This window comes from Citrobacter sp. Cb023, assembly GCF_030336805.1.
GTDB lineage: Bacteria > Pseudomonadota > Gammaproteobacteria > Enterobacterales > Enterobacteriaceae > Citrobacter > Citrobacter braakii.
In genome coordinates, this window is sequence record NZ_JAOWCV010000032.1 from 287,310 (window position 1) to 402,652 (window position 115,343).

105 protein-coding genes (2 of these 105 cut by a window edge) are annotated in these 115,343 nt (G+C 53.9%); 50 read left to right on the forward strand and 55 right to left on the reverse strand.

Annotated elements, in window-relative coordinates; genetic code table 11:
- The 3 genes in view from OGW44_RS07805 to OGW44_RS07815 are tightly spaced (each overlapping or abutting the next) and all read left to right on the forward strand, a layout consistent with a single transcriptional unit that may run on beyond the window.
- A protein-coding gene (locus tag OGW44_RS07805) for an HlyD family secretion protein (protein WP_046274495.1) crosses the window boundary here: on the forward strand, positions 1–826 show its 3' portion. 242 nt of this gene lie to the left of the window's left edge; the window shows 826 of its 1,068 coding nt (coding positions 243–1,068); its start codon lies beyond the left edge, outside the window; its stop codon occupies positions 824–826.
- The gene (gene rbbA / locus OGW44_RS07810) at positions 823–3,570 is read left to right on the forward strand and encodes a ribosome-associated ATPase/putative transporter RbbA (protein ID WP_185654929.1); all 2,748 of its coding nucleotides are present in this window, start codon (positions 823–825) and stop codon (positions 3,568–3,570) included. The genes OGW44_RS07805 and rbbA overlap by 4 nt, the downstream gene beginning before the upstream one ends.
- Positions 3,570–4,706 carry an ABC transporter permease gene (locus tag OGW44_RS07815; protein WP_185654930.1) on the forward strand — a complete coding sequence of 379 codons (1,137 nt, stop codon included), beginning with the start codon at positions 3,570–3,572 and terminating at the stop codon, positions 4,704–4,706. Before rbbA ends, OGW44_RS07815 begins: the two co-directional genes overlap by 1 nt.
- A gap of 79 nt (positions 4,707–4,785) precedes the next feature.
- On the opposite strand, the gene nikR is transcribed toward OGW44_RS07815, so the two are convergent.
- Together nikR and OGW44_RS07830 are read right to left on the reverse strand one after the other, a co-directional pair.
- A complete protein-coding gene (gene nikR / locus OGW44_RS07820) occupies positions 4,786–5,187 on the reverse strand; it encodes a nickel-responsive transcriptional regulator NikR (protein WP_005121550.1) in 402 nt (133 codons plus the stop codon).
- Positions 5,188–5,278: 91 nt separating this feature from the next.
- Positions 5,279–6,139 carry a LysR family transcriptional regulator gene (locus tag OGW44_RS07830; protein ID WP_047415905.1) on the reverse strand — a complete coding sequence of 287 codons (861 nt, stop codon included), beginning with the start codon at positions 6,137–6,139 and terminating at the stop codon, positions 5,279–5,281.
- Between the two features lie 99 nt (positions 6,140–6,238).
- On the opposite strand from OGW44_RS07830, the gene OGW44_RS07835 reads away from it, so the two are divergent.
- Positions 6,239–6,745 (forward strand): phenolic acid decarboxylase, encoded by a 507-nt coding sequence (locus OGW44_RS07835; protein WP_016157682.1) that lies wholly within the window; start codon positions 6,239–6,241, stop codon positions 6,743–6,745.
- Here OGW44_RS07835 and acpT read toward each other — a convergent pair.
- From acpT to OGW44_RS07935, 20 genes are all read right to left on the reverse strand, one after another.
- Positions 6,737–7,327 carry a 4'-phosphopantetheinyl transferase AcpT gene (acpT, locus tag OGW44_RS07840; RefSeq protein ID WP_185654931.1) on the reverse strand — a complete coding sequence of 197 codons (591 nt, stop codon included), beginning with the start codon at positions 7,325–7,327 and terminating at the stop codon, positions 6,737–6,739. The two genes, OGW44_RS07835 and acpT, sit on opposite strands and share 9 nt — an antisense overlap.
- A gap of 1 nt (position 7,328) precedes the next feature.
- On the reverse strand, positions 7,329–8,558 hold the full coding sequence (locus OGW44_RS07845) for a beta-ketoacyl-ACP synthase (protein WP_047415909.1): 1,230 nt from the start codon (positions 8,556–8,558) through the stop codon (positions 7,329–7,331).
- Positions 8,555–9,286, reverse strand: coding sequence for a 3-ketoacyl-ACP reductase FabG2 (locus OGW44_RS07850; protein ID WP_016157679.1), 732 nt, complete (start codon positions 9,284–9,286; stop codon positions 8,555–8,557). Before OGW44_RS07850 ends, OGW44_RS07845 begins: the two co-directional genes overlap by 4 nt.
- The gene (locus OGW44_RS07855; protein ID WP_016154864.1) at positions 9,283–9,759 is read right to left on the reverse strand and encodes a hotdog family protein; all 477 of its coding nucleotides are present in this window, start codon (positions 9,757–9,759) and stop codon (positions 9,283–9,285) included. The genes OGW44_RS07850 and OGW44_RS07855 overlap by 4 nt, the downstream gene beginning before the upstream one ends.
- Positions 9,756–10,925 carry a beta-ketoacyl-[acyl-carrier-protein] synthase family protein gene (locus tag OGW44_RS07860; RefSeq protein WP_019078112.1) on the reverse strand — a complete coding sequence of 390 codons (1,170 nt, stop codon included), beginning with the start codon at positions 10,923–10,925 and terminating at the stop codon, positions 9,756–9,758. The genes OGW44_RS07855 and OGW44_RS07860 overlap by 4 nt, the downstream gene beginning before the upstream one ends.
- Position 10,926: 1 nt before the next feature.
- A complete protein-coding gene (locus OGW44_RS07865; protein ID WP_016157676.1) occupies positions 10,927–11,601 on the reverse strand; it encodes a DUF3261 domain-containing protein in 675 nt (224 codons plus the stop codon).
- The gene (locus OGW44_RS07870) at positions 11,598–13,916 is read right to left on the reverse strand and encodes an MMPL family transporter (RefSeq protein ID WP_185654932.1); all 2,319 of its coding nucleotides are present in this window, start codon (positions 13,914–13,916) and stop codon (positions 11,598–11,600) included. The genes OGW44_RS07865 and OGW44_RS07870 overlap by 4 nt, the downstream gene beginning before the upstream one ends.
- A complete protein-coding gene (locus OGW44_RS07875; protein WP_019078114.1) occupies positions 13,885–14,490 on the reverse strand; it encodes a LolA family protein in 606 nt (201 codons plus the stop codon). The genes OGW44_RS07870 and OGW44_RS07875 overlap by 32 nt, the downstream gene beginning before the upstream one ends.
- Entirely contained in the window at positions 14,487–14,909 is a 423-nt protein-coding gene (locus OGW44_RS07880; protein ID WP_003827529.1) for an acyl-CoA thioesterase, read from the reverse strand. The genes OGW44_RS07875 and OGW44_RS07880 overlap by 4 nt, the downstream gene beginning before the upstream one ends.
- A 3-nt stretch (positions 14,910–14,912) precedes the next feature.
- The gene (locus OGW44_RS07885) at positions 14,913–16,604 is read right to left on the reverse strand and encodes a glycosyltransferase family 2 protein (protein ID WP_046274505.1); all 1,692 of its coding nucleotides are present in this window, start codon (positions 16,602–16,604) and stop codon (positions 14,913–14,915) included.
- A complete protein-coding gene (locus tag OGW44_RS07890; RefSeq protein WP_016157672.1) occupies positions 16,595–16,948 on the reverse strand; it encodes an ApeI family dehydratase in 354 nt (117 codons plus the stop codon). Before OGW44_RS07890 ends, OGW44_RS07885 begins: the two co-directional genes overlap by 10 nt.
- Positions 16,935–18,296: an AMP-binding protein gene (locus OGW44_RS07895; RefSeq protein WP_016154857.1), complete on the reverse strand. Its 1,362-nt coding sequence runs from the start codon at positions 18,294–18,296 to the stop codon at positions 16,935–16,937. Before OGW44_RS07895 ends, OGW44_RS07890 begins: the two co-directional genes overlap by 14 nt.
- Positions 18,293–18,874, reverse strand: coding sequence for a COG4648 family protein (locus OGW44_RS07900; RefSeq protein WP_016154856.1), 582 nt, complete (start codon positions 18,872–18,874; stop codon positions 18,293–18,295). Before OGW44_RS07900 ends, OGW44_RS07895 begins: the two co-directional genes overlap by 4 nt.
- A 6-nt stretch (positions 18,875–18,880) precedes the next feature.
- Positions 18,881–19,132 (reverse strand): acyl carrier protein, encoded by a 252-nt coding sequence (locus OGW44_RS07905; RefSeq protein ID WP_047415920.1) that lies wholly within the window; start codon positions 19,130–19,132, stop codon positions 18,881–18,883.
- A gap of 12 nt (positions 19,133–19,144) precedes the next feature.
- Complete coding sequence (locus tag OGW44_RS07910) at positions 19,145–19,402, reverse strand: phosphopantetheine-binding protein (RefSeq protein WP_016154854.1); 258 nt, start codon at positions 19,400–19,402, stop codon at positions 19,145–19,147.
- Positions 19,383–20,216: a lysophospholipid acyltransferase family protein gene (locus tag OGW44_RS07915; RefSeq protein ID WP_085951091.1), complete on the reverse strand. Its 834-nt coding sequence runs from the start codon at positions 20,214–20,216 to the stop codon at positions 19,383–19,385. The genes OGW44_RS07910 and OGW44_RS07915 overlap by 20 nt, the downstream gene beginning before the upstream one ends.
- Complete coding sequence (locus OGW44_RS07920) at positions 20,195–20,917, reverse strand: beta-ketoacyl synthase chain length factor (RefSeq protein ID WP_019078117.1); 723 nt, start codon at positions 20,915–20,917, stop codon at positions 20,195–20,197. The genes OGW44_RS07915 and OGW44_RS07920 overlap by 22 nt, the downstream gene beginning before the upstream one ends.
- A 40-nt stretch (positions 20,918–20,957) precedes the next feature.
- Positions 20,958–22,019: a class I SAM-dependent methyltransferase gene (locus OGW44_RS07925; protein ID WP_016157670.1), complete on the reverse strand. Its 1,062-nt coding sequence runs from the start codon at positions 22,017–22,019 to the stop codon at positions 20,958–20,960.
- Positions 22,020–22,087: 68 nt separating this feature from the next.
- Complete coding sequence (locus OGW44_RS07930) at positions 22,088–22,465, reverse strand: hypothetical protein (protein WP_029139728.1); 378 nt, start codon at positions 22,463–22,465, stop codon at positions 22,088–22,090.
- 470 nt (positions 22,466–22,935) lie between these two features.
- Positions 22,936–23,982, reverse strand: a complete 1,047-nt coding sequence (locus tag OGW44_RS07935) for an AI-2E family transporter (protein ID WP_016154849.1) — start codon at positions 23,980–23,982, stop codon at positions 22,936–22,938.
- A 133-nt stretch (positions 23,983–24,115) separates the two neighbouring features.
- Here OGW44_RS07935 and OGW44_RS07940 point away from each other — a divergent pair, with 133 nt between their 5' ends.
- Complete coding sequence (locus OGW44_RS07940) at positions 24,116–25,333, forward strand: MFS transporter (protein ID WP_185654933.1); 1,218 nt, start codon at positions 24,116–24,118, stop codon at positions 25,331–25,333.
- A gap of 3 nt (positions 25,334–25,336) precedes the next feature.
- Here OGW44_RS07940 and OGW44_RS07945 read toward each other — a convergent pair whose 3' ends face one another.
- Together OGW44_RS07945 and OGW44_RS07950 are read right to left on the reverse strand one after the other, a co-directional pair.
- A complete protein-coding gene (locus OGW44_RS07945; protein WP_016154847.1) occupies positions 25,337–25,894 on the reverse strand; it encodes a DcrB family lipoprotein in 558 nt (185 codons plus the stop codon).
- A gap of 72 nt (positions 25,895–25,966) precedes the next feature.
- On the reverse strand, positions 25,967–26,632 hold the full coding sequence (locus OGW44_RS07950) for a 7-cyano-7-deazaguanine/7-aminomethyl-7-deazaguanine transporter (RefSeq protein ID WP_003827549.1): 666 nt from the start codon (positions 26,630–26,632) through the stop codon (positions 25,967–25,969).
- Positions 26,633–26,800: 168 nt separating this feature from the next.
- Here OGW44_RS07950 and tusA point away from each other — a divergent pair, with 168 nt between their 5' ends.
- The gene (tusA, locus tag OGW44_RS07955; protein ID WP_003827551.1) at positions 26,801–27,046 is read left to right on the forward strand and encodes a sulfurtransferase TusA; all 246 of its coding nucleotides are present in this window, start codon (positions 26,801–26,803) and stop codon (positions 27,044–27,046) included.
- Positions 27,047–27,092: 46 nt separating this feature from the next.
- On the opposite strand, the gene zntA is transcribed toward tusA, so the two are convergent.
- On the reverse strand, positions 27,093–29,291 hold the full coding sequence (gene zntA, locus OGW44_RS07960; protein ID WP_185654934.1) for a Zn(II)/Cd(II)/Pb(II) translocating P-type ATPase ZntA: 2,199 nt from the start codon (positions 29,289–29,291) through the stop codon (positions 27,093–27,095).
- A 74-nt stretch (positions 29,292–29,365) separates the two neighbouring features.
- The gene (locus OGW44_RS07965) at positions 29,366–29,992 is read right to left on the reverse strand and encodes a lysoplasmalogenase (protein ID WP_016154844.1); all 627 of its coding nucleotides are present in this window, start codon (positions 29,990–29,992) and stop codon (positions 29,366–29,368) included.
- Between the two features lie 141 nt (positions 29,993–30,133).
- On the opposite strand from OGW44_RS07965, the gene OGW44_RS07970 reads away from it, so the two are divergent.
- Positions 30,134–30,508 carry a DUF2500 domain-containing protein gene (locus tag OGW44_RS07970; RefSeq protein WP_016154843.1) on the forward strand — a complete coding sequence of 125 codons (375 nt, stop codon included), beginning with the start codon at positions 30,134–30,136 and terminating at the stop codon, positions 30,506–30,508.
- 84 nt (positions 30,509–30,592) lie between these two features.
- On the opposite strand, the gene OGW44_RS07975 is transcribed toward OGW44_RS07970, so the two are convergent.
- Both OGW44_RS07975 and rsmD read right to left on the reverse strand, forming a co-directional pair.
- On the reverse strand, positions 30,593–30,868 hold the full coding sequence (locus tag OGW44_RS07975) for a DUF1145 family protein (RefSeq protein WP_016154842.1): 276 nt from the start codon (positions 30,866–30,868) through the stop codon (positions 30,593–30,595).
- Complete coding sequence (rsmD, locus tag OGW44_RS07980; protein ID WP_016157666.1) at positions 30,858–31,454, reverse strand: 16S rRNA (guanine(966)-N(2))-methyltransferase; 597 nt, start codon at positions 31,452–31,454, stop codon at positions 30,858–30,860. The genes OGW44_RS07975 and rsmD overlap by 11 nt, the downstream gene beginning before the upstream one ends.
- 276 nt (positions 31,455–31,730) lie before the next feature.
- Between rsmD and ftsY the strand changes: the two genes are divergently transcribed.
- The 5 genes from ftsY (at position 31,731) to livJ (ending at position 37,451) form a co-directional block, all read left to right on the forward strand.
- Positions 31,731–33,248: a signal recognition particle-docking protein FtsY gene (gene ftsY / locus OGW44_RS07985; RefSeq protein WP_185654935.1), complete on the forward strand. Its 1,518-nt coding sequence runs from the start codon at positions 31,731–31,733 to the stop codon at positions 33,246–33,248.
- Positions 33,249–33,250: 2 nt separating this feature from the next.
- On the forward strand, positions 33,251–33,919 hold the full coding sequence (ftsE, locus tag OGW44_RS07990; protein WP_003023420.1) for a cell division ATP-binding protein FtsE: 669 nt from the start codon (positions 33,251–33,253) through the stop codon (positions 33,917–33,919).
- Positions 33,912–34,970, forward strand: a complete 1,059-nt coding sequence (gene ftsX / locus OGW44_RS07995; RefSeq protein WP_016154839.1) for a permease-like cell division protein FtsX — start codon at positions 33,912–33,914, stop codon at positions 34,968–34,970. Before ftsE ends, ftsX begins: the two co-directional genes overlap by 8 nt.
- A gap of 255 nt (positions 34,971–35,225) precedes the next feature.
- Positions 35,226–36,080, forward strand: a complete 855-nt coding sequence (gene rpoH / locus OGW44_RS08000; protein ID WP_005121585.1) for an RNA polymerase sigma factor RpoH — start codon at positions 35,226–35,228, stop codon at positions 36,078–36,080.
- Between the two features lie 267 nt (positions 36,081–36,347).
- Positions 36,348–37,451, forward strand: coding sequence for a branched chain amino acid ABC transporter substrate-binding protein LivJ (gene livJ, locus OGW44_RS08005; protein ID WP_029139730.1), 1,104 nt, complete (start codon positions 36,348–36,350; stop codon positions 37,449–37,451).
- A gap of 38 nt (positions 37,452–37,489) precedes the next feature.
- Here livJ and panM read toward each other — a convergent pair whose 3' ends face one another.
- Positions 37,490–37,873, reverse strand: coding sequence for an aspartate 1-decarboxylase autocleavage activator PanM (gene panM / locus OGW44_RS08010; protein WP_016154837.1), 384 nt, complete (start codon positions 37,871–37,873; stop codon positions 37,490–37,492).
- Between the two features lie 424 nt (positions 37,874–38,297).
- On the opposite strand from panM, the gene livK reads away from it, so the two are divergent.
- The 11 genes from livK to ugpQ all read left to right on the forward strand — a co-directional run bounded on the left by livK (position 38,298) and on the right by ugpQ (position 48,767).
- Positions 38,298–39,407 carry a high-affinity branched-chain amino acid ABC transporter substrate-binding protein LivK gene (gene livK / locus OGW44_RS08015; RefSeq protein WP_047415930.1) on the forward strand — a complete coding sequence of 370 codons (1,110 nt, stop codon included), beginning with the start codon at positions 38,298–38,300 and terminating at the stop codon, positions 39,405–39,407.
- A gap of 61 nt (positions 39,408–39,468) precedes the next feature.
- Positions 39,469–40,395 (forward strand): high-affinity branched-chain amino acid ABC transporter permease LivH, encoded by a 927-nt coding sequence (gene livH, locus OGW44_RS08020; protein WP_003023435.1) that lies wholly within the window; start codon positions 39,469–39,471, stop codon positions 40,393–40,395.
- Positions 40,392–41,669 (forward strand): branched chain amino acid ABC transporter permease LivM, encoded by a 1,278-nt coding sequence (gene livM, locus OGW44_RS08025; protein WP_016157662.1) that lies wholly within the window; start codon positions 40,392–40,394, stop codon positions 41,667–41,669. Before livH ends, livM begins: the two co-directional genes overlap by 4 nt.
- Positions 41,666–42,433: a high-affinity branched-chain amino acid ABC transporter ATP-binding protein LivG gene (gene livG / locus OGW44_RS08030; protein WP_003023438.1), complete on the forward strand. Its 768-nt coding sequence runs from the start codon at positions 41,666–41,668 to the stop codon at positions 42,431–42,433. The genes livM and livG overlap by 4 nt, the downstream gene beginning before the upstream one ends.
- 17 nt (positions 42,434–42,450) lie before the next feature.
- Positions 42,451–43,164, forward strand: coding sequence for a high-affinity branched-chain amino acid ABC transporter ATP-binding protein LivF (livF, locus tag OGW44_RS08035; RefSeq protein ID WP_185654955.1), 714 nt, complete (start codon positions 42,451–42,453; stop codon positions 43,162–43,164).
- Between the two features lie 101 nt (positions 43,165–43,265).
- Complete coding sequence (locus tag OGW44_RS08040; RefSeq protein ID WP_185654936.1) at positions 43,266–43,547, forward strand: hypothetical protein; 282 nt, start codon at positions 43,266–43,268, stop codon at positions 43,545–43,547.
- A 248-nt stretch (positions 43,548–43,795) separates the two neighbouring features.
- Entirely contained in the window at positions 43,796–45,112 is a 1,317-nt protein-coding gene (gene ugpB / locus OGW44_RS08045) for a sn-glycerol-3-phosphate ABC transporter substrate-binding protein UgpB (protein ID WP_016154831.1), read from the forward strand.
- Between the two features lie 112 nt (positions 45,113–45,224).
- Entirely contained in the window at positions 45,225–46,112 is an 888-nt protein-coding gene (gene ugpA, locus OGW44_RS08050; RefSeq protein ID WP_185654937.1) for a sn-glycerol-3-phosphate ABC transporter permease UgpA, read from the forward strand.
- Complete coding sequence (gene ugpE, locus OGW44_RS08055; protein WP_185654938.1) at positions 46,109–46,954, forward strand: sn-glycerol-3-phosphate ABC transporter permease UgpE; 846 nt, start codon at positions 46,109–46,111, stop codon at positions 46,952–46,954. Before ugpA ends, ugpE begins: the two co-directional genes overlap by 4 nt.
- 2 nt (positions 46,955–46,956) lie before the next feature.
- Positions 46,957–48,027: a sn-glycerol-3-phosphate import ATP-binding protein UgpC gene (locus tag OGW44_RS08060; protein WP_019078126.1), complete on the forward strand. Its 1,071-nt coding sequence runs from the start codon at positions 46,957–46,959 to the stop codon at positions 48,025–48,027.
- Complete coding sequence (gene ugpQ, locus OGW44_RS08065) at positions 48,024–48,767, forward strand: glycerophosphodiester phosphodiesterase (protein ID WP_019078127.1); 744 nt, start codon at positions 48,024–48,026, stop codon at positions 48,765–48,767. Before OGW44_RS08060 ends, ugpQ begins: the two co-directional genes overlap by 4 nt.
- Here the strand turns inward: ugpQ and OGW44_RS08070 are convergent.
- Positions 48,764–49,204 (reverse strand): DUF2756 family protein, encoded by a 441-nt coding sequence (locus OGW44_RS08070; protein ID WP_049283113.1) that lies wholly within the window; start codon positions 49,202–49,204, stop codon positions 48,764–48,766. The two genes, ugpQ and OGW44_RS08070, sit on opposite strands and share 4 nt — an antisense overlap.
- Before the next feature lie 118 nt (positions 49,205–49,322).
- Between OGW44_RS08070 and ggt the strand changes: the two genes are divergently transcribed.
- Positions 49,323–51,068, forward strand: a complete 1,746-nt coding sequence (gene ggt, locus OGW44_RS08075) for a gamma-glutamyltransferase (protein WP_046274514.1) — start codon at positions 49,323–49,325, stop codon at positions 51,066–51,068.
- 44 nt (positions 51,069–51,112) lie between these two features.
- On the opposite strand, the gene OGW44_RS08080 is transcribed toward ggt, so the two are convergent.
- The 6 genes from OGW44_RS08080 to yhhY all read right to left on the reverse strand — a co-directional run bounded on the left by OGW44_RS08080 (position 51,113) and on the right by yhhY (position 56,904).
- On the reverse strand, positions 51,113–52,147 hold the full coding sequence (locus tag OGW44_RS08080) for a phosphotriesterase family protein (protein WP_049283111.1): 1,035 nt from the start codon (positions 52,145–52,147) through the stop codon (positions 51,113–51,115).
- Positions 52,144–53,115 carry a DMT family transporter gene (locus OGW44_RS08085; RefSeq protein WP_185654939.1) on the reverse strand — a complete coding sequence of 324 codons (972 nt, stop codon included), beginning with the start codon at positions 53,113–53,115 and terminating at the stop codon, positions 52,144–52,146. The genes OGW44_RS08080 and OGW44_RS08085 overlap by 4 nt, the downstream gene beginning before the upstream one ends.
- 53 nt (positions 53,116–53,168) lie before the next feature.
- Positions 53,169–53,930 carry a glutamine amidotransferase gene (locus OGW44_RS08090; protein WP_049283109.1) on the reverse strand — a complete coding sequence of 254 codons (762 nt, stop codon included), beginning with the start codon at positions 53,928–53,930 and terminating at the stop codon, positions 53,169–53,171.
- Positions 53,931–53,945: 15 nt separating this feature from the next.
- Complete coding sequence (locus OGW44_RS08095) at positions 53,946–55,160, reverse strand: PfkB family carbohydrate kinase (RefSeq protein ID WP_104652127.1); 1,215 nt, start codon at positions 55,158–55,160, stop codon at positions 53,946–53,948.
- Between the two features lie 324 nt (positions 55,161–55,484).
- Positions 55,485–56,369: a hypothetical protein gene (locus OGW44_RS08100; protein ID WP_185654940.1), complete on the reverse strand. Its 885-nt coding sequence runs from the start codon at positions 56,367–56,369 to the stop codon at positions 55,485–55,487.
- A 46-nt stretch (positions 56,370–56,415) separates the two neighbouring features.
- The gene (gene yhhY, locus OGW44_RS08105) at positions 56,416–56,904 is read right to left on the reverse strand and encodes an N-acetyltransferase (RefSeq protein WP_019078130.1); all 489 of its coding nucleotides are present in this window, start codon (positions 56,902–56,904) and stop codon (positions 56,416–56,418) included.
- A gap of 456 nt (positions 56,905–57,360) precedes the next feature.
- On the opposite strand from yhhY, the gene OGW44_RS08110 reads away from it, so the two are divergent.
- The 5 genes from OGW44_RS08110 (at position 57,361) to gntU (ending at position 62,448) form a co-directional block, all read left to right on the forward strand.
- A complete protein-coding gene (locus OGW44_RS08110) occupies positions 57,361–58,398 on the forward strand; it encodes an oxidoreductase (protein WP_046274517.1) in 1,038 nt (345 codons plus the stop codon).
- Positions 58,399–58,521: 123 nt separating this feature from the next.
- Complete coding sequence (gene yhhW / locus OGW44_RS08115) at positions 58,522–59,217, forward strand: quercetin 2,3-dioxygenase (RefSeq protein ID WP_185654941.1); 696 nt, start codon at positions 58,522–58,524, stop codon at positions 59,215–59,217.
- Between the two features lie 223 nt (positions 59,218–59,440).
- Positions 59,441–60,436 carry a gluconate operon transcriptional repressor GntR gene (gntR, locus tag OGW44_RS08120; protein ID WP_016157654.1) on the forward strand — a complete coding sequence of 332 codons (996 nt, stop codon included), beginning with the start codon at positions 59,441–59,443 and terminating at the stop codon, positions 60,434–60,436.
- A 141-nt stretch (positions 60,437–60,577) separates the two neighbouring features.
- Positions 60,578–61,108, forward strand: a complete 531-nt coding sequence (gene gntK, locus OGW44_RS08125) for a gluconokinase (protein WP_003023475.1) — start codon at positions 60,578–60,580, stop codon at positions 61,106–61,108.
- Positions 61,108–62,448, forward strand: coding sequence for a gluconate transporter (gene gntU / locus OGW44_RS08130; protein WP_016154820.1), 1,341 nt, complete (start codon positions 61,108–61,110; stop codon positions 62,446–62,448). Before gntK ends, gntU begins: the two co-directional genes overlap by 1 nt.
- A 93-nt stretch (positions 62,449–62,541) precedes the next feature.
- On the opposite strand, the gene OGW44_RS08135 is transcribed toward gntU, so the two are convergent.
- The gene (locus OGW44_RS08135; RefSeq protein WP_185654942.1) at positions 62,542–62,988 is read right to left on the reverse strand and encodes a hypothetical protein; all 447 of its coding nucleotides are present in this window, start codon (positions 62,986–62,988) and stop codon (positions 62,542–62,544) included.
- A 486-nt stretch (positions 62,989–63,474) separates the two neighbouring features.
- Positions 63,475–64,068 (reverse strand): NAAT family transporter YhgN, encoded by a 594-nt coding sequence (yhgN, locus tag OGW44_RS08140; RefSeq protein WP_003023480.1) that lies wholly within the window; start codon positions 64,066–64,068, stop codon positions 63,475–63,477.
- A gap of 191 nt (positions 64,069–64,259) precedes the next feature.
- Between yhgN and asd the strand changes: the two genes are divergently transcribed.
- The 6 genes from asd (at position 64,260) to glgP (ending at position 75,099) form a co-directional block, all read left to right on the forward strand.
- On the forward strand, positions 64,260–65,366 hold the full coding sequence (gene asd / locus OGW44_RS08145) for an aspartate-semialdehyde dehydrogenase (protein ID WP_016154818.1): 1,107 nt from the start codon (positions 64,260–64,262) through the stop codon (positions 65,364–65,366).
- Between the two features lie 364 nt (positions 65,367–65,730).
- On the forward strand, positions 65,731–67,914 hold the full coding sequence (gene glgB, locus OGW44_RS08150; RefSeq protein ID WP_016154817.1) for a 1,4-alpha-glucan branching enzyme: 2,184 nt from the start codon (positions 65,731–65,733) through the stop codon (positions 67,912–67,914).
- Positions 67,914–69,890: a glycogen debranching protein GlgX gene (gene glgX, locus OGW44_RS08155; RefSeq protein ID WP_019078135.1), complete on the forward strand. Its 1,977-nt coding sequence runs from the start codon at positions 67,914–67,916 to the stop codon at positions 69,888–69,890. The genes glgB and glgX overlap by 1 nt, the downstream gene beginning before the upstream one ends.
- A gap of 13 nt (positions 69,891–69,903) precedes the next feature.
- Positions 69,904–71,199 (forward strand): glucose-1-phosphate adenylyltransferase, encoded by a 1,296-nt coding sequence (gene glgC, locus OGW44_RS08160; protein WP_016154815.1) that lies wholly within the window; start codon positions 69,904–69,906, stop codon positions 71,197–71,199.
- Entirely contained in the window at positions 71,199–72,632 is a 1,434-nt protein-coding gene (gene glgA / locus OGW44_RS08165) for a glycogen synthase GlgA (RefSeq protein ID WP_016154814.1), read from the forward strand. Before glgC ends, glgA begins: the two co-directional genes overlap by 1 nt.
- Positions 72,633–72,651: 19 nt before the next feature.
- Positions 72,652–75,099, forward strand: a complete 2,448-nt coding sequence (gene glgP, locus OGW44_RS08170; RefSeq protein ID WP_016154813.1) for a glycogen phosphorylase — start codon at positions 72,652–72,654, stop codon at positions 75,097–75,099.
- A gap of 104 nt (positions 75,100–75,203) precedes the next feature.
- Here the strand turns inward: glgP and glpD are convergent, their stop codons facing one another.
- Entirely contained in the window at positions 75,204–76,712 is a 1,509-nt protein-coding gene (gene glpD / locus OGW44_RS08175; RefSeq protein WP_185654943.1) for a glycerol-3-phosphate dehydrogenase, read from the reverse strand.
- A 198-nt stretch (positions 76,713–76,910) separates the two neighbouring features.
- On the opposite strand from glpD, the gene glpE reads away from it, so the two are divergent.
- The 3 genes from glpE (at position 76,911) to OGW44_RS08190 (ending at position 79,012) form a co-directional block, all read left to right on the forward strand.
- Positions 76,911–77,237: a thiosulfate sulfurtransferase GlpE gene (glpE, locus tag OGW44_RS08180; protein ID WP_003023495.1), complete on the forward strand. Its 327-nt coding sequence runs from the start codon at positions 76,911–76,913 to the stop codon at positions 77,235–77,237.
- 170 nt (positions 77,238–77,407) lie between these two features.
- Positions 77,408–78,238 (forward strand): rhomboid family intramembrane serine protease GlpG, encoded by an 831-nt coding sequence (gene glpG, locus OGW44_RS08185; protein WP_080859330.1) that lies wholly within the window; start codon positions 77,408–77,410, stop codon positions 78,236–78,238.
- Between the two features lie 15 nt (positions 78,239–78,253).
- On the forward strand, positions 78,254–79,012 hold the full coding sequence (locus tag OGW44_RS08190; RefSeq protein WP_003023499.1) for a DeoR/GlpR family transcriptional regulator: 759 nt from the start codon (positions 78,254–78,256) through the stop codon (positions 79,010–79,012).
- Between the two features lie 41 nt (positions 79,013–79,053).
- Here OGW44_RS08190 and malT read toward each other — a convergent pair whose 3' ends face one another.
- Positions 79,054–81,759, reverse strand: coding sequence for an HTH-type transcriptional regulator MalT (malT, locus tag OGW44_RS08195; RefSeq protein ID WP_109017928.1), 2,706 nt, complete (start codon positions 81,757–81,759; stop codon positions 79,054–79,056).
- A gap of 629 nt (positions 81,760–82,388) precedes the next feature.
- On the opposite strand from malT, the gene malP reads away from it, so the two are divergent.
- Positions 82,389–84,782 (forward strand): maltodextrin phosphorylase, encoded by a 2,394-nt coding sequence (gene malP, locus OGW44_RS08200; RefSeq protein ID WP_104652056.1) that lies wholly within the window; start codon positions 82,389–82,391, stop codon positions 84,780–84,782.
- A gap of 9 nt (positions 84,783–84,791) precedes the next feature.
- Complete coding sequence (gene malQ / locus OGW44_RS08205; protein WP_185654944.1) at positions 84,792–86,879, forward strand: 4-alpha-glucanotransferase; 2,088 nt, start codon at positions 84,792–84,794, stop codon at positions 86,877–86,879.
- An 80-nt stretch (positions 86,880–86,959) separates the two neighbouring features.
- On the opposite strand, the gene gntT is transcribed toward malQ, so the two are convergent.
- The 3 genes from gntT to gntX form a co-directional block, all read right to left on the reverse strand.
- A complete protein-coding gene (gene gntT, locus OGW44_RS08210) occupies positions 86,960–88,276 on the reverse strand; it encodes a gluconate transporter (RefSeq protein WP_003023507.1) in 1,317 nt (438 codons plus the stop codon).
- A 379-nt stretch (positions 88,277–88,655) separates the two neighbouring features.
- Complete coding sequence (gene nfuA / locus OGW44_RS08215; protein ID WP_003023509.1) at positions 88,656–89,231, reverse strand: Fe-S biogenesis protein NfuA; 576 nt, start codon at positions 89,229–89,231, stop codon at positions 88,656–88,658.
- 58 nt (positions 89,232–89,289) lie between these two features.
- Positions 89,290–89,973: a DNA utilization protein GntX gene (gene gntX, locus OGW44_RS08220; protein ID WP_016154807.1), complete on the reverse strand. Its 684-nt coding sequence runs from the start codon at positions 89,971–89,973 to the stop codon at positions 89,290–89,292.
- Between the two features lie 37 nt (positions 89,974–90,010).
- Here gntX and bioH point away from each other — a divergent pair, with 37 nt between their 5' ends.
- Positions 90,011–90,781 (forward strand): pimeloyl-ACP methyl ester esterase BioH, encoded by a 771-nt coding sequence (bioH, locus tag OGW44_RS08225; protein ID WP_016154806.1) that lies wholly within the window; start codon positions 90,011–90,013, stop codon positions 90,779–90,781.
- A gap of 44 nt (positions 90,782–90,825) precedes the next feature.
- On the opposite strand, the gene OGW44_RS08230 is transcribed toward bioH, so the two are convergent.
- The 6 genes from OGW44_RS08230 to greB form a co-directional block, all read right to left on the reverse strand.
- A complete protein-coding gene (locus tag OGW44_RS08230; RefSeq protein WP_185654945.1) occupies positions 90,826–91,788 on the reverse strand; it encodes an Rpn family recombination-promoting nuclease/putative transposase in 963 nt (320 codons plus the stop codon).
- A gap of 236 nt (positions 91,789–92,024) precedes the next feature.
- On the reverse strand, positions 92,025–92,261 hold the full coding sequence (gene feoC / locus OGW44_RS08235) for a [Fe-S]-dependent transcriptional repressor FeoC (RefSeq protein WP_047358169.1): 237 nt from the start codon (positions 92,259–92,261) through the stop codon (positions 92,025–92,027).
- A gap of 11 nt (positions 92,262–92,272) precedes the next feature.
- Positions 92,273–94,591, reverse strand: coding sequence for a Fe(2+) transporter permease subunit FeoB (gene feoB / locus OGW44_RS08240; RefSeq protein ID WP_016157644.1), 2,319 nt, complete (start codon positions 94,589–94,591; stop codon positions 92,273–92,275).
- A gap of 18 nt (positions 94,592–94,609) precedes the next feature.
- Positions 94,610–94,837: a ferrous iron transporter A gene (feoA, locus tag OGW44_RS08245; protein ID WP_003023519.1), complete on the reverse strand. Its 228-nt coding sequence runs from the start codon at positions 94,835–94,837 to the stop codon at positions 94,610–94,612.
- 431 nt (positions 94,838–95,268) lie between these two features.
- Positions 95,269–97,602: a Tex family protein gene (locus OGW44_RS08250; protein WP_016154803.1), complete on the reverse strand. Its 2,334-nt coding sequence runs from the start codon at positions 97,600–97,602 to the stop codon at positions 95,269–95,271.
- A gap of 98 nt (positions 97,603–97,700) precedes the next feature.
- The gene (greB, locus tag OGW44_RS08255; protein WP_016154802.1) at positions 97,701–98,174 is read right to left on the reverse strand and encodes a transcription elongation factor GreB; all 474 of its coding nucleotides are present in this window, start codon (positions 98,172–98,174) and stop codon (positions 97,701–97,703) included.
- A 225-nt stretch (positions 98,175–98,399) separates the two neighbouring features.
- On the opposite strand from greB, the gene ompR reads away from it, so the two are divergent.
- Both ompR and envZ read left to right on the forward strand, forming a co-directional pair.
- Positions 98,400–99,119, forward strand: a complete 720-nt coding sequence (ompR, locus tag OGW44_RS08260) for an osmolarity response regulator transcription factor OmpR (protein WP_001157751.1) — start codon at positions 98,400–98,402, stop codon at positions 99,117–99,119.
- The gene (envZ, locus tag OGW44_RS08265; RefSeq protein WP_029139732.1) at positions 99,116–100,468 is read left to right on the forward strand and encodes a two-component system sensor histidine kinase EnvZ; all 1,353 of its coding nucleotides are present in this window, start codon (positions 99,116–99,118) and stop codon (positions 100,466–100,468) included. Before ompR ends, envZ begins: the two co-directional genes overlap by 4 nt.
- A gap of 74 nt (positions 100,469–100,542) precedes the next feature.
- Here envZ and pckA read toward each other — a convergent pair whose 3' ends face one another.
- Positions 100,543–102,165 (reverse strand): phosphoenolpyruvate carboxykinase (ATP), encoded by a 1,623-nt coding sequence (gene pckA, locus OGW44_RS08270; protein WP_016154801.1) that lies wholly within the window; start codon positions 102,163–102,165, stop codon positions 100,543–100,545.
- 378 nt (positions 102,166–102,543) lie between these two features.
- Here pckA and OGW44_RS08275 point away from each other — a divergent pair, with 378 nt between their 5' ends.
- The gene (locus OGW44_RS08275) at positions 102,544–104,262 is read left to right on the forward strand and encodes a DUF4153 domain-containing protein (protein ID WP_185654946.1); all 1,719 of its coding nucleotides are present in this window, start codon (positions 102,544–102,546) and stop codon (positions 104,260–104,262) included.
- Between the two features lie 82 nt (positions 104,263–104,344).
- On the opposite strand, the gene hslO is transcribed toward OGW44_RS08275, so the two are convergent.
- From hslO to igaA, 4 genes are all read right to left on the reverse strand, one after another.
- Positions 104,345–105,223: an Hsp33 family molecular chaperone HslO gene (gene hslO / locus OGW44_RS08280; RefSeq protein ID WP_016157640.1), complete on the reverse strand. Its 879-nt coding sequence runs from the start codon at positions 105,221–105,223 to the stop codon at positions 104,345–104,347.
- Between the two features lie 24 nt (positions 105,224–105,247).
- Positions 105,248–105,649 (reverse strand): ribosome-associated heat shock protein Hsp15, encoded by a 402-nt coding sequence (gene hslR / locus OGW44_RS08285; protein WP_016157639.1) that lies wholly within the window; start codon positions 105,647–105,649, stop codon positions 105,248–105,250.
- 10 nt (positions 105,650–105,659) lie between these two features.
- The gene (gene yrfG / locus OGW44_RS08290) at positions 105,660–106,328 is read right to left on the reverse strand and encodes a GMP/IMP nucleotidase (RefSeq protein ID WP_016157638.1); all 669 of its coding nucleotides are present in this window, start codon (positions 106,326–106,328) and stop codon (positions 105,660–105,662) included.
- Between the two features lie 62 nt (positions 106,329–106,390).
- Entirely contained in the window at positions 106,391–108,526 is a 2,136-nt protein-coding gene (gene igaA, locus OGW44_RS08295) for an intracellular growth attenuator protein IgaA (protein WP_019078148.1), read from the reverse strand.
- Between the two features lie 322 nt (positions 108,527–108,848).
- On the opposite strand from igaA, the gene nudE reads away from it, so the two are divergent.
- Complete coding sequence (gene nudE / locus OGW44_RS08300) at positions 108,849–109,409, forward strand: ADP compounds hydrolase NudE (protein WP_016154795.1); 561 nt, start codon at positions 108,849–108,851, stop codon at positions 109,407–109,409.
- Positions 109,410–109,466: 57 nt separating this feature from the next.
- On the opposite strand, the gene mrcA is transcribed toward nudE, so the two are convergent.
- A complete protein-coding gene (mrcA, locus tag OGW44_RS08305) occupies positions 109,467–112,019 on the reverse strand; it encodes a peptidoglycan glycosyltransferase/peptidoglycan DD-transpeptidase MrcA (RefSeq protein WP_047415970.1) in 2,553 nt (850 codons plus the stop codon).
- Positions 112,020–112,139: 120 nt separating this feature from the next.
- On the opposite strand from mrcA, the gene OGW44_RS08310 reads away from it, so the two are divergent.
- The 5 genes in view from OGW44_RS08310 to hofQ are tightly spaced (each overlapping or abutting the next) and all read left to right on the forward strand, a layout consistent with a single transcriptional unit that may run on beyond the window.
- On the forward strand, positions 112,140–112,919 hold the full coding sequence (locus tag OGW44_RS08310; protein ID WP_185654947.1) for a type IV pilus biogenesis protein PilM: 780 nt from the start codon (positions 112,140–112,142) through the stop codon (positions 112,917–112,919).
- Entirely contained in the window at positions 112,919–113,458 is a 540-nt protein-coding gene (locus OGW44_RS08315; RefSeq protein WP_016157633.1) for a PilN domain-containing protein, read from the forward strand. Before OGW44_RS08310 ends, OGW44_RS08315 begins: the two co-directional genes overlap by 1 nt.
- Positions 113,442–113,897, forward strand: coding sequence for a HofO family protein (locus OGW44_RS08320; protein ID WP_185654948.1), 456 nt, complete (start codon positions 113,442–113,444; stop codon positions 113,895–113,897). Before OGW44_RS08315 ends, OGW44_RS08320 begins: the two co-directional genes overlap by 17 nt.
- A complete protein-coding gene (locus tag OGW44_RS08325) occupies positions 113,887–114,300 on the forward strand; it encodes a HofP DNA utilization family protein (protein ID WP_016154790.1) in 414 nt (137 codons plus the stop codon). The genes OGW44_RS08320 and OGW44_RS08325 overlap by 11 nt, the downstream gene beginning before the upstream one ends.
- A protein-coding gene (gene hofQ / locus OGW44_RS08330) for a DNA uptake porin HofQ (protein ID WP_016157631.1) crosses the window boundary here: on the forward strand, positions 114,203–115,343 show its 5' portion. It continues 107 nt past the right edge of the window; only the first 1,141 of its 1,248 coding nucleotides appear in the window; its start codon is at positions 114,203–114,205; the stop codon falls past the right edge of the window. The genes OGW44_RS08325 and hofQ overlap by 98 nt, the downstream gene beginning before the upstream one ends.

Genomic DNA, 115,343 nt, shown 5'->3' on the forward strand with positions numbered 1-115,343 from the left:
CGTGCTGCAGGAGCAGCGGCTGGAAGCGATCGCGCAAATCAAAGAGGCCGAAAGCGCGGTGGCGGCGGCGCGAGCGCTGCTGGAACAGCGGCAAAGTGAAATGCGCGCCGCGCAGTCGGTAGTAAAACAGCGCGAGGCGGAGCTGCAGTCGGTTTCTAAACGCCACGTGCGTTCCCGTTCGCTATCCCAGCGTGGGGCCGTGTCTGAGCAACAACTGGATGACGATCGGGCCGCGGCAGAAAGCGCACGTGCGGCGCTGGAATCCGCAAAGGCGCAGGTCTCAGCGGCAAAAGCCGCAATTGAAGCAGCTCGCACCAGCATCATTCAGGCGCAAACCCGCGTAGAAGCTGCGCAGGCCACCGAACGTCGTATTGCGGCTGATATTGATGACAGCGAGCTGAAAGCCCCGCGCGATGGTCGCGTGCAGTACCGCGTTGCTGAGCCGGGTGAGGTGCTTTCTGCGGGTGGGCGCGTCCTGAATATGGTCGATCTCAGCGATGTCTACATGACGTTCTTCTTGCCTACCGAACAGGCTGGCTTACTGAAGATTGGCGGCGAAGCGCGCCTGGTGCTGGATGCCGCACCGGATCTGCGTGTTCCGGCGACCATCAGCTTTGTGGCAAGCGTCGCGCAGTTCACACCGAAAACGGTTGAAACCAGCGATGAGCGGCTGAAGCTGATGTTCCGCGTTAAAGCGCGTATCCCGCCAGAGCTGTTGCAGCAGCATCTCGAGTACGTGAAAACCGGTCTGCCGGGCATGGCGTGGGTGCGTATCGATGAAAATCGAGCCTGGCCTGACGACCTGATGGTGAGGTTGCCGCAATGACGCATCTGGCGCTGGTTCCCGTTCCTCCCGTGGCGCACCTTGACGGCGTGAGTCAGCATTACGGGAAAACGGTAGCGCTGAACAATATCACGCTGGATATCCCCGCCCGCTGTATGGTGGGGCTGATTGGCCCGGATGGCGTCGGAAAATCAAGCCTGCTGTCGCTCATCTCCGGCGCGCGAGTCATTGAACACGGTAACGTGATGGTGCTGGGCGGCGATATGCGCGACCCGAAACATCGCCGGGATGTCTGCCCGCGCATTGCCTGGATGCCGCAGGGGTTGGGGAAAAACCTGTACCACACGCTGTCGGTGTATGAGAACGTCGATTTCTTTGCCCGGCTATTTGGCCATGACAAAGCGGAGCGCGAAGCGCGGATTACCGAGCTGCTGAACAGCACCGGACTGGCGCCGTTTCGCGATCGTCCGGCCGGGAAACTCTCGGGTGGGATGAAGCAAAAGCTGGGGCTGTGCTGTGCGTTAATCCATGACCCGGAACTGTTAATTCTCGATGAACCTACCACCGGGGTCGACCCGCTGTCCCGCGCCCAGTTCTGGGATCTGATTAACAGCATTCGCCAGCGGCAGACCAACATGAGCGTGCTGGTTGCGACCGCCTACATGGAAGAAGCCGAGCGCTTTGACTGGCTGGTGGCGATGAACGCCGGGGAGGTGCTGGCCACCGGGAGCGCGCAGCAGCTACGCGAAAAAACCAACACCGACACGCTGGAGCAGGCGTTTATCGCGCTGTTACCCGAAGCCCAGCGCCAGGCGCATAAGCCAGTGGTGATCCCGCCGTATCACGCTGAGCAGGAAGAGATTGCCATCGAGGCGAAAGATCTGACCATGCGCTTCGGCAAGTTCGTGGCCGTTGACCACGTTAACTTTCGTATTCCGCGCGGGGAAATCTTCGGTTTTCTCGGCTCCAACGGCTGCGGTAAATCCACTACCATGAAAATGCTCACCGGGCTGCTACCCGCAAGTGAAGGTGAGGCGTGGCTGTTTGGGCAAGCGGTTGACCCGAAGAATATCGATACCCGTCGCCGGGTAGGCTATATGTCGCAGGCGTTTTCGCTCTACAGCGAGCTGACCGTACGGCAAAACCTCGAGCTACACGCGCGGTTGTTCCATATCCCCGAAGCAGAAATCCCGGGGCGGGTACAAGAGATGAGTCAGCGCTTTTCGCTGACCGAAGTCGAAGACGCGTTGCCCGGCGCGCTGCCGTTGGGGATCCGTCAACGCCTGTCGCTGGCGGTGGCGGTGATCCATCGCCCGGAGATGCTCATTCTCGATGAACCAACCTCCGGGGTCGATCCGGTGGCGAGAGACATGTTCTGGCAACTGATGGTCGATCTGTCGCGTCAGGATAAAGTGACCATTTTTATCTCCACCCATTTTATGAACGAAGCGGAGCGCTGCGACCGCATGTCGCTGATGCACGCCGGAAAAGTCCTGGCCAGCGGTACGCCGCAGGAGCTGGTGAAACAGCGTGGTGCCGCCAGTCTGGAAGAGGCGTTTATCTCTTGGTTACAGGAAGCGGCAGGTCCGGCGCCGGAGGCTCAGTTACCGCCAGCCAATGTCCCGGCAGTGCATGAAAACAGTCAGCCGCCGCACCAGGGATTTAGCCTGCGGCGCTTGTTCAGCTACAGCCGCCGCGAAGCGCTGGAGCTGCGACGTGACCCGGTACGTTCAACGCTGGCGCTGATGGGCACGGTGATCCTGATGTTGATCATGGGCTACGGCATCAGCATGGATGTGGAAAACCTGCGTTTTTCGGTGCTCGATCGTGACCAGACAGTCAGCAGCCAGGCGTGGACGCTGAATCTGGCGGGATCGCGCTATTTTATCGAGCAGCCGCCGCTCACCAGTTATGACGAGCTGGACAAACGGATGCGCTCGGGCGAAGTCGCGGTAGCCATAGAGATCCCGCCAAATTTTGGCCGCGATATCGCGCGTGGAACGCCGGTGAAGATTGGCGTCTGGGTCGATGGCGCAATGCCGAGCCGTGCGGAAACGGTCAGAGGCTACGTGCAGGCGATGCACCAGACCTGGCTGCAGGATGTGATGGCGCGTCAGCCAAATACCAGCGGGCAAAACGGATTGATGACCATTGAAACTCGCTATCGTTACAACCCGGATGTGAAAAGCCTGCCAGCGATTGTTCCGGCGGTGATCCCGCTGCTGTTGATGATGATCCCCTCCATGCTCAGCGCTCTGAGCGTGGTGCGTGAGAAAGAGCTGGGGTCGATTATCAACCTATACGTGACGCCCACTACCCGCAGCGAGTTTTTACTCGGCAAACAGTTGCCTTACATCGTGCTGGGCATGCTGAACTTCCTGCTGCTGTGCGCGCTGTCGGTGTTTGTATTCGGCGTCCCGCATAAGGGGAGTTTTGTGACCCTGACGCTGGCCGCGCTGCTGTACGTCACCATTGCCACCGGGCTGGGATTGTTAATCTCCACGTTTATGAAAAGTCAGATCGCCGCCATTTTTGGTACGGCGATTATTACGCTGATCCCGGCGACGCAGTTTTCCGGGATGATCGACCCGGTCGCCTCGCTGGAAGGGCCGGGACGGTGGATTGGCGAAATTTACCCAACCAGCCATTTTCTGACCATCGCGCGCGGGACGTTCTCTAAAGCGCTGGATCTGACCGATCTCTGGCCGCTGTTTATTCCACTGGCGGTAGCCATTCCAGTGGTCATTGGTCTGAGCGTATTGCTGCTGAAAAAACAGGAGGGGTGATGCGCCGATTACGGAATATTTATAACCTCGGCATCAAAGAGTTACGCAGCCTGCTGGGTGACAAAGCGATGCTGACGCTGATCGTCTTCGCCTTCACGGTCTCGGTTTACTCTTCTGCGACCGTTCTGCCAGGGTCGCTGCACCTGGCGCCGATTGCCATTGCCGATATGGACCAGTCGCAGTTGTCGAATCGCATTGTGAACAGTTTTTATCGTCCGTGGTTTTTACCGCCGGAGATGATTACCGCCGATGAGATGGATGCCGGGCTGGATGCCGGGCTGGATGCCGGGCGCTATACCTTCGCCGTGAACATTCCGCCTGATTTTCAGCGCGATGTACTGGCTGGGCGGCAGCCGGATATTCAGGTTAACGTCGATGCCACGCGAATGAGCCAGGCCTTTACCGGCAACAGCTATATCCAGAATATCATCAGTGGCGAGGTGAACAGCTTTGTGTCGCGTTACCGCGATAACAGCGAGCTGCCGGTGGCGCTGGAAATGCGTATGCGCTTTAACCCTAATCTGGAACCCGCCCGCTTTGGCGCGGTGATGGCGATTATCAACAACATCACCATGCTGGCGATTGTGCTTACCGGGTCGGCGCTGATTCGCGAGCGTGAGCATGGGACCATTGAGCACCTGCTGGTAATGCCGGTGACGCCGTTTGAAATCATGATGGCAAAAATCTGGTCGATGGGGCTGGTGGTGCTGGTGGTTTCCGGTCTGTCGCTGATGCTGATGGTAAAAGGGGTGCTTGGCGTACCGATTGAAGGCTCGATACCGCTGTTTATGCTGGGAGTGGCGCTGAGCCTGTTCGCCACCACATCAATCGGCATTTTTATGGGCACGCTGGCGCGCTCCATGCCACAACTGGGGCTGCTGATGATTCTGGTACTGCTGCCGTTACAGATGCTCTCCGGCGGCTCTACACCGCGTGAAAGCATGCCGCAGGCGGTGCAGGACATCATGCTGACGATGCCGACTACCCATTTTGTTAGCCTTGCGCAGGCGATACTTTACCGCGGCGCAGGGTTTAACATTGTCTGGCCGCAGTTCCTGACGCTGCTGGCGATTGGTAGTACGTTCTTCCTGATAGCACTGCTGCGTTTCAGAAAGACGATTGGCACGATGGCGTAAATATTATTGCCGGGTGGCGGCTGCGCCTTATCCGGCCTACAAACGGGAACGAATGTAGGCCGGGCAACAAAACAAGCAATTACTCTTCTTTCGGCAGGCACTGCAGATGACCGTGGCGCACGCCGCGCTGGGAAATCACGTCATCGGCAAAATGCTGCACATCGCCCATGTCACCTTTTAGCACAGCGATTTCCAGACAGTCGTCATGGTTGATGTGCACGTGCAGCGTGGCGACTGATAAATCGTGGTGGTGATGTTGGGTGGAAACAATACGGCTCGCCAGGTCACGCTTCTCATGCTCATAAACATACGAGAGCACTGCGAATCCCTGAGTGCCGTGCTCCTGGGTGGTTTCCTGCGCCAGTGCGCCGCGCAGAATATCGCGGATCGCTTCGGAACGGTTGTTATAGCCACGGCGCTGGCTCAGGCTGTCGAGCGTTTCCAGTAAATCGTCATCGAGGGTAATGGTGACTCGTTGCATCTGCAATTAACCTTTCATGTGGCGCGTGGGCGCACAGGGAGTAAGGGGAATAGCGTATTTTGTAACACACGTCCGGCATCCGGGGAAAAGGTTAATGCTCTCGCAATAAACGCAGCAGGGTTGTTACCTGTTCATCCAGCGGCGCGAGCGTGTCTTTGACGATCAGATGCAGCGGGGTGGCACGGCGAGCGCCATGGCTTAACGGCAGCGGTCGTAATAGCCCCTGCTCAAGCTGCTGCTGAATTCGCTCCTCAGGCAACCAGCCGTAACCGACCTGATACATCACCGCCTCAATCGCGGCATCAATGGTCGAGAAGGTCCAGGCATCGCGCACCGCTTGCTGCGGGTTGTCGCGATCGGCAATGCGAATCAGCGGCCACGCGCGTAACGCGTCTTCATCCAGCGGCGCATCCAGCATGCAGAGCGGGTGATCGCGGTGGGCAACGGCCACGAAGTCAATATTCATCAGCCATTCGCCGCGTCCGGTGATATCCTGGCGTCGGGTCAGGACCATCACGTCCGCATCGGCATGCGCCGCCAGTCGATCGTCAGCATTCTCCAGCACTTCGGTCAAACGTACCTGCGTCTGCGGCCACGCCTGCTGAAACTGCTTGAGGATCGCGAACAGGCGTTTGCGTGGGAAGATGCTATCTACCATGAAATCCAGCCGCGTTCGCGTGCCGTTTTGCAACGTTGCTGCCCGGGTTTCCACCCATAAAAAGGCCTTCAGTAACGGTTTGACCTGGCCCAACAGTAGCTCTCCCGCAGGGGTTAATACCGCCCTGCGACCTTCCGGCGTCAGCAGCGTCACGCCAAGCCGCTCCTGCAGTAGCGCCAGATTGTAGCTCACCGAAGACTGGCTACGGTTGGTCTCTTCCGCAGCTTTAGCAAAGCTGCCCAGCTCCACGACTTTCTCCAGTAAGGCCCATTGCTCCAGCGTTGTCTTGTGCATAACTCATCTAAAAATTGAATGAATATGATGTAAACATAGCGTTATTCATCCAATTTTTGAAGCGGTAAGATCCTCGCATCAAGTAAGAGGAGAACGAATATGAGCACTTTTGATAAACATGATTTGAGCGGCTTTGTCGGCAAACATCTGGTTTATACCTACGATAATGGCTGGAATTACGAGATCTACGTGAAAAACGACACCACTCTGGATTACCGTATTCACAGCGGCATTGTGGGGAATCGTTGGGTGAAGGATCAGCGGGCGTACATTGTGCGGGTTGGCGAGAGTGTTTATAAAATTTCATGGACCGAACCGACCGGGACCGACGTCAGCCTGATCGTAAATCTGGGCGACAAACTCTTTCACGGCACCATCTTTTTCCCACGCTGGGTGATTAACAATCCGCAAAAAACGGTCTGTTTCCAGAATGACCATATTCCGCTGATGATGTCATATCGCGATGCGGGTCCGGCATATCCAACTGAGGTGATTGACGAGTTTGCGACCATCACCTTCGTGCGTGACTGTGGGGCGAATAATGACAGCGTTATTGCCTGTGCGGCGAGCGAATTGCCGGAAAACTTCCCGGAAAATTTACGCTAAGGCTTCCAGACGCTGCACGGCGTCTGCGGTCAGGGTAAACGGCGTGGGGGTACACACCGCCAGGCTCAGGGTATCGAGCTGGCACTGGCTGACCGAGAGTGAGGAGGTTAGCGCGGTGCTGTCGACGCTGACAATTTGCCAGGCGCTGCCGCCACGCTGTTTCACGATAGCTTCTTTACGCGTCCAGATGCGCCAGAATGCCGCCAGCTGTTGCTCCGGGCGTTCGGCCTCAACTTCGGCATGTTCCCTGAGACTGAACACCGTATTTGCCAGCGTCTGCCAGTTATCGCGTGGGCGAACGACTTCAATATCACAGCCGACTTCCCCTTCGTCGCTGAGCAGCAGGGCAATATCATCACCGCTGTGGCTGAGATTGAACCACAGCGGTGTGTCGGCGGAAAAAGCCGGTTTTCCTTGCTCGCTGTAGACGATGTCCGGTAATGGCGAAAGAGTATGGGAAAGCAGCACGCGACCTGCCAGCCAGCGCGCACGACGAGCGCCTTGCGGGGCCTGCTCACGCAGTGCGGCAGGCAGTGCGCCAGTGCTTAAAACAGAAACTTTCCCAAGAACGATCCGGTACATATCAGGGCCAACGTTTAATGATGATAGAAGTATTTATGCCGCCAAACGCAAAGTTATTGCTCTGCAAAAATTCGCAATCAATCTTGCGGGCTTTACCCATAATGTAATCCAGCGCTCCACAATTAGCATCTGGCTGACTCAAATTTAGCGTAGGCGCAAACCAGCCTTCTCGCATCATTTGCAGACTCATCCAGGCCTCTAGTGCGCCACAAGCGCCAAGGGTATGTCCAAAATAGCTTTTAAGCGAGGATAGCGGCACATTATCACCATAAATTGCAGCGGTTGCCTGACTTTCTGCAATATCACCGCGATCGGTTGCGGTACCGTGCGCTGAAATATATCCGATATCACGGGCGCTAATACCGGCCATATTCAGCGATTTTTCCATGCAAATCTGCATTGTTTCGCGCTGTGGCTGGGTGATATGGGCAGCATCGCAGTTAGTGGCAAAGCTAACGATTTCACCATAAATCGTTGCTCCGCGCGCTTTAGCGTGTTCCAGCTCTTCCAGCACCAGCGTACCTGCGCCTTCTCCGATGACCAGACCATCGCGATTTTCATCGAACGGGGAGGGGGTGGTTTTCGGCTCGTCGTTGCGCTGGCTGGTAGCGAACAGTGTATCAAACACGGCGGCTTCGGAAGGACACAGTTCTTCTGCACCGCCGGCGACCATCACTGTTTGATAACCGTGCCGAATGGCTTCCCATGCGTAACCAATTGCCTGGCTACCGGATGTGCAGGCGCTGGATGTCGGAATGACTCGCCCCCGCAGACCAAAAAATAATCCAGTGTTAACGGCAGTGGTGTGCGGCATCATTTGCACGTAGGTCGTGCCGGTGATGTTATTAGTATGCTTCTCGGTCAGCATGGTCGCGAACTCGCTCACTGGACCGGTACTACCGGTTGATGAACCATAAGCGATCCCGGTTTCACCGTTAGTCAGTACCCGATCGCCAATCAGCCCGGCCTGCTCAAGCGCCAGCTCTGTTGCGCGGGTGGACATCAGCGATACGCGACCCATGGCGCGAATTCGCTTGCGGGTATAGTGTTCCGGTAGAGTGAAGTCGTCGATCGGCGCACCCAGCAGTGTGTGCAGTCCGTCATAAACCTGCCACTCCGGCATTTTGCGTACCGCATTTTCATATGCCAATAACCTGGCGGAGACAGCCTGCCAGTTTTCCCCAAAGGCGGTGACGCCGCCCATGCCTGTAATCACGACACGACGTGTCATAACATCCCTCCATTGATGGAAATCACCTGGCGAGTTACATAGCCCGCCACATCCGACATTAAATAACTGGCAAGCCCGGCCACTTCTTCAGCCTGACCTATCCGTTTCATGGGGATCATCGACATCGCCTCTTTCAATGCGGCTTCTTCCATCTCGATCATCCCGGTATCAATGAGTCCCGGTGCAATGCAGTTTACGGTAATTTTGCGTTTTGCCAGTTCGATGGCCAGCGCTTTAGTGGCACCAATAATTCCGGCTTTTGCCGCACTGTAATTGACCTGACCGCGGTTGCCCATCACGCCCGAAACCGAAGACAGTGTGATGATACGGCCCCCCTTGCGTGCGCTGATCATCGGCATAATGCACGGATGAATGACGTTGTAAAAGCTGTCGAGGTTGGTATGGATCACCGCATCCCAGTCGTTATCACTGAGCGCAGGGAAAGCGGCATCACGAGTGACCCCAGCGTTGCTAACAATGCCGTACCATGCGCCGTTTGCCTCAATATCTTGCGACAGTATTTCGCGGCACTGCTCGCGATTGGCAACATCAAATGTCAACAGGCGCCCTGCGCCGCCAGCGGCGAGGATAGCATCCAGCGTTTCTTGTGCTCCTTGCACATCGCGATGATAGTGTACGCCGACCACAAAACCGTCCGCGGCCAGTTGTCTGGCGATGGCGCGACCGATACCTTTGCTGGCACCCGTAACTAAAACTGAACGGCTCATGTGGACGCTCCTTGTTGAAATAGCGTGTTAATTTCTTCTGATGTCGGCTGGAAGGTGTTGACGCGACCGGTCGCCAACGTCTCGTTGTCTGCCTGGATGGCACATTCAAAGCTACCGAATCGTGCATCCTGCATCAGCAATTTGACATGGATGCTCAGCTTCTTCCCGGCAGGCAGAACACCTGTGGCACAGACTAACTCACGTGCGCCCAGTACCATGCCTAACGTAATACTCGCCTGACCTTGTTGCTGGCGGTGCCAGCCAGACCAGACGCCAATGGTCTGCGCCATCAGTTCCAGTGCGAACCAGCCAGGTAGATTGCCATCGGGGTCGAGGAAAGGGGCCAGTACGCTGTTTGCTGATACCGTCACGTGGCAGATGGCGGTTTCGTCCGCCACACTGACGACCTCTTCAAGGAGCAGCATTGGCGCATCATGCGGCAAATAGTCGCCCGGTGATAAATAGTGGCTCATGAGATTCTCCCGAGCAGGATGCTGGCATTATTACCGCCGAAGGCAAACGAATTTGACAAGATAACCGGGCGAGTCAGTGACTGCGGCTGTTCAATGATGCCGCAGGCTGGCAATGTTTCATCGCGTGGTGACTGGCTAAAATCCTGCGGTGGTAGCGGCAGGTCGCGTTGCAGAATCAACACACCGATAGCTGCTTCGGTGATCCCCGCGGCGCCCAGTGTGTGCCCGGTCAGGTGTTTGGTTGAACTGCACGGGACCGTTTCGCCAAATAGCGCGCTCACGACGTTGGACTCAATCTGATCGTTTAGCGGTGTAGCGGTACCGTGCAGATTGATATAGCCCACATGTTCCGGCGTCATTCCTGCGTCGTTAAGCGCCTGGCCGATGGCGCGAATGGCACCTTCCCCCTGTGGATGGGGAGCCGAAATATGGTACGCGTCGCTGGATTCGCCGACGCCAAGGAGCGCGATAGGCTGTGGCTCGCGGGTTAATACCATCAAGGCGGCGCCTTCGCCAATGGTGATCCCACAACGGTCGCGGCCAAACGGCTGACACAGCGTTGGGGAGAGTGATTCCAGACTGTGGAATCCGTTGATTGGCATTCGGCTTAGCGTATCCGCACCGCCGACAATGGCGATATCGACCAGACCAGATTCGATCAAACGACGTCCGCTCATAATAGCCCTTGCACTGGACGAGCAGGCGGTTGAGAGCGTAAAGGCCGGGCCATCCAGCGCCAGCCAGTGGCTAAGAAAACGCGACGGATCGCCCAGTTCCTGTTGCGGATAGCGCCAGTCAGTGCTCTCTTTGCCGTTGAGCATCAAATCAACGTGAACGTCACCCTCATCCAGGCCGGAGGTGCTGGTGCCGAGAACAACAGCAATACGATCGCGACCAAATCGGGCGATAGCGTCGTCCACCTGCGGCTGGATTTGCATCAGTGCTGCCAGCAATAGCTGGTTGTTGCGCGAACGATGAGCGCTAAAGTGCTGAGGAATAGCGGGTAACTCACCGTCAACGCCTGCTAACACGGCGGATGGGTGTCCTTGCAGCCAGCCCGTGCGCGGGCGCATTCCCGGCGCTATGCCACGAGTGAGGTTGGCTGCGATTTCATCAGTGTTATTGCCCAACGCGTTAATCATGCCAACGGCAGAAATGTAGATCATCTCAGTCACCCAGATATTGAATGGTGATGTGGTATTTAAAAACGTGCTGCTCAATGCTGATCGGTTCGCGTTTTCCTCTTCGATTCAGATACGTGATTTCCGTGACCACTTTGCCGCGTGCATTGCGCAGCTCACGCTTATCACCCGTATCGACGAGCGTCCAGCCTGTGGGTAATTGCGGTTGCCAGGTGCTAATCGGCCAATGGCTAAGCATCACGTCAGCCAGCACCTGGCTGGCTGGCGGCAATTGTGGAACGATGATCGATTGCTCGGTGTGCAGTCCTTTTTCATCGTAAGTCACGAGGAACAGGCGAATGCCGACTGATGACAGCCCGGCAAGTGTGATTTTCTTGTCATCAGCATTGAGCATGACCAACAGTGACTGAGTTTTGCCGTTAAAACTACCGGTTAGTAGTTGTTGCGAATTCACCGCGGGAGAAATCCCCGGAGCAGGTAGCGTTACACGAATACCCGGCTCTAACCAGGCTTGCGGGCGGCCTTTCTGTTCCGGCTGTGAGTGGCTGCAACCTGCCAGCAGCAACGTGGCGACGAGCAGGCCCTGTCGGATGGCGCTGCGCTTATCCGGTCTACAAATGGTGTGCTGACGTAGATCGGATAAGGCAATGCCGCCATTCTGCAAAAGCCCACTCAACCAACGAAATATCGGTTTACTCATCGTTTTTTCTTCTCTCTTTTCGTTGGCATCGCCAGCGGTGACAGCAAAAATGCGGTGAAAATACCGCTTACTAGCACAATGCCAAAACTGCTGATTGCCTGAGTGGCACTAAAGACCAGCATGCCGAGCGTCAGGAGCGTGGTCATCATCGCCAGCGTGATAGCCAGCAGCGACGTCAGTGGCGTACCGCGTGGATTACTGAAAAACAGCGTGTAGTTAATGCCAATTCCCAGTACCAGCACCAGTGCCAGCAGCGAGAACAAGTTGAGCGCATGACCGCTCAGGGCCAGTACTGCCAGACCACAACCTAAAGACAGCACTGAGGGCACCAGGCTAATTAAGCCCTTACGCCAGCCAAGCCGAATGATGGCGCCACAGGCAATCACCGCCAGCGCAATGCACAGCAGGCCGGTCAGAATATGGCGATAAAGGGCAAACAGGTTGTCAAAGCTGCTCTTGCGATCCACCCACGCCACGCCGGAATATTTCGCGCTGAGCGTATTTAAAGCATCACTTTGGTTCACCCCTTCAACGGGAACCAATACGCTGCTTTCGCCATCAGCCAGAGACAGCCATAGCAAGCGCCAGCCTTCACTGGCTGGGCTGGCAAGCCAGGCTTCGACGGTTACAGGCATGGCGCTAAGATCGGGGTTCACCGTTGCCAGCCCGGCGTTGTTTAGGGCTTTCGTGATGGCGGGAGAAGCATCTTTTAGCAGAGAGAGATCCTGGTATTGCCGGGCGAGTGAATTGAGCGGAATAGTGCGATATCCGCTGAGTAACCCGTCTTTTTTTGCCTGTTCCAGCGCGGGGGTAAAGGTTTCCAGCCGCTCCAGCGTTTGCTGAGCGGATTTGCCGTACACCACAAACCACTTCTGGTCGACGCTTTGCCCGGTCAGGGCGGTAATCGCTTTTTCCTGAGCGAGAATTTCCTGCGGCAACGCCTGTAACTGGGAGATATCATCATCTACGCGCAGCGTCGCTATTCCTGCCAGCGAGAACAACGCCAGTGCCAGCGGCAGGCCAACGGAGAGTTTTTTATTGCGTCGCCATGCAGCAAGCCAGCGTAGCATGAGTACCATTGCCGGCACCGGGCGTACCGGCAACCGACGACACAACCACGGGTGCCAGAAAATGACCGTCAGGCAGGAGGCGCTCAGACCTACCGCCGCGAATACCGCCATCTGGCGAATACCGGGGAAGGGGGCCAGCATCATAATCAGATAAGCCGCTACGGTGGTGAGTAGCGCCAGGAGCAGGGCATTGCGCACTTTGGCAAGGCTTTGCCATGGCGATGTTTCCGCACCGTGCACCATCCGTTCGGTCAAATAGTAGAGCGTATAGTCGGCGGAAATACCGATGATGCTCATGCTCATCACCAGCGTCATCAGATGGAGCTCGCCAAAAATCAGCAGCGTGACGACGGTCCCCGCCAGCGCACCAATGCCAATCGAAATCAGGCACAGCAGCAGCGGACGCAGCGAACGAAATACAGCCACGATGAGCAGGATCACCCCGAGCACAGTGGCTATGCCGAGAGTAGAGATATCTTTTTTCGCCTGCTGGCTGGCGTAATCGCTATAGAACAGCGTCCCGCGAGACAGCAGTTGAGCCTGTGGATAGTGGGCTTTGAGCTCACCTTCCAGCGTATTCAACGTGGTGACCAATTGGTGCGTCTGTTGCATATCAAACGATGAACCGGTCAGTTCGCCATGTAACAGATACCAATAGTTGCCTTGTTCATCCTGGGTGACCAACCAGCCGTCCATCAGGCGCAGACGCTGCCCAGTTTTGGCCATGGCCAGCTGCGAGCCACGCATCAGCATGAAGGGATCGTTTTGTAGCTCTTTGCCACTGACGCCGGAGAATGCGGAGTAAAGTTGGGACAGGATCCACTGGCCCTGCGCTTCGCCGCCGTTTTGCAGCCGGGCGCGGGTCTCGTTATCTATCAGGCCGTTACGATGTTGCCAGAAGAATGCCCCCCATGCCTGCTGGCTGTCGGCATCCATTGGACCTTTTACCTGGGCTAGCGCGTGCGATTTTTGCAGTAAAGCCAGCCAGTCCCGGGCTATCGCTGGGTCCGGTTGCTTACCGGGACTTACCAGCCAGACCACCTGACGGTCAAGGCGCTGCATAAATCCCTCGTTCAGACCCGGAGGTATAGCGCCCAGCGTCTGCTTTGGCAACATGGCCAGCACGCTGCTGTTAAGGCGGGCCTGAGGTAGCAGCGTCAGAAAGATGCCCAGCAGAAGCAGGCAGATGACTCCCCATAACAGCGCGGGACGTTTACTGGGCGGCAAAGCGTTGGCGTTCGTCATCGGTCAGTTGCGCTGGCGTTAGTTGGTGTTGGGAAAGCGCGATATCGGTGCGATCGCCCTGTTTATCATTGAGCTGAATGCTCTCCAGGTAGGTCTTTCCTGCTAAATCAATCGTCGCAAAAATCTTATCCAGCGGTGTGGTGATTGGCGTCAGGCGTAGCGTCCAGCGACCTTCTCCTAAGTCTGCGAACTCCACGCGGAAGTTTTGTTCCAGCACTTTACGATCCGCCTGGAATAACGCCCGCAGCAGATGATTAAACTGGAACATTTGCGGGTTATTCTCAGCGGTAACGGTCTGCGGTGGTTGACCGTTAATTGCCTGAACCATCCGTTTGTCATCCAGCAGCAGCTGCATCGGGAACGGGGACGTTTGATCCCACAGCAACCCCTTGTCGCGGGCGATCAACATCTTGCCCTGAGATCGCAGCGGTTGTGGTAGATCCTTTATCGTCCGGGTTTGATCGAAGTGGGCGCGAACCACCGGTTGCTCGGTAAAACGCTGTTGTAGGGAGTCGAGCGTCAGGGCACTGACGAAAGGGCTGACGAGCAGCACGAGCAATGGCCATAATTTCATGGTGTCACTCCCATCCGTTCAAACAGAATATCCGGGCTGACAAAGCACAGTTCACGGCTTTTTTCGTCGACGGCGACCTGGATGGTGTAGCCTGTTGTAGCACGTTTACCTGTTTCGGCATCAAAAATTTCGTAGCCGATTCGCAGGCGATTTTCGTACTCTTTAATTTGGGCGCGTACACGGATACGCTGCTCGAAAGTCAGCGCATTGCGATACTTCACCCGAGTGTCGACCACGGGCCACAGATAGCCAGATTCTTTCATCTGCCGATAGCCATAATCGAATTGGTTCAGCAGTGCCTCACGGGCAATCTCGAAGTAACGGAAGTAGTTACCATGCCACGCTACGCCCATCATATCGACGTCGTGAAACGGAATAGTTAGCTCGACTTCAGCCGTAAAACGGGGATCGTTAAGCACCCTTTACTCCTTGTCATTGGTGTCCGGCAGTTGCCAGAAATCGAAAAAGTTAAACCAGTCGAGGGGCGACTGAAGCGCATAGTGCTCAAGGCGTTCGGCGTAGCGATCGACAGTATTCTGTAATGCCTGTTGTCGTGTGGCGCGCGGTAAGAGCAGCGGGTCGGCAAACGGTTCGCAGTAGATGTGGAGTTTCTCCTGCTGGCGCAGGGCAAAAATCAGATCTACAGGGCAGCGTAAAATAGACGCAAGAATAAACGGGCCCTGAGGGAATGGCGCGTTTTGCCCCATAAAGCGGCTCCAGCACACACGCCACTCGCCGCCGCGTTGGGGATTGACTGCGATGCGATCGCCTACGATGGCTACCCATTCACCGCGCTCCAGTTTCTCTTTGAGCAGAATGGCAGTATCTGGACCAATACTGTTCACCGGGAGCAGATTTAATCCAGCCTGCGGCGCCATCTCTTGCATGATCTGTTTAAAGCGTTGGGCGTTATCGCTAAATACCAGCGCATTGATTGTTTTACTGCCCTGTAGCTGGGCCAGTGCCCGACAGGCTTCGACATCGCCAAGATGTGAAGCCAGCAGCAGTTTTCCCCGAGGATCGCTGACATTTAGCGTTTTTTCTGCGCCTGGTGCAAAAATCACATCGCGACCGAAGTGCAGTTCACCGCGCCAACTGGCAATCTTATCCAGCATCGCGCCGCCAAAACGCAGGAAATGCTGATAACTGGTCAGGTTTGGCGGTACTGGCATCCGGCGTGTGATCAGTTGCGCTCTTACGCGGCTAATCCAGCGTTGAGAGGCTTTTCGGGCAGTTGAAGCGCTGAGCCAGTATACGCCGACGACCGGATACAGCAGCAGGGAGAAGGCTTTGCGACCCAGTACACGCCAGACCAACAGCATCAGACGCATTCCCCACAACCCTTTGACTTCCTGCTGCTGCGCCCAGTGTGTCGATGAACGACGACACAGCAGGGAGGGGATGCGCGGCAACATGCCAAAGAACAGGCGAGTGTGCATCAATGAAATGTGCAGATTGTCTTTAAGCGCGTCGAAATGGGATAGCCCGTCCTGCGGATAGGTGACTCGCGTGGGGATAAAATAGCTGGTGTTGCCTTGCCAGTAGAGGCGCACCATCACTTCAGTATCAAAATCCATCCGTTTGCCAAGCGTTACACGCTGTGCCAGTTGCAGCGTGGGGGCCACCGGATACACCCGGAAGCCGCACATACTGTCTTTGAGCTGCAACGAGAGCGTTTCTATCCACACCCAGATATGGGTTACCCAACGACCGTACAGGCGCGAGCGAGGGACCGAATCATCGTAAATCGGTTGTCCGGAAATCAGTGCTGTCGGATGTTCTTTTGCCAATGCAAGCAGCCTGGGAATATCTTCAATGGCATGTTGCCCGTCGGCATCGACCTGCACTGCATGACTGAACCCGGCATCTGCTGCCGTCTGCATTCCGCGAATAACCGCCGCGCCTTTTCCTGCGTTGATGGGCAGGCGAATTAACGTCAGATTGCTGTATTCTGTCGCCAGGCGTGCCAGTTCATCTCGTGTAGTCTCGTCGCTGCCATCGTCCACCACAATGCAGGGGAGATTGAACGGCCGAAGACGATCCAACACGTCCGACATCATCGCGCCGTGGTTGTAGCAGGGGATCAACACGCATGGGGAAAAGGTCAGCGGCATAACCGAATCTTCCCGCTGCTGGCGGTATGGCGCACGTCACCGTCGTGGCGCTGGTAGCTAAAAGTGAGCATCTGACGCGCTTCCTGCCAGCTCAGACTCAGGGTGACGGTGGCCTCTGGCAATAGCGGTGACTGGAACTTCACGTTTTGAATACTGTGAAAACGCCAGCCAGGGACCAGCAGCGTGGTGGCGTAATCCATCGCCCAGTTTAGCTGTGCAACGCCCGGCAGCAGTGGCTGCACGCTAAAATGCCCGCTGAACCAAAACAGAGAAGGGTCGAGTTGTAAAACAATCTCAGCCTGATGAGGCAGTGCCTGATGGCGCTCGATTTCATGGGGTTTCATGAAATAACTCCTGTAATTGCGCATAGACACGCTTGTTCATACTGTTGACCGGAATCTCATCAATCACCCGCCAGTAGCGGGGAACAGCGACCGGCTCCAGCCAGGGCAGCAGCGAACGTCGCCAGGTCAGTTCTTGCGGTTTACCACCGCACTCAAGCCAGCGTTGCCGGGCTTCGTCATCCAGTACCAGCAGGACACCAACGCCCTGACGTCCTCCGCGTGAGACGGGCAATGCTGCGACTTCACGGATACCGTCCAGTGCCAGTAAACGTTGCTCCACTTCGCTGAGTGAAATGCGTTTCTCTTCAATCTTGACCACCCGCCCGCGTCTGCCCATCAGGCGGAACTGTCCGTTTTCGATAAACTGAAGAATATCATCGAGTAACAGGCCATCATCAGCTGCAATTAGTGGTGAAAACACACGAAACGCGTCGTCTTCTGACTGGAATCTGACTCCGGGAAAAGGCAGCCATGTCACATCATCCTGATGGCGATAGCGCCACGCGAGGATTCCGGTTTCAGTGCTGCCGTAGATCTCATCGGGCCAGACATTCAGCCAGTCAGCAGCCTGCTTGACGTCCTGCCAGGACAGCATGCCGCCCGCGGAAAGAATCAACTCGATTGGCGGCGGTGTCAGGTGGTGGTCGAGGCGTTTCAGAAACGCCGGACTGCTGATAAACGCATACCGATGATCAGGGCTCAGTGCCGCCAGTTGTTCGGCATACCAAAGCATCGCCGCATGCAGCGGGAGGCCTAAAGCCATCGGCAAGAAGATACGAAACGTCAGACCATACAGGTGTTGCGGTACCACTGACGCGACGACCCGGCAACCTGCCAGACGATCAGCAAAACGCGTAGCGAGCAATGCTGCTTCGCTATCCAGACGAGCAATCGGTTTGATTACGCGTTTCGGCTGGCCGGTCGAACCGGAAGTGAATAGCTCCACAAAGGCGTCACTGCGTATTATCGGGAACGTGATGTCGTGGGCCACAGATGTCATGGCAGAGCTGACCACTCGCAGCGTTCCCTGCCAGTCCAGCGCTTTATCGCTCAGTACGCCATCAAACAGCAAGTGCTGCTCGTTTAACAACGAGACGCGACAATGTCCCGGGATCACCGGTGTTTTGCCAGCATGGAGCGTTGCCAGCAACGCGACGATGAATAAATAGCTGTTCTCGAAGCATAATGCCCAGCGTTCACCTTCCTGCTGCTGCAGTTGCGTTATCAACTGGGCCACATCATGGCGCAGATGGCCAAGTGTCCACGTATGATCTTCTTGCCACGCAACAGGAATGTCGTCCGGTCGTGGGGCACAGAGCCATTGAGCAAGTGTGAGGGGCTGCTTCATTGGGTATCTCGCTTTATCACCAGTTGGCGAACTAACCACTCGCCTACCATCAATGTTCCCATCAGCAGATAGGAAACCATACCGTTCCAGGTCGTCCACAGGGTCATATCGCCATTCAATGCAGTAAAGAGCGCAACGCTGCCATTGATGATGAAAAAGGCGCACCAGATTAGTGTCACAAGGTACGTGTAGCGCACGCCTGCTTCGGGCAGATTTGGTTCGCGCAGCCGCGCCAGACGCTCAACGATGGGCATCGCTGACCACAGAGAACCACCAAAAACCGACAGCATGACGGCGTTTACCACTACGGGATAAAACAGCAGCAGCTGGTGCGTTTTGAGCAGATAACTGGCAATGCATAAGGTGATACCCGCGATCACCACTACCTGTGTCACGACGCGCAACGGTCCCGCCTGTCGCCGGACCTGGCGAAAGCGTAAAAAAAGGAGTAGCGCCATTAACGGCAGCAACCAGTGCAGACTGTTATGCGCCAGGCCAAACCAGATCAAAAACGGCCAGGCCAACAACAGTAGACCTGTCAGCAGTTGTACGACTGGCAGGGAGCGAGTGCCTGACACGGTGAATTACGCTTCTATGAGAAGGCGTTCAACCGCATCGACGACATCTTGTACGGTGCGTACTGCTTTGAACTCTTCCGGCTTGATTTTCTTACCGGTTTTCTTTTGAAGATGCACGATCATGTCGACTGCGTCGATGCTGTCGAGTTCCAGATCTTCGTACAGGCGCGCCTCAGGCTTAATATCTTGCGGGTCAACTTCAAACAGCTTGACCAGCAGTGAGGAGACTTCATCGTAAATGGCTTTTTGTTCGGTCATAACGGACTATCCTCAGGCACGTTGCGCGTGAATGAAAGATGCCAGCGTGGCGACGGAGAAGAAGTGCTGACGCATTTCTTCGCTCTCCGCTGAGAGGACCACGCCATACTCGTTTTTCACCGCCAGACCCAGCTCCAGGGCATCGATTGAGTCCAGGCCTAAGCCATCGCCAAAGAGTGCCGCTTCGGTTTCAATATCGTCAGCTGTTAGTTCGTCGAGATTCAATGTCGTTATAATGAGATTTTTGATTTCAAGATAAAGCGCTTGCATCATTAATTCCTGAAAGAGGTAAAGTACCTGGTTGTAATTGAAGCAAAAGATGCCGGTTCAACTGCCTTGCGGCCAGCGCCGGTTCTTGTGAATTTGCGTCGTAAAATTGGTCGATCTTAACCCGCTCGTGTACTGAAATGGTAAACATGGGTTTTACCGATGGGACGTCGTACCATTGGCTTTCTTTGTTCAGCATTTGTTCGCTGCATTTAATGGTCACTATGCGTAAATCACTGCTGCAGCGCACGGCGATATTCGCCGCACCACGCTGTAACGTCATTTCCTCTCCGGGGCGTGTACGGGTTCCCTCGGGGAAAATTAAAATCGTATCGCCTTGTTCCAGACGTTGCTGGCACGCGGGCAATAGCGCGTCAGCCTGGCTGTTAATCAGATAATCTGCCGCCCGGACCACGCCGCTGAGGAACGGATTTTTTAGTAGTGCACTTTTCACCAGACAGTCGGTTTCGGGCATTACCGATGCCAGTAGCACGTAATCGATGAGCGTCGGGTGGTTGGCGACGACCAGGCATCCTTGTTCATTGCGTAAAATATCTCGTCCTTCAATTTGGTAGTCCAACACACCAAGCCGTTTCGCCACCGTTAAAAAGAGGCGAAAACTGGCGGCGATGCTGCGTCTGGCGATACGCCGACGTCGGGCTTTATCCCATATCGCGATCAGCAAGACGTTAAACCAGAACGTAGAAAGAAGGAGTCCGCCGAGGCCAAACAGGGCAAAGCAAAGACCGGTCATCACCAGTCGCCATACCCGGTTAAGTCGCAGGAGCATCGTGTTCATCCCTGACTCCACTGCCATTGTACGCGTTCGCCAGACAGGGTAAACGCCTTGGTATCTTGCAAGTAATGTTGTAAAAACAATAGGCTTTGCGGCAACGTTGTCTCACCCCGCCCGCAGTGCGGACGGGTTTCACATTGCCAGCTATCACCGGATTCAATGACCAGCGCGACGGCAAACGGCCATGTTGGCATGTCTGGTGGTAACTGTGGGTGATAAAACTCGGGCAGAAAACCGTCGAAATCGACCATCAATACGCGCTGATATCCCGCCTGCAACAGCCCGATGACTTCACATAGCCCTTGCTGGAACGTATCCCTGCCAGCAGAAAGCGAGGAGGAGGCAATCGGTTTTTTCGCAGCGATCGTCAGGTTACCCACAGCAGAGTTATGTACAGAGAGGGCAAAATCGGTTGGTGAGAGTGCCTGCCCAGTCGCCAGGGCGTGCAGGATCCTGTAGTTACGCTCCAGTTCACCATGGCGGCTTGTATACAAAACAGCATTGATATCATGGCGGCGTAGCATCGCCAGCCCACAATCGACGGCCAGTTTGCTGCCGGAACTGAGGCGGCGAGCCGTCATCATCGGTAACTCGTTGAGCTTAGCCAATGGCGCAGTGGGATCGATGGCGTGCGAAAGCCGTGACCATTCATGCCACTGTTCTGTTTCGCTTAACCCTGGCGCCCTGGCCTGCCAGTCTATAATGTTGAAAGCAAATTTCATCAACGCGTATCCGCGGTAAATCGGTTGTTCCGATTGTTTCTTATTTTTTCTTCTGACATATCAATAAAGTATGCCCAACACCTAAGTTGTCGTGGCGTTCATCTACCTGAAAACCTGCCAGATTCAGATAGTGATAAAACCTCTCTACGCTGTAGAAACGGCTGTTGCCATTCGCCATACAGGTAAAATAAAGCGAAGACGCATTCAGGCTAAATGAGGCCGCTTCAAATTTTTGGGCATCCCAAAACAGTTCCATAATGAACAGCTTCGCGCCCGGTTTCATCACCCGGGCAACGTTGCGCAGCATAGCGATAATTTGTTCCGGAGAAAAACAGTCCAGAAATTGACTCATCCACCAGATATCAGCGCCGGCAGGTAAAGGCGAGTCGCTAAGCATATCCACAGCATGGAAATTTATGCGATGAGATAATCCTGCATTTTCTATATTTTCGCGGGCAAGTGCAATTTGTTGCGGCAAATCTAATAGGGTGACAGTAATATTGTCATCATGTTGACAACAACGTAATGCCCATTTCCCGGTATTTCCGCCGACATCGTACAGGGTTGCAGGGGCGCTGGCGAATACATATGGCAATGCGGCATCAAATGCTCCATCTGAATAGTAATGATCGAAAGCAAACCAACTTTCACGCGCAGCCAGCGGTAATTGTGATAGTGCAGGATAGATTGTTGACCAGTCGCCAAAAGTTTTTAACCCTGCGGGTTTTCCTTCTTTCAGTGCATTTTCCAGATAGAACAGCCCCTGATAACAAACATCCTGGGTGAAGTCCATATTCACACGCGTCATCGTGTCATGTAAAAGAAAATGACCGACTTTAGCGAGGTAATAATATCCCTCTTTGTGGGTAATGATGCGCCCACTTAACCCCATATCCAACAGGATGCTGGCGGCATATTCGTTGATGGTGCTGTTTTCGGTAATCTCGTCGAGCGTGGCGCCGCGTTTACCTTGCTTGTCCAGCCAGGTGAGTACTCCAGCATTTCGCAGACACAACGCGGTTTGAAATAGCATAGGGGCAAAGGCGATACGTTGTGCTTCAGTAATGGCATCCAGTGCGCTAAGCGAATCCTGTTCGTACATGTGGGGACAACCTGTTAAATGGCAGATAGTAAGAGTATCGGGCCTTTTCGGCCCGACTTTAGGCGTAATTACAGATTGGCGCCGGCTGACAGATTAAGCTGGATGTCTTTATCCAGATTGCGTACCCAGCGGTTGTAGTTTTTGTGAATCTTTCCACCAGAAGCCTGCAGGTTGAGGCTGCTGTCATATTTGATGTCATAGCTGGTGGCGGTATAAGTGATACGGACTTCAGCCACATGATCGCGGGTTTGTTGGCGAGCTTTAATAATACCTGGTCCGGCTTCGGACATGACCCATTGGCGTTGAATACCGGCTTTCAGGATCGCGGTTTTAACCTGGTCCTGAGTATGTCCCGCGCTCACACTGGTGTGAACTTGATCAATCGGCGCAGTACGTGCACAACCCGCCAGTGCACCGACAACGGCAATGGCTGCAAACCACTTAATATACTGTTTCATTAAAACTCCCTCTCAAAGTACCGTTTATACATGTTAACTTATAAGCTCCGGAATCATGATGCACCCTTTATCACCTGCAATTTTATTTAAACTAAATTAGCGTTTTATTTCACTCTGTTGATAGCGAGGCAATGAGATGACCGGATGATAATATTCTATGACTTTCTTCAACAGAAACTTTTCAGCATCATCATCGGCGAGAAGTATAGATTTTTAGAGAAAACGTATCAAATAAAATAACCTTTAAATCTAAGTGGATAGTTTAAGTTAAATGCTTTGGAGGTGTTCGTTATTTTTATGTGTTTTGGCAAAGAATAATGCATGTGGATTATATGTTTCCTTTATAAAAGAATGAATTCCTTTTCACTCTTTATTTAAGATAAGCCACTGTATATAGCTGTGTTGACGTCATTTTAACGTCAATATGGAAATATAATAACTACCTCGGTTGGTAGTTTTCAGGGTAGCCGACTTTTGGGCCTGCCGGGTCCCAGCAAAATTGCCAGTTTGCTACCGCCAGTGGTGGTTTCCATCCAGATTTTACACACGCTGGTTAACGGCACGGAGAGCAGCATACCTACCGGACCAAGCAGCCATCCCCACACCAACAGAGAGAGAAAGACGATTAGCGTCGATAATCCCAGCCGGTGCCCCATCATGCGGGGCTCGAGGATGTTGCCAATTACCATATGCACCACCAGAAACAGCGCCCCAACCAGCACGCATTCGTAAACGCCGTTGAACAGCAGCGCCTGGATCATGGGTGGAACGGCGGAAATGACCGAGCCAATGTTGGGCACGTAGTTTAGCAGGAATGCCAGCACACCCCACATCAGAGCAAACTGAATACCCATTAGCGCCAGTCCGAGCCAGACGATGGCACCGGTCCATAAGCTGAGCAACGTTTTCAGCGCCAGATAGTGAGAAACACCTTTCAGCGCCCGATGCAGCCCCGCAATATGGATTTGTGGGTTGTTCAGCGCAAAGCGCAGCTTATAGGGGACATGACGCACCTCAAACAACATAAAGACCACCGTCATCACCAGCAGAACGACGCTGGCCATGGCACCGGAAAGACTTGTCATCAGCGTAGTTGTGAAGGTCATCAGCTTGTCGGAATCCATACGTTGCAGCATGCGCTCCGGGGACATATGCAGATTCAGAAAAGGCACCATCTCTTGCAGATACAGAACCTTGCGCGTCAGCTCCTTGTTGTATTTTGGCAGCATGGCCATGAATTCAGTGATGGACGATGCCAGAACGCCGATTAACGCCGTAAGAACGATCAGCATCACCACCACGACTAACGTTATCGCGACCGGCCGACGTACACCCCGGCGAATAAACCAGGTGACCAGCGGATTCAATACAATGGCAAAAAAAAGGGCCAGCAGAAGCTGTACGATGATATCCGCCGCGGCATGAATACCCGCGAGGATCACCACCAGAGCGGCCAGTTTGAGCAGAATGTGCAAACCCGTTTTATCGGGCTGGGCGGTTGTCATGTCGTCTTCCTGTTTGCGTTTTTGCATTAAGTGTAGCGGCTGGCTTGCGACTGATATTCCTAAACTGACTACTGATTTCTGCCCGGCAACATGGTAGAAATGAAACACTGTTGTGAAAACGTGGTGATCCTCCATGCCCGAACCCGTCGCTGAACCGACGCTTAGCGGTTTACGCCTTAATCTGCGTATTGTCTCTGTGGTGATGTTTAACTTCGCCAGCTACCTGACCATTGGTCTGCCGCTCGCTGTATTGCCAGGCTATGTTCATGATGTGATGGGATTTAGCGCTTTTTGGGCAGGGCTGGTCATCAGCCTGCAATATTTCGCTACGCTGCTGAGCCGTCCACATGCCGGTCGCTATGCCGACCTGCTGGGGCCAAAGAAGATTGTGGTATTCGGACTGTGTGGCTGTTTTTTAAGTGGTCTGGGCTACTTCCTGGCGGGCTTCACGAATGGCTGGCCGCTGGCCAGCCTGCTGCTGTTATGCCTGGGGCGCGTGATTCTAGGGATCGGGCAAAGCTTTGCCGGGACTGGCTCTACGCTGTGGGGGGTTGGGGTCGTTGGTTCAATGCATATCGGACGGGTGATTTCGTGGAACGGCATCGTGACCTATGGCGCGATGGCGATAGGCGCTCCGCTGGGCGTTCTGTTTTATGCCTGGGGTGGCTTACAGGGACTGGCGCTGACCGTGATGGGCGTGGCGCTGTTGGCAATACTGCTGGCGCTCCCTCGTCCGGCGGTGAAGGCCAGCAAAGGCAAACCATTGCCGTTTCGCGCGGTGCTTGGGCGTGTCTGGTTGTACGGCATGGCGCTGGCCCTGGCCTCAGCCGGATTTGGCGTGATCGCTACTTTCATTACCCTGTTTTATGATGCCAAAGGCTGGGACGGTGCCGCTTTCGCGCTGACGCTTTTTAGCTGCACGTTTGTGGGGACACGACTGTTATTCCCAAATGGTATCAACCGTTTAGGTGGACTAAATGTGGCGATGATCTGCTTTAGCGTCGAGATTGTTGGGTTGCTGCTGGTCGGGATGGCTTCCATGCCGTGGATGGCGAAAAGCGGCGTCCTGCTGGCCGGTGCAGGGTTCTCGTTGGTGTTCCCGGCGCTGGGCGTGGTGGCGGTAAAAGCCGTCCCGCAGCAAAATCAGGGCGCTGCGCTGGCGACGTATACGGTGTTTATGGATTTATCACTGGGAGTTACGGGGCCGCTGGCTGGGCTGGTCATGACCTGGGCGGGCGTGCCGGTTATCTATCTGGCGGCGGCAGGGCTGGTGGCGGTGGCGTTATTGCTGACCTGGCAATTAAAAAAATGGCCTCAGGTGGTGTCACCGGAGGCCGAGTCATCGTCTTAACCGTTACTGGATAACCAGCGTGTTAATGATGTTTTCTGCGGTAGTCTGCGCTTTTTGCTGATCGTCAGCAGGCAGCGTGATTTGCAGAGTCAGCAGTTGGTTATCGACTTTACCCAACACCACGGAAGAGTAAGCGGTCTGGCCTTTGGCCGAGATGATGCTGTCTAACTGCTGCAGAGTGTGGCCTTTCAGCTCAATAGATTTATTGGTGACGACCTGCAACTGCGGGTCGCGGCTACGCTGCTGATCTTCCAGGCGTTTTGCCAGCACAGCCAGGTCTTCGTTGGTATTGTCGCCAACAATCACAATCACCGCTTTCTGGCCGGTTGCGTCAGAATAAACGTGCATATTGTTCGCCTGGGTGCCCAGTTTGCCGCTCTGATCGGTCATATCCGCTGGCAGGGAAAAACTGAGTTTACCGTCCAACAGGCTGACCGGTTGTCCGGTGGCGCTACTTTCTGCGGCAGCACCCTCTGCTGGCGCTTTTGTATCGCTATTATCACAGGCCGCAAGCCCCATAACCAGCAGGCCAATACCGACATATTTAACCAGATTGCGCATTGACTTCTTCCTTTCGATAAACGGCCATAACGGCTCATTCGTCCATCTTATCACAACTCGGAAAATGAACCTTTAACTCGTCTGCAATGCAGAGATTTCGGATTTATCTGCCAGCCTTTTCAGTAACATATTCAGCAGCACGCCGTACATCGGCAGGAAGAAAATAATGCTGATCAGCACTTTGAAGCAGTAGTCGACCAGCGCGATTTCCATCCAGTGCTCGGCCATAAAGGCATCCGGGCTGCGCCAGAAAGCGATAAAGAAGAAGGCTAACGTATCGCTGATGTTGCCAAACAGCGTGGAAGCCGTTGGCGCCAGCCACCAGCGACGGTTCTGACGCAGGCGGTTAAAGACATGCACATCCAGAATTTGACCCAGCGCGTAAGCCATAAAGCTGGCGGCGGCGATACGGGCGACAAACAAATTAAAGTGCAGCAGTGCGCCGAATCCCTGCCACGATCCCATATAGAACAGTGATGAAACGACATAGGAGATCAGCAGCGCGGGGATCATTACCGCAAAGATGATACGTCGTGCCAACGGTGCGCCAAAAATACGCACGGTCAGATCGGTCGCGAGGAAAATAAACGGAAAGCTGAAAGCGCCCCATGTGGTATGGAAACCAAAAATGGAGATCGGTAGCTGCACCAGATAGTTGCTGGAGGTGATCACCAGCAGATGAAATAGCGATAGCCAAAACAACGCTTTTACGCGTTGAGTTTGTGTAAACGGAGTCATATTGTGACCTTTTTGTTGGATGGGGTGAGGGAACCCAATAAAAAACCGTCGCATGATACTGCTTTAAGAGCACATTGCAATGGTTGTTTTTCACGCAATCGTTAACCTGATTGGCTTACGCCACAACAGAGCGTAAAATAACGCCGTTTTTGAATGAACGAGACTACGATGAGCGATCTGTTTACCTCTCCCGACCATACTCTTGATGCCCAGGGGCTGCGCTGCCCGGAACCCGTAATGATGGTGCGTAAAACCGTGCGTGGCATGCAGGCGGGTGAAACGCTGCTGATTGTCGCCGACGATCCGGCGACAACCCGTGACATTCCTGGCTTCTGTACCTTTATGGAGCATGAGCTGGTAGCAAAAGAGACCGACTCTCTGCCGTACCGCTATCTGGTGCGCAAAGGCCAGTAATCTTAGCCGGATGGCGCTAATGCAACAGCCGTCCGGCACAGACGCATTATCCTTTACGTAGTAACCGCAGCGCGTTAGCGGTCACCAGTACCGTCGCCCCCGTATCTGCCAGCACCGCCAGCCACAGTCCGGTTATCCCGAGCAGCGTGGTGACGAGGAAAATCCCCTTCAGGCCTAGCGCAATCGCAATGTTCTGACGAATATTGGCGTGGGTGGCGCGGGCTAACTGAATCATTTGCACCAGACCACGCAGGCGGTTGTGGGTCAGGGCGGCATCGGCGGTTTCCAGGGCGACATCGGTCCCGCTTCCCATCGCAATGCCAATGGTGGCTGCTTTCATTGCCGGAGCATCGTTGATGCCGTCGCCGACCATCGCCAGCGGCGACTGTTGGTTAAGATGGGTAACGGCCTGTACTTTATCTTCCGGTAATAGACCCGCTTTGAATTCGAGACCCAATTCACTGGCAATAGCTGCCGCCGCTCGCGGGTTATCGCCCGTCAGAATCACCCCTTTCACACCAATCTGATTAAGCTCGCTGATGGCGCTACGGGCGTCGTCGCGCAGCGTGTCCTGTAAGGCCAGCACGCCAAGAACGGCATCGTTACGCAGCACCAGCACCACCGTTTGACCCGCGCTTTCCAGCTCGCTTATCTGCCCGGCAAAAGCATCGGCAGGCTGCTTACCGGCGGCGCAAATCAGCACGCGTTCGCCGTTGACCAGTGCTTCAATGCCAGAGCCAACCAGCGCCCGTTGATCTTTTGCGACAGGGATCGTCAGTTCGCGCGTTTGGGCTTCCCGAACAATCGCCTGCGCCAGCGGATGCGTCGCGCCTTGCTCTACTGCTGCCGCCAGCGCCAGCAGTTCTGCCTCGCCAATACCGCTTGCCGGGTGAATCGCCGTGACGCGCGGTTTACCGATGGTCAGGGTGCCGGTTTTATCAAACGCGACCTGCGTTACCCTACCCAACTGCTCCAGCGCGGCCCCGCCTTTGATTAACGCGCCACGACGTGCCGCGGCGGCAAGGCCAGAGGTAATGGCGGCGGGTGTGGAAATCACCAGCGCACATGGGCAGCCAATCAGCAGCAGCGTCAGCCCTTTATAAATCCACTCCTGCCAGGATGCGGCAAACAGCAGCGGTGGTACAAGGGTGACCAACAACGCAACCGCCATAATGGCTGGGGTGTAAATCCGGCTGAAACGGTCAATAAAACGCTCAATGGGGGCGCGGCGTTCTTCCGCTTCTTCAATCAATTTCAGAATACGGTCAATGGCGCTGGCACCCGGTTCGGAGAGTACTTCCAGCGTTACCAGACGGTCCACGCTGGTGGCGCCCGCCGGGACTTTCTCGCCGGTGGCGCGCTCAACCGGTATCGATTCGCCGGTCAGGGCGCTTTCATCAAAGCTGGCAAATCCGGAGACCAGCTTGCCATCGGCAGGTAAACGCCCTCCCGCGGCAACCTCGATAACATCGCCTGGCTGGAGAGTATTGATAGCAACCTCTTCGCGCTCGCCGTTACGCAGGCGCGTGGCGGTTTCCGGCTTGAGCGCCATCAGTGCGCTGACCCCTTTACGGGCGCGGCTGGCGGCCCATCCTTCCAGGCGTTCGCCAATTAAAAACAGCAGTAGCACCATGGCGGCTTCTGCCGTCGCGCCGATAAACAGTGCGCCAATGGCGGCCACGCTCATCAACGTTTCAATGGCAAAGTAGCTGCCGGTTTTCATCAGACGCAGGGCCTGACGGGCAATGGGATACAGACCTACCAGCGTGGTGGCGATAAATGCTATCTGGCCAAAGGGGTGATTGAACTGCTCCAGCCCCCAGCTAATCGCCATCATGATAATCAGCGAAATCAGCGGCAGGTTCTCTTTAAACCGCGACTCGGGGGCGACGTCTGACGCGTGCTCATCGCGCAGGGTATAGCCTGCCTTTTGCACTGCGCTTTCAACTTGCAGGCGGATATCGGAACCCGCGTCGACTACCAGTTTTTCGGTGGCGAACAGAACCTGGACCTGGTTGACGCCGTTGACCTGGCGGACCGCATTCTCCACTTTTCGGGCGCAGGCTGCACAGTCCATGCCTGCCACTTTCCAGGAGTAGCGGGTACCCATTACGGTACCGGATACGGGTGGTGGGGTGGAGCAACTTCCTTCGCAGCAGCAGTCGTCAGCCTTTTGTGGCGCAGGCGCTAGCTTGAAAGAAGAAAATTGTGGGGCTTTTTTGCCACTGGAATCGGGTGTCGACATGGCATCCTCCGGTTGATAATCATTTCATATTAACCGGAGGATACACTCTGGAGTCGACTCCAGAGTCAAGCGTTTTAAAGATACAACGAACGAACAATCAGGAAATGTCCGGCGAAGTAGCAGGCGGCAGCAATTGCGTTATCGGCGCGGAAGCGGCGACGGTAATGGCTACCCAGCCAGACAATGTTGCCGATGAACAGGAGTGATGCGCCCATAAAGGCCGACAGCGCCGGAGCGGTCGGGCGGAAGAACCACAGCTCACCAGCCATCCAGACCATCATCAGCGTGATACCAATAAAGGTACAGATAGCGATGCGTAGCTCTTCCAGTCGCGTCCAGATCACGGCAATCAGCAACGCCCCCAGCACCACCAGCACCAACGGCAAAGGCCAGAAGAACGACAGCGTCATTTGGCTGGCGAAGTAAATGGTATACAGCAGATGCGACAGGAAGAATGCCCCCACGGCATACAAAAGGCGTTGGCGCGGTAACAGCGTCAGCGCATCGCCCAGCAGCGAGGCAAGCAGGCCAGCCAGCACCAGATAGCTGACAGCATTAAACATTGGCGCCTGCCAGGCCAGCAGCGCCAGCAGGAGTAAGGTTAGGGGTTTAAAGACCCAGCGTTGCCAGGCGGGCCCACGATAAGAAGCATCCACGAACAACCATGCGGAAAGGCAGACAGCGATAAACGACCAAAGCATCTTAGTTCCTTGAATTCGTTATTTTTTCGTAAGCGGGGTGCTCACGGCTCTACTGTTCAGTGTAGAGGTCGACACTGCCAGATGACAACACCATAACAGGCAATGTATGCTTATTTCCGCATTTTCTGATGGGTTAATAATATGAGCAAACCACCACTTTTTTTCATTGTTATCATTGTTTTAATCGTTGTTGCTGCGTCGTTTCGCTTCGTTCAGCAGCGGCGTGAAAAAGCCGATAATGATACTGCGCCGTTAGTGCAAAAGCAGGTGGTGGTGAGTAACAAACGGGAAAAACCGCTTAACGATCGGCGATCCCGCCAGCAGGAAGTGAGCCCGGCGGGGACCAGCATGCGCTATGAAGTCAGTTTTAAGCCACAAAGTGGCGGCTTCGAGCAGACGTTTCGTCTGGATGCCCAGCAGTACCATGCGTTAACGGTCGGGGATAAGGGAACGCTGAGTTACAAAGGTTCGCGTTTTGTTGATTTTACAGTGAACGCTAAGGTTTCATCTGACTGATGCCGGATTGCGGCTTACGCTTTGTCCGGCCTGGAGATTTTGTCGCCCCGACCTGCTAAGCGCCGCCGGGCGAAAAGATCACAGTTACTTCTTCAACTGATCTTTAATCTTCTTCTGCCAAACCAGTAACTCAAAGACGCCGAACAGAAAAATACGGATTTTCTCTCCGCGGGTCATCTGCGGGCCATCTTTAGGCATGGTGCTTTTTAACAGCGCCAGTTGCATGCCATGCATCAGCACCATAAAAATCAGTGCGACGTTAACGAAGATGTTAAGCGGGCGTGGAAAGGGTTGGAAAATATTGAGTAGTAAAAATGCCCAGACGCACAACATCAGCAGGCGTCCCAGGTTAATCAGCATCGTGTTCTCCTCGTGCTTCACGTTGGTAAAGGCGATAGGCGACCTGTCCGGCGACTTTTTCGCGGTACAGCGACCAGTTCACCGGAACCGGCGGCAAACCGTTTTCTACTTCGCTTTCAACGTAAATATACGCTTCATTTGCCAGCCAGCCATGAGTTTCCAGAAGAGTTAATGTTTCTTCCAGTAATCCTTTGCGAAACGGCGGGTCAACAAACACCACGTTATGCGGCGTACCCGTCTGGGCCAAAAATGTCAGGGTATTGGTGTTGACGACCCGGGCATGGGGGGCTTTCAGCGTGGCGAGATTGTTTTGTAGCTGCTGTGATACCGCGCGATCCATTTCCAGAAGCGTCGCATTTGCCGCATAGCGAGAGAGGGCTTCCAGCCCCAGCGCGCCGCTGCCGGCGAAGCAGTCCAGGCAGTGAGCATCGACCATTACCGGGGCCAGCCAGTTAAATAAGGTTTCGCGTACGCGGTCGGTGGTTGGGCGCAGACCGGGACTATCCGGAACCGGGAGTTTACGGCCACGCCATTGGCCGCCAATAATGCGGATCTGGCCGCTACCAGAGTGATTCGGTTTTTTCATTTCAATTATTGCTCAATCCGCTGCTGACGTGTCATTCCAGGCGGTGATGTGAGTTAAGTTAACCCGTCGCCTTTCAAGTTACCTCTTCGTTGGCTGCACTTACTCACCCGAATCACTTACTAAAAGTAAGCTCATCGGGATTCGTGCGCTTGCCGCCTTGACGTAACTCGAAATTCATTGGGTATAAGTGATAGACTATTTCATCATTTTTTTAGCTGCTATGTACATAGCGTTGACGCTGTGCCATGAAGCAACAGCGGGGGAGTGTAGTCGCAAATGGCGAAAGAGAAAAAACGTGGCTTTTTTTCCTGGCTGGGCTTTGGTCAAAAAGAGCAGGCACCGGAAAACGAGACAGAATTAAAAAACGAAGAACAACAACCGGTTGCTGAAGAAACTACCGTCGTTGACGAACAGCCGCACGCCGAGGAAACCCGTAGTGAGGCGGAAACGGAAGCTTTTGCAGCTGAAGTTGTTGAAGTGACTGAACAGGTTGCGGAAATCGAAAAACTGCAGCCGGAAGCAGAACCTGTTGCCGAACAACCGCAGCCGGAGATTGAGCGGGTTGCTGAACCTGCAGCTGAACCCGTTGTGGAAACGCCAGCGGCGACGGTTATCGAACGCGAAGAATTGCCGCTGCCGGAAGAGGTGAAAACCGAAGAGGTTTCTGCCGAAGAGTGGCAGGCCGAAACGGAAACCGTGGAAATCGTTGAGGCGGTTGAAGAAGAAGCCGAAAACGAACCGCACCTGACTGATGAAGAGCTGGAAGCGCAGGCGCTGGCTGCTGAAGAAGCCGGGATGGTGGTGCCGGTAGAAGAACCTGCCGTAGAAGCACCGACAGAAGAAGAGGGAGTCCAGGAGCAGGAAAAACCAACGAAAGAAGGTTTCTTTGCGCGTCTGAAACGCAGCCTCCTGAAAACAAAAGAAAACCTTGGTTCCGGATTTATCAGTCTGTTCCGTGGTAAAAAGATCGACGATGATCTGTTTGAAGAGCTGGAAGAGCAACTGCTGATCGCCGACGTGGGCGTAGAAACGACCCGCAAGATTATTGCGAATCTGACGGAAGGTGCCAGCCGTAAGCAGCTCAAAGACGCGGAAGCGCTGTACGGCCTGCTGAAAGAAGAGATGGGCGAGATTCTGGCGAAGGTGGAAGAACCGCTGAATGTTGATGGCAAGACGCCGTTTGTTATCTTAATGGTTGGCGTCAACGGCGTGGGTAAAACCACCACTATCGGAAAGCTGGCGCGTCAGTTTGAGCAGCAGGGTAAATCGGTGATGCTGGCGGCGGGCGATACCTTCCGTGCGGCGGCGGTAGAGCAGCTGCAGGTCTGGGGTCAGCGTAACAACATCCCGGTGATTGCTCAGCATACCGGCGCGGATTCCGCGTCCGTCATCTTTGATGCCATCCAGGCAGCGAAGGCGCGTAATGTAGATGTGCTGATCGCTGATACCGCAGGGCGTTTGCAGAACAAATCGCACCTGATGGAAGAATTGAAAAAAATCGTTCGCGTCATGAAGAAGCTCGACGAAGATGCGCCGCATGAAGTTATGCTGACTATCGACGCCAGCACCGGGCAGAATGCGATAAGCCAGGCCAAACTGTTCCATGAAGCCGTGGGCTTAACCGGTATCACCCTGACTAAGCTGGACGGTACAGCGAAGGGCGGGGTCATCTTCTCGGTTGCCGATCAGTTTGGCATCCCTATCCGTTATATCGGTGTGGGCGAACGTATCGAGGATTTACGTCCGTTTAAAGCGGACGATTTTATAGAGGCACTTTTTGCCCGAGAGGATTAACAATGATTCGCTTTGAACATGTCAGCAAGGCCTATCTCGGTGGGAGACAAGCGCTGCAGGGAGTTACCTTCCATATGCAGCCTGGCGAGATGGCATTTCTGACCGGCCACTCTGGCGCGGGGAAAAGTACCCTGCTGAAGCTGATTTGTGGAATTGAACGGCCCAGCGCCGGGAAAATCTACTTCAGCGGGCATGACATCAGCCGTTTGAAAAACCGTGAAGTGCCGTTTCTGCGTCGTCAGATTGGCATGATTTTTCAGGATCACCACCTGTTGATGGACAGAACCGTGTTTGACAACGTGGCAATCCCGCTGATCATCGCGGGCGCCAGCGGGGACGATATTCGTCGTCGCGTGTCAGCGGCGCTGGATAAGGTCGGACTGTTGGACAAAGCGAAAAACTTCCCTATTCAGCTCTCCGGCGGTGAACAACAGCGCGTGGGCATCGCCCGTGCGGTGGTGAATAAACCGGCGGTATTGCTGGCGGATGAACCAACAGGGAACCTGGATGACGCGTTGTCGGAAGGGATCCTTCGCCTGTTTGAAGAGTTTAACCGCGTCGGGGTCACGGTATTAATGGCCACGCACGATATTGGCCTGATCTCCCGTCGCTCCTATCGCCAAATGGTTCTGAGCGATGGACATCTGCATGGAGGCCTGGCCCATGAATAGACGTGACGCTATTAATCAAATCAAACAGTTCGGTGGCCGACTGGATCGCTTCCGTAAATCGGGCGGCGCGCCGGGAGATGGCGGTCGTAACGCGCCAAAGCGGGCGAAAGCCGCGCCAAAGCCGAACTCGCGTAAAACCAATGTCTTTAACGAGCAGGTACGCTACGCGTTCCAGGGCGCGTTACAGGACCTGAAAAGCAAGCCGCTGGCGACGTTCCTGACGGTGATGGTTATTGCCATCTCCCTGACGCTGCCAAGCGTATGCTACATGGTTTATAAGAACGTCGACCATGCGGCAAGCCAGTATTATCCTTCTCCGCAGATCACCGTTTACCTGCAAAAAACGCTGGATGATGATGCAGCGGCGCGGGTGGTTGGTCAGTTGCAGGCCGAGCAGGGCGTGGAGAAAGTGAATTATCTTTCCCGCGATGACGCGCTGGGCGAATTCCGTAACTGGTCCGGCTTTGGCGGCGCGCTGGATATGCTGGAAGAGAACCCGCTACCGGCCGTGGCGGTAGTTATCCCGAAACTGGACTTCCAGGGCACGGAGTCGCTGAACACGCTGCGCGACCGTATCGCACAAATCAACGGTATTGATGAAGTGCGCATGGATGACAGCTGGTTTGCCCGTCTGGCGGCGCTGACGGGCCTTGTCGGACGCGTCTCCGCGATGATTGGCGTGCTGATGGTAGCGGCGGTCTTCCTCGTCATCGGTAACAGTGTGCGGCTGAGTATTTTTGCGCGTCGCGATACCATTAACGTGCAGAAACTGATTGGCGCGACGGATGGGTTTATCCTGCGTCCGTTCCTCTACGGCGGTGCGCTGCTCGGTTTTTCCGGCGCATTTCTTTCACTAATTTTGTCAGAAATTTTGGTGATGCGCCTGTCGTCAGCGGTTACTGAGGTGGCGCAGGTTTTTGGAACTAAGTTTGATATCAACGGCTTATCATTCGACGAATGCCTGTTATTACTGCTGGTGTGCTCGATGATTGGCTGGGTGGCAGCCTGGCTTGCCACGGTTCAACATTTACGCCACTTTACCCCCGATTAAAAAATCTCTGGTATAATCTTTCCCTGCACTGAGTAGTTCGCTCTGCAGGGAAAGAGTCCCTGTTATCTCTTCCCGGCGTATTCATTGTGATGTCACATTTTGTGCGTAATCTATACACATTACGACATGGAACTTGTGGATAAAATCACTGTCTGATAAAAGATTGAATGATATTCTCGTTGCTCATAAGCTCTGGCATGGTTGTTGCTAATGGTTTTAGCCAACGCGTCAGATGAAAAGATTGAGAGGATTTGAATGACCAAAGAAATGCAAAATTTAGCTTTAGCCCCTGTTGGTAACCTGGAATCTTACATCCGGGCTGCGAACGCGTGGCCGATGTTGTCGGCTGACGAGGAGCGGCTACTTGCTGAAAAGCTGCATTACCAGGGCGATCTGGAAGCAGCTAAAACGCTGATCCTGTCTCACCTGCGCTTTGTTGTTCATGTTGCTCGTAATTATGCGGGCTATGGCCTGCCGCAGGCGGATCTGATTCAGGAAGGTAATATCGGCCTGATGAAAGCCGTGCGCCGTTTCAACCCGGAAGTGGGTGTGCGCCTGGTTTCTTTCGCCGTGCACTGGATCAAAGCTGAGATCCACGAATACGTTCTGCGTAACTGGCGTATCGTAAAAGTCGCGACCACCAAAGCGCAGCGTAAGCTGTTCTTTAACCTGCGTAAAACCAAGCAGCGTCTGGGCTGGTTCAATCAGGACGAAGTTGAAATGGTTGCTCGTGAGCTGGGTGTTTCCAGCAAAGACGTGCGCGAAATGGAATCCCGTATGGCGGCGCAGGACATGACGTTTGACATGTCTTCAGACGACGAGTCTGACAGCCAGCCGATGGCGCCGGTTCTGTATCTGCAGGATAAATCATCTAACTTTGCCGACGGCATTGAAGAAGATAACTGGGAAGATCAGGCCGCGAACAAACTGACCCACGCAATGGAGGGTCTGGACGAGCGTAGCCAGGACATCATTCGCGCCCGTTGGCTGGACGAAGACAACAAGTCGACGTTGCAAGAACTGGCCGATCGCTACGGCGTCTCTGCTGAACGTGTTCGTCAGCTTGAAAAGAACGCCATGAAAAAACTGCGTGCGGCGATCGAAGCGTAATCTTCCGCCGACCTGGAAATGCTGATAAACCCTGGATGAAAATCCGGGGTTTTTTGTTTTTATCTCTCCCTCTCCTCTGACGTTTATGCTATTTGTCATCAGGTTGTTATCTGCATGTCAAATTTAGCTATTCCAAAATAATAAAAATCGGGTATGTTTTAGCAGAGTATGCTGCTAAAGCACGGATGGCTATCCAATAATCGAAATAAAGTGCTGAACAACAACATCACAACACACGTAATAACCACAATAATGGGGATTGTCAGGATGAATATGAAGGGTAAAGCGTTATTGGCAGGATGTATCGCCCTGTCTTTGAGCAATATGGCGTTTGCTAAGGATATTAAAGTTGCCGTCGTCGGGGCGATGTCTGGCCCGGTAGCACAATATGGCGATCAGGAATTTACCGGCGCAGAGCAGGCAATTGCGGATATCAACGCCAAGGGCGGCGTGAAAGGTGACAAACTGGTCATGGTGAAATATGACGATGCCTGTGACCCGAAACAAGCGGTAGCGGTTGCGAACAAAGTGGTCAACGACGGGATTAAATACGTAATCGGTCACCTTTGCTCTTCTTCCACTCAGCCTGCGTCAGACATCTATGAAGACGAAGGTATTCTGATGATCACTCCAGCGGCAACGGCGCCGGAGCTGACCGCGCGCGGCTATAGCCTGGTAATGCGTACCACTGGTCTGGATTCCGATCAGGGCCCAACGGCCGCCAAATATATCGTTGAAAAAGTGAAGCCGCAGCGCATCGCGATTATTCATGATAAGCAGCAGTACGGTGAAGGCCTGGCCCGCGCGGTGCAGGATGGCCTGAAAAAGGGTAACGCCAACGTGGTGTTCTTTGACGGGATCACCGCCGGGGAAAAAGATTTTTCTACGCTGGTAGCGCGTTTGAAGAAAGAGAATATCGATTTCGTTTACTACGGCGGTTACCACCCGGAAATGGGGCAAATCCTGCGCCAGGCACGCGCCGCGGGTCTGAAAACCCAGTTTATGGGGCCAGAAGGTGTAGCGAACGTGTCGCTGTCTAACATCGCCGGTGAATCTGCAGAAGGTTTACTGGTAACGAAACCGAAGAACTACGACCAGGTTCCGGCGAACAAACCCATCGTAGATGCTATCAAAGCCAAGAAACAGGATCCGAGCGGCGCATTCGTATGGACCACCTACGCCGCGCTGCAATCTTTGCAGGCCGGTCTGAACCAGTCTGACGATCCGGCTGAAATTGCCAAGTATCTGAAAGCAAACTCGGTGGAAACCGTGATGGGGCCGCTGTCATGGGATGCGAAGGGCGACCTGAAAGGCTTCGAATTCGGCGTGTTTGACTGGCATGCTAACGGGACGGCGACCGACGCCAAGTGATCGAGTGCCGGGTAAGCGTTAACGCCACCCGGCTTTTTTTAGCGCTTTTCCCAGCCATTCTCCTGGGCCGTAAATCCTAACACCTGCATAAATGCGGCCATCACGCTGCGGTCTTCAACGCCGACGTCGGCCATCCACCACGAACTCACGTCAGGGTTTTCCCGGATCACTTCTTCGATCAAATACTGCCCGACGCCGCGACGGCGGGTGATATCGCGCACGCGCAATGAATCCAGTGCGCCTTGTGTGCCGCTCAGGGTTACCCGCACGGCACCTAACAGACGCTCGTTAAAGCGTGCGGCGTAGATCCGGTGCGTTTCATCTACGCTTAATGATGAGGCGGAATATTCCGGCCAGATTTTGCCCAGATCAATCAGGTCCTGGTCGCTAAAGTTATCTAAACGAACGATGGTCAGCTTCATTAACAGCATGTCCAAATCACAAAAGATGGAATCAGTGTACCGAAATAATTCGCCCGGATGCTTTCTCTTTTTAATGCGATTAACCAGGTTAATAGTTTTGTAACAACGACAATGACAGATTGAAACAGTAGAGATTGAAAAACAGGCAGGATAATACCCTGGAATGCAGCATTTTATTCCGCTCTTTGTGCCGTTATTTTATGCTGACAAATGCACTTTTTTTTGTTTATCTATAGTGAAAAGCAGAATATTATCTTTTCTTAATCGACTGAAAAATAGAGATTTTAGCCGTAATTTGCTTAAAAAACTGCGCTAAACCATTAACGAGACTGGTAAAAATAGTACAGTTCAAAAAAAGCACAGTCTGCTTTTTAACCACATAAATACAAAATATATACATCATCACGAATGGGGATTCAGGAAAATGAAACGGAATGCGAAAACAATCATCGCAGGGGTGATAGCACTGGCAATGTCACACGCGGTCATGGCGGAGGATATCAAGGTCGCTGTTGTCGGGGCGATGTCAGGTCCGGTCGCGCAGTGGGGTGATATGGAATTTAATGGCGCACGTCAGGCCATTAAAGATATCAATGCCAAAGGCGGGGTCAAAGGCGACAAACTGGTTGCCGTCGAATATGACGACGCCTGCGATCCGAAACAGGCCGTTGCGGTAGCGAACAAAATCGTCAATGACGGCATTCAGTACGTTATTGGTCATCTGTGCTCATCTTCCACGCAGCCCGCATCAGATATTTATGAAGACGAAGGCATCCTGATGATTTCCCCGGGCGCGACCAACCCGGAACTTACCCAGCGCGGTTACGCACACATTATGCGTACAGCGGGCCTGGACTCCTCTCAGGGGCCGACCGCCGCGAAATACATTCTGGAGAAGGTGAAGCCGCAACGCATCGCCATCATTCACGATAAACAGCAATACGGTGAAGGCCTGGCGCGTTCAGTGCAGGAGAGCCTGAAAGCGGGCAAAGCCAATATCGTCTTCTTTGACGGGATCACTGCCGGGGAAAAAGATTTTTCTGCGCTGATCGCCCGCCTGAAAAAAGAAAATATCGATTTTGTTTATTACGGCGGCTACTACCCGGAAATGGGACAAATGCTGCGGCAGGCTCGCTCCGTCGGGCTGAATACCCAGTTTATGGGACCTGAGGGCGTGGGCAATGCGTCGCTGTCTAATATTGCCGGTGATGCCGCTGAAGGCATGCTGGTGACCATGCCAAAACGCTATGACCAGGATCCGGCGAATAAAGCTATCGTCGATGCGCTCAAAGCTGACAAGAAAGATCCAACCGGACCGTACGTGTGGATCACTTATGCAGCCGTCCAGTCATTGGCGACAGCAATGGATCGCAGCGGTAGCAAAGAGCCGTTGGATCTGGTGAAAGATCTGAAAGCACACGGGGCTGACACCGTGATTGGGCCGCTGAAATGGGACGAAAAAGGCGATTTGAAGGGATTTGAGTTTGGTGTCTTCCAGTGGCACGCGGACGGATCATCGACCGTCGCGAAGTAATAGCTGAAGACGAGTTATCCCACCGCCCGTGCAAAACGGGCGGGTTAAGAAAGGTTACCTTATGTCCGAGCAGTTCCTCTATTTCTTGCAGCAGATGTTTAACGGCGTCACGCTGGGAAGCACCTACGCGCTGATCGCTATCGGTTACACGATGGTGTACGGCATTATCGGCATGATCAACTTCGCCCATGGCGAGGTGTATATGATCGGCAGCTATGTCTCCTTTATGATCATCGCTGCGCTAATGATGATGGGTATTGATTCCAGCTGGCTACTGGTCGCGGCGGGCTTTGTCGGCGCGATTGTGATTGCCAGCGCCTACGGCTGGAGCATTGAACGCGTAGCGTATCGGCCCGTGCGCAGCTCTAAGCGCCTGATCGCGCTGATTTCCGCTATCGGGATGTCCATCTTCCTGCAAAACTATGTCAGCCTGACGGAAGGTTCGCGCGATGTGGCGCTGCCCAGCCTGTTTAACGGCCAGTGGACCGTCGGCAGTAGCGAAAACTTCTCTGCTTCCATCACCACCATGCAGTTGGTTATCTGGATTGTAACCTTCCTGGCGATGCTGGCGCTGACGCTGTTTATCCGTTACTCCCGTATGGGCCGTGCCTGCCGTGCCTGCGCGGAAGACCTGAAAATGGCCAGCTTGCTCGGCATAAATACCGATCGCGTGATTGCGCTGACCTTTGTGATTGGCGCGGCAATGGCGGCGGTAGCGGGCGTACTGCTCGGCCAGTTCTACGGCGTAATTAACCCCTATATCGGCTTTATGGCCGGGATGAAAGCCTTTACCGCGGCGGTACTGGGCGGCATCGGCAGCATTCCTGGGGCGATGATCGGCGGTCTGATTCTGGGTGTCGCGGAAGCGCTCTCCTCTGCTTATCTGAGTACCGAATATAAAGACGTGGTTTCATTCGCGCTGCTGATTCTGGTGCTGCTGGTGATGCCGACCGGTATTCTGGGTCGCCCGGAGGTAGAGAAAGTATGAAACCGATGCATTTTGCAATGGCGCTGCTCTCTGCCGCTATGTTCTTCATCCTGGCGGGCGTCTTTATGGGCGTCCAGTTGGAGCTTGACGGCACCAAACTGGTGGTGGATAGCGCCGCGGATATCCGCTGGCAGTGGGTGTTTATCGGCACTGGCGTGGTCTTTCTCTTCCAACTGTTGCGTCCAGCTTTCCAGAAGGGCCTGAAGAGCGTCTCTGGACCGAAGTTTATTCTGCCGGCGATTGATGGCTCCACCGTTAAACAGAAGCTGTTCCTGGTCGCGCTGCTGGTGATTGCGGTGGCGTGGCCGTTTATGGTGTCGCGCGGTACGGTTGATATTGCCACGTTGACGATGATTTATATCATCCTCGGCCTCGGCTTAAACGTGGTGGTGGGGCTTTCCGGTCTGCTGGTGCTGGGCTACGGCGGCTTCTATGCCATCGGTGCTTACACCTTCGCGCTGCTGAACCACTATTACGGACTCGGCTTCTGGACCTGTCTGCCGCTGGCGGGGCTGGTTTCCGCTGCTGCGGGCTTTATGCTCGGCTTCCCGGTACTGCGCCTGCGCGGTGACTATCTGGCGATTGTGACTTTAGGCTTCGGCGAAATCGTCCGTATCCTGCTGCTCAACAACACCGAAGTGACCGGTGGGCCGAACGGTATCAGCCAGATCCCCAAACCGACCTTTTTCGGTCTGGAGTTCAGCCGTACTGCCCGTGAAGGTGGCTGGGATACCTTCAGCAACTTCTTTAACGTGAAGTACGATCCCTCTGACCGCGTGATTTTCCTCTATCTGGTGGCGCTGCTGCTGGTGGTCTTCTCGCTGTTTGTCATCAACCGTCTGCTGCGTATGCCGTTGGGTCGTGCGTGGGAAGCGCTGCGCGAAGATGAAATAGCCTGTCGCTCGTTGGGCTTAAACCCTACGCGCATCAAGCTGACCGCCTTTACCATCAGCGCCGCGTTCGCCGGTTTTGCCGGTACGTTGTTTGCCGCGCGTCAGGGTTTTGTCAGCCCGGAATCCTTCACCTTTGCCGAGTCGGCCTTTGTGCTGGCGATTGTGGTACTGGGCGGGATGGGCTCACAGTTTGCAGTGATCCTCGCGGCCATCCTGCTGGTGGTGTCACGCGAGCTGATGCGTGATTTCAATGAATACAGCATGTTAATGCTGGGTGGTTTAATGGTACTGATGATGATCTGGCGTCCGCAGGGCTTGTTGCCGATGACCCGTCCGCAGTTGAAGCTGAAAAACGGGGAAGCAAAAGGAGAGCAGGCATGAGTCAGCCATTATTATCCGTCAACGGCCTGATGATGCGCTTCGGCGGTCTGCTGGCGGTAAACAACGTTGAACTGGAGCTGAGACCACAGGAGATCGTCTCGTTAATCGGGCCAAACGGTGCGGGAAAAACCACGGTCTTTAACTGCCTGACCGGTTTTTATAAGCCGACGGGTGGGACGATTAAGCTGCGCGACCAGCATCTGGAAGGACTGCCGGGTCAGCAAATCGCGCGGATGGGTGTGGTGCGTACTTTCCAGCATGTGCGTCTGTTTCGCGAAATGACGGTGATTGAAAACCTGCTGGTGGCGCAACATCAGCAGCTGAAAACCGGCGTCTTCTCCGGCCTGTTGAAAACCCCGTCGTTCCGTCGCGCGCAGAGTGAAGCGTTGGATCGCGCTGCCACCTGGCTGGAGCGTATTGGTTTGCTGGAGCACGCCAACCGTCAGGCCAGTAACCTGGCCTACGGCGACCAGCGCCGTCTGGAGATTGCACGTTGCATGGTGACCCAGCCGGAAATCCTGATGCTCGACGAACCCGCCGCAGGCCTCAACCCGAAAGAGACCAAAGAGCTGGACGAGCTGATTGCTGAACTGCGTAACCATCACAACACCACCATTTTGTTGATTGAGCACGACATGAAGCTGGTGATGGGTATTTCCGACCGTATTTACGTGGTGAATCAGGGCACGCCGCTGGCGAACGGGACGCCGGAACAGATTCGTAACAACCCGGACGTGATCCGCGCCTATTTAGGTGAAGCATAATGGTGGTGACGCATAATATGGAAAAAGTCATGTTGTCCTTTGACAAAGTCAGCGCCCACTACGGCAAGATACAGGCGCTGCACGACGTCAGCTTGTATATCAATCAGGGTGAAATCGTGACGCTTATCGGCGCCAACGGCGCGGGAAAAACCACGCTGCTTGGTACGCTGTGCGGCGATCCGCGAGCGACAAGTGGGCGAATTGTCTTTGATGGGAAAGACATTACCGACTGGCAGACGGCGAAAATCATGCGCGAAGCGGTAGCGATTGTTCCGGAAGGGCGTCGCGTGTTTTCCCGCATGACGGTGGAAGAGAACCTGGCGATGGGCGGCTTCTTTGCCGAAAAGGACCAGTTTCAGGAACGCATCAAGTGGGTGTATGACCTGTTTCCCCGCCTGCATGAACGTCGAATTCAGCGTGCGGGCACGATGTCCGGCGGTGAACAGCAGATGCTGGCGATAGGCCGTGCGCTGATGAGTCAGCCGCGGCTGCTGCTGCTTGATGAGCCGTCGCTGGGTCTGGCGCCGATTATCATCCAGCAGATCTTCAACACCATCGAACAACTGCGCAAGCAGGGGATGACAATCTTCCTCGTCGAACAGAACGCTAACCAGGCGCTGAAGCTCGCCGATCGCGGCTACGTGCTGGAAAATGGTCATGTGGTGCTGGAAGACACCGGTGATGCGTTACTGGCTAACGAAGCAGTGCGCAGCGCGTATCTGGGCGGTTAACATTCTCTGAATGGACAAGGGGGCCTGATATGGCCCCTTTTTATTGCTCTATGTTATTATTGAGAATAGTTATCAATAATAAAAGTGAACATGGAGAAAGGATGATACGTTCCGGTATCTGCATGATGATTGGCGGTTTGTTTTTGACGCTTTCATCAAATACCCTGGCCTTAATACCGCCAGCGTTCGACCCGCGCGACCCTTCAATCTTGGAAGAGAAACCGGACAACTCGTTAGCCCAGTCCAGCTCGCCCTGTGAAGTGTTCACCACCTCTGTCTGCCCGGGCTGGGAAGATGAGAAATCGGATATTCAGCGCGAACGTGAGCGGCGGGAACAGCAGCGTTTACAGAATGAATATGAACGACGCTGGCGTAAAGATTAATGTTCCTTGCTGGCTGCAACAGATAACGTCATCCTGGCCGGGTAAGACATAGAGTTACCCTGCTTTGTTGTGCACCACCCCGCATTTTCCTGTCACTACGCTTTCACCGCCTTGCCATCTGTTTGTCGCCTTACTATCTTTTTTTTGTAATAAAAAAGTTATTTTTCTGTCATTCGAGCATGTCATGTTACCCCCGCGAGCATAAAACGCGTGATATCGCGCATCCGGCACAACAAGAGAGATAACCGATGATATCGTTACGACATACAGCTTTAGGACTGGCACTTAGCCTGGCGTTTGCAGGTCAGGCTCTGGCCGTCACCACTATCCCGTTCTGGCACTCAATGGAAGGTGAACTGGGTAAAGAAGTTGATTCACTGGCGCAACGTTTTAATGCCGCCAATCCCGACTACAAAATTGTTCCACAGTACAAAGGCAACTACGAGCAGAGCCTGAGCGCAGGTATTGCGGCTTTCCGTACCGGAAACGCACCTGCGTTACTGCAGGTTTATGAAGTGGGCACGGCAACGATGATGGCCTCGAAAGCCATTAAACCGGTCTATGAAGTATTCAAAGAGGCTGGTATTAACTTCGATGAGTCTCAGTTCGTGCCGACGGTTTCCGGTTATTACACCGACTCTAAAAGCGGACACTTACTCTCCCAGCCGTTTAACAGCTCCACGCCGGTGCTGTACTACAACAAAGATGCCTTCAAAAAAGCCGGTTTAGACCCTGAGCAGCCGCCAAAAACCTGGCAGGATCTGGCGGAATACACCGCGAAGCTGAAAGCAGCAGGCATGAAGTGCGGCTACGCCAGCGGCTGGCAGGGATGGATTCAGATTGAAAACTTCAGCGCCTGGAATGGTCTGCCGGTGGCTACCAAAAACAACGGCTTTGACGGTACTGACGCGGTGCTGGAATTCAATAAACCGGAACAGGTGAAACATATCGCCCTGCTGGAAGAGTTGAACAAAAAAGGGGATTTCAGCTACTTCGGGCGTAAAGACGAGTCTACCGAGAAGTTCTATAACGGGGATTGTGCCATTACCACTGCCTCTTCCGGTTCTCTGGCTGACATCCGCCACTACGCCAAATTCAACTATGGCGTCGGCATGATGCCGTACGATGCCGATGTGAAGGGCGCGCCGCAGAACGCGATTATCGGGGGAGCCAGCCTGTGGGTGATGCAGGGTAAAGACAAAGCAACCTACGAAGGCGTGGCGCAGTTCCTCAACTTCCTGGCGAAACCTGAAATTGCTGCTGAATGGCATCAGAAGACCGGCTACCTGCCCATTACCACCGCCGCGTACGACTTGACCCGCGAGCAGGGCTTCTATGATAAGAACCCTGGGGCTGATATCGCCACCCGCCAGATGCTGAACAAGCCACCGTTGCCGTTCACCAAAGGGTTGCGTCTGGGCAACATGCCGCAGATCCGCACCATCGTAGATGAAGAACTGGAAAGCGTCTGGACCGGGAAGAAAACCCCGCAGCAGGCGCTGGATGCTGCCGTTGAGCGTGGCAATCAGTTACTGCGCCGCTTTGAGCAATCGACTAAATCGTAATGTGAAATGCCGGGTGGCGGCTGCGACTTATCCGGCCTACAAATGCGTGTAGTTTGTAGGCCGGATACGGTGTTTGCACCGCAATCTGGCACCTTCCAGGAAAAGAACCTACATGTCTTCATCCCGTCCGGTGTTCCGCTCGCGCTGGCTTCCCTATTTGCTGGTGGCCCCGCAGTTGGTTATCACCGTTATTTTCTTTATCTGGCCCGCCGGTGAAGCGCTGTGGTACTCACTACAATCCGTTGATCCGTTTGGTCTTTCTAGCCAGTTTGTCGGACTGGAAAACTTTATCGCGCTGTTTCATGACCCGTACTACCTTGATTCATTCTGGACCACCATTAAGTTCAGTACGTTAGTCACGTTAAGCGGTTTGCTGGTGTCGTTATTTTTTGCGGCGCTGGTGAATTACGTGGTGCGCGGCAGCCGTTTTTACCAGACGCTGATGCTGTTGCCTTACGCCGTCGCGCCCGCCGTCGCCGCCGTATTGTGGATCTTCCTGTTTAACCCAGGGCGCGGGTTGATTACCCATTTTCTCGGTGAGTTTGGCTATGACTGGAACCATGCGCAAAACAGCGGTCAGGCGATGTTTCTGGTGGTGTTTGCGTCGGTCTGGAAGCAGATTAGTTACAACTTCCTGTTCTTCTTTGCCGCACTACAGTCTATTCCGCGGTCGCTGATTGAAGCCGCCGCGATTGATGGTGCGGGACCGGTTCGCCGCTTCTTTAAGCTGGCGCTGCCGCTGATTGCACCGGTCAGCTTCTTTCTGCTGGTGGTGAATCTGGTTTATGCCTTCTTTGATACCTTCCCGGTGATCGATGCCGCCACGGCGGGTGGGCCGGTACAGGCGACCACTACGTTGATTTATAAGATCTATCGCGAAGGCTTTGTCGGGCTGGATCTCTCCGCCTCGGCCGCCCAATCGGTAGTGCTGATGTTCCTGGTCATTATTTTGACGGTGGTGCAGTTCCGCTATGTGGAAAGTAAGGTGCGTTACCAATGATTGAGAATCGTCGTGGGCTGACAATATTCAGCCATGCCATGTTGATTATGGGGATCATGGTGATCCTGTTTCCGCTGTACGTCGCGTTTGTCGCGGCGACGCTGGATAACAAAGCAGTCTTTGAAACGCCGATGACGCTGGTTCCCGGCACACAACTGCTGGAAAACATGAAATACATCTGGGTCAACGGCGTGGGCGTTAACAGCGCGCCGTTCTGGCTGATGATGCTCAACAGTTTCATCATGGCGTTCAGTATTACGGTAGGGAAAATCACCGTCTCTATGCTCTCCGCATTCGCCATCGTCTGGTTCCGCTTTCCACTGCGTAACCTGTTCTTCTGGATGATTTTTATCACGCTGATGCTGCCGGTCGAGGTGCGTATTTTCCCGACGGTGGAAGTGATCGCCAACCTGAAAATGCTCGACAGCTATGCGGGTCTGACGCTGCCGTTAATGGCATCGGCGACTGCGACGTTCCTGTTCCGGCAGTTTTTTATGACCCTGCCGGATGAACTGGTTGAGGCGGCGCGTATTGACGGTGCGTCACCGATGCGTTTTTTCCGCGATATTGTACTACCGCTGTCAAAAACCAATCTGGCGGCGCTGTTTGTGATCACCTTTATCTACGGCTGGAACCAGTATCTGTGGCCGTTGTTAATTATTACCGATGTCAATTTGGGCACTGCGGTGGCAGGTATCAAAGGCATGATTGCTACTGGTGAAGGCACCACGCAGTGGAATCAGGTAATGGCAGCCATGCTGCTGACGCTCGTTCCTCCGGTAATCATCGTGTTAGCCATGCAGCGTGCCTTCGTACGTGGCCTGGTCGATAGTGAGAAATAAAAATGGCTGGTTTAAAACTACAGGCAGTAACCAAAAGCTGGGACGGCAAAACCCAGGTGATTAAACCGCTGACGCTGGATGTCGCGGACGGAGAATTTATCGTGATGGTTGGCCCATCCGGCTGCGGTAAGTCAACGCTGCTACGGATGGTGGCCGGGCTTGAACGGGTGAGCGGCGGCGATATCTGGATTGATAATAAACGCGTCACCGAAATGGAGCCTAAGGATCGCGGCATTGCGATGGTCTTTCAGAACTACGCGCTCTACCCACATATGAGCGTGGAAGAAAATATGGCCTGGGGGCTGAAAATCCGTGGGATGGGCAAGGAGCATATTGCCGAACGGGTGAAAGAGGCGGCGCGTATTCTCGAGCTGGGTGAACTGCTCAAGCGTCGTCCGCGCGAGCTTTCCGGCGGTCAGCGCCAGCGTGTGGCGATGGGGCGGGCGATTGTCCGTGATCCAGCGGTATTCCTGTTCGATGAGCCGCTGTCTAACCTCGATGCCAAGCTGCGCGTACAGATGCGTCTGGAGTTACAACATCTGCATCGCCGACTGAAAACCACCTCACTGTATGTGACGCACGATCAGGTTGAAGCGATGACCCTCGCCCAGCGGGTGATGGTGATGAACAAAGGCATTGCCGAGCAGATCGGCACGCCGGTTGAGGTATATGAAAAGCCTGCCAGCCGCTTTGTGGCGAGTTTTATCGGCAGCCCGGCGATGAATCTGCTGGACGGGCGCATCAGCGCCTCGGGCACCCATTTTGAGCTGGATGACGGCATGACGTTGCCCCTCGGCAGAAGCGCGAAGGAGTCTGGTGGGCGCAACATGACGTTGGGTATCCGCCCGGAGCATATTGCGCTAAGCTCGCAGGCCGAAGGCGGCGTGCCGTTGGTCGTCGACACGCTGGAAATGCTGGGAGCGGATAACCTGGCACACGGACGTTGGGGTGAGCAAAAGCTGGTGGTGCGACTGGCGCATCAGCATCGCCCGACGGCAGGCAGCACGCTGTGGCTGCATCTGCCGGAAAATCATCTGCATCTTTTTGATGGCGAAACAGGACAACGCGTATGAGTAACTGGCCTTACCCCCATATCGTCGCCCATCGCGGCGGCGGTAAGCTGGCACCGGAAAACACCCTGGCGGCGATCGACATGGGGGCGCGATACGGGCATACCATGATTGAGTTTGACGCTAAATTGTCGAAAGACGGTGAGATCTTCTTGCTGCATGACGACAACCTGGAACGCACCAGCAATGGTTGGGGTGTGGCAGGCGAGCTGAACTGGCAGGATTTATTGCGCGTGGACGCCGGTGGCTGGTTTAGCGGTGAGTTTAAAGGCGAACCGCTACCGCTGCTCTCGCAAGTGGCCGAGCGCTGCCGTCAGCACGGTATGATGGCGAATATTGAAATTAAACCCACCACCGGCACCGGAACGTTAACCGGCAAAGCCGTAGCGCTGGCCGCTCGGGAACTGTGGGCGGGAATGACACCACCGCTGTTGTCATCCTTTGAAATTGACGCGCTTGCAGCGGCGCAGCAGGCGGCGCCTGAACTGCCGAGAGGCTTACTGCTTGATGAGTGGCGCGAGGACTGGCGTGAGCTGACAACGCGGCTGGGCTGCGTCTCTATTCATCTTAATCACAAGCTGCTGGATGAAGCGCGCGTGGATGCGCTGCGCGACGCAGGGCTGCGTATTCTGGTGTATACCGTCAACCGACCCCAGCGCGCGGCGGAACTGCTGCGCTGGGGAGTGGACTGCATCTGTACCGATGCCATTGATACGATTGGTCCGGATTTCCAGCCCTGTTAAGGCCCAATTGTTTTTAACGGAACGTTAGGCTGCGGCGTGCTGGAGGGCTTCAGCATGTCGCCGTTCTTTTTCTCCGACAGCATATGTTGCTTATTCAGCGAGCTGTCCGGGTTACGGGTTCCACTTAACATCCCACCGTTGCTGTTGGGCAGCATTTGCTGCTGGCTGGAATTAAACTCGCCAGGCTGAGACTGAAGTACGCGCTGGGAGTTGGTATTGATTTGGTTTTCCATATGCTGTTGTTGCATACGCGTCTGCGTTTGCAACTGCTGATTGAGCATCCCTTTCTGCTGAATCTGCTGCGATTGCATTTGGGTTTGCATACGCTGCTGGCTCGGGATCTGATAACCGGGTTGATTCGGGTTATTCATGGTGTTGATGGGCTGCGCAAAGCCTGCAAACGGCAACAGCATGGCTAAAAGTAAGAGTCGTTTCATCGCTTTTCTCCTCTCGGGGATCTCTTAAGTTTACTCCTTTCTCGCCGTTACGATGATTATTTCAGAGTTATGCACCAGGCTTAGTGGGGGCTGACCCCCATACATCTGGAGAATAACGATGATAAAACCGACGTTTTTACGCCGGGTAGCCATTGCTGCTCTGCTCTCAGGAAGTTGTTTTAGCGTTGCGGCCGCTCCGGCTGCGCCGCCGCCGGTATCATACGGTGTTGAGGAGGATGTGTTCCATCCCGTGCGTGCGCAGCAGGGGATGGTGGCCTCCGTGGATGCGCTTGCCACTCAGGTGGGGGTGGATATTCTTAAACAGGGTGGGAATGCTGTCGATGCCGCCGTGGCCGTTGGCTACGCGCTGGCGGTGACGCATCCCCAGGCGGGCAATCTGGGTGGTGGCGGTTTTATGCTGCTGCGTACCAAAGACGGTAACACCACGGCGATTGATTTTCGCGAAATGGCCCCTGCTGGCGCGACCCGCGACATGTTCCTTGATGAGCAGGGCAACGCCGATGCGAAAAAGTCACTGACGTCGCATCTGGCATCCGGTACGCCGGGTACCGTCGCGGGTTTCTCGCTGGCGCTGGAGAAATACGGCACGATGCCGCTGAACAAAGTGGTACGTCCGGCGATGAAGCTGGCGGAAGAGGGTTTTGTGGTTAATGACGCACTGGCCGACGATCTGAAAACCTATGGCAGTGAAGTGCTCCCTAATCACGAGAACAGCAAAGCCATTTTCTGGAAAGACGGCGAGCCACTGAAAAAAGGCGATAAGCTGGTGCAAAAGAACCTGGCGAAAAGCCTGGAAATGATTGCCGAAAGCGGCCCGGATGCGTTTTATAAAGGGGCTATTGCCGATCAGATCGCCGGGGAAATGCAGAAGAACGGTGGGCTGATGACCAAAGAGGACTTAGCCAGCTATAAAGCCGTGGAGCGTACGCCGATTAGCGGTGACTATCGCGGGTATCAGGTCTTCTCCATGCCGCCGCCGTCCTCTGGCGGTATTCACATCGTGCAGATCCTCAATATTCTTGAAAACTTTGATATGAAGAAGTACGGGTTTGGCAGCGCCGACGCCATGCAGGTCATGGCTGAAGCGGAGAAATATGCCTACGCTGACCGCTCGGAGTATCTGGGCGATCCCGATTTTGTGAAAGTGCCATGGCAGGCTCTGACCAACAAAGCCTATGCTAAAACGCTTGCCGATCAGATTGATATCAACAAGGCTAAGCCTTCCAGCCAGATTAAACCTGGCAAGCTCGCCCCGTATGAAAGCAATCAGACCACTCACTTCTCGGTGGTGGATAAAGACGGCAATGCCGTGGCGGTGACCTATACCCTGAATACCACTTTCGGGACCGGTATTGTGGCGGGTAACACTGGCATTCTGCTCAATAATGAAATGGACGACTTCTCTGCCAAGCCGGGCGTACCGAACGTATACGGTCTGGTAGGCGGCGATGCCAACGCGGTCGGACCGAAGAAGCGTCCGCTGTCATCTATGTCGCCGACTATCGTGGTAAAAGATGGGAAAACCTGGCTGGTTACCGGCAGCCCAGGCGGGAGCCGAATTATCACTACAGTGCTGCAAATGGTGGTCAACAGCATTGATTTCGGGATGAACGTCGCCGAAGCGACCAACGCACCACGCTTCCATCATCAGTGGTTGCCGGATGAGCTTCGTATTGAGAAGGGCTTCAGCCCGGATACAATCAAACTGCTGGAGCAAAAAGGACAGAAAGTGGCGCTGAAAGAAGCGATGGGCAGCACGCAGAGCATTATGGTTGGACCGGATGGCGCACTGTATGGCGCATCCGACCCGCGTTCCGTGGATGATTTAACGGCGGGTTACTGATTGTTGATTAATAGCCCGGCATCAGGCGCCGGGCTATATGTTAGTTACGCCGTGAGTAACCGCGCCGGATTATCAATACAGAGCTTGCGAAGAGTATCGTTATCTACGCCACGGGCAGCCAGATAGGCGAGGAAAACATTTGGGACAAATCCCCAACCATTCCCCCCATTTTTTGCCCACATCTGTTTGAGAAAAACATCATGGCTTAATACGATCTGGTCGGCGTAACCCAGTTCAATCAGATGTGCTACCGCATCTGCGGTGTCCTGAACACCTGGGGCGATACCTTCTTTGGGGAAAGTAATGTCCAGACCAATCATGTCAAATTCAAGCCATACGCCGCGGTCAAGCATTTTACGTTGATAGGCAACATCCTTTCCTGAAGGGTCTGAGTGCGCCAGCGAAACTTTTGCCGGAGAGACGTTCATCTCTTCAAGGACAATATCCAGTACCTCATCACCCAGCCGCAGCCACCCTGGCATATGGATATTCATTGCCGTATGGGGATTATTACGTTGTGCCAGAGACGCCGCGCGCAGGCTGTTGCGCTCAGCTTGGGTAAAAGCGGGTGATACGCCAATTTCACCGATCATACCGGCGCGAATATCCGTCTCGCCAATCCCCTGATTCAGTTCCTTATCAATAAGTGAGGCTAATAACTCGACAGGTTTGTGGATCCTGGCGCTTTCAAACTTTTCCAGATAAGGTCCTGATGAAGCAACGATATTCAAACCAGTTTTTAATGCCACTTCCCGCAATGAAGTGGCGTCCCGACCAATAGATTCAGAACCCGTCGCGTCGACAATCGTCCTGCCTCCCAGTGACATGAAGTTATTGATTTCAAAGATGACATCATCAATCTCTTTTCTGTCCATGTTATCGGCGCAGCAGTACGGGTCGTGTTTCAGTCCCCACTGCAGGTCAGCACTGACTTTCTTTCCCACCAACTGCTGTGAAAAAGCATACTGTGGCTCGTCAACAACGGATGACAAATCGTTAAACAGGTGCTCATGCGGTAGCGTCAGACCCATTTCTGAGTGTGCCACTGGGCCCGTTACGGTTTGCAGGAAGCCTTTCATCCTGACACCTCCATTTTTTTCGCCATTTTGGATGCTCTGTATTCGGGGATGGTGGTAACAATTGCACCTACTAACGCGAATAATGTACCGATGATGGTGACCAGATAGACCGTATTGCCTAATGATGGGATTAACTCATCAATCAACACCGATCCCAGTAACTGACCCGCGGTAGAGGCGACACCCAGCATTAATAGTCCTAAGCCCCTGACCAGAATCGCCATCAGCCCGATGGACAGCAGACCCAGCGGGCCACCGAGATACATCCACCACGTATCGGGTAACTGGACGGTGACATGCCCTAATGCGACACGTATCGCCAGCGCTGCACCCAGGACAAAAAAGCCGACGATGAAGTTCCAGGTAATGGAAACCAGCATGGATCCCGTTGCCTCGGCGACTTTGGCATTCCCCGCAGGCTGCCAGCCAGCGAGTAATCCTGCCAAAAATGGAAGGATAGCCAGCAGGATAAACGAGGTTGAGTGCCACTGTGGCGACACGACAAAAATCGTGGCAATAACAGCGAACAATGCGCCAGTAACGCGCCATGGCGTGAAATATTTCTTCTCATCCACACCGACGCCAAAACGGTCGCACAACAGGCCGGAAAGGAGCAGGGCGGAAATTAAAGCAGTTTGAAAAGTGGCAACGCCTAACGCGCTGGCTGATGCGCCTTCAGAAAATACGACCATCGCCCCGCATAACCCGGCAAACCAATTCCACAAGGGGATTTTCCGCTTTTTAATCAGCGTAGGGATCGACGCGAATTGATGGCGTGTTTCTTTACGCGCAATAATAATAAAAAACATGACGACCAGACCGCTGGCGAAAGAGATTACTGCGCAAGCATTACCATCCTGCAACCAGTGTCCCAATTGCCCATTAACGGCAGACTGCATTGGGGAAAGCATACCGGCTAAGATGGTTGCAAGCATCAGTAAGGGGGTTGAGTACTTATTCTTGTTCATACATCAATCCTTATATTTTATAAAAGGAGTAACTTTCGTTACTCCATTGTTTTTTATTTTCTGGCGATGAATTGAAGCGTGTTAACCCACAGGTCGGTATAAAACGGCCAGGACATGAATTGCTGAGTTCCCCAGTGCGGCGAACAGTCACTCATAAAACAGGCGGTTTTACCCTGTTGGTATTTACCGAACACTAACAGTGGGTCATTATTTATTGTTAATACGACATCAGCATCTTCTCTGGCGACAACCTGGTTATATCCAAGAAATATCGGGTAGTCTGAGAATCCGTCTACAACAGGATGTTCAGGCGAGACAGCCTCAGCGTAGATACCCTCTGGTTTTTCTACTCGATCATCGCCGTCAAGCATAATAACTGGCAAGACCTCGGCAAGAATGGTGTTCTTGTAATTGGCCTTTGCCTCAATACCCATAAATGACAGATAGCCGCCAATCATAAGCAGACCACCACCATTTTTGACGTACTCTTTAATTGATTCCAGAGCATTTGGCTTTATTTTGAGCTGATAGAATGTCTCGTTTTGCAACAGGAATGTATTGCTGCCGATATCGCTAATGACAATGACATCATAACGGTTTAGTTCATCAATGCTTTCTGGAAATGCGATTTGTACGGTGTGAGCAGGCATGTAATCAATTTCCACACCACCTTTCTTTAAGCATTCCAGTAACCATGTAGCGCCTTCTTCATATTTACTGGAGGTAAAACTGTCATAACCTTTTGAATGAATCATGTGAATATGCCAGGATTCTCCAATAAAGAGCACCTTTAGTTTTTTCTGCGTATTGTTCATAGTCTGCCCCTTGATTTAGTGAGTAGAGATAGTTTGTCTGTAATGTGAACTCTGAATGCGATGTAGAACGGATTCGTTTTCTGGCATGTCAGAGGCATTGGGTGTTTCAACAGCAAGCGAGGCGAATGCGCTGGCGTAGCATAATGCGGATGCCAGTGATTTTCCTTTAGCAAGGCCAGATGCGAGTGCGCCATTGAAGGCGTCGCCAGCTCCTGCGGTGTTTTTTACAACTGCCGGGAATGCCGGAGAATAGATGAATTGCGTTCCGTCATAAGCGAGAGATCCTTTGCTACCTAAAGTAATAATGGTATTTTTTACACCTTTCTGATGAATAATCTTCGCTGCACATTTGGCTGACTCAATGTCATTGACGGACATGTTTGCCAGGAGACCAGCTTCGGTTTCATTTGGCGTAATATAATCGATGTCATCAATGATGGTATTGACCATTTCATTGTATGGCGCTGGATTGATAATTACCGGTATGTCATTTTTTTGTGCGAGACGAATTGTTTGCTGAAGCGCCTCGTAATTTGTCTCCAGTTGTACAAGAACAATATCTGAATGAATAATGGCTTCTTTTTGTATGGTGATTTCATCAGGTGAAATTGTCATATTAGCACCGGGATAGATAGCGATGACGTTATCCCCGGTATCTCCATTCACCATGATGGTAGCTGTACCAGTTTGTGTTTCTTTGGTCTGGTAGATTACACTTTTATGGATTTTTGATGAGTTTATAAAATTAATGGCGTAATCACTAAAATGGTCTGACCCTACTTTAGTAATAAAATGCACATCAGAATCGGCATAGCTTGCCGCTAATGCTTGATTACATCCTTTACCGCCTGGCGAAAAAATAAATTTATCGGCAAGTAATGATTCTCCTGTCGAGGGTAGCCTCGGTAGGTAACTGATAATATCAACATTGAACGAGCCAATAACACATACATTATTTTTCATGGCAGAGAGACCTTTTTTTATTTTCTGCGCTGATTCATATTTTTCCAGCACATAAGCAATTTCGTTTTTTGCAACGTTATCAAGAGAATCAAGGGTAATAAATGCACCACCATGACAGCGAGTGAGATATCCCTGTCCGGCAAGTTCATTGAGATCTGAGCGAATGGTTTCTTTTGTTACCTTGAGACTTTTCGCCAGATTTGAAACTTTTACAACTCCCGAAATACTGATTTCTTTCAATATTCTATGATGGCGTTCAAATTTCATTTTTTACCTCACCGTGGTTAAGTTAGTCCCAGGAGAAGTATATTGTTGTGATTGTCACCATAAAGTGATGGCAGAAACCAAAAAAAAACAAAAATGTAATATTAATATTATTAACGTTACGAAAAATAGCGATGAAGATAAAAAGGTGAATAACCATATAATTCAGGTGGTTGTTAGGCCTGAACATGACGGCGGGGGAAACGATGGACTGCAATCAAAAACTCTATGCCAGGGTCGGATAGCGCTTCCGCTCCTGAATTTAACGGCGAGATATAAAGGATAATGGCCTACAGCGTTCGGAACGATGTCGGCCTTATTGGTTGGTTATGGCGCATATCGCTGCAGCGATTCAGACCAGCGGAATATTTGGCTGCTTTTATCCTGCAGGTTTACGCGCTCTAAATCATAAAACCCGTGCGTTTTTGCCGAACGCATTTTGAGGATATATTTACTTTCGCTGATGTCGTGCTGTCTTGTACCGTCTTTATTCCACTCTCCGGCGATGTCCGTATATTGATAAACAAGGTCGGAATACACGTTGATTATCCTGTTGTCTTTGATCGCATAGAGCTCCAGCACTTCATAAAATGCGCCGCCGCCGGAATACGCCTCAGAGTATCCACCGCGCACCCCAAACGCCAGCGTATCGGATGCGATCCGGTACGGTGCCAGATCCAGTTTTGTATAATAGGCCAGTGGTCTGACGGACTCATCATCGCTCTCTTTTTCGGCGGTTTTATTCCACTCAGAGAGTTGGTTTAATGGTTTTTCCGAGCGTGCAATCGGCGTTAGCTGTTGGTTCTGCCAGGAAAAAACGCCGAGATATAATTTATTGGCGCGCCCGTTGCTGTAGTTTTCCGGACAGTTGTTATCCGCGTATTTCTTTGCCTGCCCGGCGTCGGCCGGATTGTCGGCGAAACAGGCGACACCGATATATTTGCCGTCTTTGCCCCAGGCTTTGGCACCCGTGAGGATCAGGTTGTCAGGATCTTCATTCGGCGCAACCCAGGCAATCCACGCGTTCTCAGATAATCCCTGTGGAAGCTCGCCAAATCCTTTGGCAGGGGTTGCTCCCGCCATTTGCTCAGCAAAAATCTGTTTACCTTCCGGGTGTTGAATGGCGCTGGGCACGGAATCGAGATTTTGTACGGTAGTGGCGAAAGCAGGGGAGAGTGCTGCCAGCAACACCAGGGGAAGGTACTTTTTCACTCTTGCGTCCTTTCAATAAGAAGGGCGATAAGACTCGCCCTTAATTTTATTTCACGCGCGCCATAAAGTAGGCATCAACGTATTCACCGTTGCGCAGGCCGTATTTCTTACCTGTGCCTTCGATTTCAAAGCCGTATTTCTTATACACCGCCACGGCCGGCTCATTATCAACAAATACCGTTAGCTCAATACGCTCGACGCGCAGCCAGTTGTCGCACATGTCGATCATCGTGCGAATCAACGCGCTGGCAACGCCGCGATTGTGCCACCGTGCATCCACGCAGATACCAAAATCAGCCACGTGGCTGCGACGCGGGCGTTGCGCGACCTCAATACAGAGATGCCCCACGACGATATCGTCAATACAGGCAACCAGTTGTTTGACCCCGGCTTGCTCGGTTAGCCTCGCTTGCCACATCTCGAGGGAAGGATGAGGAACCTGTAGCGTGTTGTGGTACACCTCCGGCTGGGCGTGGATCTGACGAATTGCGTCGTAATCTTTCGGTTCAGCGTGGCGTATCACTATCTCACTCATTCCTTATCTCCAGCAGGGTTAATTGTGTATTTACACTCGCTGAGAAAGAAAATTCCGTCAACTGCATTTTTTTGCAAAAAGAAGTAGACAAGTGCGAATGAGAATGATTATTATTGCTCTGCGTTCAGGGGAACCCCTACGGAGAACCTGAAAGCACGACATTGCTCACATTGCTTCCAGTATTACTTTAGCCAGCTTTTGCTGGCTTTTTTTTTGAGGTTTTGTGTCTGCCTGGCTTACTTGCCATTTCGTCCCCGGGAAGTGCTCGTGCTCCTCACGTACATTTAGTACGCTCCGGGCCCTGCGCGCTTGCCGTGAACAAACTGCCTGCGACGCCGACGGCCGATCCTGTCGCCCTGTGGTGCAGTTCAAGCGCCATCCGGCAAAGAATCCAACATTCAGTCTCCAGCCGCTTTGCGCTATGGTGTAGACAATCACCTTCGAAAGGATCGTCTCATGACCTTACACTGCGCATTTATTGGTTTTGGTAAAAGCACCACTCGCTACCATTTGCCGTACGTCCTCAACCGCAAAAATAGCTGGCATGTCGCGCACATTTTTCGCCGCCACGCCAAGCCGGAAGAGCAGGCACCACAATATTCACATATTCACTTCACCAGTGACCTTGACGAGATCTTAAACGATCCGCAGGTGAAGCTGGTGATCGTCTGTACCCATGCTGACAGCCATTTTGAATACGCCAAACGCGCGCTGGAAGCGGGTAAAAACGTGTTGGTTGAGAAACCCTTCACGCCGACGCTTGCGCAAGCAAAAGCACTGTTCGAACTGGCGCAAAGCAAAGGGCTGACCGTTACGCCATATCAGAACCGTCGTTTTGATTCCTGCTTCCTCACCGCTAAAAAAGCGATTGAGAGCGGCAAGCTCGGCGAAATTGTTGAGGTTGAAAGCCATTTCGATTACTACCGCCCCGAGGCGGAAACCAAGCCGGGACTGCCGCAGGACGGCGCATTCTATGGTCTGGGCGTACACACCATGGATCAGATTATCTCGCTGTTCGGTCGTCCCGATTGCGTGGCCTATGACATCCGCAGCCTGCGCAACAAAGCGAATCCGGACGATACCTTTGAAGCACAGCTGTTCTACGGCTCTCTGAAAGCCATTGTTAAAACCAGTCACTTGGTGAAAATCGACTATCCGAAGTTTATCGTTCACGGTACCAAAGGCTCGTTTGTGAAGTACGGCATCGACCAGCAGGAAACCAGCCTGAAGGCCAATATCATGCCAGGTGAGCCAGGTTTCGCTGCTGACGATTCCATTGGGATGCTGGAGTACGTCAATGATGACGGCCTGACGGTAAAAGAAGAGGTGCAGCCGGAAGTGGGGGACTATGGTCGCGTCTATGATGCGCTTTACCAGACGCTGACAGCCGGTACGCCTAATTACGTCAAGGAATCTGAAGTTCTTACCAACCTGGAACTCCTCGAACGCGCCTTTGAACAGGCTTCTCCGGCGACGATAACTCTCGCCAAATAGCCTGCGCAGACTCCTCTGGACTTGTTCATTTTTTTTGAACAGAGGAGTCAATTTTCACCCTCTATGATCCCCGGCGGATTGAGTCCACACTTACTCCATCGAAAACATCTGGGGGTGAACACAATGATCTACTTACGCAAAGCTAATGACCGTGGCCACGCTAATCATGGCTGGCTCGATTCCTGGCATACCTTCTCTTTTGCCAACTACTATGACCCAAACTTTATGGGGTTCTCGGCACTGCGCGTGATTAACGATGACGTGATCGACGCAGGCCAGGGCTTTGGTACTCATCCCCATAAAGACATGGAAATCCTGACTTACGTGCTGGAAGGCGCGGTGGAACATCAGGACAGCATGGGGAACAAAGAGCAGGTTCCGGCCGGTGAGTTCCAGATAATGAGCGCCGGGACGGGGATCCGTCACTCGGAGTACAACCCGAGCAATACTGAGAAGCTGCATCTGTATCAGATTTGGATCATGCCGCAGGAGAACGGTATTACCCCACGCTATGAGCAGCGCCGTTTTGATGCCGCTCAGGGTAAACAACTGGTGCTGTCGCCGGATGCCCGTGATGGCTCGCTGAAAGTGTACCAGGATATGGAACTGTACCGTTGGGCACTGATCAAAGATGAGCAGTCGGTGCATCAGATTGCCGCTGAACGCCGCGTCTGGATCCAGGTAGTAAAAGGTAACGTGACAATTAACGGGACCAAAGCGACCACCAGCGATGGTCTGGCAATCTGGGATGAGCAGGCCCTTTCTATTCATGCCGACAGCGACAGCGAAGTGTTGTTGTTTGATCTGCCGCCAGTATAAAAATACACGGCATCCTTCAAGCTGCATCTGTGTTGGCTTTCCTCGCTCACCCCGGTCGCGTACTTAATGTACGCTCCCGGGGATTTACTGCGTCGCCGCCTTGATGCAACTCGAATGATTTTGTGTATTTCTCACAATAAAAAACTCCTTTTTTTCTCTGCGAAGGTTCACGCACGTCCGTGGTAAACTGGGGGAATCTATCCCTTTTTAACGCTTCAGGACGATGAAAAAGAAAAGACCCGTACTTCAGGATGTAGCCGACCGCGTGGGCGTAACCAAAATGACGGTCAGCCGCTTTTTGCGTAACCCGGAGCAGGTCTCCGTGGCGCTGCGGGGCAAAATTGCCGCTGCACTTGATGAGCTGGGTTATATTCCCAATCGCGCTCCTGATATCCTTTCTAACGCCACCAGCCGCGCTATCGGCGTGCTGTTACCGTCTCTTACTAACCAGGTTTTTGCTGAAGTGCTACGCGGCATTGAGGCTGTCACTGACGCTCATGGTTATCAAACCATGCTGGCGCACTACGGCTATAAGCCTGAGATGGAACAAGAGCGTCTGGAATCGATGCTGTCGTGGAATATTGATGGCCTGATCCTCACCGAACGTAGCCATACGCCCCGTACGCTGAAAATGATTGAGGTTGCCGGTATCCCGGTGGTTGAGCTGATGGACAGCCAGTCCCCATGCCTTGATATTGCCGTGGGCTTCGACAACTTCGAAGCCGCGCGTCAGATGACAGCCGCTATCATCGCCCGCGGGCACCGTCATGTTGCCTATCTTGGCGCACGCCTTGATGAACGTACTATCATCAAACAGAGAGGCTACGAGCAGGCAATGCGCGATGCCGACCTGGTGCCGTACAGCGTGATGGTGGAGCAGTCCTCTTCCTACTCCTCCGGTATTGAACTTATCCGTCAGGCGCGGCGTGAATACCCGCAGCTCGATGGTGTCTTTTGTACCAACGATGACCTGGCGGTAGGGGCGGCCTTCGAATGCCAGCGTTTAGGGCTGAAAATCCCTGATGACATGGCGATTGCCGGATTCCACGGTCACGACATCGGGCAGGTGATGGAGCCGCGTCTGGCGAGCGTGCTCACGCCGCGTGAACGCATGGGCAGCATTGGCGCAGAACGTCTGCTGGCGCGCATCCGCGGTGAAGCCGTTACACCTAAAATGTTAGATTTAGGTTTCACCTTGTCACCGGGCGGATCTATTTAAGCCAACAAGTTTGAAGTAGCTCACACTTATACACTTCGAGCACGAATGGATATTGCTTCTCTATTTATCCGGCTGGACAATGTTACCGATAACAGTTACCCGTAACAATTTCCTGATTCTTGTACCAGTGGGGGCAACGCTTTGAGCACGACTAATCATGATCACCACGTTTACGTTCTGATGGGCGTATCGGGCAGCGGTAAATCTGCTGTCGCCAGCGAAGTGGCGCATCAACTGCAGGCCGCGTTTCTTGATGGCGATTTTCTCCATCCGCGCAGCAACATCATGAAAATGGCTTCTGGTGAGCCACTCAACGATGACGACCGCAAACCGTGGTTACAGGCGTTGAATGACGCCGCCTTTGCGATGCAGCGTACCAACAAGGTTTCGCTGATCGTCTGTTCCGCCCTGAAAAAAGTCTATCGCGACCAGCTACGCGACGGTAACCCGAACCTCTCTTTCATCTATCTGAAAGGGGATTTTGACGTTATCGAAAGCCGCCTGAAAGCGCGTAAAGGTCACTTCTTCAAAACGCAGATGCTGGTGACCCAGTTTGAAGCGCTGGAAGAACCGGGTGCGAATGAAAACGATGTACTGGTGGTCGATATCGATCAACCACTGGACGGTGTGGTCGCCAGCACCATTGAGGTTATTAACCAGGGCAGTAAGTAGTGAGTACATTAACGCTTGTTTTAACAGCAGTAGGGTCCGTTTTATTACTGCTGTTTTTAGTGATGAAGGCGCGTATGCACGCCTTCGTTGCTTTGATGGTGGTATCCATTGGTGCAGGTCTCTTTTCCGGTATGCCGCTCGATAAAATCGCGGCGACCATGGAAAAAGGGATGGGAGGCACGCTCGGTTTCCTGGCGATTGTTGTGGCGCTGGGGGCGATGTTCGGCAAGATTTTGCATGAGACCGGAGCTGTCGATCAGATTGCCGTCAAAATGCTGAAATCCTTCGGTCACAGCCGCGCACATTATGCGATTGGCCTGGCCGGTCTGATTTGCGCGCTGCCGCTGTTCTTTGAGGTGGCGATTGTGCTGCTGATTAGCGTGGCATTCTCAATGGCGCGCCATACGGGGACAAACCTGGTTAAGCTTGTGATCCCGCTGTTTGCGGGCGTAGCGGCTGCTGCGGCATTCCTGCTGCCAGGGCCTGCGCCGATGCTGCTGGCCTCTCAGATGCACGCCGACTTTGGCTGGATGATCCTGATTGGCCTGTGTGCCGCGATTCCGGGCATGATTATCGCCGGGCCGCTGTGGGGGAATTTCATCAGCCGTTACGTCGAGCTGCACGTACCGGAAGATATTTCCGAGCCGCATCTGGGCGAAGGCAAAATGCCGTCCTTTGGCTTCAGCTTATCGCTTATCCTGCTGCCGCTGGTGCTGGTGGGGCTGAAAACCATCGCCGCACGCTTTGTTCCGGTCGGTTCTACAACCTATGAATGGTTCGAGTTTATCGGTCACCCGTTTACCGCGATTCTGGTTGCCTGTTTGGTGGCAATTTACGGTCTGGCGGTACGCCAGGGCATGCCAAAAGACCGCGTGATGGAGATCTGTGGTCATGCGCTGCAGCCAGCGGGGATTATTCTGCTGGTGATTGGTGCGGGCGGTGTGTTCAAACAGGTTCTGGTTGATTCTGGCGTCGGTCCGGCGCTGGGCGAAGCGTTAACCGGTATGGGCCTGCCGATTGCCATCACCTGCTTCGTGCTGGCGGCGGCGGTGCGTATCATTCAGGGTTCCGCGACTGTGGCCTGCTTAACGGCGGTTGGTCTGGTGATGCCGGTGATTGAGCAACTGAACTACTCCGGTGCCCAGATGGCGGCACTGTCTATCTGTATCGCGGGCGGCTCTATCGTGGTCAGCCACGTTAACGACGCTGGTTTCTGGTTGTTCGGTAAATTTACCGGTGCGACCGAAGCGCAAACGCTGAAGACCTGGACGATGATGGAAACCATCCTCGGCACGGTCGGTGCGATTGTCGGTATGATTGCCTTTCAGCTGTTGAGCTGATGGCATTGCCCGGCGGCGCTTGCGCTTACCGGGCCTGGAAACGAGCACACATCCACACCGTAGGCCGGGTAAGCGCAAGCGCTACCCGGCTTTTTATAGCATGACCAGCCCTTCTTCTGTTTTCAGCCTGCGCGGCGCTTTTAGCGTATCGGCGAAATAGCCCACCAGATCCTGCAGTAAGTCACCCGCCACTCGTTCCATCTCGTCAGACAGCGTTTTACTCATCAGCAGGTGCGTTAATAACTGACAGTAGCGCCCCATCTGGTCTGGTTCCGGCTCGAAAAGGGGAAAACGGGTCGGGAATGTTTCTACCGTCAGGCTCGCTTGCAGATGCTGCGGTACAGGCTCCGTTAAGGTCGGTTGCAATAACGCGAGACAGGCCGACAGACGTGCACAAATCGCCAGTTTTTCAACCGGGTCATGGCATTCAACCAGCCCTTCGACAAAACGCTCGCAGTTATCCGCCAGTTCGGTGAAATCCGTGGCATGGCTAAAGGGCAGGGTAAATAAAGAGTGTGAAAAGAGAGGGGTAGTCGCCATAGGGCAGCCTCCAATGAGTCAAATTTTACCGCCACCTAAGGGACCAACCTTTTGGTGGCGGGCTGAACGGAGTTGGTCCTACCGGCCTCATTGGATACCGGCGCGTCTTACGACGCCACCGTCCAGCCCACCATTGAGGTGTAGCTGGTCGCACGACAAAAGTGAATTTTATCGCGAATGAGGTAATCAGGGGACCAATCCTGGCACCTGATTTTGCAGGTGCAGCGAGAAGATAATGCCAATCCGCGATGCTGACAAGAGGGCATTCCGGAAGGCACCTCGCAGAAATGAATATACGTTTTTTCAGCGAGTTAAAAGTGTAAGGAATACCTGAAATTACAGCGGTGCCGGAGAGCCTGGATTGTTAAGAGGGCTGCGTAGCCCCCTTAACACGTTCACTGGTGACGAGATCTCAGAGAAGCAATGAGCATGACGTGAACGGAACTGTTCTCCGGGTAACATGCTATCTGAGCCAAAAAGGAGAGATTACCCCTTCATCCACATCCTTACGCCGTCGAGGAACATCTGGGTAGCCATCATCACCAGAATCAGCCCCATCAGGCGCTCCAGTGCGTTAACCCCTTTCTCGCCCAGCAGGCGTAAAAACAGCGACGACTGCAGCAAAATCACAAAAGTACCACCCCAGGCGATCAGCAGAGCAATCACCAGATGCCCCATCTGGTTCGGATACTGATGTGATAACAGCATTAATGAAGCCAGGATTGTCGGGCCGGCTACCAGCGGAATCGCCAGTGGCACGATAAACGGCTCTTCGCCTGCCGGAAGCCCGGTGCTATTCCCGGTGGCGCTGGGGAAAATCATCTTAATGGCGATCAGGAACAAAATGATGCCCCCGGAGATCGAAACGGTTTCCGCGCGCAGGTTAAGAAATGCCAGTATTTTCTCGCCAGCAAACAGGAATATCAGCATCACCAACAGCGCAATGAACAGCTCGCGAATCATAATCGCGCGGCGGCGTTTTGGTTCGGTATGTTTCAATACGGACATGAAAATGGGCAGATTTCCGAGCGGGTCCATAATAAGGATCAATAAAACTGCCGCTGAAATGATTTCATTCATAACTCAAATTCCCTTACTATTACCGCGGACTTTCTGCTTGCTTGCGCAGCGAGATAAGTCGCATTACTGATGGCTTCGCTATCATTGATTAATTTCACTTGCGACTTTGGCTGCTTTTTGTATGGTGAAGGATAGGCCAGTAGGATACTGGTTAGCATACACAGCACACATCTCTGCAGGAAAAAAACGCTATGAAAAATGTTGGTTTTATCGGCTGGCGCGGTATGGTCGGCTCTGTTCTCATGCAACGCATGGTTGAGGAGCGTGACTTCGACGCCATTCGCCCTGTTTTCTTTTCTACTTCCCAGCTCGGGCAGGCGGCACCGACATTCGGTGGAACCACGACCGGCACGCTTCAAGACGCTTTTGATCTGGATGCGCTGAAGGCGCTCGATATCATCGTGACCTGTCAGGGCGGCGATTATACCAACGAAATCTATCCAAAGCTTCGTGAAAGCGGTTGGCAGGGTTACTGGATTGACGCGGCCTCTTCGCTGCGTATGAAAGACGATGCCATCATCATTCTCGATCCGGTTAACCAGGATGTCATCACTGACGGCCTGAACAAAGGTATTAAGACCTTTGTCGGCGGTAACTGTACCGTTAGCCTGATGCTGATGTCCCTCGGTGGCCTGTTTGCCAATGACCTGGTTGACTGGGTTTCTGTGGCGACCTATCAGGCGGCCTCCGGCGGCGGCGCGCGCCATATGCGCGAACTGCTGTCCCAGATGGGTCATCTGTATGGCCATGTGGCCGATGAACTGGCAACCCCTTCCTCTGCTATTCTCGATATCGAACGTAAAGTGACGACCCTGTCCCGCAGCGGTGAACTGCCGGTTGATAACTTTGGCGTACCGTTGGCCGGTAGCCTGATTCCGTGGATCGACAAACAACTTGATAACGGTCAGAGCCGCGAAGAGTGGAAGGGACAGGCTGAAACCAACAAAATTCTTAACACCTCTTCCGTGATCCCGGTAGATGGTCTGTGCGTGCGCGTCGGTGCGCTGCGCTGCCACAGCCAGGCGTTCACCATTAAACTGAAAAAAGATGTGTCTATTCCGACCGTGGAAGAACTGCTGGCAGCGCACAATCCGTGGGCCAAAGTCGTGCCAAACGATCGGGATATCACCATGCGTGAGTTAACCCCGGCGGCCGTTACCGGCACGCTGACCACGCCAGTAGGCCGTCTGCGTAAGCTGAATATGGGACCGGAGTTCCTGTCAGCCTTTACCGTGGGCGACCAGTTGCTGTGGGGTGCTGCAGAGCCATTGCGCCGTATGCTGCGTCAGTTGGCGTAATGTGGGACGGCCTGATGACGCCACGTTTATCAGGCCTACAAACGACGCGAACCACTTGGCCGGATCAGTCAATACGGCTCTCCGGCAGAGGGATTGCGTGTTTTAACAATGGGTGCTGAGTCACCCATTTTTTTGCGTAATACAGGAGTAAGCGCAGATGTTTCATTTTTTACCAGGAGTAAGATAAAGCATTGGCTATTCTTTAAGGGTGACTTAGTACCGGAGGTATTAAGTTGTTGCCTGAAGGTGGGACGACGCAGAGAGGATGCACAATTGTGCTGCGCCGTTCAGGTCAAAAAAAGTGTCACTACCTGATGTCGAAGATCAGTTGGAAGGCGTGACACCATAAAACAGGATGACAACCATGTCCGTTCGTATCGATAGAGACGTGATTAATGCGCTAATTGCAGGCCATTTTGCGGATCCTTTTTCCGTACTCGGTATGCACCAAACTGACGCTGGACTTGAAGTCCGCGCCCTATTACCTGACGCCACCGAAGTGTGGGTGATCGAACCCAAAACCGGACGCAAAGTCGGCAAGCTGGACTGCCTCGACTCTCGCGGTTTTTTCTGTGCTGTACTTCCCCGCCGTAAAAATTTCTTTCGCTATCAGTTAGCTGTTGTCTGGCATGGACAGGAGAATCTGATTGATGACCCTTATCGTTTTGGCCCGCTGATCCAGGATATGGATGCCTGGCTGTTATCTGAAGGTACGCACCTGCGACCTTACGAAACGCTGGGCGCGCATGCGGATACCATGGATGGCGTAACCGGTACGCGCTTCTCCGTCTGGGCGCCTAACGCTCAACGCGTGTCAGTGGTTGGGCAGTTCAACTACTGGGATGGCCGTCGCCACCCGATGCGCCTGCGTAAAGAAAGCGGTATCTGGGAGCTGTTTATCCCCGGCGCGCAGCATGGTCAACTGTATAAATACGAGATGATCGATGCGAACGGTAAGCTGCGAATCAAAGCGGACCCTTACGCCTTCGAAGCGCAAATGCGCCCGGAAACCGCGTCGCTTATCTGCGGTCTGCCGGAAAAAGTGGTGCAAAGCGAGGAGCGAAAAAAAGCCAACCAGTTTGATGCGCCGATCTCTATCTATGAAGTGCACCTGGGCTCATGGCGTCGTCATACCGATAACAACTTCTGGCTGAGCTACCGCGAACTGGCGGATCAACTGGTGCCTTACGTCAAGTGGATGGGCTTTACCCATCTCGAACTGTTGCCGATTAATGAGCATCCGTTCGACGGTAGCTGGGGCTACCAACCTACCGGTATGTATGCGCCGACCCGTCGTTTCGGGACGCGTGATGATTTCCGCTATTTTGTGAATGCCGCGCATCAGGCCGGACTGAACGTCATTCTCGACTGGGTGCCGGGCCATTTCCCATCGGACGACTTTGGTCTGGCAGAGTTTGATGGCACCAATCTGTATGAGCATAGCGACCCGCGCGAAGGGTATCACCAGGACTGGAACACGCTGATCTACAACTACGGTCGCCGTGAAGTCAGTAACTATCTGGTGGGCAATGCCCTGTACTGGATTGAACGTTTTGGTATCGATGCGCTGCGCGTAGATGCCGTGGCGTCGATGATTTATCGCGACTACAGCCGTAAAGAAGGGGAGTGGGTCCCGAACGAATTTGGCGGTCGTGAAAACCTCGAAGCCATTGAGTTTTTACGTAATACCAACCGTATTCTTGGCGAGCAGGTGCCGGGGGCCGTGAGCATGGCGGAAGAGTCCACCGACTTTGCCGGCGTTTCAAGGCCACAGGATATGGGCGGTTTAGGGTTCTGGTATAAGTGGAACCTCGGCTGGATGCACGACACGCTGGACTACATGAAGTTGGATCCGGTTCATCGTCAGTTCCATCACGATAAGCTGACCTTCGGCATGCTGTACAACTACACCGAAAACTTTGTCCTGCCGCTGTCGCACGATGAAGTGGTACACGGTAAAAAATCAATTCTCGATCGCATGCCGGGAGACGCATGGCAGAAGTTTGCCAACCTGCGCGCCTACTACGGCTGGATGTGGGCCTTCCCGGGCAAGAAACTGCTGTTTATGGGCAACGAGTTTGCTCAGGGGCGTGAATGGAATCACGACGCCAGCCTCGACTGGCATCTGCTGGAAGGCGGCGATAACTGGCACCACGGCGTACAGCGTTTGGTGCGCGATCTGAACCTTACCTATCGTCATCACAAAGCGCTGCACGAGCTTGATTTTGACGCTTATGGCTTCGAGTGGCTGGTGGTGGATGACAAAGAACGTTCGGTGCTGGCTTTCGTTCGTCGTGACAAAGTCGGTAATGAAATCATCGTTATCAGCAACTTTACGCCAGTGCCTCGCCACGGCTATCGCTTCGGTATCAATCAGCCGGGCAAATGGCGCGAGATCCTCAATACCGATTCGATGCATTATCACGGTAGCAATACCGGTAACGGCGGCGCGGTGCACAGCGATGAAATCGCCAGTCATGGTCGTCAGCACTCACTGAGCCTGACGTTGCCACCGCTGGCAACGATCTGGCTGGTGCGGGAGGGATAATGACGCAACTGGCAACCGGCAACGCCACCCCCCATGGTGCAACGTATGACGGCCATGGCGTCAATTTCACCCTCTTTTCGGCCCACGCTGAACGCGTTGAATTATGCGTATTCGATGAGCAAGGCTGCGAACTCCGCTACGACCTGCCGGGGCGTAGCGGCGATGTCTGGCACGGCTATCTGGCCAACGCCCGTCCCGGTCTACGCTATGGCTATCGCGTACATGGTCCGTGGCAACCGCAGCAGGGCCACCGGTTTAATCCGGCGAAACTGCTGCTTGACCCTTGCGCGCGTCGGGTGGATGGCGAGTTAAAAGATAACCCACTGCTGCATGGTGGGCTGAATGAACCGGATCATCATGATAACGCCGCCATCGCGCTGAAGGGCGTGGTGGTGTCCGACCATTATGACTGGGAGGATGATGCCCCGCCGCGCACGCCGTGGGGCAATACCGTAATTTACGAAGCGCATGTCAAAGGGCTGACGTATTTGCATCCTGACCTGCCGGAAGAAATTCGCGGGACCTACAAAGCGCTGGGTCATCCGGTGATGATCGACTATTTCAAGCGCCTCGGCATTACCGCGCTGGAGCTGTTACCGGTGGCGCATTTCGCCAGCGAACCGCGGCTTCAGCGGCTGGGCCTGTCAAACTACTGGGGCTACAACCCGGTGGCGATGTACGCGCTGCATCCGGCCTATGCCAGCTCGCCGGAGAGTGCGCTTGATGAGTTTCGCGACGCGGTAAAAGCGCTGCATAAAGCGGGTATTGAGGTCATTCTCGACATCGTTTTAAACCACAGCGCCGAGCTGGATCTCGAAGGACCTGTCTTCTCGCTGCGCGGAATTGATAACCGTAGCTATTATTGGATCAGAGATGATGGCGATTACTACAACTGGACCGGTTGTGGGAACACCATCAATCTGAGCCATCCTGGCGTTGTGGAATACGCATGCGAGTGCCTGCGCTACTGGGTTGAAACCTGCCATGTGGATGGTTTTCGTTTTGATTTGGCTTCCGTCATGGGGCGTACGCCTGAGTTTCGTCAGGATGCTCCGCTGTTTACCGCGATCCAAAACTGTCCGCTGCTTTCACGCGCCAAGCTGATTGCGGAACCGTGGGATATTGGTGAAGGCGGGTATCAGGTGGGGAATTTCCCCCCGCCGTTTGCCGAGTGGAACGACCATTTCCGCGATGCGACGCGACGTTTTTGGCTCCAGCGTAATCTTTCGTTGGGCGAGTTTGCCGGACGTTTTGCCGCATCCAGCGACGTGTTTAAACGCCCGGGCCGCAATCCCAGCGCCACGGTCAATCTGGTGACCGCGCATGACGGTTTTACGCTACGCGACTGCGTTTGCTTCACAAATAAGCACAATGAAGCGAATGGTGAGGAAAATCGCGACGGCACTAGCAATAACTACAGTGACAATCATGGTAAAGAAGGATTAGGCGGCTCGCTGGACCTGATTGAGCGGCGGCGCGACAGCATTCATGCGCTGTTAACCACGCTGTTGCTCTCCCAGGGGACGCCGATGCTGCTGGCGGGTGATGAGCATGGTCATAGCCAGCACGGTAATAATAACGCTTACTGCCAGGATAACGCCTTAACCTGGCTGGACTGGCAGCAGGCAAACAGTGGGCTAACCACATTTACCGCCGCGTTGATTCATCTGCGCCGGCAAATACCTGCATTAACAGGCGATTGCTGGTGGGAAGAGGGCGATGGCAATGTTCGTTGGCTGAATAAGTACGCACAACCCTTAAGTGCGGATGAGTGGCATAACGGCCCGAGGCAGATGCAAATCCTGCTTTCAGATCGTTTCCTGATTGCAATAAACGCCACGCTTGAGGTGACAGATATCGTTTTACCTGAAGGGGAATGGCATGCCATTCCCCCATTTGCCGGAGAGGATAATCCGGTGCTTACGGCGGTCTGGCAGGGACCTGCGCACGGACTGTGTGTGTTCCAGAGAAGATAAAAAGGAGTTAGTCATGGTAAGTTTAGAGAAGAACGATCGTGTAATGTTGGCGCGCCAGCTGCCATTAAAATCTGTTGCCCTGATCCTGGCCGGTGGCCGCGGTACTCGCCTGAAAGATTTAACCAATAAGCGTGCCAAGCCTGCCGTGCACTTTGGCGGTAAGTTCCGCATTATCGATTTTGCCTTATCCAACTGTCTTAATTCTGGGATCCGCCGTATCGGCGTGATCACTCAGTACCAGTCACACACGCTGGTGCAGCATATTCAGCGCGGCTGGTCGTTCTTTAGTGAAGAGATGAACGAGTTCGTCGATCTGCTGCCTGCCCAGCAGAGGATGCAGGGTGAAAACTGGTATCGCGGTACGGCGGATGCGGTGACCCAAAACCTGGACATCATTCGACGCTATAAAGCGGAATATGTGGTGATCCTCGCGGGCGATCATATTTATAAGCAGGACTACTCACGCATGCTGATCGACCACGTTGAGAAAGGCGCGCGTTGCACAGTGGCCTGTATGCCAGTGCCTATTGAAGAGGCCAGCGCGTTTGGCGTAATGGACGTGGACGACACCGATAAAATTATCGAGTTCGTTGAAAAACCTGCCAACCCGCCAGCGATGCCTAATGATCCGACCAAATCGCTTGCCAGTATGGGGATCTACATCTTCGACGCCGATTATCTGTATGAACTGCTGGCGGAAGATGACCTCGATGAAAAATCCAGTCACGATTTTGGCAAAGACATCATCCCGAAAATCACCGAAGCTGGCATGGCATATGCACATCCATTCCCATTGTCCTGCGTACAGTCTGACCCGGAATCCGAGCCGTACTGGCGCGATGTGGGAACGCTGGAAGCCTACTGGAAAGCAAACCTCGATCTGGCTTCGGTGACGCCTGAACTGGATATGTACGACCAGGACTGGCCAATCCGTACGCATATGGAATCACTGCCGCCGGCGAAATTTGTTCAGGACCGTTCCGGTAGCCACGGAATGACGCTGAACTCGCTGGTCTCCGGCGGCTGTATTATTTCTGGTTCGGTGGTAGTGCAGTCCGTTCTGTTCCCGCGAGTGCGGGTGAATTCATTCTGTAACATTGATTCGGCAGTGTTGTTACCTGAAGTGTGGGTGGGACGTTCGTGCCGCTTACGTCGTTGCATTATCGACCGCGCCTGCGTTATTCCTGAAGGCATGGTGATTGGTGAAAACGCGGAAGAAGATGCTCGTCGTTTCTACCGTTCAGAGGAAGGTATTGTACTGGTCACGCGTGAAATGCTGCGCAAACTGCAGATCAAACAGGAGCGATAATGCAGGTTTTACACGTTTGTTCAGAGATGTTCCCTTTGTTAAAAACCGGGGGACTGGCGGATGTTATTGGGGCGTTACCCGCAGCGCAAATCGCGGACGGTGTGGATGCCCGCGTGCTGCTCCCGGCGTTTCCTGATATCCGTCGCGGCATTCCCGATGCGCAGGTAGTGACGCGTCGCGATACCTTCGCCGGACGTATTACGCTGTTGTTCGGGCATTTCAACGGTGTGGGCATTTACCTGATTGACGCGCCGCATCTCTATGACCGTCCCGGTAGCCCGTATCACGACACTAATCTGTTTGCGTATACCGATAACGTGCTGCGTTTTGCGCTGCTGGGCTGGGTCGGCAGTGAAATGGCCTGTGGCTTTGACCCATTCTGGCGCCCGGATGTGGTGCATGCGCACGACTGGCATGCCGGTCTGGCCCCGGCGTATCTGGCGGCGCGCGGCCATCCGGCGAAATCGGTGTTCACTGTGCACAACCTGGCGTATCAAGGCATGTTTTATGCAAAGCATATGGATGACATCCAATTGCCATGGTCGTTCTTTAACGTGCACGGACTGGAGTTTAACGGGCAGATTTCTTTCCTGAAGGCCGGGTTGTACTACGCCGACCACATTACGGCGGTCAGTCCGACCTACGCGCGGGAAATTACCGAGCCGCAGTTTGCCTACGGCATGGAAGGTCTGTTGCAGCAGCGTCATCGTGAAGGACGTCTTTCCGGTGTGCTGAACGGCGTTGATGAAAAAATCTGGAGCCCGGAAACCGATCTGCTGCTGGCGTCGCGGTATACGCGTGAAACGCTGGAAGAGAAGGCGGAGAACAAACGCCAGCTACAGATCGCGATGGGACTTAAGGTTAACGACAAAGTGCCGTTATTTGCCGTAGTCAGCCGCCTGACCAGTCAGAAAGGGCTGGATCTGGTGCTGGAAGCGCTACCGGGGTTGTTAGAGCAGGGTGGACAGCTGGCATTGCTTGGTGCGGGCGATCCGGTTTTACAGGAAGGTTTCCTCGCCGCGGCGGCGGAACATCCAGGACAGGTGGGCGTACAGATTGGCTATCACGAAGCCTTCTCGCACCGCATCATGGGTGGGGCCGACGTTATATTGGTTCCCAGCCGTTTTGAGCCGTGTGGCTTAACGCAGTTGTATGGACTGAAGTACGGCACGCTGCCGCTGGTGCGGCGCACCGGTGGGCTGGCTGATACGGTCTCTGACAGTTCGCTGGAAAACCTGGCGGATGGTATCGCCAGTGGGTTTGTATTTGAAGATAGTAATGCCTGGTCGCTGCTACGCGCGATTCGGCGTGCTTTCGTATTGTGGTCCCGGCCTTCGCTGTGGCGGTTTGTACAACGTCAGGCCATGACCATGGATTTTAGCTGGCAAGTCGCGGCGAAGTCATACCGTGAGCTTTACTATCGTTTGAAATAGATATCCAGGAATCACCTATATGAATGCTCCATTTACTTATGCATCGCCCACACTCAGCGTAGAGGCACTTAAGCATTCTATCGCCTACAAGCTGATGTTCACGATTGGTAAAGACCCGGTTATTGCCAATAAACATGAGTGGCTGAACGCCACGTTGTTCGCGGTGCGCGATCGTCTCGTGGAGCGCTGGCTGCGTTCTAACCGTGCGCAATTATCCCAGGAAACTCGACAGGTTTATTATCTGTCAATGGAGTTTCTGATTGGCCGCACACTTTCCAATGCACTGTTATCGTTGGGTATTTATGACGATGTCAAAAATGCGCTGGAAGGTATGGGGTTGGATCTTGAAGATCTGATCGATGAAGAAAACGACCCTGGTCTTGGCAACGGTGGCCTCGGGCGCCTGGCGGCCTGCTTCCTGGACTCACTGGCAACGTTGGGTCTGCCGGGACGCGGCTACGGTATTCGTTATGACTACGGCATGTTCAAACAGAACATTGTTGATGGCCGACAGAAAGAGTCACCGGACTACTGGCTGGAATACGGTAACCCGTGGGAATTCAAACGCCACAATACGCGTTACAAAGTGCGCTTTGGCGGGCGTATTCAGCAGGAAGGCAAGAAAACGCGCTGGATAGAAACTGAAGAGATCCTCGCGGTAGCCTACGACCAAATTATTCCCGGTTATGACACAGACGCCACCAATACGCTGCGCTTGTGGAATGCCCAGGCCAGTAGCGAAATCAACCTCGGTAAATTTAACCAGGGCGACTACTTTGCGGCGGTGGAAGATAAAAACCACTCCGAGAACGTCTCCCGCGTGCTGTATCCGGATGACTCCACCTATTCCGGACGCGAGCTGCGTTTGCGCCAGGAGTATTTCCTGGTCTCCTCCACGGTGCAGGACATCCTGAACCGTCATTATCAACTGCACAAAACCTACGACAACCTGGCAGATAAGATCGCCATTCACCTCAACGACACCCATCCGGTACTGTCGATTCCTGAGCTGATGCGTCTGCTGATCGATGAGCACAAATTCAGTTGGGATAATGCGTTTGAGGTCTGCTGCCAGGTCTTCTCGTATACCAACCACACCTTGATGAGCGAAGCGCTGGAGACCTGGCCTGTCGATATGCTGGGCAAAATTCTGCCGCGCCATCTGCAAATCATCTTTGAGATTAACGACTACTTCCTGAAGACGTTGCAGGAACAGTATCCGAACGATACCAGTCTGCTGGGACGGACGTCGATTATCGATGAATCCAACGGCCGCCGGGTGCGTATGGCATGGCTCGCAGTGGTGGTGAGCCACAAGGTTAACGGCGTTTCTGAGCTGCACTCCAACCTGATGGTGCAGTCGCTGTTTGCTGACTTTGCGAAGATTTTCCCGACTCGCTTCTGTAACGTCACCAACGGCGTGACGCCGCGCCGCTGGCTGGCGCTGGCTAACCCATCGCTCTCTGAGGTGCTGGATGAGAACATTGGCCGCACCTGGCGAACCGATCTCAGCCAGCTAAGCGAGCTTGAACAGCACTGCGATTACCCGCTGGTAAATCAGGCGGTGCGCCGTGCGAAACTGGAGAATAAAAAACGTCTGGCAACGCTCATTGCCCAGCAGCTTAACGTGGTGGTGAACCCGAAATCGCTGTTTGATGTGCAGATCAAGCGTATTCACGAGTACAAACGCCAGTTGATGAACGTGCTGCATGTGATCACCCGCTACAACCGCATTAAGGCCGATCCTGATGCCGAGTGGGTGCCGCGCGTGAATATCTTCGCCGGTAAAGCGGCTTCGGCCTATTACATGGCGAAGCACATCATTCACCTGATCAACGACGTCGCGAAAGTGATCAACAACGATCCGCAAATTGGTGACAAGCTGAAAGTGGTGTTTATTCCTAACTACAGCGTCAGCCTGGCGCAGGTGATTATTCCTGCTGCCGACCTGTCTGAGCAGATTTCGCTGGCCGGGACCGAAGCCTCTGGTACCAGTAATATGAAGTTTGCCCTCAACGGCGCGCTGACCATTGGGACGCTGGACGGTGCCAACGTCGAGATGCTGGAGCATGTGGGCGCAGAAAATATCTTTATCTTTGGTAATACGGCGGAAGAGGTCGAAGCCTTACGCAGCCAGGGCTACAAGCCGCGTGAGTATTACGAGAAAGACGAAGAGCTGCACCAGGTGCTGACGCAGATTGGCAGCGGTGTATTCAGCCCTGAGGAGCCGGGGCGCTATCGTGACCTGGTTGACTCGCTGATCAACTTTGGCGACCACTATCAGGTTCTGGCGGATTATCGCAGCTACGTTGACTGCCAGGATAAGGTTGACGAACTGTATCGCCACCCGGAAGAGTGGACCACCAAGTCGATGATTAATATCGCCAACATGGGCTATTTCTCGTCGGACAGGACGATCAAAGAGTACGCCGAAAACATCTGGCATATCGACTCGGTGCGGTTGTAACAAGGGCAGGACGATCTATAGGCCGGGTAAGGCGTTAGCCGCCATCCGGCAAAAGGCCCGGTAGCGCTGACGCTTACCGGGCCTACAGTTTTATATCGAGTATCTTAAGACGCCAGCGACAGCTGCTGTTTCTCAATGTACTCCGCCAGCCACTGGGTCATGCGCGACTGCTGTTCAGCGTTCAGCCACATACCTTCTTTCGTGCGACGCCACAGCGCATCTTCCGCACGGCGCACCCATTCGTGATCGACCAGATATTTCAGCTCGGCCTCATAGAACTCATGGCCGAAGTCTTCACCTAACTCGGCAAGCGAGGTGGCTTCCCCGATAATCCATTCGGTGTTACTGCCGTAGGTGCGCGAATAATGGCGCGCCAGCGACTCGGTCAGGAACGGGTAGCGACGGCGCAGTTTGGCCGCGTAATCTTCACGAGCGCCGCCGATGTCACCGCCTGGCAGAATGCACTCTTTTGTCCACGCCGGACCGATTCCCTGATAGTACGACGCCAGTTTTTCCATCGCGTGTTCGGCCAGCTTACGATAGGTCGTCAGCTTACCACCAAAGACCGACAGCAGCGGCGCTTTGCCGTTTTCGTCGTGGATATCCAGCGTGTAATCACGGGTGATAGCCTGCGGCGAGTCGGACTCGTCATCGCACAGCGGACGTACGCCCGAGTAGGTCCAGACGATATCGTCACGGCCCAGTTGTTTCTTAAAGTGCGCGTTGTAGACCTTCAGCAGGTAATTGATTTCACTCTCATCAATTTTTACCGCTTTCGGATCGCCTTTGTATTCGACGTCAGTCGTCCCGATGATCGAGAATTCGTCCATCCATGGGATGACAAACACAATACGTTTATCTTCGTTTTGCAGTATATAAGCTTGCTTCTGGGTATGGACGCGCGGCACTACGATGTGGCTGCCTTTAATCAGACGAATACCGTACGGCGATGGCAGATGCATGCCGTCGTCGAAGAACTCTTTCACCCATGGGCCGGTGGCATTGACCAGACCACGCGCCTGCCAGGTGTGCTTTTTACCGGTATCGATATCTTCAGCTTCAACAATCCACAATCCGTTTTCACGGCGAGCGGAGGTAGCGCGAGTGCGGGTTAACACCTCTCCGCCTTTGCGTACGACCATTTGGGCGTTTGCCAAAACCAGTCGCGCATCGTCTACCCAGCAGTCGGAATATTCGAAACCGCGCACAATCTCAGGTTTCATTACGGAATCTGCGCCAAAACGCAAACCGGTCGAACTCGGCAAACTGGTGCGTTTGCCCAGATGATCGTACATAAACAGACCAATGCGGATCATCCACGCTGGACGCAGGTGCGGGCGATGGGGCAGACGAAAGCGCATCGGGAAGGCGATATGCGGTGCCATTTTCAACAACACCTCACGTTCGGCCAGCGCTTCGCTCACCAGGCGAAATTCGTAGTGTTCCAGGTAGCGCAGGCCACCGTGGATGAGTTTGGAGCTAGCGGAAGAGGTGGCGCAGGCTAAATCCTGCGCTTCCAGCATCAGCACGGATAAACCGCGTCCAGCGGCATCTGCCGCGATACCGGCACCGTTGATGCCTCCACCTATCACAATCAGATCTTTGGTTTCCATGCTGGCCTCTCGCACTTTCGTTATAGCTCATTAATGTTCGTTATCGAGCATAATAGCAAAGAATCGCGCCATTGGTAACATCGGATAAACAATTTACAGTGATACATATAACATTATGGCGTTTAACTGCCGTCGGGACGTACACTAAGAAGTAACATGTCTGAAAAGCGTCACCTGCAATATAAAGAAGAGAGAGCAATGGATCAGTTTGAATGTATTAATGTCGAAGAAGCGCATCAGAAGCTGCACCAGGGGGCCGCGGTGTTAGTGGATATCCGCGACCCGCAAAGCTATGCGATGGGTCACGCCCCACAGGCGTTTCATCTGACGAACGACACGCTGGGGTCATTTATGCGCGAGCATGATTTCGACACCGCTGTGTTAGTAATGTGTTATCACGGCAACAGCAGTAAAGGCGCGGCGCAATATCTTCTTCAGCAGGGCTATGACGCGGTTTACAGTGTTGACGGCGGCTTCGACGCCTGGCATCGACATTTTCCGGCAGAAGTGGCATACGGTTCGTAAGACTATACCCAAATTAATTCGAGTTGCATCGCGACGGCGACGCAGCAAATCTCCGGGAGTGTACGAACAGTATGTGACCGGAGTGAGTGAGGAAAGCCAACAAAGATGCAGCTCGAAGTAAGAAGGGTATATATACTGTCCTCTTTTGTGTGGAATAAGCGACAGCAACCATGTTGATGATTACCTCTTTTGCTAACCCCCGCGTGGCGCAGGCATTTGTTGATTATATGGCGACACAGGGCGTTATCCTGACGATTCAACAACATCAGCAAACGGACGTCTGGCTGGCGGATGAGGCCCAGGCTGAGCGCGTGCATGCTGAGCTGGCGCGATTTCTGGAGAATCCAGGCGATCCGCGTTACCTCGCGGCAAGCTGGCAGTCGGGTCATACTGACAGCGGTCTGCGCTACCAGCGTTATCCGTTCCTGGCCACATTGCGCGAACGCGCAGGCCCGGTAACCTGGGTGGTGATGGCCGCGTGTGTGCTGGTCTTTATCGCGATGAACACGCTGGGCGACCAGACCGTGATGCTCTGGCTGGCATGGCCGTTTGACCCTTCGCTGAAATTTGAATTCTGGCGTTATTTCACCCACGCTTTTATGCACTTCTCGCTGATGCATATTCTGTTCAACCTGCTGTGGTGGTGGTATCTCGGCGGTGCGGTAGAAAAGCGTCTGGGCAGCGGAAAACTGATTGTAATTACCGTGATCAGCGCCCTGCTAAGCGGCTACGTTCAGCAGAAATTTAGCGGCCCGTGGTTTGGTGGGCTGTCTGGCGTGGTATATGCGCTGATGGGTTATGTGTGGTTGCGCGGCGAGCGCGATCCACAAAGTGGTATTTTCCTGCAGCGTGGTTTGATTATCTTTGCTTTGATCTGGATTGTTGCCGGCTGGTTTGATGTGTTCGGCATGTCGATGGCGAACGGCGCACATATCGCCGGGCTGGCCGTGGGTCTGGCAATGGCGTTTGCCGATACTATGAATGTACGAAAACGAACGTAATTTCAGGGAACAATAATGAAGCAAACACAACGACATGACGCGATCATCGAGCTGGTAAAGAAACAGGGATACGTCAGTACTGAGGAGCTGGTGGAGCATTTCTCCGTCAGCCCGCAGACGATTCGCCGCGATCTTAACGATCTGGCCGATCAGAACATGATTTTGCGCCATCACGGTGGCGCGGCGCTGCCCTCCAGCTCGGTCAACACCCCGTGGCATGACCGTAAAGCGACACAGACGGCGGAAAAAGAGCGCATTGCCCGCAAAGTTGCCACGCAGATCCCGAACGGTTCTACGTTGTTCATTGATATCGGCACTACGCCGGAAGCGGTAGCTCACGCGCTGCTCAATCACAGCAATTTACGCATTGTGACCAACAACCTCAATGTGGCGAATACGCTGATGGCGAAAGAGGATTTTCGCATCATACTCGCCGGTGGCGAACTGCGTAGCCGCGACGGCGGTATTATGGGCGAAGCGACCCTCGACTTTATTTCTCAGTTCCGCCTGGACTTCGGCATCTTAGGGATTAGCGGTATCGATAGCGATGGCTCCCTGCTGGAGTTTGATTATCACGAAGTTCGCACCAAGCGCGCGATTATTGAGAATTCACGGCATGTGATGCTGGTGGTGGATCACTCGAAGTTTGGGCGTAACGCGATGGTGAATATGGGCAGTATCAGCATGGTGGATGCGGTGTATACCGACACGCTGCCGCCAGCTGGCGTGATGCAGGTTATTGCGGACCATCATATTCAGTTAGAGCTGTGCTAAGTTAATTCCAGGCCTGATAAGCGTAGCGTATCAGGCATTAACTAAACCCCATACCCCATCATTTTCAGCAGTTTCTGCGCATGTTGCACCGCATCCTGGCGGTGTGCGACGCCGAGCTTTTGATACAAATTGCGGATGTGCGTCTTGATGGTCGTTGCCGCGACGGCTAATTCTCCGGCGATCTGCTCGTTGCTGTAGCCCGAATAAATCAGTCCCAGAACCTGCCATTCGCGCTGGGTCAGCGGGCTGGTGCGGATAAGCTCCGGTACTTCCGGGTGAGTAAGCAGACGCTCAACGAACCCTTCATCGAAGTGGGCGAATTTATGGCGGTGATGCTGGTTAATTTCACGCAAAATACGCTGGGCGCGGTGCTGATCGAGTTCCGGTAAGGTATTGAGCTGAATCAGCTGACGCAGTTGCTGCGCCATGGCCTCACCTTCAATGACAAAGTGACTGATAAATCCGGTGCGGTTCGCCAGCTGCAGCGCGTCGAGTAACACGCGCTGTGCGTCATTTTTGCGTCCTGCCTGCCAGTAGAGCTGATTAAGCAGCAGCAGGTTACGGTTCAGATCGCTCATCAGGCGCAGATTGCGCGCATTTTCATTCAACTCTTCCAGCACAATCTCAGCCGGTTCAAACTCGCCCAGCAGGATCTGCGCGCGGGCGATGTTGCGCCACTGGCTTTGCAGAAAGTGGTTATTGGCGAATTCCGGTTTCGGCGTGTGGCGCAGCCAGTTGGCGGCCGAGTTTTTGTCGCCCACCATTTGCCAGTAAATCACCCGTACCTTATCGGCGTTCGAGATCCAGTCACTGTGATAGTGACCGTTACCCAGCAGGTTTTCCAGGCGGTTGAGCAGGCTACGCGCATTATCCAGATCCCCCCGGGCCAGCGAACATTGAATCAGCAGCGCCAGGCACTGTAGCTGTTGCTGCGGCTGGAATGTGGAAAGCAGTTCAATACCCGCGCGGGCAGACGCTTCCGATTCGTCCAGGCGCGCCCATGCCCACAGCAGCTGCGCGCGAATACGCACCAGGAACTCGTGCATCGGCAACTGTTCCAGATGCTGCTCTTTGATCAACTGAAACGCTTTTTCCTGAGTCTCCCAGGCGGCCTGTAAAAAGCCCTGGGCAAACAAAATTTCGCTTTGCTGGATTAAACTCCACAGCGCGTAATGCCAGACGTCATGATGGCGTGCCATTTGCTCGGTTTGCTGCATTAACGCCAGAGAACGCGTGAGATCGCCCTTGCAGTGCAGGACTTCACCGTGTACCGAGGTGGCGACGATACGGCTATAGAACCAGGCGATGGGTAACTCATCCAGCGCCAGCTTTGCCAGGCGCTCGGCTTCGTCAGGATTGCCGTCGTTAATCGCGACCTGCGCACGCAGGGCGTTAAATTCGGCGTGCAGCGTCGGTTCCATGTCGCCTTTCATTTCCTGCTCAGCGCGCGCCAGCAGGGTATTAACCTCGCCGTAGCGGTGCTGGCTTTGCATCAGCCAGGCTTGCAGCAGAACCAGACGCGGATTTTCCAGCAGACTTTCCCACGGCAGGGCTTTCAGCGACTCTTCCAGTAATGTCAGTTCGCTGTGGTTAAACAGTCCCCACGCATGGTTAAGCAGGATATCGCGCAGCATATGGGCGTCGCCTGCCGCCAGCGCGTGGTGGATAGCTTCGCTGGGGAAGCCTTGCGCCATCCAGCTTTCAGCGGCGGCGCGGTGTATTTCGGGCAGTTCGCTTGCCAGCTCCCACTGACAGCGCTGGCGTAAAAAGCTGCCAAACAGCGGGTGGTAGCTGAACCACTCACCGACGTCATCCATCCGCTGCAAGAATAATCCCTGGCGCTCAATCTCCTCCAGCCGCATCTGGCCGTTTTCTTCCCCGGTGACCCGGACGATCAGTGCGTCGTTCATTGAGCGCAGAATGGCGCTTTTCAGCAGGAAGTGACGGGTGCCGAGGTCGACGCTGTCCAGCACTTCATCAACCAGATAATCGGACAGATGGCTGGCGTTGATCCCGGCGAGGCGGCGTGCGGACTGGTGTGCAGAGTGGTTGTTCTGGCGGGCGGAGAGGGCAATCAGCTGTAACGCCGTGGCCCAGCCAGCAACGTCATCGCACATCCGGCTGCTTTCTGCCGCTTCGATAGGTGAGGACAAACGTCTATCGAAAAATTGTTTGGCTTCCTGGTGGTTAAACGCCAGCTGTTGGCTGCCTATCTCCAGCAATTGATCGCGTACTCGCAGGTTGGCAATACCCAACTGCGGCAGGTTGCGCGACAGCACGACCAGCGTGAGGTTCTCAGGCTGATGACGCAGGAAGAAACGCATCGCTTCGTGAATTGCCGGATTGGAGATGAGATGATAATCATCCACTACCAGGTAGAGCGGGCGGTGCCACTCGGCCAGTTCAATAAATAGCTGCGCAAACAGTGACGTCAGGCTGGCGTATTGGCGCTTTTGCACCATTGTTTCGCTGGTGGTGCAGTGCCCACCGGTTGCCTGTTGGATAGCGGCGATCAGATAGCTGGCAAAGCGCTCTTGCTGATTATCGCCTTCATCCAGAGAGTACCAGCCTAAGTCGTTCTTCCCCGCTGCCCATTGTGAAACCAACGTCGTTTTTCCATAACCAGCAGGACTTGTTATCAGGGCAAGCCTGAAATTGTTCGCGCCGGAAAGTTTAGCCAACAGGCGCTCACGAACCACCGTATGGTCGAGTCGAACCGGACGACTTAATTTAGACGGAATCAACATAAGTTAGTCACTTCACTGTGTGAAAATGGGGAAAAATGATTTTTTTTGCGCTTCGTAATTAATAGATATAAGGTCGGCCAGATTAGTGTTTTATGCAAGCTAAGCGGACTTTTTGTGTGTCTGATTTTGCACTATGTCACAAATCTATACATCTATTACATTAATTGCTTTAAAGAGTCACAACAGGCGTGGCGACTGGATCCGTCGGTATTTTGGCTGAGCCGAAAAATACCTCCCTTTTTATAAGGTTACTCAGTTGCTTAATGTAAAGAGCCGAATTTTGTGGCCGACTTAAAAGTTTTATGTGAATTATCTTATCCACCTTGGATATTTCAGGTTAGAAACTATTTCTCTGTTTACAGATTGTTTCCCATCGTCACCCCTCTATTTGATATTGTCGATTTATCTCTTGTTATTAATGCGTCGTCCGTTGGGCATTACAGGGGCGTTATGCCGGACTTACGCGAATTTACGGGCGATAACACCCTCTTTAAGTGGCAGCGATCACACTTTTATGCTCATCCCCGCTCCTCCTCCCTGCCTAATCCGTGCCAGGATGAGGAAGGTCAACAACGAGCCTGGCAAACTAGCGATAACGTTGTTTTATTACCTAAGGATCTGGAACCCCTATGTCACAGCCTACTTTCAACAAAGATCAATTTCAGGCTGCCCTGACGCGTCAGTGGCAGCGCTTCGGTTTACTGTCGGCTCAAGAAATGACGTCGCGCCAGTGGTGGCAGGCAGTGAGTGGGGCGTTGGCTGAGTTACTCAGCGCCCAGCCTGCGGCGAAGCCGGCAAAAAATCAGCGCCATGTTAACTACATCTCGATGGAGTTTTTGATTGGCCGTCTGACCGGCAACAACTTACTCAATCTCGGCTGGTATCAGGCGGTGAGCGATGAGCTGAAAGCGCATGACGTCAACCTGACCGATCTGCTGGAAGAAGAGATCGACCCGGCGCTGGGTAACGGTGGATTGGGGCGCCTGGCGGCCTGCTTCCTTGATTCGATGGCGACAGTCGGTCAATCGGCGACGGGCTATGGTCTCAACTATCAGTATGGCCTGTTCCGTCAGTCGTTTGCCGATGGGCAGCAGATGGAAGCCCCGGATGACTGGCATCGCGGCAGCTATCCGTGGTTCCGTCACAACGAGGCACTGGATGTGCAAGTAGGGATTGGCGGCAAGGTCACCAAAGAAGGGCACTGGGAGCCGGGGTTTGTTATCACCGGCCAGGCCTGGGATCTACCGGTTCTCGGCTACCGTAACGGCGTGGCGCAACCGCTGCGTCTGTGGCAGGCCAGCCACGCGCATCCGTTTAACCTGACCAAATTTAATGACGGCGATTTCCTGCGCGCAGAGCAGCAGGGCATCGACGCTGAAAAACTCACCAAAGTGCTGTACCCGAACGACAACCACACCGCGGGTAAAAAGCTGCGCCTGATGCAGCAATACTTCCAGTGCGCTTGCTCCGTAGCTGACATTCTGCGCCGCCATCATCTGGCAGGGCGTAAACTGCATGAGCTGGCTGATTTTGAGGTGATTCAGCTCAACGATACTCACCCGACCATCGCCATCCCTGAGCTACTGCGTGTGCTGATTGATGAGCACCAGATGAGCTGGGACGATGCGTGGGCTATTACCAGTAAGACCTTTGCTTATACCAACCACACTTTGATGCCAGAGGCGCTGGAGTGCTGGGACGAGAAGCTGGTGAAAGCACTACTGCCGCGCCATATGCAAATCATCAAAGAGATTAACGACCGCTTTAAGAAGCTGGTCGATAAAACCTGGCCGGGTGACGCTGAAGTTTGGGCGAAGCTGGCGGTGGTGCACAACAAACAGGTGCGTATGGCCAACATGTGCGTGGTCAGCGGCTTTGCGGTTAACGGCGTGGCGGCGCTGCACTCCGATTTGGTGGTGAAGGATCTGTTCCCGGAATATCATCAGCTCTGGCCGAACAAATTCCATAACGTCACTAACGGGATTACTCCGCGTCGCTGGATTAAGCAGTGCAACCCGGCGCTTGCTGCGCTGCTGGATAAATCGCTGAAAAAAGAGTGGGCCAACGACCTCGATCAGTTGATTAACCTGGAGAAATACGCCGACGACGCGAAGTTTCGTCAGCAGTATCGTGACATCAAGCTGGCGAACAAAGTGCGTCTGGTGAAGTTTATTAAAGCGCGTACCGGTATTGAGATAACGACTAACGCTCTCTTTGATATTCAGATTAAACGCCTGCATGAGTACAAGCGTCAGCACCTCAACTTGCTGCATATTCTGGCGTTATACAAAGAAATCCGTGAGAACCCGCAGGCCGATCGCGTGCCGCGCGTATTCCTGTTTGGCGCGAAAGCCGCTCCGGGTTACTACCTGGCGAAAAATATCATCTTCGCTATTAACAAGGTTGCAGAAACCATCAATAACGACCCGCAAGTGGGCGACAAGCTGAAGGTCGTATTCCTGCCGGATTATTGTGTCTCGGCGGCGGAAATGTTGATCCCAGCGGCGGATATCTCTGAGCAAATCTCCACCGCAGGGAAAGAGGCTTCCGGCACCGGTAACATGAAGCTGGCGCTGAACGGTGCGTTAACCGTCGGTACGCTGGATGGCGCAAACGTCGAAATCGCCGAGAAGGTCGGTGACGAGAATATCTTTATCTTTGGTCATACCGTGGAAGAGGTGAAGGCGCTCAAGGCCAAAGGGTACGACCCGGTGAAATGGCGTAAGAAAGATAAAGTGCTGGATGCTGTTCTGAAAGAGCTGGAAAGCGGGAAGTACAGCGACGGCGATAAACATGCCTTCGACCAGATGCTGCACAGTATCGGCAAGCAGGGCGGTGACCCGTATCTGGTAATGGCGGACTTCGCGGCCTACGTTGAAGCCCAGAAGCAGGTTGACGTGTTGTATCGTGACCAGGAAGCCTGGACCCGGGCGGCGATTCTGAATACCGCGCGTTGCGGCATGTTCAGTTCGGATCGCTCCATCCGCGATTATCAGACTCGTATCTGGCAGGCGAAACGTTAAGGAATCGCGATGGAAAGCAAACGTCTGGATAATGCCGCGTTGGCGGCGGGGATCAGCCCCAATTACATTAATGCCCACGGTAAACCGCAGTCTATTGGCGTCGAAACCAAGCGGCGTTTGCTTGACGCTATGCATCGCTCCACCGCCACCGCTCAGGTGGCGGTGACCCCGGTGCCGAATGTCATGGTTTATACCGCTGGTAAGAAAATGCCGCTGGCAGTTGAGGGACGCGGAGAGTTTACCTGGCTGCTGACCACCGAAGAGGGCGTGCAGCACAAAGGGCATGTCGTCGGCGGTAAATCGTTCAACCTTCCGGCGAAGCTGCCGGAAGGGTATCACACGCTTACCCTCACCCAGGGGGAGTTGCGTACCCATTGCCGCATCATCGTCGCGCCGAAACGCTGCTATGAGCCGCAGGCGCTGTTAGCCGGGCAGAAGCTGTGGGGCGCATGCGTTCAGCTCTATACCCTGCGTTCAGAAAAAAACTGGGGGATTGGCGACTTTGGCGATCTCCGTGCCATGCTGGTGGAGGTGGCGCAACGCGGTGGCGCGTTTATCGGCCTGAATCCGATTCACGCGCTGTATCCGGCGAACCCGGAGAGTGCCAGTCCGTACAGCCCGTCGTCACGCCGCTGGTTGAACGTTATTTATATAGATGTGAACGCAGTAGACGATTTCCGCCTGAGTAAAGAGGCGCAGGCCTGGTGGCAGAAACCCGCGACTCAGCAAGCTCTGCAACGCGCGCGTGATACCGAGTGGGTTGATTATTCTGCCGTTACCGCATTGAAGATGACAGCGCTGCGTATGGCATGGAAAAGCTTCTCTGCACGTGACGATGAGCAGATGGCGGCATTTCGCCAGTTTGTGACTCAGGAAGGGGATAGCCTGTACTGGCAGGCGGCCTTTGACGCGCTGCATGCACATCAGGTGAAAGAGGACGCACTGCGCTGGGGCTGGCCGGTGTGGCCGCAAGCTTTCCAGTCGGTGGATTCGCCAGAGGTAAAACGCTTTTGCGAAGAGCATCGTGATGAAGTGGATTTCTACCTGTGGTTGCAGTGGCTGGCGTATACCCAGTTTGCTGACTGCTGGAAAACCAGCCAGGGCTTTGCGATGCCGATTGGATTATATCGCGATCTGGCTGTCGGCGTGGCCGAAGGCGGGGCGGAAACCTGGTGCGACCGCGAGTTGTATTGCCTGAAAGCCTCGGTTGGCGCACCGCCGGATATTCTCGGTCCGCTCGGGCAAAACTGGGGATTGCCGCCGATGGATCCGCATATCATCACGGCACGCGCTTACGAACCGTTTATCGAACTGCTGCGTGCCAATATGCAGAACTGCGGTGCGTTGCGTATCGACCATGTTATGTCGATGCTGCGTCTGTGGTGGATCCCTTACGGTGAAACTGCCGATCACGGCGCCTACGTGCATTATCCGGTCGACGATCTGCTTTCAATTCTGGCGCTGGAAAGTAAACGTCATCACTGCATGGTAATTGGTGAAGATCTGGGGACTGTGCCGGTAGAGATCGTCAGCAAGCTGCGTGACAGCGGCGTGTACTCCTACAAAGTGCTTTATTTTGAGAATGACCATGAGAAAAATTTCCGCGCGCCGAAAGCGTACCCGGAACAATCAATGGCAGTCGCGGCGACGCATGACCTTCCTACGCTTAAAGGTTATTGGGATAGCGGCGATCTGACGCTGGGTAAGGCACTGGGTCTGTATCCGGATGAAGTCGTGCTGCGTGGGTTGTATCAGGACAGAGAACTGGCGAAACAGGGGCTGCTGGACGCGCTGCACAAATACGGGTGCCTGCCAAAACGTGCTGGTCACAAGGCGTCGCTGATGTCGATGACGCCGATTCTTAATCGCGGCATGCAACGCTACATCGCTGACAGCAACAGTGCGCTGTTGGGCCTGCAACCGGAAGACTGGCTGGATATGGCTGAGCCGGTCAATATTCCCGGGACCAGCGACCAGTACAAAAACTGGCGGCGTAAGCTCACCGCCACGCTGGAGCAGATGTTTGCCGATGACGGTGTGAACAAGCTGATTAAGGATTTGGATAAGCGCCGAAAAGCGGCCGCGAAGAAGAAGTAAAAAAGCCGGGGATTTCCCCGGCTTATTTAGGGTGATAGCAGGTAGGCCGGGTAAGCGAAGCGCTACCCGGCACAGTTTTATCAGACCACCATACCCAGCAGCAGACACCCTACCAGACCGCAGACGGAGATAATGGTTTCCAGCATTGACCATGACTTGATGGTTTCACCGATGGTCAAGTTGAAGTACTCCTTGAACAACCAGAAGCCTGGATCGTTCACGTGGGAGAAAATGACGGAACCGGAACCAACCGCAATAACCATTAGCTCAGGGCTTACGCCGGTCGTTGCAATCAGCGGTGCCACAATCCCACCAGCGGTGATCGCCGCTACGGTTGCGGAGCCCAGTGCGATACGCAGTACCGCAGCGATAGACCATGCCATCAGCAGCGGAGAAACGTTTGAACCGTGCATCATTGACGCGATGTACTTGTCCACGCCGCTATCCACCAGGACCTGTTTGAAGGCACCGCCACCACCAATGATCAACAGCATCATCGCGATGATTTTGATGGAGGACACCAGCGTGTCGTTGATCTGATCCATCGAACGTCCACGGTTCAGACCAAAAGTGAACATCGCAATCAGCACCGCGATAAGCGTTGCCATGACCGGGTCACCCAGGAATTCTGCCACCGTCAGGAAAGCGTGGCCTTTTGGCAGAATCATCTCCGCCACGGCGCGCATCGCCATCAGGATAACCGGTACCAGGGAGGTCCAGACGCTGACGCCAAAGCCAGGCATCTCTTCTTCGGTAAACGTTTTCGCGCTGTACAGACCTTCCGGGATTGGCTTATCGATACCTTTCAGGAAGCGAGCGTACACCGGACCGGCGAGAATAACGGTCGGGATTGCCAGAATCGTACCAAACAGCAGGGTTTTACCCATATCTGCGTGGAAAATGGTGGCAATAGCGGTCGGACCTGGGTGCGGCGGCAGGAAGCCGTGAGTTACGGACAGCGCAGCAGCCATCGGCACGCCAACATACAGCAGCGGGATGTTGGCAGCAGCGGCGATGGTGAACACCAGCGGCAGCATCAGCACGAAGCCGACTTCGTAGAACAGGGCAAAACCGACGGTGAAGCCGGTTAATACCACCGCCCACTGAATATGTTTTTTGCCGAATTTAGCAATCAGGGTGGTTGCGATGCGCTGTGCGCCGCCGCAGTCCGCCAGCATTTTGCCCAGCATGGCGCCAAAACCCATAATCAGGGCGAGGCTGCCAAGGGTTCCGCCGACGCCGGCTTTAATCGAACCGATGACTTTATCCAGTGGCATCCCTTGCATCAATCCGACAGCAAGCGCCACCAGGACGAGAGCGATGAAACCGTTCATTTTGAAACGGATCATCAGGAGGAGTAACAAGATTACACCGATAGCAACGATGACTAATGGCATGATTTACCTGGCCTTTACTTTGTTATGGGTAACGTCAGTGTTTAGATGACAAATTCCGATTGTCCCGACCGGGAACAGAGCATTCTCAGCACCAATGCTGGTTGCCTTCAAAACTAATCAGTTTAGCTGGCTGTTATGTGTGTGTTAGGTGCTGATGCGAATGATACGGGTAACATACGGCGCTTGAAAATCACCTGGGCAGGCAAAATTTAAATTATGAGAGGCTGGTCAAATTATGAGGGGGATTGTTGCAGGAAATATGCGGAGAAATGCAAGGTTGTAGGCCGGATAACGCGATTACGCTGCCATCCGGCATCAATGCCCGATGGCGGCGCGGATGCGTCTTAACGGGCCTACGGAGATTCTACAGGTTGAGGCGTTAGTAGTAAGAGTGCTCGCCGCGCTGGTGTTCGGTTAAATCGCGAACGCCTTTCAGTTCAGGAAATTCAGCCAGCAGCTGCTTCTCGATACCTTCTTTCAGCGTTACATCTACCATTGAACAGCCGTTACATCCGCCGCCAAACTGCAGAATAGCGTAGCCTTCATCGGTGATTTCCATCAGAGAGACGCGGCCACCATGACCTGCCAGCTGTGGGTTGATCTGCGATTGCAGCATGTACTCCACGCGTTCCATCAGCGGCGCATCATCGGCAACTTTACGCATTTTGGCGTTTGGTGCTTTCAGGGTCAGCTGGGAGCCTAACTGGTCGGTAACGAAATCGATTTCTGCATCTTCCAGATACGGTGCGCTCAGTTCATCAACATATGCGGTCAGCAGGTCAAATTTAATGGCGGTGTCGGTTGCTTCCACGGCGTCCGGCGGACAATAAGAAACGCCGCATTCAGCGTTAGGCGTGCCGGGATTAATCACAAATACGCGGATTTGTGTCCCTTCTTCCTGATTTGCCAGCAGTTTGGCAAAGTGCGCTTGTGCAGCATCGGAAATATGGATCATAGTAATGGCCTAATAGTTGACTATTTTACTTGGTTATAATACGCCCATCATCGAGGCTCTACAAGGTTCGACACAGGCACCATACCTGGACAGTCGCCGCGCCGTTGCGTAAAAGCAGCTGCGCGATTTCCGCGACGGTACTTCCGGTAGTGACGACATCATCCACAATGACCATATGGAGTCCCTGCACTGGCAATTCAAGGCGAAAGGCGTTTTTCAGGTTACGTTTACGTAATCGGGCGCTGAGATGGTGCTGTGTGGCGGTTGCCCGAACCCGCGTGATGGCCCGGCTGTCCCAGTCGCAGCCTAGCCAGCGTGCCAGGGGACGACACAGTAAGTCGCTCTGATTAAACCCTCTGCGCCAGTGCCGGCGTTGCCAGAGCGGGACGCTGACGAGCCTGTCCGGCAGAGGAAGACCGCTGACGCGCCGGGCCTGTAATACCTCCAGCAACAACAAGCGTGAAAGAGCGGGGGCCATTTCGCCACGTCGGGAAAACTTGAGCTGGTGGATAAGCCCGCTCAATGGCGGAGCATAGTCGCTGACGGTAACCAGTCGCTGCCACGGCGGTGGTTTTTGCAGACAGCGCCCGCAGGGAACGACGGTATGCGCGGCAGGGAGTCCACATTGAGGGCACCGGCTGACGTGCTGATGCGTTGCCCGTGTGCAGACTGAACAGATCCCCCAATGCCCTAACGTCAGGGGCATTCGGCATAGCCAGCACAATCCCGGTACTGTTAGCATAGAAGCATCCTTTCAGGCTAAAAGAGAACAATAACTGATGAATGACATCTGGTGGCAGACCCAGGGTTCGGGAAATTGCCATCTTGTGCTGCTGCACGGATGGGGACTGAATGCGCAAGTGTGGCATTGCATAAGCGAGGAATTGAGTTCGCATTTCACGCTGCATCTTGTCGACTTACCGGGATTTGGTCGCAGCCAGGGGTTCGGCGCAATGTCGCTGGAAGAGATGGCTGAGCGGGTAGTAAAACAGGCACCGGAGAAAGCCATCTGGCTCGGCTGGAGTCTGGGCGGGCTGGTCGCAAGCCAGGTGGCGTTAACCCATCCTGAACGTGTTCAGGCGCTGGTGACCGTGGCGTCTTCCCCTTGCTTTAGCGCGCGCGACGAGTGGCCGGGAATCAAGCCAGAAGTGCTGGCAGGTTTCCAGCAGCAGTTGAGCGAAGATTTCCAGCGTACGGTGGAACGTTTTCTGGCGTTGCAGACGATGGGCACGGACACCGCGCGTCAGGATGCACGGGCACTGAAGAAAACAGTTCTGGCGTTACCCATGCCGAATGTCGAGGTGCTCAATGGCGGACTGGAGATCCTGAAAACGGTCGATCTGCGTGAGCCTCTGTGCGCTGTGGACATGCCTTTTCTGCGGTTGTACGGCTATCTCGATGGACTGGTTCCGCGCAAAGTGGTCCCAATGCTCGATGCCCTGTGGCCGCATAGCGAGTCATTGATATTTGCTAAAGCGGCGCATGCACCGTTTATCTCGCATCCTGCAGAGTTCTGCGCAGCGCTTGTAGCGTTAAAAAAACGCCTATAAATCTGTTGTGTTGCCCGGTAGAGCCGCGCTTACCGGGCTTGAGATTAATGGCTGCGCGTAGCCAGATCCTCAGCGGTCAGTCCGGTAATTCTGAAGATGGTCAGCGGGTCGATACCATCAGCCTGCAGGGTTGATGCAATACGTAAAGCTTCCTCTCGTTTACCTTGTTGCAAGCCCGTTTGTAGCCCTTCTTGTAATCCCTCTTGTAACCCTTTCATATGACCTTCCTGAAGACCATTAAGATGCCCTTCTTGTCGTAATCTTTCGGCGATAGTCATCAACTTTTCCTTATGTTGGGGTAAACGTTCGGCGACCTCATGAAGAAACTCGGTAAAATGTGTGGTGTCCCCGACCTGCTTTAGATAATTAAACAAGGCTTTCAACTGGCTGTCATTAGCGTGTCCTTTAATAATCAGGATGGCCAGTTTTTCTACCAGTCCCATCAAATCGCGTTTACGAATATGTTTTTGGATGAGTTCCAACAGCGCCATCCGGCGATGCTGCATGATCTCGTCATCGGGAACCACGGTGATATCGATCAGTGGAAACGCTGCGGTATAAAGTTGTCTGGCAGCCTTTGGGTCGTCAAATTCGTCCAGCCAGCAGAGTGAGTAGGGGTATGGGCTTGCCGCGCCATGATAAAAAAGCATGGGTATCACCAGCGGGAGTTTCTTGTGACCTGCAGCCAAATGACGATGCATGACCGCAATAGCATAACGCATCAGCCGAAATGCCATATGGGCATCGGCGGTGCTCTGATGCTCAATGATGGTGTAAATATAGCCATCGCCTTCGCGGGTTTTTAATGACCACAGCACATCAGAATAGTACGCGCGCAAATCGTCCTCAATAAAGCTGCCCGATTCCAGTTGTAGCGTGTTCAGATCGCACAGTTTTTGCAAAGAGGCTGGAAGATGGAGCCGAAGAAAGTCGCGTGCGGTAGCAGGGTGGTTTAAGAACGTTTTAAAAATCGCGTCATGCGGCGTAGCAGTCGTGTCAGTATTCATGGCGATCCGTCACCTGAGAAACAAGATGACGAGACTCTACTTCCCTGGTCGCCAGTAATCATTCACGAGTTGATAACGATGCGCGCCAGGCTGGAGGATAGATCTGCTTTGCTGAAACAGAGACATCTTTGTGGAATCCATTACGTAAAAAGCCGGATATCAGCATAAACGCTTTATCCGGCCAGGACGTTTGCAGTCATTTTTAGACCGGAAGCGTAGCGCCATCCGGCATCGAACTAGCGCAAAGCCCACCACTCGCGCAGGCAGGCTTTACCTTCCGGGCAACTCTTGCAGCTTCCGGAAAGACACCCGTCGGCATCGTCCTGAATCCGCACCGCTTTGCCCATCTTTTCTAACTGATTCAGCATGGCGTCAATCATGGGCTGCGGGGTGTGCAGCGTGTGGCTAATCTGAGTTGCCTCCATGCGTCCCCGCAAAGCCAATAAATCACGAACCTGAATAAGCGATGCCATTGTCGATAACCTTAGTGGCAGTCGCCAGTGGTGCTGGAACAGCAGGAGCTTGCCGTCCTGTTGGTCGCCAGCAGTGCGAGATCCACGCGACTGCGAGCTCGACGCAGCAGGCCCAGCAACACAATGTTAAACAGGATGACAGCTAAAATGCACACCAGGCTGTAGGTCGGGTGCTCTTTGTAGCTGACCGCCTGATAAAACAGCGTCGACAGAGAGTAGGCGATGTTCAGGCCCCACAGAATCGAGAAGCTCATCCAGCCACGGCTGGATTCACGTGCAATAGCGCCCATTACCGAAATACACGGCACATACAGCAGCACGAAAATCAGGTAGCTGTAAGCGGCGGCAGCACTGCCAAATTTTTCGCCCATCACGCCCATTGCACCCGTAGCCATTTCACCGTCGCCCTTGCTGGCTTCAATAGGGTTAGCCAGTACGCTCAGGCTGAAGGTGTCTTTCAGGCTTTGCCAGGTCTCATCTACCGCGCCGAGCAGCTCGTCACCGAGGTGGAAATCTGCCGGGTTGAACTCTTCTTCCTGAATGTTTTCTGCGGTATAGAGCGTGTTCAGCGTACCGACAACCACTTCTTTCGCCATCGCGCCGGTGAACAGACCTACGGTTGCCTGCCAGTTATCTTCGTGAACGCCAATCGGCTTGAAGACCGGCGTGATTACGCGGCTGACGGAAGCCAGAGCAGAGTCGTTGATGTTGTCGACGATTTTTCCGCTCAGCGAGAAACTGTTAAACGCGCTGAGGAAAATGCTGACGATGATGATGACTTTACCCGCACGCAGAACGAAGCCTTTCAGGCGTTGCCAGGTCTGAATAATCAGACTCTTAATGTGCGGCACGTGGTACACCGGCAGCTCCATCACGAACGGCGTTGCTTCGCCACGCATGATGGTGTGTTTGAGCATCAGACCGGTCAACACCGCCATAACGATACCCAGTACGTACAGTGAGAAGACCGCCAGCGCACCGTTCTGACCAAAGAACGCTGCGGCAAAGACGGCGAAAATCGCCAGGCGAGCGCCACAGGACATAAACGGTGCCATCATGATAGTCATCAGACGTTCACGCGGGGCGTCCAGCGTACGTGCGCCCATCACTGACGGTACGTTACAGCCAAAGCCGACGATCAGCGGGACAAACGATTTGCCCGGCAGTCCCAGCGCCTGCATCAGACGGTCCATTACAAACGCGGCACGCGCCATGTAACCGGAGTCTTCAAGGAAGGAGAGGAACAGGTACATCATGCCGATTTGCGGTACCAGTGGCAGCACGGTGTTTATCCCGCCGCCAAGACCTTGCGCCAAAAAGATAGTGAGCCAGTCCGGGAAGTGCAGCGTGTAGCCAATCCACTGAATACCATGGATAAAGAGCGCTACGGAGCCGACGTCAAACAACGGTTGCAGCGCGCCGCCAATGTTGATGGCGAGCAGGAACATCAGGTACATCACGAACAGGAAAATCGGCAGCCCGAGGAAGCGGTTGAGGACGATTTTATCTACTGCGGTGGTGAAGCGGCTCGGCTCTGCCGTCAGGGTGTTGCTGACGGTATCGCAGATAGCGGCAATGCACTGATAGCGCGCATCGGCGATATGCAGTGCCGGATCGTCCATTGTCTCGCTCAGACGTGCAATGGCGGCATCAAGGTTTTGCGCGGCATCACCCGCGTAGGCCCGGCTGTAGATATCGCCTTCCAGCATCTGCAGGCCCAGCCAGCGGCGCTGTTTTAACGGCATATCTTTGGCCATCGCATCGGCGAGGGAATCCGCTTCCTGCAGCAGCGGCTGGGCATAATGAACCAGCTCGACGGTGTCGTTTTCTTTGTAGCGATCGATAGCCAGTTTCAGCGCTTCAATGCCGCGGGCGCGGGTGGATACCAGCGGAACCACCGGGCAGCCAAGGCGAGCGGAGAGGGCATCGATATCGATACGGATTTGCTGCTTCTCGGCAATATCCAGCATATTCAACGCGACGATGCAGGGGATGCCCAGCTCAAGCAGTTGCAACGTCAGGTAGAGGTTGCGTTCAAGGTTTGAAGCATCGACCACGTTGATCAAGAGATCCGCGTCGCCGCTTAAAATATAGTGACAGGCGATCTGCTCATCGAGAGAGGTCTGGGATGAGATTGTCGTCAGAGAATAGGTGCCGGGTAAATCAACCAGCGTGACCTGGTGGTCCGTCGTTGCGAAATGACCTTCTTTACGCTCAACGGTAACGCCAGCCCAGTTGCCTACACGCTGGCGTGCGCCGGTAAGCTGGTTGAATAAAGTAGTCTTGCCGGAATTAGGATTGCCAATTAAACCAATGGTTAGTTTTTTCATTTTTATAGACTCACTGTATTAACAGGAAACCGCTTCCACTTCTAATAACGCCAGATCTTTCTTACGCAATACCAGACTTACGCGACGCGTTTCGATATGGATAGGATCGCCGAGTGGGGCGACGCGTACCACGTTGAAAGAGGAGCCGGGTAGCATGCCAAGTGACAACAGTTTCTGACGATAAGCCGGGCTGATTTCACGGGCAAAACCGGTAATTTTCCACGCACTGTCAGGAGTGAATTGCATAGGGACCTACTTATATCTCGCTAACTGGATGATTACCTCATGAGGCGGCAAGGCGGCATGAGGCCAGATGATTAGCCAACGTAAGGAAAGAGTAAATAATCAACAGATCAATGATAATGAGAATGGTTTCTATCATCAATAGAATAAATGTGACGGAATGTACAATTGGATAATAATTTGCGCCAATTTTGATATTCCTCAATATTTATTCTGGTTGGGAACGAATGATTCGCGGAAATAATTAGTGAAGATCTTAATGTTTAATTAAGGTTTCATCTGTTAATGAAGTGATAAATATATGGCGGTAGAAAGCGGGAAATAGACTAAATATGCCGGATGGCGACGCTCACGCGTGTTATCCGGCTTACAAATTAATTGCGACAAGTTAGCCGGATAAGGAGGTTATCCCCCCATCCGGCAAAAAAGTCACACTAGCGTTTTTTACCCATTGCCGCCGCCAGCGCATCCATCATGGCGCTGTTACCCGCAGGCTGTGCGTCACGACCACGAGGTTTCGCGGCTTTTGGCGCCGGGCGATTGCTTTGAGTGCGATCGTTATTCCCGCCGCCGCGACGCGCATTGGTTTCACCCGGCTGCTCGTCCAGACGCATGGTCAGTGCGATACGCTTACGTTGTAGGTCAACTTCCAGCACTTTCACTTTCACAATGTCGCCCGCTTTCACCACGGTGTGTGGATCTTCGACGAACTTATTCGACAATGAAGAGATATGCACCAGACCATCCTGATGAACGCCAATATCAACAAACGCGCCGAAGTTCGTGACGTTAGTGACTGCCCCTTCCAGAATCATTCCCGGCAGCAGATCGTTCATGGTTTCTACGCCATCAGCAAACTGCGCGGTTTTAAATTCAGGACGCGGGTCGCGGCCCGGTTTTTCCAGCTCTTTGATGATGTCGGTGACGGTCGGCACCCCGAAGCGTTCGTCGGTAAAATCGGCTGCTTTCAGATTGCGCAGTTCGTTGCTGTTGCCCATCAGGTCACGCAGCGATTGTTCGGTTGCGGCCAGAATGCGTTCCACAATCGGATAAGCTTCCGGGTGAACGGTAGAAGCATCCAGTGGGTTATCGCCATGGTTGATACGCAGGAAGCCCGCGCATTGTTCAAAGGCTTTTGGCCCCAGGCGGCTAACTTTTAGCAGTTGCTGACGGTTCTGAAACTGACCGTTCTCATCGCGCCAGGCGACGATGTTTTGCGCCATCATGCGCGTCAGGCCGGCAACGCGGGTCAGCAGCGGCACGGAAGCGGTATTCAGATCGACGCCGACGGCGTTCACGCAGTCTTCCACCACCGCATCCAGCTTGCGCGCCAGTTGCGTCTGGCTAACATCGTGCTGATACTGGCCCACGCCGATAGATTTCGGATCGATTTTCACCAGCTCCGCCAACGGATCCTGCAAACGACGGGCGATAGACACCGCGCCACGCAGCGAAACATCGAGATCCGGGAACTCCAGCGCCGCCAGCTCGGAAGCAGAGTAAACCGATGCCCCGGCTTCGCTGACGATCACCTTCTGCGCGGTCACTTTCGGGAATTGTTTCTGCACGTCGAGGAAGAAACGCTCGGTTTCGCGCGACGCCGTACCGTTACCAATCGCGACCAGCTCAACGTTGTATTTTTCACACAACGCCGCCACGGCAACGGCGGCTTTGGCTGCCTGGCCGGTATGCGGATAAATAGTGTCGGTCGCGACCAGCTTGCCGGTACCGTCAACCACCGCCACTTTTACACCGGTACGCAGACCCGGATCGAGACCCATTGTGGCGCGCAGCCCGGCCGGGGCGGCCATCAGCAGGTCATGCAGGTTACGGGCAAAGACGTTGATTGCTTCATCTTCCGCACGTTCACGCACGGTACCCATCAGCTCAGTTTCAAGGTGCATCAGCACTTTGATGCGCCACGTCCAGCTAACAACGCCTTTACGCCAGCTGTCAGCGGGGGCGTTGTTCAGGCGCAGTCCCAGGTGATCCTGGATAATCTGCTCGCCGTGGCTCTCTTTTGGCGGCTCATCGAATTGCGGATCGGCATTTAGTGAAAGCTGCAACACGCCTTCGTTACGACCACGGAACATGGCCAGCGCACGGTGGGATGGAACGGTAGAAATAGGTTCGTGGTGATCGAAGTAATCGCGGAACTTAGCGCCTTCCTCTTCTTTGCCACTAACCACGGCGGCAACCAGATGGGCGTTTTTCCACAAATAATCACGCACTTTTGCCAGCAGCGCAGCGTCTTCGGCGAAGCGCTCCATCAGAATGTAGCGTGCGCCATCGAGGGCGGCTTTGGTATCGGCCACGCCGTTTTCAGCGTTGAGATATTTTGCGGCTTCGGTTTCCGGGTCATGGGACGGTTCGTTCCACAGCAGATCTGCCAGCGGCTCCAGTCCGGCCTCAATGGCTATCTGCCCACGGGTGCGGCGCTTAGGTTTGTACGGCAGATAGAGATCTTCGAGTTCGGTCTTACTTAACGTGCCGTTGATCGCGTTCGCCAGATCGTCGGTCAGTTTGCCTTGCTCGCCGATAGATTTCAGGATTGCCTGACGGCGGTCTTCCAGTTCACGCAGATATCCCAGACGGGTCTCCAGATTACGCAGTTGCGTATCGTCCAGACCGCCGGTGATTTCCTTACGATAACGTGCGATAAACGGCACGGTGTTCCCTTCGTCAAGCAGGCGAACGGCAGCTTCTACCTGTTCAGCACGAGCCTGAATTTCACCTGCGATAATGCGGCAGAAAGAATCATTCATCATGGATAGCTTCGTCTATAGGATAAAAAATCAGGGGATAGTTATACGGATTGACTGGCAAAAATGCCAGTCATCTACCGGGGCTTCGGATTGTTCCGGTCTCACTTAACGTATTCAATTTCGTTCACGTACCAACTGGCTTCACCACCAGGGGTGTTGACTATCGCGAGATCGCCGACCTCTTTTTTCAGCAGCGCCCGCGCCATCGGTGAGTCGATAGAAATGTAATCTTTACGACCGAAGATCTCATCGTAGCCGACAATACGGAATTTACGGATGTCGCCATCGTCATTTTCAATCTCGACCCACGCGCCAAAGAAGACTTTGCCCTCTTGCTGCGGGGAGTAATCGACGATTTTCAAATTCTCCATGCACTTGGTCAAATAACGGACACGGCGGTCGATCTCACGCAGACGCTTTTTATTATACTGGTAGTCGGCATTTTCGCTGCGGTCACCCAGACTTGCGGCCCAGGTAACCTTTTTAGTGACTTCCGGGCGCTCTTCACGCCAGAGGTAATTCAGCTCTTGTTTGAGTTTTTCATACCCTTCGCGGGTTATCAGGGGCGTTTTCATCTTATTGTTTTACCTTCGACTCTGTGATGATGCGCACAATTAGTATTACGCGAGCATATCAACAGAATAAATAATGTATTGCGAGAAACATTGTATACTTAAGCTGCTGTTTAATATGCTTTGTAACAATTTAGCCTGGAATTCATACCAGAATTCGCTGGTGACTCACGTTAGCTTTCTTAAGAATATACACTTAATTGTTGCGAACCTTTGGGAGTAATAACAATGCAAGAGAACTATAAGATTCTGGTGGTCGATGACGACATGCGCTTGCGTGCGCTTCTGGAGCGTTATCTGACCGAGCAGGGCTTCCAGGTTCGAAGCGTCGCTAACGCTGAGCAGATGGATCGTCTGCTGACCCGTGAGTCCTTTCACCTGATGGTGCTGGATTTAATGCTGCCGGGAGAAGATGGCCTGTCTATTTGCCGTCGCCTGCGCAGTCAAAGCAACCCGATGCCGATCATTATGGTCACGGCGAAGGGTGAAGAAGTCGATCGTATCGTTGGACTGGAAATCGGCGCTGACGATTACATTCCGAAGCCGTTTAACCCGCGAGAACTGCTGGCGCGTATTCGCGCTGTACTGCGTCGTCAGGCGAACGAACTGCCGGGCGCGCCTTCTCAGGAAGAAGCGGTCATTGCTTTTGGTAAGTTTAAACTGAACCTCGGTACGCGTGAAATGTTCCGTGAAGATGAGCCAATGCCGCTCACCAGTGGGGAATTTGCGGTACTGAAAGCGCTGGTAAGCCACCCGCGCGAGCCGCTGTCCCGCGATAAGCTGATGAACCTGGCCCGTGGTCGTGAATATTCGGCGATGGAGCGTTCTATCGATGTCCAGATTTCTCGTCTGCGCCGTATGGTGGAAGAGGACCCGGCGCATCCGCGCTACATTCAGACCGTGTGGGGTCTCGGCTACGTCTTTGTTCCGGACGGTTCTAAAGCATGAGGCGAATGCGCTTCTCGCCACGAAGTTCGTTTGCCCGCACGTTATTGCTCATCGTCACCTTGCTGTTTGCCAGCCTGGTGACGACTTACCTGGTAGTGCTGAACTTCGCGATACTGCCGAGCCTCCAGCAGTTTAATAAGGTCCTGGCCTACGAAGTTCGTATGCTGATGACCGATAAACTGCAGCTGGAGGACGGTACGCAACTGGTGGTGCCGCCCGCATTCCGCCGGGAAATTTATCGTGAGCTGGGTATTTCCCTCTATTCCAACGAGGCCGCTGAAGAAGCTGGACTGCGTTGGGCGCAACACTATGAATTCTTAAGCCATCAGATGGCGCAGCAACTGGGCGGTCCGACGGAAGTCCGCGTTGAGGTGAACAAAAGCTCGCCGGTCGTATGGCTGAAAACCTGGCTGTCGCCCAATATCTGGGTACGCGTCCCGCTGACGGAGATCCATCAGGGCGATTTCTCACCGCTGTTCCGCTATACGCTGGCGATTATGCTGTTGGCTATCGGTGGCGCGTGGCTGTTTATCCGTATCCAGAACCGACCGCTGGTGGATCTTGAACATGCGGCGCTGCAGGTGGGGAAAGGTATCATTCCGCCGCCGCTGCGTGAGTATGGTGCTTCAGAGGTGCGCTCCGTTACCCGAGCCTTTAACCATATGGCTGCGGGGGTGAAGCAACTGGCCGATGACCGTACGCTGTTAATGGCGGGCGTGAGCCACGATTTACGTACTCCGCTGACGCGTATTCGCCTGGCGACCGAAATGATGGGCGAAGAGGATGGTTATCTCGCGGAGTCCATCAATAAGGACATCGAAGAGTGTAATGCCATTATCGAGCAGTTCATCGATTATCTGCGTACCGGTCAGGAGATGCCGATGGAGATGGCGGATCTGAACTCGGTGTTAGGCGAAGTGGTCGCAGCGGAAAGCGGCTATGAACGTGAAATCGAAACTGCGCTGCTGCCGGGCAGCATTCAGGTGAAAATGCACCCGCTGTCGATCAAGCGTGCGGTTGCCAATATGGTGGTTAACGCCGCCCGTTACGGCAACGGCTGGATTAAGGTCAGCAGCGGTACGGAGACGCATCGCGCCTGGTTCCAGGTAGAAGATGATGGTCCGGGCATCAAGCCGGAGCAGCGTAAACACCTGTTCCAGCCGTTTGTCCGCGGCGACAGCGCGCGTAGTACCAGCGGCACGGGCCTGGGTCTGGCGATTGTGCAGCGTATTATCGATAACCATAACGGTATGCTGGAAATTGGCACCAGTGAACGAGGAGGGTTGTCGATCCGCGCCTGGCTTCCGGTTCCCTTCACTCGCGCGCAGGGCATCACGAAAGACGCATAAGAAAGGGAGGCGAAATGCCTCCCTTTTTGTTGCTGTAGGCCGGATAAGGCGAAACCGCCATCCGGCACTCTTCGTTACAGCTTCGGTCCGGCGCTAACCAGCGCTTCACCCGCAGGGGTATCGGTGTATTTCTCGAAGTTCTCTATAAACAGTTTCGCCAGTGCGTTGGCTTTTTCCTGCCACTGCTCCGGAGAAGCATAGGTATTACGCGGATCGAGAATGCGAGTATCCACGCCCGGCAGCTCGGTTGGGATAGCCAGGTCAAACATCGGCAGACGGAACGTTTCTGCGTCATCCAGCGAACCGTTCAGGATAGCGTCGATAATCGCGCGAGTATCTTTGATAGAGATACGCTTGCCGGTACCGTTCCAGCCGGTGTTAACCAGATATGCCTGCGCACCTGCCGCCTGCATACGTTTCACCAGTACTTCTGCGTACTGCGTTGGGTGCAGTGACAGGAATGCTGCGCCAAAGCAGGCTGAGAAGGTTGGGGTCGGTTCGGTGACGCCACGTTCGGTACCGGCCAGTTTGGCGGTGAAGCCAGACAGGAAGTGGTACTGGGTTTGGTCTGCCGTCAGGCGAGAGACCGGCGGCAGCACGCCAAACGCGTCGGCGGTCAGGAAGATCACTTTGGTGGCGTGACCCGCTTTTGACACCGGCTTAACGATGTTATCGATGTGATAAATCGGGTAGGACACGCGGGTGTTTTCGGTTTTGGAACCGTCGTCGAAGTCGATGGAACCATCTGCGCGCACGGTGACGTTTTCCAGCAGCGCGTCACGACGGATTGCGTTGTAGATTTCCGGCTCGGCATCTTTAGACAGTTTGATGGTCTTCGCGTAGCAACCGCCTTCAAAGTTAAACACGCCGTCGTCATCCCAGCCGTGTTCGTCATCGCCAATCAGGCGGCGTTTCGGATCGGTGGACAGCGTTGTTTTTCCTGTGCCGGACAGGCCAAAGAAGACTGCCACATCACCTTTTTCCCCGACGTTTGCCGAGCAGTGCATGGAGGCAATGCCTTTCAGCGGCAGCAGGTAGTTCATTACGGAGAACATACCTTTCTTCATTTCGCCGCCGTACCAGGTGCCACCAATCAACTGGATACGCTCAGTCAGGTTGAAAGCCACGAAGTTTTCGGAGTTCAGACCCTGCTCTTTCCATTGCGGGTTAGTGCATTTAGCGCCATTCATCACGATGAAATCAGGTTTGAAATCAACCAGCTCTTCGTCGCTTGGGCGGATGAACATGTTTTTAACAAAATGCGCCTGCCAGGCTACTTCGGTAATGAAGCGTACGGAAAGGCGGGTATCGGCGTTAGCGCCGCAGAATGCATCAATGATAAACAGACGCTTACCGGAAAGCTGCTGGGTGACTAATCCTTTCAGATGCTGCCAGGTTTCCGGGGAGAGCGGTTTGTTGTCGTTCTTACCTTTACCTTTGTCGGACCACCAGAGCGTGTCGCGCGTGGTGTCGTCACGGACAATATACTTATCCTTTGGCGAACGTCCGGTAAAGATACCGGTATCAACGGCAACGGCGCCCAGGTTTGTTAACACGCCACGCTCATAACCTTCCAGGTTTGGATCAAGTTCCTCCTGGAAAAGCGTGTCGTAGTCTGGATTGTAAACGATATCCTGAACGTCATTGATACCATAAGCCTTGAGATCTTGCGGGGTTAAACTGTTGTTCACACGCATTTCACTGCTCCTTAGCCAATATGTATTACCTGGAATAGTAAGGTTTTTTAGGGATTGCTAACCGCGACAAGGCTCATAGATTTACGCATCCGGGAAAATCACGGATAACCGAATGCGCTGCGACTCCTGTCACAAAGAGGCGGATATTATGGCAGGAAACCCTTTTTTGTTGTGGAAAATGTTCTTAAAACGTTAATGGAGAGTGTTTTTGGCGGGAAACTTGTGAGTGTAATCGCATTCACGTAAGAAAATAACGTAACTCATACATAAACAATATCGATTCACTTCCCGTCGCAGTGGTCCGGGATCGGCCTATCAATGCTCAAAATTGTGAAGTTGATGCAATAATTACCTTTTCTCTTCATTCTGGGTGACGACATGGATAGTGTTGAACTTTCACGTACTACTCGCTGGGGCATGATATCTATCGGCCTGTTACAGGGGATATTGTGCTACCTGCTGATGACATATCTGGTGCCGCATAATGACGGCTGGCTGTTCTATGGCATGCCCGCGACAATTGCTCTCTCCTCGGCGCTTTTACTCACCGTTGTCTCTTTCAAACAACGTGCGCTGTGGTACTGGATGGCGCTGATCTTTGTTGTCGTGCTGGCGATGAGCGTCTGGCTAAAGTGGCAAGTCGAGGGCAGCGATAAGTGGCGGCAAAATGATATTTTTATGTTGTACGGCTGGCGCTTACTGCTGATGGCGATGCTGGCATTGCCATGGATTCAGTACTCGCTCCACGCATCCCGCCAGCAGGCCCGCTATGCGCAGTTTTATGCTAGTTTGTGGCTTAATGCGCTGACGTTACTGATTGTCTTTGTCGCCAACGGTCTGTTCTGGATGGTGCTCCTGCTATGGAGCGAGATGTTTAAGCTCGTTGGTATTACCTTCTTCGACACGCTTTTCTTTGATACCGACTGGTTTGGCTACGTGGCCTTTGGCCTGGTTACCGCACTGGCGGTGGTACTGACCCGCACGCAGTCGCGTTTGGTTGCGGCGGTCCAAAAGTTACTGACTTTGATCGCCACCGGTCTGTTACCCCTGGTCGCGCTGCTGGCGCTGATGTTTGTACTGACCTTACCCTTCACCGGCCTGGAGGCTATCTCGCAGCGGGTGTCTGCGGCCGGGTTGATGTCAACGCTGGCGCTGCTCCTGCTGCTGTTGATGGCTATCGTTCGCGAGCCGCAGAAAGAGGCGCTTCCCTATCCAGCCGCGTTACGCTACCTGATCAAATGCGCCCTGGTTGTCGCGCCCATCTATATGCTGATTGCCGGTTGGTCACTGTGGGTGCGAATTCAACAGTACGGTTGGACGCCCGAGCGCTTATATGGCGTGCTGGTGGTCTGCGTGCTGCTGCTCTGGTCGTTTGGCTATCTGGCGAGTATTTTACGCCGTGGGCGCAATCCGCTTGAGCTTCAGGGGAAGGTGATTCTTTGCGTGTCGTTGCTGGCGTTGGGGCTGTTGATTTTGCTGTCGTCGCCGGTTATTGATGCCTGGCGCATCAGCGTCAACAGCCATATGGGGCGGTATCACAGCGGGAAAATTAAGCCGGATCAGGTCAGCCTGTATATGTTGAGTAATAGCGGAAAACCGGGACATGCGGCGTTGGAGGCATTACAAAAAGATGCGGCGTTTAACCAAGACAGTAAGCGCCGGCGCGACTTAAATTCTCTGCTGCAAGGACGTCGCGATCCCATTCAGAACCTGACTACCACTCAACTAGCGCCGAAAGTGATGATTGCACCAGGTAGCAGGCAACCCGATGAGACCTTCTGGGCGTTTGTCAAAGGGCAGAGCTACCGCATTACATCCTGCGTTGAGCAGGATGCATGCGTCCTGGTCGATCAGGACCTCAATGCTGATGGTAAGCCTGAGCAGGTGCTGTATGCTTTTGGCGATGGTGAGAGTCTGGTCTTTGCCAGGAAAGAGGATAAATGGGAACTCATCGCATCAGGTCAGCTACCTGCAGGATTCAATAAGGATAAACTGCTGCAGGCGGTGGCGAATCATCAACTGGATTCAGCCCCCAGAGTTTGGCGTGATATCACCATTAATGGCACTCGATTGCCGATGAATTATTACAACGAGTGAGCGTGTTGCGGATAGCGTTTTGATGGATGGCGGTGCGAACACCTATCCGGTCGACGATAGTGGGCCGGATAGGCAGTGGTGATTAATGTACCTGCGGGTCCGCCGGGGAAGCGTTGCTGCGGATCTCAGCAATGTCCATGGCGTTAAACAGATAGTGGCTCCCGCAGTAATCGCAGTGCATATCGATCTCGCCTTCTTCCGCCAGAATGCTGTCCACTTCTTCGTCCGGCAGCGTTTTCAGTGCGCCAGCGCAGCGTTCGCGTGAACAGGTGCATTTGAACTCAACGTCCTGCGGATCGTAGAGAGTAACCTCTTCTTCGTGGTACAAGCGCCACAGCACTTCGTTGGCCGGGAGCGTTAACAGCTCTTCAGTTTTGATGGTTTCGGTCAGGGCTGTCAGGTGATCGAAATCATCTGCCTGCGCGTTTTGCGCCGGCATTACCTGCAGAAGCATCCCGCCAGCAGCGGGTTTGCCATCGACGTCGCCAGTACGGATAAACAGACGTGTCGGCAACTGTTCAGAACGCATGAAGTAATCTTCCAGACAGGCGGCCAGCGTGTCGCCTTCCAGACCAACCACGCCCTGATAGCGCTCCCCTTCTTCTGGGGTAATGGTGATCACCAGGTAGCCGTTGCCTACCAGCGTTTTGAGATCAGCGCCTTCAGGGATATCGCCCTGCATACGGGCCACGCCGCGCATCTGCTGATTGTTGTTGCCGTTAATGACGGCCAGGCTCAGCGGACCATCGCCCTGCAGCTGTACGGTGATATCACCGGCAAACTTCAGCGTGGCGGTGAGCAGGCTGGTGGCGACCAGCAGTTCAGCCAGTACGTTCTTGACCGGCTGCGGGTAAGTATGATTTTCGAGGATCTGTTGCAGGGTTTCCGAAACGGTCACCAGCTCGCCGCGCACGGCAAAGTTTTCAAACAGATAACGATGTAATTGGTCATGTTGCGGCATAATCATCTCTCTTGCAGGTGACAGTCACTCGCTGTCGCCATGTTTAAATCGTAACAGGTCGCGGCGCTCTTTCTTGTCCGGTCGCCTGTCCGGGTGCGGCATGGTTAACGCGTTAAGTTTACGCGCCAGCGCCACTTTTTCGCGTTTTTCTACGCTTTCCGCGGTTTCTTCATACAGCGTAACGGCTTCCGTGGCCGGGCGACGCTGCTCGGTAATAGCCTTGATAATGACCGTTCGCTCGTCATTTCCCTGGCGCAGGGTGAGGGTGGCGTTCAGCTCGACAATCTTGCTCGGTTTGCTGCGCTGGCCGTTGTAATGCACCTTACCGCCTTCAACCATTTCGCGGGCTAGCGCACGCGTTTTGTAAAAGCGCGCAGCCCACAGCCATTTATCCAGCCTGACTTCAGCAGAGGGCTTTTCTTTCATGGCGTCTCCTTCACATCAGTGAGGGGATCAGTCGGCGGTAGTCATTCAGTGACGGATGGCGTGCGTACTGTTTTTCCGCGATGCCTGAGTCGGGATTGGTCACGCCGAGGCAGTAACGAATACCGTACAGAGCAGCGGCGTCGAGAATGGGTTCGCTGTCATCAATAAACAGCGTCTTCTCTGCACTCATTCCCGTTTCTTCAGCCACAGCGTGCCATAACCGCTGATCCTCTTTGGGATAACCAAATGTGTGGGTGGAAAGTAATAAATCAAGGTGTGAGGCCAGACCGGTATGCTCCAGCTTCACCGCCAGGTTATGGGGATGCGCGTTGGTGAGCAAAATACGGCGCTTGCCGCTGGCTTTTAAGGCATCAAGAAACGGTACAGTATCTTCACGCAAAACGGCGCGCGGTCCCTGTTCCGTTGTCATGGCGCAAATATCAAGATCCAGGCATTCGCTCCAGTAATCCAGGCAGTACCAGTTTAGCGTATGCTGCACGGCATGATACTGCTGACGAATATAGTCCTGGGCTTCCTGGGGAGAGATACCCTGTTTCGCGCCATAGGTTTCCGGCACCAGTTTTTGCCAGAAATAGTTATCGAATGCCAGGTCGAGCAGCGTGCCGTCCATATCTAACAACACGGTATCGACATCCTGCCAGGCAATATTGATCTGCATGGAAACTCCCCAGAAGAAAACATGATGCGCGACAGGGTAGCATATCCTGTCGCGCGAGCGTGTTATCGAATCAGGCTTTCCGGGTTGTCAATCAGCGTTGGATTCAGGCAACTTTCGTAGTAGCTCTGAATTTCCGTGATGCGGGAGCGGTGACGCTGGTAGCGTCTGAAAGCCTGTATACTGTTGTAGACAGCGCATCCGAGCATGGAGAACATCAGCAGCGTCGTGCCAAGGTAACGCCATAATCCTGAACGATCCGGGATACGGTGCAGGCCAATGTGCTGGGTGCCATTGGCGTCGGTCGAAATATTGGTGACGATCCCCTCCGCGCGAAACGGCGTCTGCATCAGCATCTGCGCCAGACGCTGGAAGGCGTTCCACTGTTCCTGTGGGGGATAGTCATATAGCGAGGTTGTCGGCCACGGCTGATCGACCAGATCGCTGCCTTCGTCGCTGATAATCAGGAAACCGCCAGGGGCTGGGCTATTCAGCGTCTGGGCCGCTCGCGCAGTCTCGCGTGAAATAAACGGCGCCGTAGAGGTATTCACCAGATTATCCAACGACTCCGCGCTTACCGGACGCAGCAGCACGTTCACGCCATCCAGTTTGCCTGCATTCGCCCGTTTCACCAGCGCCGTCCAGTCTTTACTGTTACCAAGGTTAACCAGTGCATTTTTTAAACGTACACATTCATCTTTGGCCGCGCACAGATCGGCCGTTTTCAGGACGATCTCGCCAAAATCGTCCAGTAACACCATTCCGGACTTTTGGATTGCCGAGCGTAACGATGCGCTGACGCGAGAGTCATCATCCGCTTTGGGGTGCAGTTGGCGGTTCACCGCCTGCGTGAGCGCGGTGGCTTTATTCACCAGATCGGACTCAGGCAGCGGTAATGCGCGCGCGTCATTCCAGATAATTTGCGTGCAATCGAAAGGCATAAACGGCGCGGAAGGCTGCGCATTCCAGCTCCCCTGGGTATGAATGTTACACATACCCGTACCGCTCAGATGCAGCGTGTCACCCACGCGAACGCCCGCGTTTTCAAGCTGTTTAACGCTGGTGGCTTCGATAGTTTGTGCGCCCTTCATCCAGGAAAGCGTAAGCTTTATCGGCATATCCAGCGGGATCCAAAACAGCAGCATCAGCAGCACCAGCAACGAGCCGCCCGCGATGACGGCGTTGCGCAGCCAGTGCTGTAACGGGAAGTTTTTGACTTCGTCATGCAGCGATAAAAAACGTCCCTGGCGAACAACGTGGCGATCGAGATAAATATCGATATCCGTTTGCTGGCCAAGATCTTGTGCGATGTAAGGCTGCCAGTGCGGTGGATAAATCAGATCAATAATACCTAGCGAGATATTATTAATTTGCTCCTGGTCGTTTTCGCCAAACAGCCCCCAGCGACGCGGCGTACCGCGCAGACAATGAATTTCCCGCAGGGCGGTTTTAGACGGTGGGGCAAACAGCCCCCACAGACCCGCAGCCAGTAGCAGCACCGCGCCACCAACTGTCCACGGAACAAACGTATCCGGGATTATCAAACAGAAAAAGAACAGCAGGAACGATGCGGCAATCAGTAATGCCTCGCGCAATCCCGACGGGCGGCTAAGCGCATATTCTTCATGGGTTTCCTGGCGAATATTCAGCAGTTCAATCTGCTCGCTTTCTTCACCGCGAATGGACGCCTGGGTAGAGGCGGTGTGCTGTAACGCATAGCCACGCGCTTCCTGCATATATTCCTGCAGCGTATGGCCGTTCAGGGAGATAACCAGCGGTATCGTATTGGTGTGGATTAGCTCAACGCTGTTTTCGTCATTGATGTATTGTTCCCAGAAAGGGGGAAGATGTACCTCAACGGAATCAAGATAGTAACGCCATTTGTTAGGATCGTCGGTAGTAATGCCGTAACGTGTAATCGCGTGCGTAAGCACGATGACGCTATTACTTTGGGCATTCAGCGTTAATGACACCGGCGCGGAGCTGGCGCCCGTTGGACCAGGTACCTGCTGAATTTGACTAAGGCTTTCGAGATAGTTTTCGACTGCACTGCGCTCTTCAGGCGTGAGTTTACGCTTCGAGGCGTCTGAGAAGACGTTGCTCAAGGGTAAATTTTTCCGTCTGGATTTCGTTCTGAGTAGCCATCCTGCAAGCAATGAGCAGGCCAGCAAAGCAGCTAAAAAAATCAGAATGGTGCTCATGCTTTCCCCATCTTACTTAGTCTGTCAGGCGTGGTCAGTCGCACCCTGTTCAATATTCGTGATTCTGTGGTTGGCTATCGGCAAGTGTGGAGTCGAACTTGAGCATCTTTAAGTACAGCCCAGTAAATGCGAATCATAGCAAAATCACTAAAAATGGAATATCAGCAAATTCCTGGAGTTATTTCAACCTATTGACTTTTAATTTGAAATAGGGATTAACTTTTAGTGCGTTACATAAATGTAAATAAACGGCAATTCACATTGCCGAAACCGTGCGGTATATCGCACAATAACCCCAGATTTCACAGCAAAGATCCTCACAATGAGCAAATCATTACAGAAACCCACGATTTTGAAAGTGGAAACCGTCGCCCAATCCCGGCTGTTTAAAGTCGAAAGCGTGGACCTTGAGTTCAGCAATGGCGTACGCCGCGTTTATGAACGTATGCGCCCGTCCACGCGTGAAGCGGTAATGATTGTGCCGATTGTGGACGACCACCTGATCCTCATCCGCGAATACGCGGTCGGGACCGAATCTTACGAACTGGGTTTTTCCAAGGGGTTAATCGATCCTGGCGAAAGCGTGTATGAAGCGGCGAATCGGGAGCTGAAAGAAGAGGTGGGGTTTGGCGCAAAAGATCTGACGTTTTTAAAGAAACTCAGCATGGCGCCGTCCTATTTCTCCAGCAAAATGAACATCGTGGTGGCGGAGGACTTATATCCTGAATCGCTGGAAGGTGATGAGCCTGAACCATTACCGCAGGTGCGCTGGCCGCTGGCGCATTTGATGGACCTGCTGGAAGATCCTGATTTTCACGAAGCGCGTAATGTGAGTGCGCTGTTCCTCGTGCGCGAATGGCTGAAAGGACAAGGGCGGCTTTAATTCTCTTCACGAATAATAAAAAAGGCGCCGAAGCGCCTTTTTTTGATCGGTCAGGGATCAGAACAGTTCGTGCGTCTCACCATTATCAATAATGGTCGTCCCCACCTCATGCACCGCCTGTTGCGTCGGCTGAGTGCCTTCAATGAAGTATTCTGCGCGGCTGTTGCCACCGCTTGCCAGTTGACCGGTGCTGCGATCGATATTGACCGTCACGATACCCGGCGGCGGCGTCAGCGGCTGCTCAGGCACGCCTTCCAGCACGGACTTCATATAGGCATCCCAGGCAGGCTGTGCGCTCTTTGCGCCGCCTTCGTAGCCGGAGATCTGGTCTTTGATCGCCCCTGAAGCCGTCGTGTGTCCGAGATTGCGGCGATGGTCATCAAACCCGATCCATACCGACGTCACCACGCCTGGCCCGTAGCCGGAGAACCATGCATCTTTAGAGCTGTTGGTGGTCCCGGTTTTCCCGCCGATATCATGGCGCTGTAAATCGCGACCTGCACGCCAACCGGTTCCCATCCAGCCCGGCTCACCAAAGATATTGGTGTTCAGGGCGCTTTTAATCAGGAAGGCCAGCGGCGTGTTGATCACGTGTGGAGCGTACTCCTGCGTTCCGCTTTGCGCGACCAGCGCCTGGTTTGCCTGCTCAAGCTGAGGCATAGGCACGGCGGCATTCTGCTGTTCCTGCGAGACGGCGACATCTTCGACGTTACTGTTCTCCAGCACGTTAGATTTCTGGGTATCACCATAAATCACCGGAATATCGCATTCCGGACAGGCAATTTTCGGCTTCGCCTCGAAGATAACGCCGCCCATATCGCTTTCGATTTTACTGATGAAATACGGATCGACCAGGAAGCCGCCATTAGACATCACTGCATAACCGCGCGCCACCTGCAACGGCGTGAACGAGGCAGAACCCAGCGCCAGCGACTCGGTGTGCACAATGTTCTGTGCCGGGAAGCCGAAACGTTGCAGATACTCTGCCGCGTAATCCACGCCCATCGCGCGCATGGCGCGTACCATCACCACGTTTTTCGACTGACCCAGCCCCTGACGTAAGCGGATAGGACCGGCGTATTGCGGCGGTGAGTTCTTCGGCTGCCAGTCGGAACCCGCTCCGGCATCCCAACGGGAGATCGGCACGTCGTTGAGCATGCTCGCCAGCGTCAGACCTTTATCCATCGCGGCGGTATACAGGAATGGTTTGATGTTGGAACCCACCTGGCGTAACGCCTGGGTTGCACGGTTAAACTTGCTCTGGTTGAAGTCAAAACCACCGACCAGCGCCAGCACCGCGCCGTTTTGCGGATTGATGGAGACCAGTGCGGAGTTGACGTCCGGTACTTGTGCCAGCCACCAGGAATCGCCAACCTGGCGTACCCAGATTTGCTGCCCGGTTTGCACCACATCAGTCACTTTGCGCGGCGTCGGGCCTTGCTGGGTATCCGAGCGGTAAGGACGCGCCCAGCGCATGCCATCCATCCGTAATGACACTGACGTACCATCCGCCAGCGCGGCAATGGCTTCCTGCGGATTGGCGCTGGTAACAACCGCCGGTAGCAGGGGACCATAAGTCGGTAGCGCTTTCAGCGTATCGGTGATTTTCTTGCTGTCCCAACTGCTTTCGCCCACTTTCCACAGCACGTTCGACGGGCCGCGGTAACCGTGGCGCATGTCGTAATCCATCACGTTGTTACGTACTGCCTGCTGAGCAGCCTGCTGTACTTTGCGCGTAATGGTGGTGGTGATGCGATACCCGTCCTCATAGGCTTTCTCGCCATAACGATTATACATCTCCTGGCGCACCATCTCAGAGAGATACGGCGCGGAGAAGGCGATTTCCGGCGCGTGGTAGTTGGCGTCAATGGCTTCGCCGCGCGCCTGATCGTACTGAGCCTGCGTGATGTAGTTTTCGCTCAACATACGCGACAGTACGACGTTACGTCGCGCGGTTGCCCTTTCCATCGAATAGAGGGGGTTGAAGGTTGACGGCGCTTTTGGCAGACCGGCAATCACCGCAATTTCACTTAAGCTGAGCTGATCAACCGTCTTACCGAAATAGACCTGCGCGGCAGCACCAACGCCATAAGCGCGATACCCCAGGTAAATCTTGTTCAGATACAGTTCGAGGATCTCATCTTTACTCAGCAGTTGTTCAATGCGGATCGCCAGGAACACTTCTTTGATCTTACGCATCAGCGTACGTTCCGGGCTCAGGAAGAAGTTTCTCGCCAACTGTTGGGTAATGGTGCTGGCCCCTTGCGATGCATGGCCGGAGAATAGCGCGACGCTGGCAGCACGGAAGATCCCCACCGGGTCTACCCCGTGGTGCTCATAAAAACGACTGTCTTCGGTAGCGATAAAGGCTTTAACCATTACCGGCGGCATCTGATCCAGGGTGACCGGGATTCGACGTTTCTCGCCATATTGCGCGATCAGCTCGCCATCAGCGCTGTAAACCTGCATCGGGATCTGTAAACGCACATCTTTGAGCGTCGCGACGTCAGGTAATTGCGGCTCAATATAGCGGTAGAGGCCATAAATCGAACCTGCTCCCAGCAGGATGCAACATACTGCAAGGATTAATAAATACTTTACGAACTTCACTGGAGATTTCCCATTTAGTGGCATTTGGGCAGTTTATAAACAAACGCGCGGTAGTATAAAGGCAAGCCAGACGCATTGATATACCCGTTAAAGCAACGGGTGATAAGGAGATCATCAGCAATGGCTTTCAATATTTGGAAAATTGGTCTGCATATTCAGCAACATGAAGCGCTGGCTGTCGCCGTAGTTCACGACGCATCCGGTTGGTTTCTCCAGCGCTGGTGGCGTATACCGCTGACGCCTCAGGTTATCGTCGATGGCCATATTCGCGAGCCTGAACAGCTTGTCGCAGCGCTACTGCCGTGGAGCCGGGAGCTTCCTCGCCGACACCATATTTATCTCTCTTTTCCTGCCAACAGGACGTTACAAAAAAAGTACCCTCGTCCGGAAATGATGCTGCGCGAGCCGGAGCAAGCCGCATGGTTATCCGGTTCGATGGCGCGTGAGCTGGATATGGCGCCGGATGCGCTGCATTTTGATTATAGCGAAGACACGTTAAGCCCGGCGTTTAACGTCACTGCCGCGCAAAGCAAAGAGATTTCAGCGCTTCTGACGCTTATCCAAACGTTGAAGGTACAGGTTACGGCGATTACGCCGGATGCCAGCGCGTTACAGCGATTTATACCTTACCTGCCAGAACGTCATCAGTGTCTGGTATGGCGTGATGACACCCAGTGGCTATGGGCGACCCGTTCGGCATGGGGGCGTAAATCAACGGGCGATATTGGCTGTATCGACGAGCTTGCCGCGACATTATCGCTTTCCACGACAGCCATTGCGCTATGCGATCCCAGCGGCTTCGATCCTTTAAGCGTGGTGTCTGTACGCCAGCCGCCAATTCCAACGCAAAGCCATCGCTTCACCATTGCACTGGGACTCGCTATGGGAGGCACATGTTGATGATAGCGACCATCAATCTTCTGCCCTGGCGCCAGACGCGACGTCGCGCCTGCCTACGCTTCTGGAGTTTTTTATTTGGCGCTTCGCTACTGCTTAGTAGCGGCGTGTTGTTGCGCTATTACAGCGTTTTGAGCGTAGAAAACCAGGTCGAATTGTTGTTAGCGGATGCCGAAAAGACGCGGGCCGAGGCTTTAATGGCGCTAAAGTCGCGTGTGCAGCAGCGCCAGCAACGATGGCAACAGGTTCAAGCGCGGAACAAACAGCGTGAGCAGACCCGAAGCTGGCAGCGGGTTTTGCAAGGGCTGGCGGAATTACTGCCGGAGCAGGCGTGGTTAACAAAAATAACCTGGCAGCAGGAGACACTGGAACTGACGGGAAACACGCTGAGCTTTGCCGCGCTGAAGGCGCTGGAAGCGCAATTACGCCAGCTGCCGCTGTTTAAATTGGGTAGCCCTGGCGAAACGCAGCAGGATGCGCAGGGACGCTGGCAATTCCACTATCGACTGATGCGGAGCGGTGCGCATGAAAACGCTTTGTGATAGCTGGTTAGCGCAGTCGCCGCGCTTTCGGCTCATCTGCGGCTGTGGCTGGATGCTGGGACTGCTCATCGTCGTCATGTTATGCCTCAGCTCCACCGCGCAGAAACGGGTTATGCAACAAGAGGCGCTAAATCAGCAACGAGCGGCCATTCAGGCACAATGGCGAAATTTATATCTGCTGGCGGCATCGCCAGAAGAGCCTGAAGAGACGCTGATTCCGTTCTCCCCACTGCTGTTTCAGACTCCTCTTGCACATCTTATCCACTGGCAACCCTCCGCACAGGGCGGAGAAATGACGCTGAAGCCAGGCTGGAATGTCATCCCGCCGATGTTTGACCAATTAGCGGAGCAAGGGATGAACGTCAGCCGGTTTTCTCTTTACGCAGAAGGTGCGGAGCTGCTGTTAACACTACAACTGGAGCGCCTGAATGATGGTTGAACGCTGGCTGTTGGCGTGCGTAAGCGTACTGATACTCACCGGTATGCGTAATCCCTTCCTGCCACCGGAGGACCGTTGCCAAATTGCTGAGCTGTCGGCATGGCGCTATCAGGGAATATTGAGCCAGGGCGCGCGACCCATTGGCATTGTTCAGGATAGCCAGAAAAAATGGCAGCGGGTTGAGCGAAATGATGTCCTGAAAAACGGTTGGACGGTTACGCAGATAACGGCCCAGAGCGTAACCCTCGACACAGGGAAAAACTGCGAGCCGTCGCAGTGGCAGTGGCAACGACAAGGAGCGATAAATGAAGCGATGGATGGCATGGATAGTACTCGTACTGGTGGTCGGGATTCAGAGCGTACTGGCGGCGAAATCACAAAACGTGACGCTGGTGGTCGATGATGTGCCGGTTGTGCAGGTATTGCAGGCGCTGGCCGAACAGGAAAAGAAAAACCTGGTAGTTTCACCGGATGTCAGCGGTGTGCTGTCACTGCATTTGACGGATGTGCCCTGGAAGCAGGCATTGCAAACAGTGGTGAAAAGCGCCGGGCTGGTATTACGTCAGGAAGGCAACATTCTGCATGTGCATTCTGTTCAATGGCAGAGTGAAAATGCGGCTCGTCAGGACAATGAGCAGGCACGGCTTCAGGCCAGCCTGCCGTTGGAACATCGCAGTATCATTTTGCAATATGCTGATGCCTCCGAGCTGGCAAAAGCCGGAGAAAAGCTGCTCAGCGCCAAAGGAAGCATGACGGTGGATAAACGCACCAACCGCTTACTGCTGCGTGATAATAGCGTTGCGCTTAACGCACTGGAAACGTGGGTGGCGCAAATGGATCTGCCGGTTGCACAAGTCGAACTGGCGGCGCATATCGTGACGATTAATGAAAAAAGCTTGCGTGAGCTGGGGGTGAAGTGGTCGCTGGCTGACGCACAGCAATCGGGGGCGGTGGGGAACGTCACAACGCTTGCCAGCGATCTTTCTGTATCCACAGCCACATCCCGTGTGGGATTTAACATTGGCCGTATTAACGGTCGTTTACTCGAGCTGGAGCTGTCTGCGCTGGAGCAAAAACAGCAGTTGGACATCATCGCCAGTCCACGCTTACTGGCTTCTCACCTGCAACCTGCCAGTATTAAGCAGGGTAGTGAGATCCCTTATCAGGTCTCCAGCGGTGAAAGCGGCGCGACATCCGTCGAGTTCAAGGAAGCTGTATTAGGGATGGAAGTCACGCCCACCGTATTGCAGAAAGGACGAATCAGACTGAAACTGCATATCAGCCAGAATGTTCCCGGGCAGGTGCTACAGCAGGCGGATGGCGAAGTTCTGGCTATTGATAAGCAGGAGATTGAAACTCAGGTCGAGGTAAAAAGCGGCGAGACGATTGCGCTGGGCGGGATTTTTTCACATAAGAATAAATCCGCAGCCGACAGCGTGCCGCTGT

Coding starts and splice junctions, on each gene's coding strand:
- asd (WP_016154818.1), top strand. CDS start 64,260: ATGAAAAATGTTGGTTTTATCGGCTGGCGCGGTATGGTCGGCTCTGTT.
- rpoH (WP_005121585.1), top strand. CDS start 35,226: ATGACCAAAGAAATGCAAAATTTAGCTTTAGCCCCTGTTGGTAACCTG.
- OGW44_RS07940 (WP_185654933.1), top strand. CDS start 24,116: ATGCCCGAACCCGTCGCTGAACCGACGCTTAGCGGTTTACGCCTTAAT.
- malT (WP_109017928.1), bottom strand. CDS start 81,759: ATGTTGATTCCGTCTAAATTAAGTCGTCCGGTTCGACTCGACCATACG.
- OGW44_RS08085 (WP_185654939.1), bottom strand. CDS start 53,115: ATGAACAAGAATAAGTACTCAACCCCCTTACTGATGCTTGCAACCATC.
- nikR (WP_005121550.1), bottom strand. CDS start 5,187: ATGCAACGAGTCACCATTACCCTCGATGACGATTTACTGGAAACGCTC.
- feoB (WP_016157644.1), bottom strand. CDS start 94,591: ATGAAAAAACTAACCATTGGTTTAATTGGCAATCCTAATTCCGGCAAG.
- livK (WP_047415930.1), top strand. CDS start 38,298: ATGAAACGGAATGCGAAAACAATCATCGCAGGGGTGATAGCACTGGCA.
- OGW44_RS08320 (WP_185654948.1), top strand. CDS start 113,442: ATGAAAACGCTTTGTGATAGCTGGTTAGCGCAGTCGCCGCGCTTTCGG.
- OGW44_RS07850 (WP_016157679.1), bottom strand. CDS start 9,286: ATGAGCCGTTCAGTTTTAGTTACGGGTGCCAGCAAAGGTATCGGTCGC.
- OGW44_RS08315 (WP_016157633.1), top strand. CDS start 112,919: ATGATAGCGACCATCAATCTTCTGCCCTGGCGCCAGACGCGACGTCGC.
- OGW44_RS07910 (WP_016154854.1), bottom strand. CDS start 19,402: ATGCAAGCGCTTTATCTTGAAATCAAAAATCTCATTATAACGACATTG.
- OGW44_RS08250 (WP_016154803.1), bottom strand. CDS start 97,602: ATGATGAATGATTCTTTCTGCCGCATTATCGCAGGTGAAATTCAGGCT.
- OGW44_RS07860 (WP_019078112.1), bottom strand. CDS start 10,925: ATGATCTACATTTCTGCCGTTGGCATGATTAACGCGTTGGGCAATAAC.
- OGW44_RS08080 (WP_049283111.1), bottom strand. CDS start 52,147: ATGAAAGGCTTCCTGCAAACCGTAACGGGCCCAGTGGCACACTCAGAA.
- ftsE (WP_003023420.1), top strand. CDS start 33,251: ATGATTCGCTTTGAACATGTCAGCAAGGCCTATCTCGGTGGGAGACAA.
- OGW44_RS08190 (WP_003023499.1), top strand. CDS start 78,254: ATGAAGCAAACACAACGACATGACGCGATCATCGAGCTGGTAAAGAAA.
- OGW44_RS07925 (WP_016157670.1), bottom strand. CDS start 22,019: ATGTACGAACAGGATTCGCTTAGCGCACTGGATGCCATTACTGAAGCA.
- hslR (WP_016157639.1), bottom strand. CDS start 105,649: ATGAAAGAAAAGCCCTCTGCTGAAGTCAGGCTGGATAAATGGCTGTGG.
- glgX (WP_019078135.1), top strand. CDS start 67,914: ATGACGCAACTGGCAACCGGCAACGCCACCCCCCATGGTGCAACGTAT.
- livH (WP_003023435.1), top strand. CDS start 39,469: ATGTCCGAGCAGTTCCTCTATTTCTTGCAGCAGATGTTTAACGGCGTC.
- OGW44_RS07865 (WP_016157676.1), bottom strand. CDS start 11,601: ATGAGTAAACCGATATTTCGTTGGTTGAGTGGGCTTTTGCAGAATGGC.
- OGW44_RS07890 (WP_016157672.1), bottom strand. CDS start 16,948: ATGAAACCCCATGAAATCGAGCGCCATCAGGCACTGCCTCATCAGGCT.
- livM (WP_016157662.1), top strand. CDS start 40,392: ATGAAACCGATGCATTTTGCAATGGCGCTGCTCTCTGCCGCTATGTTC.
- nfuA (WP_003023509.1), bottom strand. CDS start 89,231: ATGATCCATATTTCCGATGCTGCACAAGCGCACTTTGCCAAACTGCTG.
- OGW44_RS07970 (WP_016154843.1), top strand. CDS start 30,134: ATGAGCAAACCACCACTTTTTTTCATTGTTATCATTGTTTTAATCGTT.
- OGW44_RS08095 (WP_104652127.1), bottom strand. CDS start 55,160: ATGAAATTTGAACGCCATCATAGAATATTGAAAGAAATCAGTATTTCG.
- rbbA (WP_185654929.1), top strand. CDS start 823: ATGACGCATCTGGCGCTGGTTCCCGTTCCTCCCGTGGCGCACCTTGAC.
- OGW44_RS07950 (WP_003827549.1), bottom strand. CDS start 26,632: ATGACTCCGTTTACACAAACTCAACGCGTAAAAGCGTTGTTTTGGCTA.
- acpT (WP_185654931.1), bottom strand. CDS start 7,327: ATGTACCGGATCGTTCTTGGGAAAGTTTCTGTTTTAAGCACTGGCGCA.
- pckA (WP_016154801.1), bottom strand. CDS start 102,165: ATGCGTGTGAACAACAGTTTAACCCCGCAAGATCTCAAGGCTTATGGT.
- OGW44_RS08310 (WP_185654947.1), top strand. CDS start 112,140: ATGGCTTTCAATATTTGGAAAATTGGTCTGCATATTCAGCAACATGAA.
- OGW44_RS07885 (WP_046274505.1), bottom strand. CDS start 16,604: ATGCCGCTGACCTTTTCCCCATGCGTGTTGATCCCCTGCTACAACCAC.
- malQ (WP_185654944.1), top strand. CDS start 84,792: ATGGAAAGCAAACGTCTGGATAATGCCGCGTTGGCGGCGGGGATCAGC.
- ftsX (WP_016154839.1), top strand. CDS start 33,912: ATGAATAGACGTGACGCTATTAATCAAATCAAACAGTTCGGTGGCCGA.
- OGW44_RS07845 (WP_047415909.1), bottom strand. CDS start 8,558: ATGACACGTCGTGTCGTGATTACAGGCATGGGCGGCGTCACCGCCTTT.
- OGW44_RS08040 (WP_185654936.1), top strand. CDS start 43,266: ATGATACGTTCCGGTATCTGCATGATGATTGGCGGTTTGTTTTTGACG.
- gntX (WP_016154807.1), bottom strand. CDS start 89,973: ATGCTAACAGTACCGGGATTGTGCTGGCTATGCCGAATGCCCCTGACG.
- glgA (WP_016154814.1), top strand. CDS start 71,199: ATGCAGGTTTTACACGTTTGTTCAGAGATGTTCCCTTTGTTAAAAACC.
- OGW44_RS08325 (WP_016154790.1), top strand. CDS start 113,887: ATGATGGTTGAACGCTGGCTGTTGGCGTGCGTAAGCGTACTGATACTC.
- OGW44_RS08060 (WP_019078126.1), top strand. CDS start 46,957: ATGGCTGGTTTAAAACTACAGGCAGTAACCAAAAGCTGGGACGGCAAA.
- yhhW (WP_185654941.1), top strand. CDS start 58,522: ATGATCTACTTACGCAAAGCTAATGACCGTGGCCACGCTAATCATGGC.
- OGW44_RS08090 (WP_049283109.1), bottom strand. CDS start 53,930: ATGAACAATACGCAGAAAAAACTAAAGGTGCTCTTTATTGGAGAATCC.
- OGW44_RS07945 (WP_016154847.1), bottom strand. CDS start 25,894: ATGCGCAATCTGGTTAAATATGTCGGTATTGGCCTGCTGGTTATGGGG.
- feoA (WP_003023519.1), bottom strand. CDS start 94,837: ATGCAATTCACTCCTGACAGTGCGTGGAAAATTACCGGTTTTGCCCGT.
- livJ (WP_029139730.1), top strand. CDS start 36,348: ATGAATATGAAGGGTAAAGCGTTATTGGCAGGATGTATCGCCCTGTCT.
- OGW44_RS07870 (WP_185654932.1), bottom strand. CDS start 13,916: ATGACGAACGCCAACGCTTTGCCGCCCAGTAAACGTCCCGCGCTGTTA.
- yrfG (WP_016157638.1), bottom strand. CDS start 106,328: ATGCAGATCAATATTGCCTGGCAGGATGTCGATACCGTGTTGTTAGAT.
- igaA (WP_019078148.1), bottom strand. CDS start 108,526: ATGAGCACCATTCTGATTTTTTTAGCTGCTTTGCTGGCCTGCTCATTG.
- malP (WP_104652056.1), top strand. CDS start 82,389: ATGTCACAGCCTACTTTCAACAAAGATCAATTTCAGGCTGCCCTGACG.
- OGW44_RS07915 (WP_085951091.1), bottom strand. CDS start 20,216: ATGGCAGTGGAGTCAGGGATGAACACGATGCTCCTGCGACTTAACCGG.
- OGW44_RS08135 (WP_185654942.1), bottom strand. CDS start 62,988: ATGGCGACTACCCCTCTCTTTTCACACTCTTTATTTACCCTGCCCTTT.
- OGW44_RS08070 (WP_049283113.1), bottom strand. CDS start 49,204: ATGAAACGACTCTTACTTTTAGCCATGCTGTTGCCGTTTGCAGGCTTT.
- bioH (WP_016154806.1), top strand. CDS start 90,011: ATGAATGACATCTGGTGGCAGACCCAGGGTTCGGGAAATTGCCATCTT.
- OGW44_RS07895 (WP_016154857.1), bottom strand. CDS start 18,296: ATGAAGCAGCCCCTCACACTTGCTCAATGGCTCTGTGCCCCACGACCG.
- panM (WP_016154837.1), bottom strand. CDS start 37,873: ATGAAGCTGACCATCGTTCGTTTAGATAACTTTAGCGACCAGGACCTG.
- envZ (WP_029139732.1), top strand. CDS start 99,116: ATGAGGCGAATGCGCTTCTCGCCACGAAGTTCGTTTGCCCGCACGTTA.
- yhgN (WP_003023480.1), bottom strand. CDS start 64,068: ATGAATGAAATCATTTCAGCGGCAGTTTTATTGATCCTTATTATGGAC.
- feoC (WP_047358169.1), bottom strand. CDS start 92,261: ATGGCATCGCTTATTCAGGTTCGTGATTTATTGGCTTTGCGGGGACGC.
- nudE (WP_016154795.1), top strand. CDS start 108,849: ATGAGCAAATCATTACAGAAACCCACGATTTTGAAAGTGGAAACCGTC.
- OGW44_RS07920 (WP_019078117.1), bottom strand. CDS start 20,917: ATGAAATTTGCTTTCAACATTATAGACTGGCAGGCCAGGGCGCCAGGG.
- ugpE (WP_185654938.1), top strand. CDS start 46,109: ATGATTGAGAATCGTCGTGGGCTGACAATATTCAGCCATGCCATGTTG.
- glgP (WP_016154813.1), top strand. CDS start 72,652: ATGAATGCTCCATTTACTTATGCATCGCCCACACTCAGCGTAGAGGCA.
- OGW44_RS07875 (WP_019078114.1), bottom strand. CDS start 14,490: ATGAAATTATGGCCATTGCTCGTGCTGCTCGTCAGCCCTTTCGTCAGT.
- OGW44_RS07830 (WP_047415905.1), bottom strand. CDS start 6,139: ATGCACAAGACAACGCTGGAGCAATGGGCCTTACTGGAGAAAGTCGTG.
- rsmD (WP_016157666.1), bottom strand. CDS start 31,454: ATGAAAAAACCGAATCACTCTGGTAGCGGCCAGATCCGCATTATTGGC.
- glpE (WP_003023495.1), top strand. CDS start 76,911: ATGGATCAGTTTGAATGTATTAATGTCGAAGAAGCGCATCAGAAGCTG.
- glgB (WP_016154817.1), top strand. CDS start 65,731: ATGTCCGTTCGTATCGATAGAGACGTGATTAATGCGCTAATTGCAGGC.
- tusA (WP_003827551.1), top strand. CDS start 26,801: ATGAGCGATCTGTTTACCTCTCCCGACCATACTCTTGATGCCCAGGGG.
- OGW44_RS07835 (WP_016157682.1), top strand. CDS start 6,239: ATGAGCACTTTTGATAAACATGATTTGAGCGGCTTTGTCGGCAAACAT.
- ugpA (WP_185654937.1), top strand. CDS start 45,225: ATGTCTTCATCCCGTCCGGTGTTCCGCTCGCGCTGGCTTCCCTATTTG.
- livG (WP_003023438.1), top strand. CDS start 41,666: ATGAGTCAGCCATTATTATCCGTCAACGGCCTGATGATGCGCTTCGGC.
- OGW44_RS07815 (WP_185654930.1), top strand. CDS start 3,570: ATGCGCCGATTACGGAATATTTATAACCTCGGCATCAAAGAGTTACGC.
- glpG (WP_080859330.1), top strand. CDS start 77,408: ATGTTGATGATTACCTCTTTTGCTAACCCCCGCGTGGCGCAGGCATTT.
- ompR (WP_001157751.1), top strand. CDS start 98,400: ATGCAAGAGAACTATAAGATTCTGGTGGTCGATGACGACATGCGCTTG.
- OGW44_RS08275 (WP_185654946.1), top strand. CDS start 102,544: ATGGATAGTGTTGAACTTTCACGTACTACTCGCTGGGGCATGATATCT.
- glgC (WP_016154815.1), top strand. CDS start 69,904: ATGGTAAGTTTAGAGAAGAACGATCGTGTAATGTTGGCGCGCCAGCTG.
- ftsY (WP_185654935.1), top strand. CDS start 31,731: ATGGCGAAAGAGAAAAAACGTGGCTTTTTTTCCTGGCTGGGCTTTGGT.
- ugpQ (WP_019078127.1), top strand. CDS start 48,024: ATGAGTAACTGGCCTTACCCCCATATCGTCGCCCATCGCGGCGGCGGT.
- hslO (WP_016157640.1), bottom strand. CDS start 105,223: ATGCCGCAACATGACCAATTACATCGTTATCTGTTTGAAAACTTTGCC.
- ugpB (WP_016154831.1), top strand. CDS start 43,796: ATGATATCGTTACGACATACAGCTTTAGGACTGGCACTTAGCCTGGCG.
- gntR (WP_016157654.1), top strand. CDS start 59,441: ATGAAAAAGAAAAGACCCGTACTTCAGGATGTAGCCGACCGCGTGGGC.
- glpD (WP_185654943.1), bottom strand. CDS start 76,712: ATGGAAACCAAAGATCTGATTGTGATAGGTGGAGGCATCAACGGTGCC.
- OGW44_RS07935 (WP_016154849.1), bottom strand. CDS start 23,982: ATGACAACCGCCCAGCCCGATAAAACGGGTTTGCACATTCTGCTCAAA.
- OGW44_RS07855 (WP_016154864.1), bottom strand. CDS start 9,759: ATGAGCCACTATTTATCACCGGGCGACTATTTGCCGCATGATGCGCCA.
- zntA (WP_185654934.1), bottom strand. CDS start 29,291: ATGTCGACACCCGATTCCAGTGGCAAAAAAGCCCCACAATTTTCTTCT.
- livF (WP_185654955.1), top strand. CDS start 42,451: ATGGAAAAAGTCATGTTGTCCTTTGACAAAGTCAGCGCCCACTACGGC.
- OGW44_RS08230 (WP_185654945.1), bottom strand. CDS start 91,788: ATGAATACTGACACGACTGCTACGCCGCATGACGCGATTTTTAAAACG.
- OGW44_RS07965 (WP_016154844.1), bottom strand. CDS start 29,992: ATGCTTTGGTCGTTTATCGCTGTCTGCCTTTCCGCATGGTTGTTCGTG.
- gntT (WP_003023507.1), bottom strand. CDS start 88,276: ATGCCATTAGTCATCGTTGCTATCGGTGTAATCTTGTTACTCCTCCTG.
- ggt (WP_046274514.1), top strand. CDS start 49,323: ATGATAAAACCGACGTTTTTACGCCGGGTAGCCATTGCTGCTCTGCTC.
- greB (WP_016154802.1), bottom strand. CDS start 98,174: ATGAAAACGCCCCTGATAACCCGCGAAGGGTATGAAAAACTCAAACAA.
- OGW44_RS08110 (WP_046274517.1), top strand. CDS start 57,361: ATGACCTTACACTGCGCATTTATTGGTTTTGGTAAAAGCACCACTCGC.
- OGW44_RS07975 (WP_016154842.1), bottom strand. CDS start 30,868: ATGCTGATTAACCTGGGACGCCTGCTGATGTTGTGCGTCTGGGCATTT.
- OGW44_RS07905 (WP_047415920.1), bottom strand. CDS start 19,132: ATGACCGAACAAAAAGCCATTTACGATGAAGTCTCCTCACTGCTGGTC.
- yhhY (WP_019078130.1), bottom strand. CDS start 56,904: ATGAGTGAGATAGTGATACGCCACGCTGAACCGAAAGATTACGACGCA.